Source organism: Streptomyces ochraceiscleroticus (genome assembly GCF_000720485.1).
Taxonomy (GTDB): Bacteria; Actinomycetota; Actinomycetes; order Streptomycetales; family Streptomycetaceae; genus Streptomyces; species Streptomyces ochraceiscleroticus.
Genome location: NZ_JOAX01000022.1, coordinates 56,844 through 142,664, shown reverse-complemented (window position 1 = coordinate 142,664; position 85,821 = coordinate 56,844). Strand labels below are relative to the sequence as shown.

Genomic DNA, 85,821 nt, shown 5'->3' with positions numbered 1-85,821 from the left:
CCCCTCCCCTCCCCTCCCCTTCCCTTCCCTTCCCTCTCGTCCCCTGCCCTTGGAAGGACCTGGAACTGTCATGACGGGCCCCGTCAGACCCAGCCTCAAGACTCAAGTCACCACGGCCACGCGCACCTTCTTCATCTCCGGGTTCGGCACAGCGCTGGAGTTCTATGACTTCATCATTTACGGCCTCGCCGCCGCGCTCGTCTTCCCGACCCTCTTCTTCCCCAGCTTCGACCCCACCGTGGGCACCCTCGTGGCCTTCGCCGCCTTCGGCAGTGGCTTCATCGCCCGCCCCCTCGGTGGCATCGTGATCGGCCACTTCGGCGACCGCATCGGACGCAAGGCCATGCTGGTGCTCACGCTCCTGATCATGGGAACCAGTACCTTCCTCATCGGCTGCCTGCCCGACTACCGCACCGTGGGCGTCGCCGCGCCGGTCATGCTCGTCGTCCTGCGCCTCATCCAGGGCTTCGCGGCCGGCGGCGAGTGGGGTGGTGCCTCCCTCTTCGGCATCGAGAACGCTCCGGAGAACCGCCGCGGTCTGTGGGGCAGCTTCACGAGCGCCGGCATTGGCATCGGCAGCCTCTTCGGTACCGGCGTGTTCACCTTGATCACCCTGCTGCCGCAGGAGCAGCTACAGGACTGGGCATGGCGCGTGCCGTTCTGGCTGGGTGGCCTGCTGGTCCTGGCGGGCGTCGTGGCCCGTAGTCGTATGCCCCGGGAGGAGCGCCGCACCGAGCACGCTCCCCGGGTGCCGATCCTGGAGTCCATCAAGCGGCACCCGCGCCAGATGCTGCTGGCCATCGGCGTGGCCTTCGGCTACAACACCCTGGCCTACATCGGCACGATCTTCACCGTGACCTACGCCGAGGAACTCGGCTACAGCCACACCGAGTCGTTGCTGCTGCAGGTGGCGGGCTCGGTTGCCTTCACCCTCGCCGTTCCGGTCATGGCCCTCCTCTCCGACAGGATCGGTCGCAAGCCCGTGGTGATCGTCGGCACCCTTGTCTACGGGGCGTTCTTCTTCGCCTACTTCCCCATGGTGGACGGGCACATCCTGGCGCTGGCGACCGTCGCCTACGTGCTGGTGAACGTACTCATGGCCGCTCCCCAGGGCTGCATTCCGGCTTTCCTGGGCGAACAGTTCGCGAGCGCCACCCGTTACTCCTCCATCTCCGCCACGTACCAGACCGGTGCGGCACTGGGCGGCGGCACAGCGGCCACCACCGCGACGGCCCTCTTCATCGCCTTCGACGGCAATCCGATCGGCGTCGGTCTCTACTCGGGCGCAGCGGCACTCATCCTGGCACTCTGCGCCTGGGGCCTGCGGGAGACATTCAGGGTCCCGACGGCAGAGCTCGGCACGCGCCCGCCGGCGAACGGCGACGCCGGGGCGGGCGTGGACAAGACGACGGTCGCCTGAAGGTACCCGCCGTGCCGCGAGCACGCGGTCGAGTCTTCGCCCATTGCCCTCCTCGCCCTTTCCTTCTCTCTTCCTCCTTCTCAGGTCCTTGGCCGACGTCAGATGACGGTCGAGGGCTTCGGGGCGGATCGGTGCGGGAGTACGGGAGTTGGCGGGCTGGGTGGGGTGTCGGCGCGGCCCTTTTCGTAGATGGTCAGGCCCGAAGAGCATCCGAGGGGGACCAGGAGTAGTTCTACGAAGAGGGCCTTCCAGGCGTAGAGGAGATTGACGATCTTGGTGGCGTAGACGCAGGGGAGGTTGATGAGGACAGTGGCGAGGCGGAGGCGGCGCCTGCGGGCGGCGTAGAGCAAGGGTGGGGTGGTCAGGAGGAGTTCGGCGCCGGTCCACCATGCGAGGGACGTGCCCAGCGATTGATCGGTCGTCGCGGCCGCCACGAAGGGCGTGGCCCACCACAGCGGAGCGGTGAGGATCTCCAGGAGGGCGAGCAGGACCCAGACGGCGAGCAGTGGCTTGCGGGTGATGAGGGCGCCGAGGTGGAGGCGGACGTTCTGGCAGAAGCCGGCCATCCAGCGCCAGACCTGTTTTCGGAGGTAGGTGAGGGTTTCCGGGTCGGCGGCCCAGGCCGTGGCGTCGGGGACGTAGAGCGCCCGTCTGCCCTGGATCTGCTGGGACCAGGTGAAGTCCATGTCCTCGACGATGGTGCGTTCGGGAAAGCCGCCGAAGGCCATCAGGTCGGCGCGGCGGAAGACCGAGCAGCATCCGGAACAGACCATGGGGCTTCCCGCGAGCGCCTGGATGGGTCGGTGGAAGTGGAAGCCGAAGAGATATTCCGTGGAGCGGCCGCGCTCCCAGAGGGTGCGGGTGTGGCGGGTCTGGACGTTGCCGGCGGCCACGGCGACCGTGGGGTCGGCGAAGGCCGGGATGACGCGCTCGATGTAGTCCGGCGCGAGGACGGTGTCGGCGTCGACCGCGAGGATCAGGTCCGTGTCGCAGTGCGGCAATGCGTGATTCTGGGCTCTGGCCTTGCTGCCGAGTTGGCGGGGTGGGCGCAGGACAGTTACGTCGTGTGATGCGGCGACGTCTGCCGTGCGGTCCGTCGATCCGTCGTCGATGACGATGATGCGGTCGGGTGGGACGGTCTGGCTCCGCAGCGCCGCGAGGGTCGCGGGCAGACCGGCTTCTTCGTTATGAGCTGGGACGATGGCTGTGACGCTGTACATGTCCTACTCCCCCGAGTTTGCGGAATCCGGCGGCGGCGAGGGCGGTGAGGCCGATCGCGCCGTAGACGATGATGCTGATGCCGATGAACGGCAGTCCTCCGTGCATGTCACCGACGGTAGTGGGAGGGTGGGTTGGACGTTTTCCGGAGGCAGCCTCCTGTGGATAACTCTCAGCCGCCGGGCCGCCGTGGCCACTGCCCCGGCCTCGCCCAACCCGGCAGACCGCCCCCGGCACACCGCACCCGGCACCGGCACCGGCACCCCACACGCCCCACCCCGGCTCATCCGTCCCCTTGCCGCCTGATCTCCTGGACGTCAAGATGCGGGTTGCGGCGGGCCGTTGGCCCACGCGCCGACCGTCCCCACCGGAGGCCATATGCGTCTGAGCCGCGCCGTCCTCGCCCTGCTGTCCTTGTCCCTCGCCTTCGGCACGGCCCTCCTACCGGAGGCTTCGGCGACGGCCTTACCGGAGACTTCGACATCGGCTCTGCCGAAGGCCCCGGCGTCGACCGATGCCGATGTTGCCGCAGCCAGCACGATCGCCCCGCCTTCCCGCACGGTGACCACCCCGGACGGCCGCACCCGCCTCGCCGACCGGCAAGGACGGGTCCTCACTCTCCACGGCCTCAACCTCGGCAAGACCGACACCGTCACGCAGGACCGCGTCGCACGCCTGGCCTCCGAGGGCTTCACACTCATGCGGCTCAACATCCAGTGGGAAAAGGTGGAGCCGAAGCGCGGCCGCTACGACACCGACTACCTGCGCTACCTCGACCGAGTACTGGACTGGGCCGACCGGTACGGAGTGCTGGTACTCGTCGACTGGCACCAGGACGTGTTCGGCCCGGCCTTCGGGCACAACGGCATACCCGCCTGGGCCACCCGCACCGACGGCCTGCCCTTCGAGCCGAACCCTGATGACTGGTTCTCCGACTACTTCCAGCCGGCCGCCCAGGCGGCCTTCACGCACCTGTATGACGACCCGGACCTGCGCGCCGCACAGGCCGCCGCCTACGCCCGGGTCGCCTCAACGCTGCGCGGGCACCGCTCGCTGCTGGGCTACGACCTGTTCAACGAGCCCTTCGGCCCGGTCCCCGGCGACCCGACCGACCCGGCCAACCAGTTGGCTGCATCGGTAGCACTCGAACAGGGCCGGCTGCCGGCGATGTACCGGCGCCTCATCGACGCCGTGCGAGCCGCCGACCGCAACGCGTGGCTGTTCGTGGAACCGACCGTCCTGGTCGGCCAGGGAGTCCCGACCAGCCTGCCCGGCTTCCGCGATCCGCGCCCTGGCGCCGACCGCATCGGTTACGCCCCGCACTACTACGACACGGCAGTGGAATCCGGGCAGGACTGGGACCCGACCGGAGGGTTCATCGAGCAGTACGAGGCGGCCATCGGCGCCTACCCGACCGCGCACCGGATGCCCGTCCTGGTCGGCGAGTGGGGACCGCCCCGGGCCACCACGCCCGGGAACGCAGAACTGATTTACCGTCAGCTGAGGTCGATGCCGGGCTTCGCTTCGGGGTGGGCCATGTGGTACGACTGCGACGCGCCCGAAGGGGGCGGCTACTGCGTACGAGACGCCGACGGCCGCCCGGCGCCGGGCAAGGAACCGGTGTTCGGTCCCTACGCGCGAGCCGTCGCAGGCACCCCCGAGCGCGAGTCGTACACCCCGACGACCGGCGAGTACCGCCTCACTCTCAACGCCAACAGGACAACGCGCCGGGCATGGACGGAGATCACCTTGCCTGCCACGGTGTATCCACACGGCGCCCGTGTGACAGTCGACGGGATACCGGATGCTGTGGTCCGGGTCAGGAACGGCATCGCCCGGCTGCGACTGCCCTCAACGCCTTCTGGCACCACGGTCACGGTGACCGTAACCGCCCGTCGTCACCCGGCACATGCAGACGACGCCGGCCGAACCAGCCCGGAGAAGCACGAACAAGGGAGTACTCACTGATGCAGCGTTCCGTCACCTCGTCGTCGCCCTCCCCGTCTCCCGCCCCCGTTCATCTGGTGGCGGGGGCCAGCAGTGGGATCGGGGCCGCTGTGGCTGCGCAGGCGGTGGCTTCCGGTGCGCGGGTTGCCGTTTGCGGGCGGCGGGGTGACGTGCTGCGCAAGGTCGCGGAGGGTTGCGGGGCCACGGCGTACGTTGCGGACGTCACCGACCGGGCGCAGGTCGAGGAGCTGGTGGCCGCCGTCGTACGGGATCACGGCCGGCTCGACGGCGTCGTCGCCAACGCAGGCGTCATGCGACCCGGCGGGGTGCTCGACCTGACCGACGAGGACTGGGACGCAACCCTGCGTACCAACCTCACCTCCGTCTTCTTTCTCGCTCGCGCCGCACTCCCCCATCTCATTAACTCCAAGGGGTCGTTCGTGACCGTTGGCTCGATAGCCGGGCTGCGCGCCTCGGGAGGGATGTCCGCGTACGCCGCCTCGAAGGCCGGTGCCGCCATGCTGACCGCCACCCTCGCGGCCGAGTTCGGGCCGCGAGGGGTACGCGCCAACACCGTGTGCCCCGGCTGGACCCGCACCGAAATGGCGGATGAGGAAATGCGGGAATTCGGCGGGCCGTTGGGGCTCGGCGTGGACGAGTCGTATGCCGAGGTGACCACCCTCGTACCGCAACGCCGTCCCGCCGAGCCCCACGAAATCGCCGACGCCGTCCTGTGGCTCCTCGGCCCGCACTCCTCCTATGTCAATGGCACCACGCTCACGGCGGACGGCGGCACGACGATGGTCGACCCGGGCGCAGTGCCATTCGATTTCCGGTTGTCGGAGCGCTGACGACGGTCGACGTGACGGCAGTCGACAATCAACGCCGCATCAGTCGACAGTCGGCATGTCAGACGCTCCTGAACACCTCGTCATACGTCAGGCGCGGTGCGCGGGGGCGGAAGGCTTCCGGGCCCGGGCGGCCGACGTTCGCGACGACGAGGGCGCGGTGCTGGCCGTCGGGGAAGAATTCCTCGGTGACGGCCTTGGCGTCGAAGCCCGCCATGGGGCCCACGGCGAGCCCGGCAGCCCGTACTCCCACGATGAAATAGGCGATCTGCAGGGAGGCGTTGACCACCGCTGTGTCGTGCCGCATGGTCTCGTCGGCGAACAGATCGCGGGCGTTCGGTACGTGCGGTGCGACCTTGGACAGCGTCTCGTGGAAATCGAGGTCGGCGGCGAGGACGACGACGAGCGGCGCCTGGCGCACCTTGGGCTGGTTGCCGGGTGCCATTCGCTCGACGAGGCGTGCGCGTGCCTCGTCGCTGCGGACCAGAACAGCGCGCAGCGGCTGGCTGTTGAGCGAGGTCGGGGCGTTCTTGATGAGCTCGTGGATGGCGGTGACCTGCTCATCGGTCACCGGCTCGTCGGTGAATGCGTGGGCGGTGTGCGCCTCTTTGAAGAGGAGGTTCTGCGCGTCAGCGGCGAGGGGGGTAAGCAAGGAATTCACAGTGTTTCACCTCGTGGAGTAAGAGAACCAGTAAGAGAATTGGTAAGAGGACTGTTGGGGGCGGGTGCGGGTGTGAGTGTGGGTGTAGCGCGGGGATAGCTGCCGAGGAAAACGGTCCGGGCGTTGCGTCGGCGCAGGGACGCGACGACCGAACCGACGGGCGGCTCGTCTATATGGCCCTCGCATTCGAGGAGGAAGGAGTAGCCGCCGAAACCGGTACCGCTGGGCCGGGACAGCACCGACGTCAGCGGCACGGAAGTGCGAACGAACTCGTGCAGTACGTCGTGGAGATCGCTTACTCTGCCCGCCAGCGGTACGACCATGGTGCTGCGGTCCGCACCCGTCGGCGGCGCGAGCCGCTTATTGGGTCGGGCCACCTTCACGAAGCGGGTCACCGCGTCCGGACGTGCCCCTATGTTCTCTGCGATGACTTCGAGTCCGTATCTCCGGAGTGTGTTCGGCGAGGCGATGGCCGCGGTGTCAACCCGTGAATTCCCCGGATTTGCCACGTCACGGGCGGCCTGGGCGGTCGAGGAGGAGGTAAGGAAATCGGCATGCGGGAGATGGGTGTCGATCCAGGTGCGGCACTGAGCGTGGGCGTGAGGGTGCGTCAGTATCCGGTGTACCGAGGAGAGTGAACCGCCCGGTGGTACGGCGAGCGCGAATTGGACGGGCAGCAGAGTCTCGCCGGTGATGCACAGGTCCCCGCTGTGCGCGAGGGCATCGACGGAGGCGGTGACGGCCCCTTCGACGGAGTTCTCCCAGGGCACGACCGCGGCGTCCGCCGCCCCGCTGCGGACGGCGTCGAGTGCCTGGCGGACGCCCGGGTACGGTACGGCCTCGCCGGGCCGGACCTGCAGGCCGGCGAGCGCGGCTTCGGTGAACGAACCGGACGGGCCCAGATAGGCGGTGGGCATCGGGACGGAGCCTCCTTGGTGCGTGCACCGTGAATCGACGCGGCTCACGCGCCGGCGTCGGGCCGTGGGGTGCGGATCGAGTCCGGGTCGATCAGGCGGAGCATTTCGACGGTGTCGAAGCAGTCCTCGAAGTGCACGGCCAGGCCGTCAGCGCCGAGCGTCCAGGAGTGGACGAAGCGCAGGGTCGCCTTCCGGCCGTCGCGGGAGGTGACCTCCCGGTCCCCGAGCACGATGACCCGGTCGCCGTCGGCCAGGAACTCGTGCGGGTCGAGGACCATCCCGCCCAGCACGCCGGGTACTCGGGCGAGGAACTCCCGCATGCCGTCGTGCCCGTACTTGGGTCCGCCCAGGCCCACCTCCCGCATGCCGTCGGGGTGCACCCAGACGATGTCGGGAGCGAAGTACGACAGGATGGCCTCGATGTCCCGGCGGTGGAATGCGTCGTAGGCGGCCCGGATGCGCTTCTCCACATCACTCGCCGACCGATTTTCCGCATCGCTCGCCGCGTGTGTCTGGTTCTCCGCATCGCTTGCCGCGTGCATCCGCTTCTCCGCGGCGGTGGCGTTCACTCGGCAACCTTCTTCGCGTCGGTGGCAGTCACACGGAAACCCTCTTCGCGTCAGTGGTGTCCTTCAGGGCGATGTCCGGGAAGTGTGCTTCCAGCGTGCGACGGATGCCGTCGTGCCATTCGACGGTGCAGTCGCCGATCAGCGAGCGCCGTTTCGTGCTGTCGAAGGCGTACGTCTCGCGGGTGACGGCGGTCCTTTCGAACTTCGCCTCTACACCCGTGAGTTCGGACATGTACGCGGCGCAGTCGGTCATCCCGACCGGCTCGTCACCGCCCCAGTTGACGATGGTCGCGGGCGTGCTCGCGATGGACCACAGCAGGGGGACCTGGTGCACGAGGTCGTCGGTGTGGATCAGGGATGCCCAGTTCTGGCCTTCGAGCGGGATGGGGATCGGCTCGCCGGCCAGCATCTTCTTGAAGTACATGACGGGCACGCCGCCGTAGGAGGCCGGTCCGTACGAGATGTTGAGGCGCGCGATGGTCGTGGGGACGCCGAGCGTGCGGGCGTACGCGCGCGCTGTGCCCTCCGCCGCGATCTTGCAGATGGGGTACGTCGGCAGCCAGTCGGCCACGCCGTCCAGCGGGTCGGTCTCCTTGTACTGGTGATCCAGCGTCTGGCGCTTGTAGAAGGCGCCGGTCGACACGTGCAGGAATGCTTCCGCCTTGCGGCAGTGGGTCATGAGCCGGCCGACGGCGACCGAGTTGACCTCGATGGCGGTGTCGAAGTCACCGTCGTAGCCGCGGTGCACCGCGGAGTGCATGACGTGGGTGAAGTCGTCGGGCAGTGCGTCGAGTGTGTCCTCGCCGCCCATGTCCCAGTGGTACGTCGTGATGCCGCGGGCGCGCAGCTCGTCCTCGGCGCCGGGGGTGGTGAAGCGGCCGAGGCACCAGACCTCGTTGTCGGCGGCGAGGGCCTCGGCGACGGGACGGGCCGCCTGGCCAGTACCGCCGGTGATCAGAATCTTCTTTCCGTCAGTCACAGCAGTCTCCTCTCTTCCCTGCTCACTTGCCGTCGAGGGACCGGTCGAGCTCGGACCGGAGGATGGTCTGGAAGGCGGCGACGTGCTTGGGGCCCATGAGTGTGTAGTGCTCGCCGGGCACGTCGAGGTAGCGGTTCTCCTCGCGGGTGTGCTCGTCCCAGCGGCGCAGCTCGTTGTTGAGCCAGTCTTCCTTGGTGCCGCGCAGTGGGATCGCGTAGAAGACGCTCATCCGCCGTACGTTCCCGCTGGGCTGATACGTCCGCCCGAGCCCGGTCAGTCCGTCGGCGAGGTCCGCCCAGGCCGTGAACCGTGCCAGGTCCAGGTCCAGTTCGGCCAGCCGCTCCGGCGGGGCGATGTCGATCAGGTGCTTGAGCTGTTCGTCCTTGCCGAGCGGCCGGAGCTGCGCGGGCAGCTCGGCGGCCTGCTGTTTGGAGACCAGCTCCAGGAACATCGCCAGGTTGACCGCGGTCTCGATGTAGTCGAGCTCGTCCATGCGGTACTTGATGTGGGGCGGGAGGTTGAAGCTGCCGAGGAAGTCGACCCGCTCGCCCTCCGCCTCCAGGATCTTGGCGATCTCGAAGGCCACCGCCGAGCCGAAGGAGTAGCCGGCCAGCGCGTACGGGCCGTGCGGCTGCTTTTCGCGAATGGCGGCCGCGTAGGTACGGGCCATCTCGTCGAAGGACTCGAAGGGCTTCTCGCCGGGGTTGAAGCCGCGCGCCCGCAGCGCGTAGAAGGGGCGCTCCTGTACGAAGTACTTGGCCAGGTTGACGAAGACGAGCACCTCGCCGACGCCCGGGTGGACGCAGAACAGCGGCGTCTTCTCGCCACTGGTCTGCAGGGGGACGATCGGGTCGTACGCGGCCGGGTCGGCCTTCTCGCGCACCGTGAGCCGTTTGGCCAGCTCGCGGACGCTCGGCGCGGTGAGGATGGCGAGGACCGGCAGATCCACGGCGCCGAGCCGGCTGCCGACCAGCCGCTTCATGCGCAGGATGTCCAGCGAGGTGCCGCCCAGGTCGAAGAAGCTCGCCGTGGCGCTGACCGTGCCGGGCGCCATGTCGAACAGCTCCGCGTAGATCTCCGCCAGGGCCTGCTCGGTCTCGCCCTCGGGGGCGGTGTATCCGCCGAGGTGGCGGGTGACCACGTCGTCGACGGTCGACCGTTGTGCGGCGTAGTCGCCGGCCTCCAGGCGCTTGCGCATGAGGGAACGCTGGATCTTGCCGAGGCTGGTCTTGGGGAAGGCGTCGGCGGGCAGTGGCAGCAGCAGTGCCGGGCGGAAGCCCCAGGCCATGACGACGCTGTTGCGCACGGCGATCAGCAGGCGGTGCAGACCGGCCTCGTCGGCCGGGTCGAGGGTGGTCGCGAAGGCCACCACGAGCTGCTCGGTGTCACTGCCCTCTGGGCGGGTCGGGAAGGCCGCGACGTACGACTTCCGTATTCCGTCGAGGTCCTCCAGGAGCGCTTCCAGCTCGTGGCTGAAGTAGTTCACGCCGTTGACGATGATGCTGTCCTTGCTGCGCCCGACGAGGGTGAGCCTGCCGTCGACGAGGCGTCCCAGGTCGCCGGTGCGGAACCAGCCGTCGGCGGTGAACGCGTCCTTGGTGGCCTGGGCGTTGTTGAAGTACCCACCGGTGATCATCGGGCCGTTGAGCTGGACCTCGCCGATCTCGCCCTCGTCCAGAACGCGGTCCGGGGCGTCCGCCGCTCCGCCCTCCGCGCCGTCCTCGGCGGCGATCCGGATGGTCAGCCCGGTCACCGGGCGGCCGACCGCGGCGAACTCCGCACCCAGGTCGCCCTCGGGGAACTCGCGGTTGTAGATGCTGCCGGCGCAGGTCTCGGTCATGCCGAAGGCCGGCCACAGCACGTCGCGGGCCAGGCCGTACTCGGCGAGCCTGTCCAGGAACGCCACTCCGGTGGTGACGAGGTTGGCCTCGCCGCCGGAGACGATGTGCCGCAGGCTGGACAGGTCCAGCGACAGGTCGTCGGGCAGCGGCTCCAGCGCCTGGTTGATCAGGCCGAGCAGGAAGTTGGGCGTGAAGGTCATCGTCACGCGGTGCGCGTCGATGAGCCGGAGGAAGCGCACCGGATCACCGAGGATCGTGTCCGGGGTGGTCTGCAGTTGGTTCGCGCCGACCGACAGTGGCAGCAGATGCGCTTCCAGCAGGGCGGCGACGTGGTCGTACGAGATCCAGTTGAGCGTGATGTCCGCCGAGGTGAGGCCCTGTGTGCCGGCCTTGGCCGCCATCGAGGCCAGCAGGTTGGCGTGGGTGAGCATCACGGCTTTGGAGTTGCCGGTGGATCCCGAGGTGAGGACCATCAGGGCGACGTCCGTGGGCTTGGCCTCGGAGATCTCCATGAGGTCGCTGCCCAGGGGGGCGTCGGCGGTGAGGTCCGTGAGGACCGCTACCTCCAGGTCCGGGATTTCCGGGAGTTCGTCGCACAGCCGCGCCGTGGTGACCAGCAGCGGGCCGTCGAGCAGGGCGTTGACGTGGGCGAGCTGGGCGCTCCACCGCTCCTGGTCGTTGCGGAGGGGAACAAGGGGGCAGGCGGTCATACCGCCGAGCAGACAGGCCCAGAAGGCGGGCAGGAAGTCGTCCGGCCGTTCCAGCAGCAGCGCGACCTTACGGCCGGCCTCCGCGCCACGTGCGCGCAGTCCCGCCAGGATCAGGCGGGCCTCGTCCAGCAGCTCGGGGTACGGCTGGAGCCGGCTCTCCGCCGGGTCATCCGTCAGGCAGTACTGCAGCCCGTGTCCCGGGTACTGTTCGGCCGCCCGGAGCAGCAGGTCAGCGAGGTGCGCGGGCTCCGGCTGGGGCCGAGAGGCCGTCGGCAGGGCGGTGGGTGCGGGTCCAGGTGCGGATTCTTGAACGGATTCCTGAATTGTCGTCATCGTCCCTCTCCTGAGAGCAGGCATGGACGGTCGCACAACCGTGAGCTGCGCGTATTCGCCGGTGCGTGTCAAGCAGGGCTGGTGGCGACGGAATTGCGGTCGCCGGTACCGGAATCAGACGCTCCCCCGATTGCTCGCTCATGTCCCATGAGTCACTCGCCGGTTAAATCAGCCTGATTCTGTAGGCATTTTGACGGTGAGTCATCGTTCTTTGTCCGGCAACGGGAGGGAAACCACGCCGGGTTGGTGTCGTGTTGAACTTCTTCTCGTAACCCAAGGGGCGTCGGGCCACCAGGCCGATTGTCGCCGCGCTGCGAAGAAGGGGTAATTCATGAGTGTTTACCGCCGCAAGAACCGCGTGAGCCAGGACTCTGCCGCCATATCGGGTGCGGCCGGCCGTCGGCGGTGGGTGGGCTACGCCGGGACGCTGGTGGCCGCGGTGGCGGTCATGGGCATCGGTGGGGCCGGTACGGCTTCGGCGGCCACGATGACGACCGCGCACGCCGGTCACGCGACGGCGCCCGCGTCGTCCCTCACCAGCCCCGTGGGCGAGTCCGTCGACTCGCTGTGGCACCACGTCGAGATGTACCACCTGAGCGACCCGTCGTGGGAGCTGACCAGCATGCTCACCGACCCGGCCGGAAATCTGAAGGTCCACGGGCAGATGCTGGACGACACGCTCTCCCCGCTCGTCGGGACGGCCACCGGGGCCCTTGGCGGCTAGGAATTCTCCGGACGCGGCCGGGAAATCGGCTGCGATATCGGCCTCGGCTGAGGTATCGGCGGGGCCCGGGAATGCGCGAGCGATCGCCCGGGCCCGCCGAAACCGGGGGAAGTCCTTGCGAGTGCGTTATTGCGAGTACGTTATTGCGAATGCGTTGAGGAAATAGCCGCCTAACAGGACGCCTGTATCCATGCAAGGCGTCGGCGGAGCCTGCTCGCCCGGCGAGCGCGAGGTCGTACGAGCCGGCCGTACCAGCCCGTGGACCGTCCGGCCGACCGACTGGCCCAAGTCGCCTCCGCAGCGCTAAGCTGATCATTGGCCCGGATGCCGCATCCCCCGTCGGTATCCGGGCTCTTTACGTGCGTCGGCCCGTACGAGGCCGGCGGCAGCACAGAGGGCCCCAGGTGGAAGCACCTGGGGCCCTCTGTCGTACGGGCTCGTCCTGCCCCACCCCCGTGGAGGCGGGACGAGCCCGGGTCAGTGGGGCTCGCTCACGCGGTGAACGCGGGCGGGCGGACCGGCTCGGGAAGCAGCCGGGCGAGGTGCTTGGCCACGTCGAGGACCGTGCGGTCGGCCAGGTAGGGGCCGATGATCTGGATGGCCAGCGGCAGGCCGTCGGCGGTCTTCCCGGCGGGTATGACGGCGGCGGGCAGCTTGACGTGACCGGCCATGTTCAGCCAGGCCGTCTGGTCGAAGTACGGCCGCTTCTCACCGTCGACGGTGATGGACCGGCCGGGAACCGGGGTGGCGGTCTGGTCGTCGACAGCCGCGGTCGGGGCGGCGGGCGTGATCAGTACGTCGTGGTCGGCGAAGTAATCGGCCCAGCGGCCGCGCAGCTTCTCGCGCTCCTCGTTGGCGAGCAGCCAGTCCCGGTGCCGCATGGTCCGCGACTGCAGGAAGAGGCCGCCCGGCGCGTCGGCGGTCGTCTTGTCGGCGGCCTCGATGTCGTCGGCGAACCCCTCGTCGGTGGCGGTCGCGCTCGCCGTGGCGTACATGAGGCGCTGGAACAGCTTGTCGCTGTCGGCGAGGTCCACGGGGCGCGCCGAGTCGTCGACCGTGGCGCCGGCGGATCGTACGAGCTCGGCGACCGCTGCCAGGAGTTCGCGGGTGTCCTTGTCGACGTGGCAGTACGGGTCGTCCTGCCAGAGGCCGACCCGGTAGTCGGCGAGGCGCTTGTGCTTCGGCGCCGGGAGGTCGATCTTCCAGGCCGCGGCGTCGGCCGGGGCCGGTGCGGCGAGCACGTCCAGGAGGACGTCGAGGTCCTCGGGCGTGCGGGCGATCGGGCCGACGGTGAGCATGTCGGAGCTGGTGAGCCAGCCGGGCGGGCGCGGGATGTGGCCGCGGGTCGGCACGATGCCGAAGCTGGGGCGCAGGGCGTACACGCCGCAGTACGCGGCCGGGAGCCGGAGGGAGCCGGCGAGGTCCGAGCCGACTTCGAGGCTGGTGAGCCCGGCGGCGACGGCGGCGGCCGGGCCGCCGGAGGAGCCGCCGGCGGTCTTGGTGTCGTCGTGGGGGTTCTTCGTCGCGCCGAAGATCGGGTTGGACGTCTGGATGTCCTGGCACATCGTCGGGACGTTGGTCTTGCCGACGATGAGGGCGCCGGCCGCGCGGAGGCGGGCGACGGCGTCGGCGTCCTGGCCGGGCACGTGGTCGGTGAGGTCCGGGGAGCCGCTGGTGGTGCGCAGTCCCCGCGTCTCCAGGGCGTCCTTCACGGTGAGGGGCAGGCCGTGCAGCGGGCCGAGCGGCTTGCCGGTCTCGGCCAGGTGCCGGTCCGCCTCGTCGGCGGCCGCGCGGGCGGCGTCGGCGTCGAGGGTGACGACCACGTTGAGGTCGTCGGTCTCGGCGATGTGCTGGAGGTACTGCTCCAGCAGGGCACGGCTGGTGATCCTGCGCTCGCGCAGCGCGGCGAGCTGTTCGCGTGCGGGGGCCAGGTGCAGCGCCTTGCCGGAGGCATGGGGGGACTTGGGGGCCTTCACGGTGCCGGCGCGTGAGCGGGCGGCGGCGGGTGCGGCCATGGAGGCCGCCGCGGCGACGGCCGTGGCAGCGACGAGGAGGGTGCGTCGGAGAATCACGAACGGGCTCCAGATGTGGTGCTGTGAGAGGTGGGGGGCGTAGGGCTCTCGGAGGGAGGGGTGAAGTACGAGGCGACGCGCTGAAGGTGCGTCAGCTCGTCTTCGGTGGTGGCAAGAGGCAGCTCCGCGTCGGCGTACTCGGCGGGAGTCCCGACGGGGTCGTTCGCGCGGTGCCGGAGGAGGGCGTCGCGGATCTGGTCGGCGGTGACGGCCGCGGCGAGGTCGGCGCCGGTACGCCCTTCGGCCCGGTGCCGGGTCTCGGACGCGTCCCGCGCGGCCGGGTCGAGGTATCGCCGCAGCAGCTTCTGGCCCTGGCGGATTTCGACGCGACGGCGCAGCAGGGGGAAGTGGGCGCTGCGGCCGCGGAGCAGGTCGTCACGGTGCGGGGCCGGGCGGCGCAGGGTGATGCCGGGGTCGGCCTGGTCCAGCGCGGCCCACAGGTGGCGCAGTTGCCGGTAGCGGAGGTGCGCGGCCGTCCAGTCGCGGGCCGCGGCGGTCCGGCGGGCCAGCGTGGGGAGGAAGTAGCCGATCTGGGTGGCGGTGGCGCCGATGTCGCCGCACGCCCAGGCGAACGGGTCGAGCTGCTCGACGCCGAAGCCGGCCTCGGCCCCGACGACCGCGCCGATCCGGATGGTGCTGTAGCCGAGGGTGATGATCGCGCCGACCGTGATGAGCCGCAGTCCCCAGGTGATCGAGGGGTTGCTCGCGGTGCGCGCGTACTTCCAGCAGGAGCGTGCGAGGTAGAGCTCGGCGACGGTGTACATGCCGAAGTAGAGCAGCACGTACGCCTGGTAGTACGGGTCGTGCGCGTAGTACGTCGCGAAGTCGGCGGGGCGCGTCGTCGCCGGGGTGAGCAGGACGAACAGTACGGCCATACCGGCGATGACCGCGGCGGCCGCGATGAGGAGGAGACGGCTGCGGCGGCGGGCTTCGGCCGCCGGCTTCGACCAGTACGCGAGGACGGTGGCCTGGAGCGCGAAGACGAGGATCACGCAGCTCTGGGCGAGCGGTACGGAGATGTTGGTGACGCCGAAGACGGCGTCGATGCGCACCCACACCCAGGTGAGGGAGACGGCGTAACTGATCGCGGAGAAGCCGTACGTGAAGGCCAGCGCGACCAGGGCACGGTCGCGACGGCTCTTGGCGAGGTCGCGCAGCAGGAAGAGGAATCCGCTGCCGGCGATCGCCAGACACAGGGGGTGGAGTATGTCTTTCACGGGGCCAATTCGGTCAGCGCAGCAGGGTACGGGCGATGGGGTCGGAGTCCCGGGCGGTACGGGAGGTGCGGGAGGACGTAGTGCGGGGGTTGCTCACGTGTTCCTGCAGGAGGGAACCGAGCATTTCGGCTTCGAACTCCTCGGGTTCGTTGTAGCGGGTCCGGCCCAGGACGAGCTGTACCGTGCTGGGGTCGATGCCGTTGATCAGGCCGCCGAGGCTGTCCTGGGGGATCGGTGCCTTGCCGCGGTGCCGCCTGAGCATGTGCGCGAATTCGTGGCCGACGATGATCTCGGCGTGTGCGCGGCTGATGCCGGTGTCGTAGAAGACGTAGTCCGTGGTCTCCGTGGCGAGCCACATGCCGCAGGGCGCCGAGGCGTCCAGGGAGTCCGCGTCGGCCGGGTCCGGGGTGAAGGGCATGAGGCGGATCGACCGGCCGAATCGATTCTCCATGAACGGCACCAGATCGAGGACGCTGTCCACCGGCGGCAGGTGCAGCTCTGCCACGAATTCCCGGCTGCGACGCTCGACTTCGTCGGCCTCGCGATCACGCCGGCTGCGCCACATGCGGCTTCCTCTCCGGATCGACGCCCTGGGGCCCGTCATGGCGAGCCCCTCTCGGGGTCGGCGGGCAGCCCTTCCATCTCCCGCACCGCGTCGATCGCCTCCAGGACCTTGCGCTGGCTCGTGTCGGACAGGCCCATCGCACGGAGGGCGATCTCCCGCACGCCGGCCTCGCTGAGCTTCCGCAGCAGCTCGAACTGGTCCGCGACCTTCCGCGTGATCTCGTCCTCGACGAAGTAGCCGGCCTCCACGCCGAAGAACCGCGCGAGGAGCGGCAGGAGGGTGATGGTCGGCGTCCGTTCGCCCTTGCGCAGCATGCCGATGTAGGCGCCGGTGCAGCTGTCGTCACCGTACGACGAGATCGTCCGTGCCACGTGCGCGTTACTGAACTCCTTGGTCCCCGGCGCGCGCACCCGGTCGAAGAGGAAGTTCAGCCGCTCGGCGAACGAAGCGCCCGGACCCGGGACGGGAACGGAAGCGGGCACGGACGCGGGAACCGCGGGGTGCTCCCCCGGCGTCCCTGCGTCGGTACTGTCGTCCCTCACGGCCACGGCTGTTTCCTCTCGATCCGCCTAAACTATAGTTGACGCCAGTGTGTGACCGGAAGCCCGGGTTCTGTGAGGAGTGCGACTCGCCGCGAGGGGCCACAACGCGTGACAGCGGGCCCCGGCGAATGCCTTCGCCGGGGCCCGCTGTCCAGGTGCCTATGTACAACCGGTGTACCTATGTACAACCGGTGACCGGTGTCAGTCCGTGCCGGACTCCATCGCGGCGCGGTCCAGCGCCTCGTCCTCGGCGGAGACCTCGCCGCGCGAGGCGATCGCCTGAGCGCCGCCCTGGTCCATCGCGCCGATCAGACCGGTCGAGGCCGCCTGCGCGGCGCCGATCGGCGTCGGATGGACGCTACTGCCGACCAGGCCCAGGCCCGCGTACTGCTCGAGGCGCGCACGGGAGTCGGCGATGTCCAGGTTCCGCATGGTGAGCTGGCCGATCCGGTCCACCGGGCCGAACGCCGAGTCCTCGGTGCGCTCCATGGAGAGCTTGTCCGGGTGGTAGCTGAACGCCGGGCCCGTGGTGTCGAGGATCGAGTAGTCCTCGCCGCGCCGCAGCCGCAGCGTCACCTCGCCGGTGACGGCCGCGCCGACCCAGCGCTGCAGCGACTCGCGGATCATCAGCGCCTGCGGGTCCAGCCACCGGCCCTCGTACATCAGCCGGCCGAGCCGCCGGCCCTCGTTGTGGTACGCGGCCAGGGTGTCCTCGTTGTGGATCGCGTTGACCAGGCGCTCGTAGACGATGTGCAGCAGGGCCATGCCCGGCGCCTCGTAGATGCCGCGGCTCTTGGCCTCGATGATCCGGTTCTCGATCTGGTCGGACATGCCCAGACCGTGCCGGCCGCCGATCGCATTGGCCTCCATGACCAGGTCGACCGGGGAGGCGAACTCCTTGCCGTTGATCGTGACCGGGCGCCCCTGGTCGAAGCCGACCGTGACGTCCTCGGTGTCGATCTCCACCGACGGGTCCCAGAACCGCACGCCCATGATCGGGTCGACCGTCTCGATGCCGGTGTCGAGGTGCTCCAGGGTCTTGGCCTCGTGCGTGGCGCCCCAGATGTTGGCGTCCGTGGAGTACGCCTTCTCCGTCGAGTCCCGGTACGGCAGCCCGTGCGCGAGCAGCCACTCCGACATCTCCTTGCGGCCGCCGAGCTCCGTGACGAAGTCCGCGTCCAGCCAGGGCTTGTAGATCCGCAGGTGCGGGTTGGCGAGCAGCCCGTAGCGGTAGAACCGCTCGATGTCGTTGCCCTTGAACGTGGAGCCGTCGCCCCAGATCTGCACGCCGTCCTCGAGCATGGCCCGCACCAGGAGCGTGCCGGTCACGGCGCGGCCCAGCGGCGTGGTGTTGAAGTACGGGCGCCCGCCCGACCGGATGTGGAACGCGCCGCACGAGAGCGCGGCCAGCCCTTCCTCGACCAGCGCGGCACGGCAGTCGACGAGCCGGGTGATCTCGGCGCCGTACGCGGAGGCACGGCCGGGCACGGACGCGATGTCGGGCTCGTCGTACTGACCGATGTCGGCGGTGTACGTGCACGGGACGGCGCCCTTGTCGCGCATCCAGGCGACGGCGACCGAGGTGTCGAGTCCGCCGGAGAAGGCAATGCCGACGCGCTCGCCGGTGGGCAGGGAGGTGAGGACCTTGGACATGGCAAGATTATGCAACATCCCGTATGACCATGCAAGGGGGACCCCGCCCGCCGGGTCGGGGCCCCTCTGCCACTTCCTCAGCGACTCCGTCCGCTCACTTCTTCCGGGCCACTGTGAACCCCCGATCCAGGGAGATACGGCTGGTCACGACCGTCGTCACCCCGCCTTCGCGTCGCAGGACCACCGGTCCACCGCGCCGCCCGCCAGGGAAACCCGGCTCGGGGTCGCGTCCGCTGTGTCGCCGACGCGCCGCCCGCGAATTGGCGGGTCCCGCCCTCGCCCTCGTGCAGCGTCGAAGTCGCATGTCGACGGAGCGGCGATAGTCCTACGACGTATCCGCAGGTCGTCGGGCGATACCCCGAACGGGCCTGTCCTCTGCGTGGCTGACGGCTCATCAGCCGCAAAAGTGGTGCGCTCTGTGCGGGGGGACACACCACGACAGGAGAGTCATGCGTACCGCACTGCAGAGACACGGGGCGAGGGCTGTGACCGCCGCCCTCGCCTTCGTCCTCGCCTTCGCTTTCACCCCGCTCGGCGGCGTGGCCACCGCCGATGCCACGCGCCACGGCGACGATGCCCGCAAGCCCATCGAGGTGTCCATCGGCGCCTCCGGCATCCACGCACCGGACCACGCGCGAGCCGGTCTGGTCGACTTCCACGTCACGACCGACGACTCGGAGGGCCGCTTCCTCCAGGCGTTCCGGCCGCGCCACGGCGCCTCGGTGCACAAGGTGCTCGCCCACCTGGCCATGGCCGTCGGCGACAACCCCGCTGCCGCCGCCAAGGGTGTCTCATCGGTGCGCGACGAGGCGGAGCTGTACGGCGGGGCCCAGGTGACCCCGTCCGTGCCTGCAACCTTCACCACTCCGATCACCGCGGGCACCGTCGTCCTGCTGGACTTCTCCGCCTTCCTCAAGGACCCGACCCATCCGGTCATCCGCACCCTGGAACTGCACGGCGAATCGTCCAAGGGGCGCGCGGACTTCCCCGACAGCATCGTGACCACGAAGGAGACCGAAGACGGTCCTCGCTTCGAGGTGCACGGCCTGCGCAAGGCCGAGGACAACATCCTGGTCCACAACGCCTCGGACGAGATCCACGAGATGGCGCTCCAGCCCGTGGCACCGGGCACCACGGACGAACAGATCCAGAAGGCGTTCAGCAGCACCTCGGCCGGCGCGCCGCCCTTCACCGGTCCGTCCCTCGGCCTGGGCGCCATCTCCCCCGGCCGCACCGCCCTCCTGAGTAACCATCACCTCCCCCCGGGCACCTACGCGCTGCTCTGCTTCGTCCCGGACGACGAGACCGGGCACCCGCACGTTGCCGAGGGAATGCACAAGGTCGTGGTGCTGAAGTGAGGCATGCCGGCCGGCCCCGTGGCTGATACGGCCGACGTAGCCGTCATGGCTGACATGTTTTTCACGGACAGCGCCCTATGAGAACCCGGGCTCCCCTCCGCAGGAGCCCGGGTCCTTCGCGGCCAGGGCGAGCCCCTCGGTCCGGCTGTACGCGGCGTCCTCGTGCTCGATGTTGACGGCCATGTCCAGGTCGACCTCGGCGAGCAGCCCCACCGGCTCCCCGCGCCCGGCCACATCCTGACGCGCGCAACGCATCACACGTCGTACTCGGCCGTTCCGGAGGTTCTGGCCCCGGCCCTGGCCCCGGTACCGGCCGTGTCCCGTGCGCACACCCTGGCGGATGAGGTGTCACCACGGTGGACGAGGACGACTGCCGCAAGGCTGACGGCCAGGCCGAGGGCGGTCTGAAGGCCGAACGCCTCACCGAACATGATGGCTCCCCAGACTGCCGTGACAGGGGCCATCAGGAACATGAGCGTGTTGACCTTGGTGACTCCGGAGCGCTTCAGGATGAGCCAGTACAGTCCGTACCCGCCGAAGGTGGACAGGGCCACGAGCCAGGCGATCGCGACCCAGAACGAGGGCTCGGCGGGAGGCTCCGCGGCTCCGGTGCTCACGGCAAGTGCCGTGAAGATGACGGTACTGGTGACGCAGTGGACGGTCATCGACACCGTCGGCGCGACCGGCGTGCGGGAGCGGCTTTCGAGGAACGTGGCCGCGACCAGCGAAAACATCCCGAGGAACGGGATGAGATAGGCCCACCAGGCCACACCGGCGCCAGTCGAGGCATCGGCCGTGGTGACGATGGCGACGCCGCTCACCCCCAGGCACAGACCGAGCCACTGCTTGCGGGAGACGTACTGGCGCAGCAACGGTCCGGCGAGCGCTCCGGCGACCAGGGGCTGGACGCCGTCGATCAGGGCCGTGGTGCCGCTGGAGACCCCGAGCTGGATCGCGTAGTAGACGGTGAGCAGATAGCCGCTCTGCGACAGCACACCGATCACGGCCTGCCTGGCCACGTCCCGTACCGCGAGACCCCGCCATGACGTTCTGGCGGCGGTCGCGGCGACGGCGATCAGAAGGACGGCCAGCGGCAGGAACCGCCACATCAGGATCGTGACCGCGGAAGCACTGCCCGCACCGAGCTTGGCCCCGATGAACCCGGAGCTCCAGCACAGCACGAAGGCGATCGAGAGCAGGAAGTTCACAGCCCACCACTCCACTAAACAGATCGGTATAGTCGTCTCCCACTCACTATACAGATCGGTATACTTTTGGGCATGGGTGCTACGGAGAAGCCACGACGGATCACGATGACGCCTGCCGCGCTGCGTGTGCTGGAGGCCGCTGCGAGGCTGTTCTACGAGCGGGGCATCCATGCCGTCGGCGTGGATCTGATCGCCGCCGAGGCCGGGGTGACCAAGAAGACCCTCTACGACCGTTTCGGCTCCAAGGAGCAGATCGTCGTGGAGTACCTCGCGGACCGCGACGAGCGCTGGCAGGCGTTCCTCACCCAGCACTTGGCGACCGCGGACCCGGCGCCGTCGGCGCGCGTCCTGGCCGTCTTCGACGCCTCGCACGCATGGGCGCTGGACCACAACTCCAAGGGGTGCAGCATGGTCAACGCCCATGCCGAGATCAGCGATCCGTCCCACCCGGCCTATCCGATCATCACCGGACAGAAGCGGTGGATGCTCGACCTGTTCACTCGCCTCGCCGAGGACATCGCCCCCGATCAGGCCGGCATTCTGGCCCGGACACTCATGCTGCTTCACGAAGGAGCACTCGTCGCCCACGGCCTGAACATCTTCCCCGACCCCATCCCCCACGCCCGCGAACAGGCGCAGGCCCTCCTTGCCGACTGGGTTCACCCGGACATGGGCTGAAGAACTCTGGGCGTGACTGCCGGGCCTCTTTACACTGAGCGCGCGGAATATTCCGCGTATGCGTCCGACCGGGCAGCCGTCATTCCGCAACGGGGCGACTGGAGGGCACCGTGTCCGTCTCGATCGAGGAACTCTGCGAGACCGCAGGCGAAATCCTTCGCACGACTCGTTATATGACACTGGGCACCGCTTCCGCCGCGGGAGTCCCGATGGTGACTCCACTGGCGCACGCCTGGGACGACCAGGACGCTTTCTACTGGTATTCCGGAATGGACGCCGTGCATTCGCTGAACATCGAGCACAATCCGGTGGTTTCGATCGTCGTATTCGACTCCAATCCGACCGACGGGGGCGGCCAGGGCCTCTATGCAAGCGGTCGGGCCGAGGTGCTGCACGGCGACGCCCTGGCCGAGGGCTGCGAGGTGTACTACTCGCGCCGTTACCCGGACCCGGCGGCCCGTGCGAAGCGGTACCAGCCGCCCGCGCAGTTCCGGGACACCGCCCCCAACCGGCTGTACCGGGCGCGGATCGAGTCGTACTCGGTACTGCACCCCGACGGCCACCCCGTGCACGGGGACGAGGTCAGCCACCGCGTCACCATTCCCTTCCGCACCGGACGCCTCAGCGGGACCGCGTGAGCCGCCCCTCGGGCGAAGGCGCCGTGCTCGGGCTCGACATCGGCGGTACGGCGATCAAGTCGGCCCTCGTCGCCCCGGACGGCAGAGCGCTGAGCGCCGTTGCCCACCACCCCGTACAGGCTGCCGGGCGTGCCCCGGAAGCGATCGTCGGCACGGTGCTCGACCGTGCCGCGGACCTCGTCGACGCGGCGGTGGCGCAGGGTGTGGCGGTCCGCGCCCTCGGCGTCGCGGCCTGCGGTGTGATCGACGAGTCGGCGGGCGTCGCCGTCTTCTCGGCTTCCTTCGGCTGGCGGGACGTGCCGCTGCGGAGGCTGCTGGCCGAGCGCACCGGCCTGCCAGTCGTGCTGGGCCACGATGTACGGGCCGGCGGCGTTGCCGAGGCGCGGCTCGGCGCCGGCCGCGGCCGCGAGGTGTTCCTCTTCGTGCCCGTCGGTACCGGTGTCGGGGCGGCGGTCATGCTCGGCGGGCGGCCGTTCACCGGTGGGCACTGGCGGGCCGGTGAACTCGGGCATGTGGTGGTGCGGCCCGGGGGCGACCGGTGCGGCTGCGGCCAGCGCGGCTGTGTGAGCACGCTGGCGGGCGGACCCGCTGTCGTGAAGCGGTACCGGCGGCTGGCCGGACTGGACGGCGGAGCCCCGGCGGACGCCGCCACCGTGGTCCGGCTGGCCACCGAAGGAGACCGGATCGCGGCCAAGGTATGGGCGGAGGCCGTGGAGGCGCTTACCGATGCGCTCGCTCTCGGCGTCACCCTCTTCGATCCTTCGGCCGTCATCGTGGGCGGTGGCCTCGGCCGGTCCGGCGACCTGCTGTTCCACCCTCTGCGCGAACAGCTCGCCGAGCGGCTGACGTTCCAGGTCATGCCGGAAGTACTGCCCGCCGCTCTCGGCGACGAGGCCGGCTGCCTGGGGGCCGGTCTGCTCGCCTGGGATTCGCTCGGCGACCGCACCGGCGCCGGCACGCCGACGATCTGAGCGGACCTCGACGGCGAGGCCATCGCGAAGGACGGGGTCCACATCCCCGTCATCGCATCATGGGAGCCCCGCCATTGACGATTGGAGCCCGCCCATGACGCCCCCCACGTCCTCCACAACACCCACGACCACATACCGGCACAACGGCATGGTCTGCACCGACCACACCCTCGACGTACCGCTCGACCACACCCGCCCCGACGGCGGCCCAACGATCACCCTTTTCGCCCGCGAGGTCGTCGCCGCGGAACACGAACACCGCGATCCGCCCCTTCTGCTGTGGCTGCAGGGCGGCCCCGGATGCCACGCCGAGCGGCCCAACGCGGCCGGCGCCTGGCTGCGCCGCGCCCTCAAGGACTACCGCGTGGTGCTCATGGACCAACGCGGCACGGGCCGCTCCACCCCGGCGGACCGCCGCACCCTCGCCGTCCACGCGGACGCCGCCGCGGCCGCCGAGTATCTCGGACACTTCCGTGCCGACGCGATCGTGCGCGATGCCGAACTGCTGCGCCGCCGACTGCGCGGCGACCGGCCCTGGACGGTCCTCGGACAGAGCTTCGGCGGCTTCAGCGCGCTGACGTACCTGAGCCTCGCGCCGGAAGGTCTGGAGCGGGTGCTCATCACCGGCGGCCTGCCGCCGCTCACCGGCCATGCGGACGACGTGTACCGCGCCGCGTACCGCCGCACGCTCGCCCACAACGACCGCTACTTCGACCGCTACCCGGGCGACCAGCGGCTCGTCGACGCGGTCGCCGCCCACCTGGCCTCGCACGACGTACGGATGCCGTCCGGCGAGCGCCTCAGCGTCCGCCGCTTCCAGACCATGGGCATCACCTTCGGCACGTCATCCGGGTTCGACACCCTGCACTACCTCCTGGAATCCGCCTTCGTCGACGGCGCCAGCGGCCCCGAGCTGTCGGACTCCTTCCTGCGCGGCGTCGACGCGGTCGTCTCCTACGCCCCGCGCCCCCTCTACGCCGTCCTCCACGAACCGATCTACGCCCAGGGCGACCGCCCCACCGACTGGTCGGCCCATCGAATCCGCGAGGAATTCCCGGAGTTCGACGCGGACGGCCAGGATCGGGACGGCCCGCACCGCCCGCTCCGGTTCACCGGCGAGATGATCTACCCCTGGCAGTTCGAGGAAGACCCCGCCCTCGTACCGCTGCGCGAGACCGCGGACATCCTCGCCCAACGCACCGACTGGCCGGCGCTGTACGACCTGGACCGGCTCGCCGACAACAACGTCCCGGTCACCGCCGCCGTCTACTACGACGACATGTTCGTCGACCGCGAGCAGTCCCTGGCCACCGCCGGCCTGGTACGCGGCCTCCGCCCCTGGATCACCAACACCCACGCCCACGACGGCGTACGAGCAGACCCCGCGGTCCTCGACCGCCTCCTGGGCATGGCCTGCGGCCGGATCTGACGCACCTTGTCGAGTTCGTGACCGGGTGTGCCCCGCCTCCGTCCGGGAGGCGGGGCCGCGTGCGTTCGCGGCAGCTTCCGGGGCAGCTCTCGGGTCAGCTGTGGAAGCGGATGTAGCCGTTGCGGTCGGAGTCGGATCCGCTCTTGGTGTAGGAGTGGACGTCCGAGCGGCTGCCGGAGGGCTTGTACAGGTAGATCGTGTCGCGGTCGTTGTTCCACATGAAGTTGCAGTTGTCGCGGTAGACCACGTTGCGCGAGTCGGAGTCGGTGCCGTAGCCGCCGCGCAGCTTCACGTAGTCGCCGGGCTGAAGGTAATGGCTGGCACTGAACTTGAAGCGGTTGCCGGCCGCGTCCTTGACGACATAGCCCTTGAGGTTGATGGTCGCCGAGGCCGAGTAGTTCTTGATCGTCAGATACTCCTCGTCGGTGTTGCCGTAGGAGCAGCTGTTGGAGTCCCGTCCGGGGGCGTCGTACTGGACTCCACGGATCTTCAGTGCCGAGTGGTACTCGGCGGCCTGGGCCGGGGCGGCGGCGAGCACGGCCAGCGCGCCGGCGGCGAGGGCAGTGGCCGTGGCGGTGGCTATGACAGGGCTCTTGCGCAAGGGATTCCCCCATGTTCACGGTCTGACGGAGCGACAGGAGCTTATACGCAATGTGAAGGATGAGTGAAGAGTTGGTAATGGTCTCGGAGAGTGTTCGCCGTCACTCGGAAGTAGTTGCCGGCGACGCCGGGTCCCGGGTGCCCGTCCCCCCCTGCCACCGGCTCCGTGCGCGGAGGAAGCTCGACCAGTCCTGGTAGCCGAGGAGCTGGGCGATCTCGTACCGCGGGACAGAGGGGTCGCGCAGCAGGCTCTCGGCGACGCCACGCCGTACCTCGTCGAGGATCGCCCGGAAGGTCGTCCCCTCGTTGGCCAGGCGTCGTCGCAGGGTCCGCGGGGCGTAGTGCAACCGCTCGGCGACGTCCTCGAGGCTGATGTCGAGCGAGCCCCGGTCGAGCAGGTGGGCGCGGACCTGGGCCGAGACGCCGGTGCAGTGCAGCCGCTCGGTCCGGATCCGCTCACACTGCTCGATCATGACCAACGCGGTGTGGGTGTTCGCCATCGGCGGCACTTGATCGAGGTACCGGGCATCGAAGACAAGCTCGGCACGGGGGTGCCCGAAGCGCACCGGCACCTGGAAATGGTCGCGATAAACCGGTGGCCGCCGGGTCTCGTCGATCTCGAACGGCAGCCTGACCTCGCGCAGGGGGACCCCGTTCGGCCCCGGGAAGACTTCGCGTTGGATCTGGACGGTGGCGGCGACGTCCCGCTCGACGACGAAGCGCCGGATGTCCTCGGGTACGTCGTCGGACTCCATCCCGAGGACGTACTGTCCCGGCTCCCTGATCTGGGCCGTCATCGTCGAAAAGGCGAAGGTGAGCAGCGTGTACCGCAGGCCGTACCGGATCGTCTCCCGCACCGACGAGCACGCCGCGAGCAGATAGCCGAAGTAGCCGTACGCGGTGAGGTGGTAGAGCCGTCCGAGCTCGATGCCCAGTCCCGGTCGGTTGTCGAAGGCGTCGAGGAGGTTGCGGATCACCGCGATCTCCTGCTGTGCCTCCAGTAGTTCGTCGGGGTCGGCCAGGCTCCGCGGGGTGATGCGGGACCCCCGCAGCAGGGCGCCGACGTCGACTCCTTGCCGAGCGGCCCACTCACACAGGATCGCGACGCCGACCATGGTCCGCGGGTGATCCCACGGGTCCCTCATGGTCGCGATGACCCGGGACGTCGCCTGGGATGACGCGTGAGCCGCGGATCTCTCGGTCATTTTGGTCAGTCTCGCCAACGGGGGATCCGGCGTCAATCGGCCCGTACCGGTTCGGTGGCCGGAACGGCCGAGTTGTGGCCTCCCGTGCTCTGCCGCCGAGCGGAACCCGTCCTTACCGTGGACCACCAGGACCGTAACCGGCATCACACAGGACCGTAACCGGCATCACAGGAGAGAAGGCGGCATGCCCCTAGACCCCGCATCCCAGGCTCTGCTCGCCCAGTTGGCCGAGGCCGAGGGCCCGGCGATCCACGAGTCGACACCGGCCATCGCCCGGATGAGCGGGCCGATCCTCGCCGGCCTGAGCGGCCCGGGCCCGGAGGTCGGATCGGTCCGTAACCTCAAACTCGACGGCGAGGGAGGGCAGTTCAGGGCCCGGATACTCAAGCCCGCGGGCAAGGACGCGCCGAAGGCCATCATCGTGTACTTCCACGGCGGGGGCTGGGTGCTCGGTGACATCGACCTGCAGTACGACCACCTGGGCCGGGAGCTGGCGAACACAACGCAGTCGACCGTCGTGCTGGTCAATTACCGCAAGGCCCCCGAGCACCCCTTCCCGACCGCGATCGAAGACAGCTACGCCGGTCTGTGCTGGGTGGCCGAGCATGCCGCAGAGCTGGCGCCCGAAGGTGTCCCGCTGATCGTCGCGGGCGACAGCGCCGGCGGCAACATCAGCGCAGTCATGGCGCTGTGGGCACGCGACAAGGCGGGCCCGAGGATCGACTACCAGGTCCTGATCTACCCCGTCACCGACTGCGATCTCCACACCCCCTCCTGCCTCGCGCCCGAGAACCAACTGCTGCTCAGCCGGGACACCATGATCTGGTTCTGGGGCCACTACCTCGCGGACGAGGAGGCGCGCAAGCACCCTGACGCGTCCCCGCTACGCGCCGACAGTCACGCGGGACTGCCCCCGGCCCTGGTCTACGTGGCCGAGTACGACCCGTTGCACGACGAAGGCGTCGCCTACGCGAAGGCCCTGGAGGCCGCCGGGGTGACGGTCACGCTGGCAGAGGCCAAGGGCCAGATGCACGCGTACTTCCAGATGGCGAAGCTCCTGCCCGGCCAGGAGGCGGGGATGAGACTCGTCGCGGACCACATCAACGACTTCGTCGCCTCGTACGAGTCGTGCGAGGTGTACGAAGCGGACGCCAAGGGAGCTGAGGGGGCCAGGGGAGGCGCACTCCATGTCTGACCACGACGTGATCATCATCGGTGCCGGGTTCGCGGGCATGTACCAGTTGCACCGGCTGCGCCGGCTCGGCTTCGACGCACGCGTCATCGAGGCCGGCGACGATGTCGGCGGCACGTGGTACTGGAACCGCTACCCCGGGGCGCGCTGCGACATCGAGTCGGTCGAGTACTCGTACTCCTTCGATCCGGAGCTGGAGCAGGAGTGGGACTGGAGCGAGCGGTACGCCGCGCAACCGGAACTGCTCTCCTACGCGCAGCACGTCGCGCAGCGGTACGACCTGCGCAAGGACATCGCCTTCAACACCCGTGTTGAAACACTGACTTGGGACGGTGACGGCCGCCAGTGGACGGTGACGTCCGACGACGGCACGTCTCGCACAGCGCAGTACGTGATCGCGGCGACCGGATGCCTCTCTGTGCCGTCCCGGCCGCAGTTCGAGGGGCTGGAGGATTTCGCGGGAGAGGTGTACTGGACGTCCCGCTGGCCGCACGAGGGCGTTGACCTGGCCGGCAAGCGCGTCGCCGTCATCGGCACCGGTTCCTCCGGACTGCAGACGATCACCGCGATCGCGCCGGTCGTCGCCGAGCTCACGGTATTCCAACGCACGCCGAGCTTCGCCGTACCGGCACACAACGGCCCCAACGACGAGCGTCTGGCCGATGCCAGAACGCGCTACCGCGAGATCCGGGAGTACAGCCGGATGTCGCGTACCGGGTTCCAGTGCCACAGCGGTACGCGATCCCTGGTCGAAACCGAAATCGACGAGGTGCAGCGCGAGTTCGGCAAGCGCTGGGCCGACGGCGGCCTGTGCTTCTCCAGCGCCTTCAAGGACATCCTCAAGGACATGAAGGCCAATGAGGTCGCCGCCGAGTACGTACGCGGCCGGATCCGGGAAAAGGTCAAGGACCCGCAGCTCGCGGAGAAGCTGTCGCCGCGTACGTACCCGATCGCCAGCAAGCGGATGTGCGTCGACACCGGCTACTTCGAGGTCTACAACCAGGACAACGTGTCGCTGGTCGACATCAACGAGCAGCCGATCCACCGCATCACCCGGCGCGGGATCGTCGCGGGCGAGACCCGGCACGAGTTCGACGTGATCATCTTCGCCACGGGCTTCGACGCGATGACCGGCGCGTTGAACGCCATGGACATCCGGAGCGGTGACGGCCGGTCCCTGCGGGAGAAGTGGGCCCACGGCCCTCGTACGTACCTCGGTCTGATGTCGGCCGGCTTCCCGAACCTCTTCATGATCACCGGGCCGCAGAGCCCATCAGTGCTGTCCAACATGATGACCTCGATCGAGTACCACGTCGACTGGATCACCCGTGCGCTGGAGTACCTCCGCGAGCACGGTCTGAACCGCATGGAGCCGGCGCCCGACGCCGAGGACAACTGGGTGAACACCACCAACGACGTCGCGGCCCTCACGGTGATGCCGCAGGCCGCGTCGTGGTACATGGGCGCCAACATCCCTGGTAAACAGCGGGTGTTCATGCCGTTCGCCGGCGGTGTCGGCACCTACAAACAGATCGGCGACGGGGTGGCGGTGGCGCACTACCACGGGTTCGAGCTGAGCTGAGCTGAGCTGCCCGGCCCTGTGAGGGGTAAACCACTCCCGGCCACGGTCTCCTGGCTCTGTAAACTCCAGGTATGGCATTCATGAGCACTCCGCACTGCTGCTTCCTGTGACCGGGAGGCCGTGAGGGCGATGCCGGACGGCGTCGCCCTCCTTGGCGTGCCTGTTCCGTGAACCACGTTCGTGCAGGCACGATCCCTCCCCTTCGCCCTTGCCAGGAGTGCCTTGTGCCTGTGTCGCTTCCCCCTGCCCTCATACCGTTCCTCACCCTGCTGCGCTGCCCGACGTGCCGCGCCGGTCTCCGCCTCGACCGTGGCGCACTGCGCTGCCCGGCAGGCCACACCTTCAACGTCGCCCGCCACGGCTACGTCAGTCTCCTGACGGGCACCCGCGCCACCAGCGGCGACGACGCTGCCATGATCCGGGCTCGGGACCGGTTCCTGGCTACCGGCAAGTACGCGCCCATCCGCCAAGCCCTGGTCCGCCTCACGGCCGGCACCGTGCCCGAGCAGGGCACGATCGTGGACGTCGGGTGCGGCACGGGCTACTACCTGGCCGGCGTCCTCGACCGGTTCCCCGGCACCCGCGGTCTGGGACTGGACACCTCGGTGCGCGCACTGCGCTCGGCGGCCCGGGTCCATGCGCGAGCCGCCGCGGCGGCCTGGGACGTCTTCCGTCCCTTCCCGCTGGCCGACGGGGCGGCCGATGTCGTGCTGAATGTCTTCGCCCCGCGCAACCCGTCCGAGTTCCACCGAGTGCTGCGCCCGACCGGCCGGTTGATCGTGGTGCGTCCTACGGGCAGCCACCTGGCCGAACTGCGCGGCCAAGTACCCACTACGGTCGCGATCGACCCGGACAAGGAACAGCGCCTGCACCGGGCGCTGACACCCTTCTTCAAGGCCACCGGTACTGAACAGGTCGCGTACGCCATGCCCTTGACCAGGAGGGAAGCCCTCGACCTGGTGGGAATGACGCCGAGCGCACGCCATGTGAACCTCGCGGGCCTGGACAACGACGGCCTCCTGCCCGGCCAGGTCACCGTCTCCCTGCTTGCCACCGTCTACCGGCCTCGGTGATCCCGAACGGCCGCACACGACAGAGCAAAGGCGTGATGCGCGTCACATTCACCCATGTCACATCTCGCCGGGTCGAGCCGTCCAAGGGGTAACCAGTAACAACGACGCAGGACACAGGAGTGCACCATGAATGCTCGGTTGAACCTCATGGCCAGCCCGGTCGCGGTCAAGGCCATGAAGCACCTCATCGCCGCGGGCAAGGCGCTCGCCGAATCGTCGCTGCCGGCGGCGACGCAGCAACTGGTGATGCTGCGTGCCAGCCAGATCAACGGCTGCGCCGGCTGCATCGACATGCACACCAAGGACGCCGCTGCCGCCGGGGAGACCGCGGTGCGCCTCAACCTGGTCGCGGCCTGGCGCGAGGCCACGGTGTTCACCGATGCGGAGCGCGCCGCGCTGGAACTGACCGAGGAGGGTACCCGCATCGCCGACGCGGCCGGCGGGGTCCCGGACGAGGTGTGGGCGAATGCCGCCAAGTACTACGACGAGGACCAGCTCGCCGCCCTCGTGTGCGTCATCGCCATCATCAACGCCTTCAACCGCGGGAACGTCATCACCCAGCAGCCCGCCGGTGACTACCAGGTCGGCCAGTTCGACTGACGAGGAGTTGAGGAGGCCACGTCCCGGGCGCCGCTCGCCGGTGCCCGGGACGTCGTTCACGCCACGGGCGGCATGTTGTACGGCGTGACCACCTGGATCGCCGAGGGCAGCGCGGGCCCTTCGTCGGGCAGTGCCTTGTGGGCGCGCATGATGGTCTGGCAGGCGCGGCGCATGTCCTGGCGCAGGTCGTGGTGGAGGACGGCGGACAGCCGTCGTGCGCGCAGCAACCGGGTGTTGTCGTGGTCCAGGTCGTGGGCGATGAACACGGCGCACTGGCGCCCGAGGGCGTCAAACGCCGCCACGGTTGCCGCGTTGCCACCACCCATGGAGTAGACCGCGTTGATGGACGGGTCCCGTTGGAGCGCGTCGAGTACGAGGTCGTACTGGGTGGCGTCCAGGCCGTCACTGTCGGTGACCTCGACGAGGGTGCGGTGCGGCTGGGTGTTGCGGATGGCGCTGCGGAAGCCCATCTCGCGTTCCTCCTCGCCGCGGAAGAAGCCGCGGCTGATGGTGGTGAGCACATTGCCCGGGCGCTCGCCGAGCCACTGACCGATGAGGTACGCGGCGGTGGTACCGGCGGCGCGGTTGTCGATGCCGACGTAGGCCAGGCGCGCACTGCTGGGCAGGTCGCTCACCAAGGTGACGACCGGAATGCCGGCTGCGACCAGGCGGCCGACAGCTGCCCCGACCTCGGGCAGATCCGGGGCCTTGAGAATCACTCCCTGTGAACCGCGCTTGGCAATCCTGTCCAGCGTCGCGATCAGTTCGGAGGCCGGGCCGGTCTCTCGGAAGTGGAAGCGCGAACGCATCACGGCGGGTTGCAGCGACGGCAGTTCGGCCTCGAGCGCGTTGCGTACGGCCGTGGAGAACCGCTCCGGTGCCTGCATCACGATGTCCATCATGAAGGTGCGTCCGCCAATGCGTACCTGGGTCCGCTGACGGTCCAGATCCTTGATCGCCTGGTGCACCTCCATCACGGTGCTCTCCCGCACGCCGCCCCGGCTGTTGAGGACCCGGTCGACGGTGGCCTCGCTCAGCCCGGCCTGACGGGCGATCTCCTTGATCGGATAAGGGTGTCGCATGACTCTTCCAGGGTTGGACGACAGGAATCGATGACAGGAGTTGTTGAAGGGATCAATGAGGGGAGCGATGAGGGGTTTTTGATGGCTTGCTGCGGATTGAATGACGGTCCTGAGCTGATCAGACTGACAGGAGAGCGCGAGCGGCGACAAGAACGGCGACACATACGGCGACGAGTACGGCGAAAGGATCCGGGGTGTCCTTCACCGATGCGGAATCACGGACGTGGCTGAGGGCGGACGACTGCTCCCTCGATGAGTTCCGGTCGCTGGTCGGGCAGCGCACCGACCCCCGCGAGCACCCCTCTGCCGAGCGGGTCGAGCAGAACGTCCCCGTCTACGACAGTGAGCGGCTGCGCGAGCTGGCCGGCACCCCGGAGGGGCGCCGGAGTACGCAGAGCGAGCTGGTACGGGCCCTGCTGGACGGTCCCGGCATCGTCGTCCTCAAGCGGGCGTTCACCGACCTGGCCGTCGTGGACCGGGCGTCCGACGCCTTCACCGCACTGATCGAGGAGGAGCGTGTGACGGGCGCGTCCCGCGGTGACCACTTCGCCAAGCCCGGTGCCAACGACCGGGTCTGGAACGCGCTGGAGAAGATGGCAGTGCGGCAGCCGGAGGCGTTCGCCGACTACTACGCCAACGACATGCCGGCCCTGATCGCCGAAGCCTGGCTCGGCCCCGCGTACCAGGTCACCTCCCAGATCAACGTGGTCAACCCGGGCGGCACGGCCCAGCAGGCGCACCGCGACTACCACCTCGGCTTCCTCTCCCAAGAGCAGGCCGCGGCATACCCGGCCCACGTCCACCGCCTCTCCCCCGTCCTGACCCTGCAGGGCGCGGTGGCCCACTGCGACATGCCGGTGGAGTCCGGGCCGACGCTCTACCTGCCGCACTCGCAGAAGTACGAGCCCGGGTACCTGGCCTGGCGCCGCCCCGAGTTCATCGCGTACTTCAACGAACACCACATTCAGCTCCCGCTGGCCAAGGGCGACGCGGTGTTCTTCAACCCCGCTCTCTTCCACGCCGCCGGACACAACCGCTCCACTGACATCACACGCATGGCCAACCTGCTGCAGATCTCCTCCGCCTTCGGCCGCGCGATGGAGACCGTCGACCGGGATGCGATAGTCAACGCCGTCTACCCCGTACTGCTGCGCCGCAAGGCCGAGGGGGTCGGCGAAGACTGGCTGCGCAATGTGGTCGCCGCGAGCGCCGAGGGATACCCCTTCCCCACCAACCTGGACCTCGACCCGCCGGTCGACGGTCTCGCCCCGCCCTCCCAGGCGGACACCTTGTGGCAGGCCGTCACCGAGGGGTGGGCCCCGGACCGGCTGCGCCAGGAACTGCGGGCCGGCGCGAAGCGCCGCCAGAGCTGATCACACGCCCGCGATCCACCACGTCTCCCGCGCGCGGGTGCCTTCGCCAGTACGGGCAAGGCACCCGCGCGCGAGGAGTGCCAGTACGTCAGTCCAGTGCTGCCCCGCTCGTCTCCGGGGCCCACAAGGCGGAGACGGCCGCGCCGATCACCAGGATGACGGTGAGGGCCACCATGGTCGGGGCGAAGCCGAGGGAGCCGAGGCTGACCGGCAGCAGGAAGGTGCCGACGGCGGAGCCGATGCGGCTCACCCCGTTCAGCAGGCCGACCCCGGAGCTGCGCAGTTCAGTGGGGAACAGCTCGGGCGGGTAGACCTGATCGAGGTTGGTCGCTGCCGACATGGTGAAGGTGAAGACGAGGAACAGCGGGAACAGCACCATGGCCGGGGCGTCCGGCCAGAGGCCCATCGGCGCCAGGGACAGTGCGAGTACGACGAACGAGCCGATGGTGAGCCGCCGCCGGGTCAGCTTGGCCACGAACCACAGTCCGGCGATCCCGCCCAGCAGCAGGAACGCATTGAGCAGGGCCTCGCTCAGAAAGTCCCCGCCGCCGAGCTGGATCTTGACCAGTACCAGCGGGAGGAAGGTGTAGATCGCGAAGTACGGGATGACCTGGCAGTTGTAGAAGATCATCCCGAACGCGGTGTTACGCCAGTGCTCGGCGCCGAACAGCTCTCGGTAGGACGCCGCGCGCCGGGTCGCGTGCTGCTGTGCCGCGAAGGTGTCGAAGTCGACGTGGCTGCCGATGAAGCGGGCGACCACCTGCCGGGCCTCGGCGGTCCGCCCCTTGCTGAGCAGCCAGCGCGGCGATTCGGGCGTACCGATCCGCAGCAGCAGGACCGCGATCGCCGGCAGTGCGCTGCTGGCGAGCAGCCAGCGCCAGGAGTCGCCGCCGAGACCGATCAGGTAGGTGCCGAAGAAGAACGCGGCGATGTAGCCGACGGTCCACAGGCAGGTCAGCGAGGCCAGCAAGCCGCCGCGGTAACGGCGGGGCACGAATTCGGCGACGAGGGTGGGGCCGAGCGCGTAGTCGGCACCGATGCCGAACCCGATCAGGAGCCGCAGGACGAGCAGTTCGACCGGGCCGTTGACGAAGAACTGCAGGACGGACGCAACGGCGATCAGCAAGAAGTCGAGCATGTAGAGCCGCTGCCGGCCGATCCGGTCGGCGGCCCAGCCGATCACAATGCTGCCGGCGAAGACCCCGATGAGCGCCGAGGCGCCCATCAGCCCCTGCCACCAGGAGTCGAGATGCATCTGCGGGGCTATCGCGGTGAGCGCGATGCCGATGATGCCCAGTTGGTAACCGTCGGAGAAGTTCGCCCCGAAGGTCAGTGCGGTGATCTTGAGGTGGAAGCGGTTGAGCGGTACGTCGTCGAAGGTGTCCGAGCGGGCGTCGCCGGGCGGGCGTACGGCCGTCGCGGTATCGGCGGGAGGGGAAGCGGGAGGAGGAGGGGTCCGGTCTTCTGGCATAGCTCGACAAGCTCTCCGATCAGAGGGGAATGCCGCGCCTGTCGACGGTGTCAGGCGGGGAGGAGGGCGCAGGCTACTAGGCGCCACCTGCATCAACTGCTCTTGCCAAGTTGAAGAATGGAAGGTTTCATGCAGCCTGTGAGATGAATAGTTCTCTGTCAAGAGGGAGATTCATGACTGACAGCACTCCGATCCGCATCACCGGCACGAACCTGCGCTGTGCCGACGTCGTCCGTGCCGCCCGCCGCGGCGCGACGGTGGACCTGGACGACGAGGCACTCAAGCGCGCCGGGCGGGCGTACGAAATCGCCCGGGACAGCGGTGCGAAACGCGCGGTGTACGGGCGCACCACCGGCGTCGGCGCCAACCGTCACGCCGTCGTCGCTCCGGACGCCGTCGACCAGCACGGACTGCGGCTGCTGCGCAGTCACGCGGGCGGCAGCGGCGATCCACTCCCCGACGACGTCGTCCGCGGTGCCCTGGTGATCCGCCTCAACCAACTGGCCGCGGCGGGCAGCGGTGTGCACCCGCGGCTGCTGCGCGCCCTGGAGTCCGCACTGCGCGAGGATGCCCTGCCCTCGGTGCACGCCCGCGGCGCCATCGGCACCGGCGATCTCACCGCACTCGCCGAGATCGCCCTGACGCTCGCCGGCGAGCGGCCCTGGACCGGCAAGGGCCTGGCCCCGGTGCCGGTCAGCCCGGGCGACGCCCTCGCGTTCATCTCCAGCAACGCCGTCACGCTCGCGGAGTCGGTGCTGGCCTGGCACGAGCTGCGGCGGCTGCTGCGGGCGAGCCATGTGATCACCGCGCTGTCCTACTGCGCGCTGCGCGGCTCGCCGGAGGCGTTCTCCGAAGCGGTACATACCGCGCGGCCGCACCACGGGTCGCTGCACTGCGCCGCCGAGATGCGACGCCTGCTCCGCCTCGATGACGATCCGCCTGCCGGGCGGCGGCTGCAGGATCCCTTCGGGCTGCGGGCCTTTCCGCAGGTGCACGGGCCCGCACTGGACGCGGGCGACGCGCTGGAACGCATCCTCGCCATCGACATCAACGCCGCGGCCGAGAACCCGCTGATCGACATCGACGGCGAGCAGGTGTACCACCACGGCCAGTTCTCCACCGCCTACCTCGCCCTCGCCCTGGACGGCCTGCGCGCGGCGCTGCACCACGCCGCGGAACTGTCGGCGGCACGCCTGAGCGACCTGGTCGAGCCGGACCTCACCGGCCTGCCGCCGTTCCTTGCGGCCGGCCCGGCGGGCAGCTCCGGCATCATGATCCTGGAGTACGTGGCACACGACGCGCTCGGCCAGCTCCGGCACGCCGCGGCGCCGGTCACCCTCGGCACCGCGGTGATCTCGCGCGGCCTGGAGGACCACGCCAGCTTCTCCACTCAGGCCGCCCGCAGCACCGCCTCGGCGGTATCGGCCTATCGGACCGTCCTGGCCTGCGAACTCATCGGCGCGGTAAGGGCGTTGCGGATGTCCGGTGCCGACCTTCCACCGGCCCCGGTGACCGATGCCTTCGCCGTGGCCGCCGAACGGCTGCCGTACGTGGCGGAGGACCACCCGCTGAGCGACGAGATCGAACGGGCCGAGGCGGTGATCGAGGAGTTCGCGGACCGCTCGCATACGAGTTGACCACAGGGCAGAGGGTGTCGGCGGCAATGGAACAGCCAACACGCGGGCGCCCAGCCGTACTCAGAGGTCGCGGGCGTGACGGTCAGGCCGCGATGCGCTCGCCATCGTCACCTGTCGCGCTGCCCGTCGACTGTGGCTGTGACTGTGGCGTGGGCCGCCGGTCGTTACGGGGTCGGCGTGCCCTGGCCAGCAGGCGGAGGCAGGTCAGTGGATTGTCCCGGGCCGGCCGTCGGGTGACGGCGGCTCCCATGGTGACCACCGTCTCCAGGCGCTGGTGGTGCAGGTTCAGTACGAAGCGCATCAACGGGCCGTACTCATCGGGGAGTTCGTCCAGCAGTCGGGTCGCCTCGCGGAGCGTGCCGTGGGCCTTGCCGGCGGCGTCGGAGAGCAGCGCTCGGACGCCGGGGGCGTCTCGCCCCGCAACGAGGTCGGCACGGTCGACGCCGTGGTGCTCGAGTGCGTCGAGAGGCAGGTAGAGGCGCCCGTCCCGCAGGTCCTCGGCCAGGTCCGTCAGGATGTCGGTGCGCTGGCCCGCGTCGGCGACCAGCCGGCAGCTCTGCGCGAATTCCGGGCTGCCGCCGCCCTGCTGCGCCAGCCCCGTCGTGATCATGAGGAAGGGCCAGGTGAGCTGGTCCACGTACGCCTGGTAGTCGGCCTCCGTGGCGAAACCCGGGAAGTCCAGGTCGATCCGCGCTCCCTCCAAGTAGGACTCGATCCAGTGGCGGGGCAGGTCACGCAGTGAGGATGTGTAGAGAAACGCGCGCAGGAGTGGGTGCCGAGCGGTACCGGAATCCAGCGCTGCCCGGATCTGGCCTGCCCAGGCGTCGAAGCGCCGTATGCGCTCCGGCACCGTGCCCTGGTCGCAGAGGTCGTCGGTGAACGAGGCGAACGCGTAACCGGCCAGCACATGGGGCTGGAAGTGCGGAGGCGTCAGCAGCCGCACCGCCGCGTAGCCGGCCGGCTCCCTGCGTTGCATGAACTGCGCGACCTTCACATAGTCGGCGCGCGCTTCACTCCCTCGCACCTCGGCCGCGTCCATACAACGTCGCCACACTCGCACGCATACCCTCCGGATCAAGAACACCATGAGTCACAGACAAGACGCCGAGACTACCGGTGTCGGGGAGAAAGGGCGCAGCGGCGTTGCGGTGCAGGGGCTCCAGCGGTGCGGGGGCTACGCCGGCGCGGGGGTCGTCGGGCGCAGTTGGCTCTGGATACGGGTGAGGAGCCGTTCGAGGGGCGGCATGACGCGCGGCCCTGCGATGCTGGTCGCGATGGCGGCGGCCACGCCCGCCAGAGCCACGGGCCCCAGTGGGGTGCAGCCGAAGAAGTGGCTGAGACCGGGTGTCTGCACAATGGCCAGCAGGGCGGCGGCGGAGCCCAGGGTGGTCGCCCACAGCAGCGGGCTGCGATGGCGGCCGGTCAGGGTTTGGGTGAGCTGGGCGCCGACGACACCGCACAGGGCCATGGTGCTGGTACGGCGCGCGGTACCGGGGGTGAAGCGGCCGATCAGCCAGGCAACAGTGGCACCCAGTGCGGTCACCACGCCCCGCTGACGGATCTGGCGCAACAGCGGAGCTCCCAGCGCGCTGGTACCGACCGGTGCGCTGCCCCCAGTGGCGGACTCCGAAGCCTCGGTGTTCTGGACGTCCGAGGGCGTGACGGCCACCGCCATCGCGGGGAACATGTCCGTCAGCAGGTTGACGAGCAGCAGTTGCCGGGTGGACAGCGGTGACACTCCGGAGAACAGGGTGCCGAGCACGGTGAAACCGACCTCACCGGCGTTGCCTCCGATCAGGATGCTGATGGCGTCCGCGACGCTGCGCCACAGTGCCCGTCCCTCCGTGATGGCGTCGACCAGCACGGAGAGGTCCGGTTCGGTGAGGACGAGGTCGGCGGCGTTACGGGCGGCAGCCGAGCCACGCGCGGCGAGACCGACACCGACATGGGCGGCCCGGATGGCCGCGGCGTCGTTGGCGCCGTCCCCGACCATCGCCACTACCTTGCCCGCGGCCCGCAACGCCTCGACCACCTGGAGCTTCTGCTCGGGAGCAACGCGGGCGACGACCCCTGCGTCGCGCAGGAGACGGGCACTGCCCGCCCGGTCCGAGGCCGCGAGCTCTTCGCCGGTGACCACCTTGGTGTCCTCCGGCCAGCCCAGCGCCACGGCGACCGCGCGAGCCGTATGGGGATGGTCACCGGTCAGCATGACCGGCTTCGCCCCGGCCTCCCCCAGCCCTTGAATCATGGGAGCCGAACCCGGACGCGGAGCGTCGGCGAGTGCCACGAATCCCGCGAACTCCAGCTTTTCCAGGGGTGCGTTGACGAGTGCGTCGGCGTCGTGGGCAGTGGCGAGGGAGCGAGCGGCGACAGCGAGTACGCGCAGTCCTTCACTGGCGAGGGACTGGGCCCATTCCGCCGCCTCCACCGGGAGGCTCTCGCAGGCATCCAGTACGGTTTCGGGCGCTCCCTTGACCACGAGCCAACTCCCGCTGCTGGTCTCGCCGATGGCGGCCGTGTAGCCGCGGCTGGCTTCGAAGGGCAGGCCGGCCGTGGCGGTCCACTCGGGGTCGGCAGGGGCGGCGGCCAGGACCGCTTCGTCGGTGGCGTGCGCCTGCTTCCCCGCGGTGTCCTCGGTTTCCTGCGGGCAGGCGCGCCCCGCCAGCCGCAGGACGTCAACCGCTTCCTCGTCGTGCGGCCGGCAGACGTTTCCGTCGGCGGTGGCGACACGGACCGCGCGCAGCCGGTTCTCGGTCAGTGTGCCGGTCTTGTCGAAACACACCGTGTCCACCCGGCCGAGGGCCTCCAGGGCGCGGGGAGTACGTACCAGAATGCCGCGGCGGGAGAGCCGGCGGGCGGCCGCCAACTGCGCCACCGTGGCCACGAGGGGAAGCCCCTCGGGGACGGCCGCGACCGCGACGGCCACGCCTCCCCCGATGGCCTGGCGGATCGGCCGGCCCCTGAGCAGGGAGAGCCCGGCGACCGCGGCCCCGCCCGCGAAGGTGAGTGGGAGTGCCTTGCGGGTGAGTTCCTGCAGGCGGCCCTGGACGCCGGCGGCCGGCGGGGTGCGGGAGGCGAGCGTGACGGCCCGGCCGGCTTCGGTGTGCTCCCCCGTGTCCACCACTACGGCGGTGGCCTGCCCTGCGACCACGGTGGTGCCCTCGAAGACCATGCACCGGCGGTCGGGAATGGCTGCCTGCGGGGTCGCGCTGAGCTGTTTGGTGGTGGGGAGGGACTCGCCCGTCAGCGAGGACTCGTCGACCTCCAGACCGTTCAGCGCCAGCAGGCGCGCATCAGCGGGGACGACGTCGCCCACGTCCAGTTTGATCACATCGCCCGGGACCAGCCGTGCCGCATCCACCGTGGTCGACACCACGTCAGTCGTGGCCGACGCATCGTCAGCGCGGCTCTCGGCGCGGCGGGCCTTCTGCTTCTGGCCCCTGGCCAGCGCGGTCAGGGCCTGTTCGGCGCGTTGCCGCTGTACGCCGCCGACGAGTGCGTTCATGCCCATCGCCCCGACGACGAGGGTCGCGTCGACGGCCGATCCCACGATGGCGGAGGCCGCCGCGCCGACGGCGAGAACGGGGGTGAGGGGGTCGTCCAGTTCGGCGCGTACCGCGTTGGCGAGCCGTACCGACCAGCGGGCGGGCGCGAGGACGGGATGGCCCGTCACCCGTGCGGCCACGGCCCGGGTCGACGTCACCGCACCGGCCAGGGGCGTGGGCGGGCCGGGGCGGCTGTTCTCCAGCCGGGCCACCGCCTCGTCGGGTTCCAGGGCGTGCCACGATACGCGGGGCCGGGGCTGCGGGGCCGATGCGGCGGCCACGCCGACGGCCGACCGCCACCCCGCCAGGAGTGCTCCCATCGCCGCGGCGTTGACCGGGGCGTGCTGCGAGCCGGTGAGGAAGGCCAGTCCGCGCCGTTGGGCGCCGGTGGCGACCAGCAGACCGGACAGTGCCGCGCCCGCCCGGGCGAGGACCATCGACTGCCGGCCCACGGACCGTGCCGCGGGGACGGCCACCAGCAGCCGCCACACATCCTTCAGACCGCCAAAAGCCAGCACGTCCGCGTCCCACACGACTGCGCTGTCATCGTCGGTGAGGGCCACCGCCACATCGCTGCCCAGCAGCCCGGACAGCAGTTCTTCGTCCTCCGGGTGCTCCGCCGCGTGCGTCTGCGCGTCGGTCGCGTCGTGTGGGGCCGGTACTCGCGCGACGGTCAGGACCGCGTGCCCGTCGGCCTGGCGGCCCCGTACGTGGTCCGCCAGCGGGCGTTCGGCGGAGACGACCTCGTCGGCCAGGGCCGCGAAGTCGGCCAGCGCCGGGTCGTCCACCACGATGGTGTACTGGTCCGCCTGCCGGGCCGCGTCCAGTACGGCTTCGGTCAGCGGGTCGAGTTCCCAGCCGATCGTGACCGTACCGACGTCCCGCCCGCCGGCCGAGGCGATCATCATGCCCGTCTCGGCCGAGGGCTGGCCCGGTACGGGACGCAACTCCACTCCAGGGGCGTCGCCGCTCTCATTCGGGCTCAGGGCCTCGGCCGCGGCCCGCCACAGCCGGTCGCGGTCCCAGTCCTCCGCACTGGGATGCACCTCGCAGAGCGTCCGCCTGTTGCCGCGCAGCGCGCTGGGGTGCAGCACCACCGTGTCCACCAGTTGCAGTTGTTTCAGCCGCTCGGGGTCGCGGACCAGGACTCCCGAGCGCGCGAGGGCGCTGCCCAGGGCCGTGGAGAAGGCCACCGGGCCGTACCGGGCGGCCTTCGGGGAGCCCGACAGCACCGCCTCCGCCGCCTCGTTGAGATTCCGCCTGAGCAGCAGCGTCGCGGCGGCGCCCAGCATGCTGCCGGTGGCGGCATGGGCCGCGTACTCCTGCGCCGGAGTCGGACGCAACGGCGGCCGGGCGACCTCCCGCTTCGTCATGCTGCACCGTTCCGGCGTGCACACCCTGTCGTGGGTGGCGTCGAAGACGGCCGCCCGTGCCACGCTCTCCACGAGCTGCCCCGCGCGCAGCAGTCCGTCCAGTACCAACGAGGTGGGGGACTGTCCCGCGCCATGCACCGCGGCGTTCGCCGCGGCGAGCGCCAGGTCCGCTCCCGCCGCACCGAGCCGGTTCTTCAGCAGCGCCCGGAAGCGCGGGTTCTCCCGCAGCAGCGTCACACCCGCCGTCACCACCCTGGACGAGCGCGGCACGCGCCACGCGCGCGCTGCCGTCGCCGCCGCCACGCCGACGGCGTCCAGCGCCAGCGCCGTCGCGGCGACCCGCACCGCCGTGGTGCCCTCCGGGTGCGCGAACTCGTGCAGGGGCGCATGCGTCAGCCCGTACCGTTCGGCCAGGTCATTGGCCTTCTTCACCACACGGTCGGTGGCCGCCTCCTGTGAGGCGGTGACCACCAGCCGCGCCAGGCCGCCGTCCCAGTAGGCGAGCAGTACGTCCGGGCGCTCCGCGAGAGCGGTGGCCACTTTCTGGGCCACCGCTTCCACCCCGCCCGCACGCCGTACCCGGGCGTCGTCGGTGTCGGAGGACGGTTGCAACGCGAGGTGCACCCGGGTGCCGGCCCGCCATTCCTCCATTCCGCCCGGCATCGCGTTGCGCGCCACATGAGCCACGTGGACCGTGGTGTCGGCCACCGCCGCCGCGCCGTCCGACGCGGCACGCCAGCCGATGTCAATGGCCTCTCCGGCCACCGTGGCGCACGCCTCCAGCCCACGGGCGACGTGGCGCGGCGCGGCCTCCAGCCCACGGGCGACGTAGCCGGGCGCGGACAGGGCTGCGCCCCATCCGGCCGCGGGCAAGCGGGTCAGCAGCCCCAGAACCATGTCCCACCCTCATCAAACGTCCAACGCGCACGGGCACCCGTCTCCCGAGGGGCGGACGCCGTGCCGCCGACCGCCCCCTGGAAAAGATCCACTGTCAGGAAGCCGTTGCCCGCGCCGGCTGCCGCTTCGTCGCCTTCGTACCCGATGCGGTACGCGAGCGTCCTCCGCTCGTCGTCGCCTTCCCCGTGTCCTTGGCCGTGGACTTGGTCGTGGGCTTGGCCTTGGCCTTGCTCGGAGACTGGCTCGGGGACTGGCTCTGCGTCTTCGTCCGGCTCTTTGTCTGGCTCTGGCTCTTGGCCGCCGTTTTGGCCGGGGCCTTTGCGGGGCTCTTCGGCGAGCTCTTTGCCGGGCTCTTCGCCTGTGCCTTGGTAGCCGGCGTGTGCTGCCCAGAGCTGCCGTCGCGGTGTCCGTCCTCTTCGGGGCGGGGCTGTGTCAGCCACACGGCAGCCGCACCGGCCACCGCGATCGGCCATTCGACGAGTCCGGCCACGCCGAGCAACCCCGCACCGGTATACGCCGCGATGCGTCGCCCGTGCGGGGACACAATGCCCACCGCGTTCAGCGCGCTGTCGGCCGCCTTCGACACCTCTTTCACACCGGGCACCTGCCGCAGGTCCGGCGTGATCGCCCGCAGTGGTCCCGGAAGCCTGCTTGCAAACGACGAATGCTCCTCGTTCATACCGCCTCCGTACGTGCATGACGTATCTGCATGACTGCCGATGTCGGCCTTTGCCTGCCTCCTGGTTCCCCAAAGACCACCGGCTAATCACACATCTCCCCCATGAGGGTGGAAATCAGCGGCATACGCACTCGCCGGCTTGCCGATTCCCACCGGCGGACCACTGAGGCGGCGACCCGCGATGCCGGGCATCGCAGGCCGTTGTCGTCAGCAGTGGGAGGCCGTCCCGTGGCGGCGGGCGGCACGGGCGAGGCGTCGCGGCCGGCCGCTTCCGTAGTCGCCCGGAGGTGGCCTCTAGTCGGCCAAATGGGCGATGAGGGCCTTGGTGACCTCTTCGGTGGTAGCGGTGCCACCGACATCGCGGGTGAGGACGCCGGCGGCGGTGGTGGCCTGGATTGCCTTGTGCAGCCGCGCGGCCTGCTCGGGCAGGCCGAAGTGGTCGAGCATGAGGGCGGCGCTGCCCACGGCTCCGATGGGGTTGGCGAGACCCTGGCCTGCGATATCGGGGGCGGAGCCGTGTACGGGCTCGAACATGCTGGGGAAGCGGCGCTCCGGGTTCAGGTTCGCGCTGGCCGCGAGACCGAGGCTGCCGGCGAGTGCGCTGCCGAGGTCGGAGAGGATGTCGGCGTTGAGGTTGGAGGCGACGACGACGGAGAGGTCTTCGGGCTTCAGGACGAACTTCGCCGACATCGCATCGACGAGTACGCTCTCGGTTTCCACGTCCGGGTAGTCCTGCGCGACGCGCTTGAACACATCGTCCCAGAGGACCATGCCGTACTGCTGGGCGTTGCTCTTGGTGACGCTGGAGACCTTGCACCGGGCGCGGGTACGGGCGAGGTCGAAGGCGAAGCGCATGATGCGCTCGCAGCCGACTTCGGTGAACAGGGCGGACTGGAGGGCGACTTCGCCTCCGGGGCCACGCCCTGAGAGGTTCCGGCCGCCGAGTCCCGCGTACTCGCCCTCGCTGTTCTCGCGTACGACGACCCAGTCGAGTTCGGTGTCGTCGGCCTTGCGCAGGGGGCTCTGGACACCGGGCAGGAAGTGCACCGGGCGGATGTTGGCCCACTGGTCGAAGGACTGGCAGATCTTCAGGCGCAGGCCCCACAGGCTGATGTGGTCGGGCACGTTGGGCCAGCCGACCGCGCCGAAGTAGATCGCGTCGAAGTCCTTGAGCCGGTCGAGACCGTCGTCGTCGATCATCTTGCCGGTCTTGGCGTAGTAGTCGCAGCCCCAGGGGAACTCCTCCCAGTCGAAGGAGAAGGCGCCGCGGGAGTCCTCGGCCAGGGCGTCCAGAACGGTACGGCCCGCGGCCACGACCTCGGCGCCCACACCGTCGGCGGGAATGGCGGCGATACGGAAAGTGCGGGGCTGGGTCACGGGGGCCTCCTGCGCAAGCTGGACGGGTCCTTGGAGGTTCCTGGACCGGTCCTTGGACGGTTGCTTTCTGGTTGTTGAGTCAACACAGAGGGGCGGGGACCCGTCCAAGACCTGCTTCCGATATGACCGATAGGAGCTGACGATGAGTTAGGTAGAAGGGGCCTCAGGTCGTGGTGGTGGCGGTTCGCGTTTGCCGACGAGCGAAGGAGTGCGCCAGTTTCAGGAACGACCGTGCTCCGGGGGTGAGGTGGGCCGGCAGGCTGATCATGGCGACGTGGAGGTAGGCGGTGTTCTCGATCGGTGCGACGACCGCTCCGCAGCGTCGCGCCAGCCGCGTCCACGACGAAGGCAGCACGGCGACGCCGACCCCGGTCAGTACGAGGGGAAGGATGGAGGTCCGGTGGTCGACGACCGTGACGATTTCGGTGCCGGTGCCACCGGCGGTGATGTCGTCGACGATGCTGCGCATCAGGCTGCCGGGACGGGAGGCGATGAGTTTGTGCCCGGCCAGGTCGCCCGGGCGGATCGCCACATCGTCCCGTACCGTGCCGCCCGGTGCGGCAACGACGACGAACGGCTGTTCCTCGACGGGCAGGACTTCCACGCCGGCCGCTGTGACGGGTTCGGCCGACCCCAGGAGGCCGAGCTCGCAGGCACCGCTGCGTACCAGGGACACGACCTCCTCGGGGGTGAAAGCGGCCTGCGTACTCACCGTCACGCCCGGGTGCAGTTCGGCGAAACGGTGGATGAGGGTGCTCAGCGGTTCGATGCCCGGAGAGGGCATGGACGCCACTTCCACCGTGCCCCGGTGCAGTCCGGACAGCGAGGCGGCCGTGTCCCGCACGGCCGTCATGTCACGCAGTACTCGACGGCTGGGCGCGAGCAGTTCGGCACCCGCCTCGCTGAGGACGACGCCACGGCCCACCCGGTGGAAGAGCGCGACTCCGAGGTCCGCCTCCAGATTGGCCATCGCCTGGGAGAGGGACGGCTGGGCCACATGCAACGCCGCGGCGGCCTTGCTGAAGCCGCCGTGCTCGACGATGGCGAGGAAGTATTCGAGCTGCCTGGCGTCCATGACCCCTCCGCCACCGTCATCACGTTCGATTCGACAGGCGCAGCCTATCGATCCGTACCGCCGATCCACCGGTCTGCGATCATCTGCCCGCAACTGCTGAGCAACCGGGCGGAGAGGGCACTGTCGTGTGCGGAATCCTCGTCGGTCAGGTCGGCCAGGGCCTGGACGGAGCGGAAGTAGGGGTGCGTCCGGGAGTCCGGCAGGGTGCAGCGGCCGGCCACGGCATGGACGGGGACGCCGCGCCGCTGGGCTCGCCGGGCGAGGGCGACCGGCAGTTTGCCCGACAGCGACTGCTCGTCGAGGCTGCCCTCGCCGGTGATGACGAAGTCGCTGCGGTCCAGCAGCCGGTCCGCGCCGAGCAGGGTCAGGAAGTAGTCGGCTCCGGAGCGGACACGGCCGCCGAGGAGCCGAGCGGCGTAGCCCAGGCCGCCGGCGGCGCCGGAGCCGGGTGCGGCGGCGGCCTCCCGGGAGTGCGGGGTGCCGCACTGCTCCAGTACTCGTACGAACCGGTCGAGGCAGTCGTCCAGCAGGCGTACGTCGGCATCGTTCGCGCCCTTTTGCGGACCGTAGACAGCTGCGGCTCCGCGAGGGCCGAGCAGTCGGTTGTCCACATCGGTGGTGATCACCAGCTCCGTACCGGTGAGGGCCCGCACTGCGGGCGCGAGGTCGGCAGTGGCGAGTTCGCCCAGGCCGGCACCGCCGCGGCCGACGGGCTCCCCGCCGGCTCGGTGCAGGTACGCACCGAGCGCCTGCAGCATTCCGGCGCCTCCGTCGGTGGTGGCCACGCCACCGAGGGCGAGCACGATGGTGTCCGGGGTCGTACCCGTGCCCGTGCCCGCATTCAGTTTCCCGGCTATTGCATACCGTATGGCCTCGCCCAGCCCGTAGCTGGTGGCGGTCAACGGTGCCTTACGTTCCTCCGGCAGTACACCCAGGCCGCAGATCTGCGCGGCTTCGATCACCACGGTGCCGCCGCGGAATCCCAGGGCAGCGGTGACGGGCTGCCCCGTAGGGCCGGTGACCGTTACGTGGCGAGTGATGAACCCGGCAGCGCGGGCAGCCGCCACACTTCCCTCGCCACCATCCGCGAGCGGCAGCCGGCGGACATGCGTGCCAGGGGCCTGGGAGAGCAGGCCCGCTTCCAGCGCAGTGGCGACCTCGTCGGCGGTGAGAGAGCCCTTGAACTTGTCCGGGGCGATCAGCACAGAAGTCATCGCGGCGCCACCTTCGCCCCCGGACGGCCGCCCGCGGCGACAGAATCCACGGAATCGACAGAGTCGGCGGGGTCGACAGGGTCGGTAGATGGGAGTACCTCATGCCCGGCCAGCACCGCGCGCGCCCGCGCCAAGTCGAGACCGTTCTCCCATGTGGCAATGAACAACGTGGCAACCGCGTTGCCATAGAAATTCACCAACGCCCGGCATTCCGACATGAACTTGTCGATGCCGAAGATGAGCATGATGCCGGCGGCCGGGACATGACCCACCGTCGACAGCGTCGCGGTCAGCGCGATGAAACCACCGCCTGCCACGCCCGCGGCCCCCTTCGACGTCAGCAGCATCACCGCGAGCAGGCCCAACTGCTGCCCGATCGACAACGGTGTGTCCGTGGCCTGCGCGATGTAGAGCGTCGCCAGGGACAGGTAAATGGCCGCGCCGTCCAGGTTGAAGCTGTAGCCGGTCGGCACGACGAGCCCGACCGTGGACTTCTCCACGCCCATGAACTGCAGCTTGCGCATCAGGCCCGGCAACGCGGGCTCGGCCGTCGAGGTGCCCAGTACGAGAAAGAACTCTTCCTTGAAGTAACGGAAGAGCTGGAAGATGTTCAGCTTCACGAAGGCGGCCAGGACCGTTCCCAGCACGACGACGACAAACAGGATCGAGGTGACGTAGAACAGCGCGATCAGCGAACCGAGGCTGGTCAGGGTCGATATCCCGAACTTACCGATGGCGTAGGACATCGCGCCGAACGCACCCAGCGGGGCGGCCTTCATGATGAAGGCCAGCACCTTGAAGACCACTTCGGTCAGGCGGTTCACGCTCGCGATGACCGGCTCACCGATCTTGCCCACGCTCTTGAGCGCGATACCGAAGATCACGGCAAGGAAGATGACCTGCAGGATGTCGCCCTCGACGAACGCGCCGAAGAAACTGTGCGGCACCAGATTGGTCAGGAACTCCCACCAGTGCTGATGCTCGCCGCTCTTGATGTACTGGTCGGCCTCGCCCGATGTGCTGATCGTGGACGGGTCGGCGTGCACCCCGTCGCCGAGGCGGAAGACGTTGATGGCGACCAGGCCGGTCAGCAGCGCGACGATCGTGCCCACCTGGAAGTAGGTGAGGGCCTTGATGCCGGTCAGGCCGACCTTCTTCAGATCCGCGACGCCGGCGATGCCGCCGATGATGGTCAGGAACACAATGGGTCCGATCAGCATCTTCATCGCCGCGATGAATGTGGTCCCGATCGGCTCCATCGAGGTGGCGAGATCCGGCCATCGCCAGCCCAGGAAGATCCCGATGACGATCGCCAGGAGCACCTGTACGTAGAGCTGTCGCCACCACGGTTTCGACGGCTTACCGCCGCCCACCGCGACAGGTGCTGGGGTCTGCGTCATTGCAACCTCCTCCAGGCGCGAAGAGGGTCCGGCCTGGCGTGTTGCACAGACTCGCCGCGCGGCGGCTCCGCGTAAGGCGCGCCCGTCACGTGAGGCCGTAACCCACGTGACGCCGAGCCCGATCAGCGCCACGCATATTGGCAGCCACAGTGAACCGGGTCACACGAAGCGGGTCCACGACCAAAAATCGATGCCCTGTATAAGCGCCGCCTATGGGATGCAGCTCGGGCGTCAACCGCATCTTCCCGGCCCAGGCGCATTCGACATATGTACCAATCCCATCGGGAGATTTGTGACAGGCGGAGGAGTCGGCTGCCCGTGGGGGCGTGTTACAAAAGGAACGCTTCAGCTCAGCACCTCGGCCGTGCCGCACCCTCTGGCACGTGATCGCGAGGCAGCGCGCCGGACGAGCTGACCGTGCCACATCCCGCACCCCGCCTCGACCAGGCAATGCCGGGCCCGCCAAGTCAAGGGGCAGCTCGGGCCCCGACGTTGCAGAAAGGCCGACGGGTTGAGCTCACAGATATCCCAAGCATCCCCTACTGACGCGCGCCTGCATGCCCCCACGGCGGGGCAGCGCGTTGTGATCATTGAGGACGACGAGGCCCTGGGCCGTTCGGCCGCCGCATGCGTCGAGCGCTGGGGCGGCACCGCGTACCGGCTGCCCCGCCCCGGCGACGACGCCCTGCGCCGGCGACTGCAGCACCCCGTCGACGCGATCGCCATCGTCTCCCGCGATGACATCGTGGCCCTGCGCTATGCCCTGCTGGCCGAGCACCTCAAGCCCGGCGTCCGGCTGGTGGTGACCCTCTTCGACCGCACCGTCGCCGACGAGGTCAGCCGGACCATTCCCAACTGCACCGTGCTGAGCATGACCGATGCCATCGTGCCCAGCCTGCTGGCCAGTTGCCTCGCGCCCCAATACGCCATCCTCCAGCCCCTCGGCAACGAGGTCGTCGGCGTCCGCCGCGAAGGCGGCACCACCACCATCGAGCACCTGCCCAGGCGGACCCTCACCACCCACGCGAACCACCGGCCACGTTCCACCCTGGCGTCCTGGTTCCGCTCCCTCGGTACGTCCGCCAAGGTGCTCGTCGCGAGTTTCACCGCGCTGCTGCTGGCGCTGGCGGTGGACGTCACACTCGGCGTCCTCGTACTCCACGAGCCCTGGCCCGATGCCACGTGGAATGCCGCCCGCACGCTCACCACGGTCGGCTCCTCACCGCACGCGGAGCACGGCCCGGGCTGGTACAAGATCTTCTCCGCCGTCTCCATGCTCGGCGTCCTGGTCCTGGCAGCCGTCTTCACCGCGAGCGTGGTCGACCGGTTCACCGGACACCGGATGACCAGCATCCTCGGAGCCCGCTCCATACCGCGCCGTGACCACGTCATCGTCGTCGGCCTGGGCCAGGTGGGCCTGCGCCTGTCCGCCCAGTTGCGTGACCTCGGCATCAAGGTCGTCGCCGTGGAACGCAACCCCCACGCCGCCTGCCTGCCGCTGGCCCGCGCGCGCGACATCCCCGTCATCCTCGGCCGCGGCGGCGACCGCTTCCTGCTGGAGCGCCTCTCCGTACGGCGGGCACGAGCACTTGCCGCGGTCGCCTCGGACGGGCTGGAGAACATCGCCGTCGCCGTCACCACCCGCGCCATCGCCGCCGATCAGCGCATCGTCCTGCGCGCCGGGGGCGACGAGGTCACCACCGAATCCCGGTCGCTGTTCCGCATCGGCGCGGTCTGCGACTTCACCCATATCGTCGGTACGTTCGTCGCCGCGTCCGTGCTGGACACCGCGCCGCGCAGTGTGTTCGTGGCCGATGGCCGTACCTGCGCCCTCTTCCCGGACGACCAGGTCGTCGACCTCGCCACGTGGGACGCGCGTCGTGACACGAGTCAGAACACACGTCAGGACACGCGTGACCATGAGCAGCCGGCCGAGGCGACCGAGGACAGCGCCGACCGGGCCCGACCGAGGCCGCCGAAGTCGACAGTGGCGTAGGTCGATGGTGACGACGGTGGCGTAGGTCGACGGTCTCGACGGGCTGACCGGCTACGCGGCGGCGGTCGACCGCGCGTACACCTCGATCTCGATCTTCATACGGGGGTCGGCCAGGCCGCACACGAGCATCGTGGCGGCCGGCCGTACCTCGCCGAAGGCGCGGCGCAGAACCGGCCAGCAGGGCTCGAAGTCCGCCCGGTCGGGCAGCAGGTACCGCACCCGTACCACGTCGGCGAGGGTGCACTTCGCCTCGGCCAGCGCGGCCTCGATGTTGCGCACGCACTGCTCCGCCTGCTCCACCACGTCCTCGGAGATCGTCATGGTGGTGTAGTCGAACCCGGTCGTCCCGGACACATGCACCCAGTCACCGTCGACCACGGCCCGGGCATAGCCGATCTGCTCCTCAAACGTCGAGCCGCTGAGGATCGCACGTCGCTCTGTCATGCGCCGAACGCTAAGTGACCGGCATCGATACGTCTAATACAGCTACCGGGATGGACTGATATCTCTAGGCGTATGGACCGGCCCGAACTTCCCCTTCCGCAGCTGCACGCTTTCGTTGTGCTCGCCGAGGAGCTCCACTTCGGTCGCGCGGCCGCCCGCCTGGGCATCGCCCAGCCCCCGCTGAGCCAACAGATCCGCCGCCTGGAGGACAAGGTCGGCCATGCGCTGTTCCACCGCGCGCCGGGAGCCATCGCCCTCACCCCGGCAGGCGAAGAACTCCTGCCCGCCGCCCAACGAGCCATCGCCGCCCTCTCGGACGGCCTGGCCGCGGCCCGGGCCGTCGGCAGTGGCCGGGCCGGACGCCTGCGGATCGGCTTCGCCGCCTCCCTTGCTCTGACCGTCCTCCCCGGCCTGCTGCGCACCTTCCGGGGGCGGTTCCCCGACGTACATCTGGACATCCACGAGATGACCACGGCGCCACAGCTCGCCGCTCTGCATGACAACACCATCGACATCGGTCTGCTGCGCGAGCCACCCGCCGACACAACGGAACTCGACTTCAGAACCGTGCTGACCGAACCCTTCGTGGCCGTGTTGCCGTCCACGCACCCTCTCGCCGCCCAACGCAGCGTCCACGTCCGTCAGTTGGCGGACTCCCCCTTCGTGCTCCTCCCCCGCGCGGTCGGCCCGCAGTTGTACGACCGGATCACCGGACTGTGCACCGCGGCAGGCTTCACGCCGCGGGTCGCCCAACACGCGGTGGAATGGCAGACCGTCTGCGCCCTGGTGGAGGCCGAACTGGGGGTCTCGCTGGCGCCGGCAAGCATCCGCCGCGTCCGCCTCAAAGGGGTCGCCTTCCGCAGGATCGAGCCCGGCAGCGCCCGCACACGAGTCGCCGTCGCCTGGCGCACGTACGACTCGAATCCCCTGGTCACACAGCTCCTGGCGACGGTGAGCCGTTAGTCGGTGTCTCCCCCGGCGGGAGCCTGCAGGTTGGCAATGGCGGAGCTCATGTGCTCGTGCAGGATGGCCACCGCGGCGTCCGTGTCCCCGCGCTCGATGGCATCGACGATGGGGGCGTGATGGGCCGCGGACATGGTGAGCATGCGTTGCTCGCCGGCGGCGCTCATCACCACAATGCGCGTCGGTCCCTCAAGGTGACGCCACGTCGTCACCAGCATCGAGTTCCCCGACAGCTCGCACAGCAGGAGATGGAAGGCGAGGTCGGCCTCCACCTGGCCTTCGAGGTCACCCGGCACCTCAAGAGCCTTGTCCAGACGATGCAACGCTTCCCGGAGCGCCGCCACCGCGGCCGTACGGTCCGGGGCGGCGATGACCTGCGCCACGGCCAGCCCTTCGAGGGCTTCGCGCACCTGGAACAGCTCGCGCACTTCCTGCGGTGACAGGACGCGCACCCGCAGCATGCCGCGGGCACCGGCCACGACCAGCCCTTCCTGCTGCAGATGCCGCAGGGCCTCGCGCACGGTGCCACGGCTGACCGACATGCTGGAGGCGATCTCGACCTCGCCCAGGTGGTCGCCGGGACGGTACTGACCTGTGGTGATCGCGGTGCGCAGCGCCACCAGAGCGCGCTCGCGCAACGTCGATCGATCAAGGTTCGGCAATGCCGGAACGGTCACGGCCGTTTCCCCCTTCAGTGATGTACAGCAGCGCGTAGCTCTCAAATCCTACTGTCAACTGTTGACCGCCAACGATCCACCGACGATCTCCGTCGGAAGCGTTGACATCCGCCATCCCGGCGCTCAATATCGACGACATCTGTTGACTGTTAACAGTCAACACCGCAGGCGGACGCATTGCGATCAAGGAGGATCCGCATGGTCAGCTCCATGTCACCACCCCCACCGTCGTCGGCGCGGCCACGGGCGGAAGGTTCACCGGAACGCCGCAGAGTTGCCGTCGGCTGCGGCGTCGGCGCGGTCATCGAGACGTACGACTTCATCGGGTTCGGCACGGCGGCCGCCCTGTACTTCGGGGACGTCTTCTTCCCCGGCTCCGATCCGACAGCCGCGCTGCTGCTGTCGTTCGCCACCCTGGGCATCGGCTTCGCCGCCCGCCCCCTGGGCGGCATCATCGCCGGTCACCTGGGCGATCGCATCGGCCGCAAGCCGGTACTCGTCGGCTCCCTGCTGATCATGGGCGTCGCCACCGTGCTCATCGGCTGTCTGCCCACTTACCAGGCAGTCGGTCTGTGGGCGCCGATTCTGCTCGTCATCGTGCGCGTCGTGCAGGGGCTCGCCTTCGGTGCCGAGTGGGGCGGCGCCATCCTGATGACCTTCGAACACGCCCCGTGGCGCAAACGCGGCCTGTACACCGGCATCACGCAGGCCGGTTTCCCCGTCGGGCTGCTCCTGTCCAACCTGGCGTTCCTGGTGAGCACCCGCACGCTGGACGGCTCCTGGGCCTGGCGCGTCCCCTTCCTGCTGAGCGCCGTACTGATCGTCGTGGGCATCCTCATCCGGCTGAAGATCGATGAGTCACCGGAGTTCGAGGAGCTCAAAGAGTCCGGCCAGGTGGCCAGGAACCCCCTGCTCGAGGTGGTCCGTGACGACTGGCGCAACGTGGTGCGCGCCTTCTGCCTCCGATCGGCGGAGACCGCCGGCTACGCGGTGTCCATCACCTTCGTACTGTCCTACCTGGACGACGACGCCGCGCCGGACGTGTCGGGGACCGTCTCCCTCACCGCGCTCGTGACGGCCGCCGCGCTCGGCATCGTCGCGACCGTTGCGTGGGGCGCCCTCTCCGACCGGATCGGGCGGCGGCCGGTCTATCTCCTGGGCTCGGCGGTCACACTGCTGTGGGGCGTCCCGATGTTCCTGCTCATCGGTACCGAAAGCGCGGTGCTGGTGCTGGTGACGTTCGTCGTCAGCTACTGCGTCTGCCAGAACGCTCTGGCCGGTGTGCAGGGCGCCTGGTTCTCGGAGCTGTTCGCCACCAAGACGCGTACGGCCGGCACCTCCCTCGCCTACCAGCTCTCCGCGGTCGTCTCCGGCTTCACGCCCATGATCGCCACCGCGCTGTACTCCGCCATCGGCTGGACCGGGCCCGCGGTGCTGTTCAGTCTCTACGGCCTCCTGGGACTCCTGGCGACGCTGCTGACCCGCGAGACCTGGCACGCACGGGACCAGGCATCGTCCGCGACCATCCCGCACACCGACCGAAGCCGACGCACGCTCGCCCCGAGCCCGTCATCCGCTACCCACAAGGAGCACTGAAGAGTGAGCAGCTCCATCGATTCCACTCTCACCCCCGCTGTCGAAAACAGCACCGACCGCGCCCAACGCATCAACGCACTGCGCGAATCGGCCTACCGCATCCGGCGGCACGCCCTGGACATGGGCGAGGTACAGGGCCAGGGATACATCGGGCAGGCCCTCGGCGTGGCGGACATCCTCGCCGTCGCCTACAAGGATGTACTGAACTACCGCGCTGATGAGCCGGGTTGGGCGGAACGTGACCGGTTCCTGCTCTCGATCGGTCACTACGCCATCGCCCTGTACGCCGCGCTCGCCGAGGCCGGGATCCTGAACGTCGAGGAGCTGGCTACGTACGGCAGCGACGACTCGCGGCTGCCCATGTCGGGCATGGCCTCGTACACACCCGGTATGGAGATCTCCGGCGGTTCGCTCGGGCACGGCCTCGGCGTCGCGGCGGGCATGGCGCTCGGACTGCGCCATCAGGGCAGCTCGGCACGGGTGTACAACCTGCTCTCCGACGGTGAGCTCGATGAGGGGTCCACCTGGGAAGCCGCGCTCGCCTGCGCCCACCACGGCCTGGACAACGTCACCACCATCGTCGATGTCAACGCCCTCCAGGCGGACGGCCCCACCGCCGGCGTCCTGCGCACCGAGCCCGTCACCGACAAGTGGGAGGCGTTCGGCTGGCACGCCATCAGGGTGGACGGCAACGACATCGGTGCGCTCCTCACCGCCTTTGACGCCGCACGCGTGCACCGGGGCTCGCCCTCCGTGCTGGTCTGCGACACCCAGATTGGACGCGGTGTGCCACTGCTGGAGACGCGGGAAAAGGCGCACTTCATGCGGGTCGAGGAGCACGAATGGCAGGTCGCACGCGACCAGTTGGCGCACCACCACCGCAACCGGAAGGGATCCGACGCATGAACGCCCCCGTTACGAGCACGAACGCACCGCGCAAGCTCACCACCTCGGCCATGATCGCCTCGATCGCGGAGGAGGGACAGCGCACCACCAAGGCGCCCTTCGGGCACGCGCTGGCCCGGCTCGCCGAGGAGCGGCCCGAGATCGTCGGGCTCTCCGCCGACCTGGCCAAGTACACCGACATGCACATCTTCCGAGACGCCCATCCGGACCGGTTCTTCCAGATGGGCATGGCGGAACAGTCCATGCTGGGCGCGGCCGCCGGCCTGGCCGAGGTCGGCCTCGTACCGTTCGCCTCGACCTACTCCGTCTTCGCCACCCGCCGCGCATACGACTTCCTGTGCCTGGACATCGCCGAGCCCGGACTCAACGTCAATGTCGTCGGCGCGCTGCCCGGCCTCACCACCGGTTACGGTCCCAGCCACCAGGCCACCGAAGACCTGGCCATCCTGCGTGGCATGCCCGGCCTGACCATCGTCGACCCGGCCGACTCCGTGGACATCGAACAGGCCGTCCCGGCCCTGGCCGCCGCTCCGGGGCCCACCTATCTACGGCTGCTGCGCGGCGCCGTGCCGACCGTACTCGACGAGTACGACTACCGCTTCGAACTGGGACGGGCCGCTGAACTGCGCACCGGCCGCGACGTGTTGTTCATTTCCACGGGCCTGATGACCACGCGGGCGCTGACCGCGGCGAAGGAGCTGGCGGCCGACCACATCGACGCCGCCGTGCTGCACGTCCCGACCATCAAGCCCCTCGACACCGAGGCCATCCTGCGCGAGACGGCGAAGGGGCGGCTCGTGGTGACCCTGGAGAACCACACCGTCATCGGCGGCCTGGCCGAGTCCGTGGCCTCGTGCCTGGCATACGCCGGGGCGGGAGTACGCATCGTGCCGATCGGCCTGCCCGATGCGTTCCTGGCCGCGGGCGCGCTGCCCACGCTGCACGACCGCTATGGGCTCTCCGTGTCCGCCATCAAGACACGCGTCCGGGAAGAGCTGTGACGGTCAGCCCCTGCTCCTCTGTTCGTGCGATTCCACTCGTATGACTCCGCCTCAACTGCCGCTTAAGGAAGAACACATGACGACGACCACCGACTCCACCCCCCGCACCGCCATCGTCACCGGCGCCGGATCCCCTCGGGGTATCGGCCGTGCCACTGCTCTGGCCCTGGCCGCCGACGGTTACCACATCGCCGTACTGGATGTGGACAAGGAAGCCGCCGAAGACACCGCGCGGGAGGTGGCCGAGGCCCATGGCGTGCAGGGGCTGGGCCTCGCCGCGGATGTGACCGACCCCGACGCGGTGAACGCCGCCGTCGAAGCCGTCGAGGCCGCCCTCCCCCCGGTCGGAGCGCTGGTCAACAACGCCGGCATCACTTCACCGACCCGTTTCCTCGATGTCTCGGCCGAGGAGTGGGACCGCATCTTCGATGTCAACGTCCGCGGCAGCTTCCTCGTCACCCGCCGAGTGGCCCCCGGCATGGCACAGCGCGGCTTCGGCCGCATCATCCACCTGTCGTCCGTCTCGGCCGAACGCGGCGGCGGGGTCTTCGGCGGCGTTGCGTACTCGGCCGCCAAGGCGGCCCTGCTCGGCTTCTCCCGCGCCCTGGCCCGTGAACTCGGTCCCTCCGGCGTCACCGTCAACTCGGTTGCTCCCGGACTGATCGACACCGACATCACCGCCGGCAAGCTCGATCCGGCGCGTAAGGCCGCCATGATCGAAGATATCCCGATGCGCCGCGCCGGCAGCGTCACCGATGTCGCCGATGTCATCGCCTTCCTGGCCCGCCCCGCATCCGGTTACCTCACGGGCGTCACGTACGACATCAACGGCGGGTCGCACATCCACTGAACGCTCCCGGGCTGCCCCCGGCCGGTCGCGGGCTGAGGCACTCCCCTGCTCCGGGCGCTCAATGGAGGTCGGAGACGAGCATGGCGGCGAGTTCCGCGGGCCGGGCGGCGAACGGCGAGTGACTGCCGGGCAGTTCGTGGACCGTGAAGGGGTTCTCGGACGCGAACGCATCAGCCTCCGTAATCATCAGGTTCTGCATGGCCGACGTGGCGGCGCGGTCGTCGGCCAGCCGGATGAAGGTGCGCGGGATGCGCCCCCAGCGGTCGGCCGTCAGGTGGACGGGCGTCGTCGGGATGGCCGACGGCAGGTCGGGGCTGAGGGTGAGGTGCCAGCGGGCGAACTCCTCGGCGGGCACGTCGTCGTAGTACGTCCGCCGCAGCTCCTCGACGTATGCGGGGTCCGTGGAGACGGGATTGATACGGAACGCACCGAGGCTCTCGGGGTCGCCGATGCCGAGCCCCTGTCCCCGTACGGTCGCGGTCTGTTCCGGGGAGCTCAGGTAGTCGGTGAAGCAGGGGCGCCCGGCCGGGACGAACGCGGAGAGGTAGACGATCCGGTCGACGAGGTCCGGAGCGGTCTGTGCGGCGAGGGACGCCGGTCCGCCGCCGGCGCTGTGGGACACGAGGACGACCGTACGGTGGTGCCGGCGGACCTCCCTCAGTGTGGACAGGATGCTCTCGGCGCACTCCTCCGTGGTCAGCCCGGCGAGCCGGGACTTCTCCGTGGCGAGCCCCGGCTGCCCGGGGAGCAGGTATCCGGAGGGCAGCGGCGCGTCGAAGCCGTGACCCGGCAGGTCCAGCGCGACGCTCGCAGCGCCGAGGTGAGCCAGCGAACGCTGGGTGAGTGCCCAGTGCCAGGAGGAGTGCCAGGCTCCGTGGACGAGTACGAACACAACGTCCGAGGTCGGGGAGATCACGAGTGGCTTCACTTTCGACAGTGCGGGATTGAGCAGGGCGGAGGAGGACCGAGTGGGTGAGTGAATGGGTGGGTCCGTCGTTCTGCTCAAGTTCAACCGTGCCGGTGAGGTGCGGACAACGCCGATGCCGGACGACGCGGCCCGCGATACCTCACAGGTATGAGCGACCGTGACCATTTACGCTGGGCGTATGGAAGCGCGTCATCTCCGCTACGCCCTCGCCGTCGCCGAGCATCAGCACTTCGGGCGGGCGGCGGCGGCCCTCGGGATCGCCCAGCCGCCGCTCTCCCGCCAGATCGCGGACCTCGAACGGGAGGTGGGCGAGCGCCTCTTCGACCGCACTCCCGGGGGTGTGTTCCCTACTGCGGCGGGTGCGGCGTTCCTGGCACCGGCGCGACGGGCCCTGTGCGAGATGTCGGCTGCGGCGGTCGAGGCGGGGCGCGCGGCGCGGGGCGAGACAGGACGGCTCCGGGTGGGCTTCATCGGCTCGGCCCTGCTGCGGTTTCTGCCGTCGGTACTGGCCCCGTTCCGGCGGGACCACCCGGACGTACGGCTCGAACTGCGCGAGATGTCGACCGCGCGCAGCGCCGCGGCCCTGACCCGCGGTGAACTGGACCTGGCGGTCGGGCGGGGCGCCCCGCGCGGAGCGGGTGCGGAGGAACTCGTCACCGTCACCGTCGGCCGCGATCACCTGGTCACCGTGGTGGGTACGGGCCACCCCTACGCCGGCCTGAAGACGGTGAGCCTCGCACAGCTCGGCCGACAGCACCTGATCGTGACGCCGGCGGACGACGAACCGGCCGTCCGCGCGGGCCTGCGGGCGCTCCTGGAAGACAACACACTGGCTCTCGACACGGCCACCGAGGCGAGGGACGTGCACACGATCATCGGTCTGGCCGCGTGCGGCGTCGGCGCGGGCCTCGGCCCATCCTGCATGCGCGCGGCCGGGCGGCCCGACACCTGGTTCTGCGATGTGACTCCGCGGACACCGCTGCCCGACCTGGTCCTGTCCCACCGCCGGGACGACCGCTCTCCGGTGCTCGCGGCGTTCCTCGAGGAGACCCGGCGCAGTGCCACGACACGTGCTCGCCCGGGCCGTGCGAGAGGGGCTGCTGTCAGTCGTTCAGACGCCGCTCGCTGAGCCAGCGGACCATCTCCGGGTCGCGGTGGTCGAAGAACAGCGAGGCGCCGGTGTCCAGGGTGGCGATGGACGCCATCTGGTCATCGGTGAGTTCGAAGTCGAAGACGTCGAAGTTCTGCGCCATCCGCTCGGCGCGGACCGACTTGGGGATGGTGACGACGCCGCGCTGGATCAGCCAGCGGAGTACGACCTGCGCCACGGACTTGCCGTGCTTCTCACCGATCTCGCTCAGGAGTGGGTCGGTGAACAGGTTGTTCCTGCCTTCGGCGAAGCCGCCCCAGGACTGGATCTGGACGCCGTGCTCGCGCATGAGCGCCTGGTAGTCGGTGCGCTGGAAGAACGGGTGGGTCTCGACCTGGTTGACCGCGGGCGTGACCTCGTTGTTGATGATGAGGTCGACCAGCCGGTCGGGGTAGAAGTTGGAGACGCCGATCGCCTTGGCGCGGCCCTCGCGGTACAGGTGCTCCATGGCGCGCCACTGCCCGTATACATCGCCGTACGGCTGGTGCATCAGGTACAGGTCGAGGTAGTCCAGACCGAGCTTGGCCAGCGACGCCTCACACGCACGCTTGGTGTTCTCCTCCGCGGGCGCGTCCTGGATCCAGAGCTTGGTGGTGACGAACAGCTCCTCGCGCGGAATGCCACTGTTCTTGATGGCGCGGCCGACGGCCTCCTCGTTGGCGTACGCGGCGGCAGTGTCGAGCAGGCGGTAGCCGGCGGCGAGGGCGTCGGTGACGGCCTGCTCGGTCTCCTCGGGCGGAATCTGGTAGACGCCGAAGCCGAGGATCGGCATCTCGACGCCGTTGTTGAGGGTGACGTGCTGCACGGGATTTCCTTCCGAGTGGGACACGGTGGGGGGGTGGTCGGGTCAGCGTTCGAGCATCTGCCGGCCGGCTTCCGTGTGGGTTTCGCCGGCGGCCGGGGGCAGGCTGCTGAGCTTGTCGAGCTGCTCGGCTGTCAGCTCGATGCCGTCTGCGGCAGTGTTTTCCTCGACGCGGTGTACGCGCTTGGTGCCGGGGATGGGGGCGATGTCATCGCCCTGGGCCAGGAGCCAGGCCAGGGCGACCTGGGCCGGGGTGGCGCCGGCTTCGGCCGCGATGGCCTGGACCTCGTCGGCGAGGCGCAGGTTGCGCTGGAAGTTCTCGCCAGTGAAGCGCGGGTTTCCGTACCGGAAGTCGCCTTCCTTGAAGTCGTCGGTCGAGCGGATCTTCCCGGTGAGGAAGCCGTGCCCGAGCGGCGCGAACGGCACCAGGCCGATGTTCAGCTCGCGCAGCACCGGCCGCACGCGCTCTTCCAGACCTCGCGTCCACAGGGAGTACTCCGACTGGACGGCCGTGACCGGGTGGACGGCGTGCGCGCGGCGGATGGTGTCAGGGCCGGCTTCGGACAGGCCGAACGCGCGGACCTTGCCCTCGGCGACCAGCTCGGCCACGGCGCCGGCCGTCTCCTCGATGGGCGTGTTCGGGTCGACCCGGTGTTGGTAATAGAGGTCGATGTGGTCGGTACCGAGGCGCTTGAGTGAGCCTTCGACGGCCGTGCGGATGTTGGCGGGGCTGCTGTCGAGGTTCCAGGGGCCCGCCCCGGCGTGCGAGATCATGCCGAACTTTGACGCCAGTACGACCTGGTCGCGGCGGCCTTTCAGCGCCCGGCCGAGCAGTTCCTCGTTGGTGTACGGGCCGTAGATCTCGGCGGTGTCGATGAAGGTGACACCCAGCTCCAGGGCGCGGTGGAGGGTACGGATGGACTCCGCCTCATCGGTCCCGGAGTCGGTGTAGCCATGGGACATCCCCATCGCGCCGAGTCCGATGCGGGACACCTCCAGCTCACGCAGCTTGATGTACTTCATTACGTTTTCGCCCTTCTCCAGGTATTTTGTCGAGCCAGTCCGCCTTGGGGAGAACCGGCGACGTCATCCACCGTGCCGTCCCGTGCGCCCGAGAGGCAGGCCGGATCGTTCCGGGGAGCGGCGAGCGGGGGTGTGACAGGGCCCCCCTCGCGGATGCCGGCCCGGTGGCGACGGAGCGACACTGGTTATATGGCACCCGAGCAGCACACCAGCGGTGACGCACTGGGACGCTTCCTGCGCGCCCGCCGCACTCAGACCAGCCCCGAGAGCGCCGGCCTCACCCCCGGGGCCGGCGTACGGCGCACCCCCGGCCTGCGTCGCGAGGAGCTGGCCACGCTCGCCGGGGTCAGCATCGACTACTACACCCGCCTCGAACGCGGTAAGGAAACGCGGCCCAGCCCCGGCGTCGTCGACGCCCTCGCCCGTGCCCTGCAGCTCGACGACGACGAACACCACCACCTGCGCGAGCTCGCCGCCCGCGCCGCCCGGTACGCCCCCGAGCCGCCTCCCCCGCCGAGCCGGACGGTGCGCCCGCACCTGAAACTACTGCTGGAGACGATGCGGCCATGCCCCGCCTACGTCGTCAGCCGCAGCATGGACCTGCTCGCCTGGAACCCCGGCGGCCTCGCCCTGTACGCGGGCCTCGCCGACTGGCCCGCAACACAACGCAACCTCGCCCGCTACCTCTTCCTCCACCCCACCGCACGCGAGCTCTTCCCCGACTGGGAAAACCAGGTCCGCACCTGCGTCGCCGGGCTGCGCGCCCGGGCGGGCATCAACCCCGACGCGCCCGACCTCACCCACCTCGTCGGCGAACTCCTCCTGAAGAGCCCCGACTTCGCCAAGCTGTGGGAACGCTATGACGTCGTCGGGCGCAAGAAGATCCAGAAGACCTTCCACCACCCACAGGTCGGCGTCCTCACCCTCAGCGCCCAGAGCATGCACCTCGACGGCACCCCCGGCCAGCGCCTCGGTGCCTACACCGCCGAACCCGGCACCCCCGACCACGACGCCATGCTCCTGCTCGACATGACGGCCCCTCGGTCGTCCTCCAGCAGAGGCAGCGCCCCGTCGAGCGCGGACGGCCGCTGAGCCGTCCTGATACCTACTTGGCGCGCCGTACCGAGCCGAGCTGGGCCCGGTCGAGTCGTTGACCGGTGAACCGCGTTGCCGCGGAGTGCAGGGTGCGGGTCATGGCCTGCACGGCAGGGGTCGCCGCGCGGTCTTGCGGGTGGGCGAGGAGAATCCGGCGGACGGGCGCGGCGACATCGGAGCCGCCCAGCGGCAGCAGGCGTACGTCGTCGCGTCGATTGGTGAGCGCGAGCCGCGGAGCCATCGCAATGCCGAGTCCGGCCCGGCAGTGGACCACCCACCGAGCCCGCCCGGGCGCCCTAGCCGCCAATAGGCAGCCCCGCCAGCAGTGCGCGTCGGCTGGCCCTGACGTGTTCGCGCATGATGTGTTCGGCGCTGTCGCCGTCCTTCTCCAGGATCAGCTCCAGGACGAGGTGGTGCTCGCGGTCCGACTGGAGGGGACGTCCCGGTTGGCTCAAGGACGTGTTGACCAGCCGGGAGTAGGCGAGCTGGTTCATCAGCATCCGGTAGTGGGCTTCCAGCTTGCTGTTGTCGGCGCCGGCGATGAGGACGTCATGGAACTCCTGGACCAGCTCGGCGTAACGCTCCCGGTCGTCCCGCGCCACCGCTTCATCGGCCTCGCGCAGGTTCCGCTCCAGCTTGTCGATCTCCGGGACCCGGCCGCGCTGGGCGAGGAGGCGGGCGGCCGCCCCCTCCAGGAGCTCCTTCATCTCGAAGAGCTCGGTGATCTCGCGGCGGGACGGAGTGGTGACAAAGGTGCCGACGCGGGGCCGGATCTCGACCAGCCCCTCGGTCTGGAGCTGCTTGAGTGCCTCGCGGACCGGTGTACGGCTGACGCCGAACTCGTCCGCGAGCGCGAGCTCCGAGAGCGGAGCGCCGGGCTTGATGTCACCTTTGATGATGCGCCGCCGCATTTCATCGATGACCCTGGCCTGCATCGACCCCTTCGTAGCTCCGCTTGTGCCGCGATTCACCGAGCCCTCCTCCGTCTCTCGAGCCGCCCGCCGATCATCCCAGAGGCGCGAGCGCGCCACCGTCGAAGAACTTACCCGCGCTGTAGACCATCGGGTTGTTCTCGGTCACCGCGGCATGCACCACACGGCAGATGAAGACGGTGTGAGTACTGGCCTGGAGCCGCTCGCGGATCTCGACCTCCATCTGCGCGCTGCTCCGCGCGATCAGTGGGCTCCCGAACGGGCCGCTCTGCCAGTCCAGATCCTTGAACTTATCATCGGACTTCCCCGCGAACGTGCTGACGACGTCGAGTTGGTCCGTGGAGAGGATGTTGATCGCGAGGTGATCGGCCCGGAACAGACAGTCGTGCGTGGACGAGGTGCGCTGGACGCACACCATCACGGTCGCGGGATCGAGCGAGATGCTCGAGAACGCATTGACGGCCAGCCCCCTGGGGGTGTCCCCGTCCATCGCGGTCACGACCGTGACGCCGGTGACGAACTGCCGGTTGACCTGCTTCATCAGGTCGATGTCGGGCTGCGTGGACAGTGGTGTCATGGAAGTGCTCCTTGTCATGTTGATCGTCAGTCCTGGCCCACTCGGATGATGCCCAGGGCCGAGAGCAGCGCCCTCGGGTCCCAGGTCACGTACTCCTCGACGATGCGATCCCCCTCGAATCGGGCGAAGGTGGCGCCGCTCACCTCGACACGCCGCTCGGTGGCGGGGACGCCGAGAAACGAGTTCACGTGGGTGCCGCTGCTGTGCCAGCGGATCGCCGCTCTGTCGCCGTCGACCACGATGTCGTCGATGGCCGTGGCCAAGTCCGGGAACGCCGCTCTGGTGGAGACGATCGATGCCTTGAAGGTGCTCAGGTCCTGCGGCTGCGCGTCCGTGCCATGGCGGCGGTAGTCCGGGCTCAGCAACTGGTCGAGGGCGTCGACATCGCCCTGCTCCCAGGCCGCGGCCCACACCTTCTCGATGAGTCCGCGACGCGTTTCAGTGTGCGACATCAGTCTTCTCCTTTCGGTCCGCGCCCAGTTCCTTCCAGAAGGACACCGCCAGTCCGGCGATGATGACGAGGAAGGGCAACGACGTGACGATTACGGTGTTCTGAAGGGCGGTCAGGCCGCCGGCGAGCATGAGCACCACGGCGGTGACACCGGTGAGGACTCCCCAGAGGATGAGCACCGGACGACGCGGGGTGAGCGATCCGTCCGAGGTCATCATGGACAGCACATAGGTGTTGGCATCCGCACCGGAGACGAAGAACAGCACGACCAGGATGATCGCGATCACCGAGGTGATGCCGGCGAGGGGGAAGTGTTCGAGCGTCGCGAAGAACGCGCTGTTGACGTCGGCCGCGGTCCGCTTGGCGATGTTGCCGCCCTGGAACAGGTCGAGATGGATCGCCGTGCCGCCGAAGACCGTGAACCATGTGAAGAACACAACGCTGGGGACGACCAGGACGCCCATGATGAACCCGCGGATGGTGCGGCCACGGGAGATGCGGGCGAGGAAGACACCGACGAAGGCGCCCCAGGAGACCCACCAGGCCATCATGAAGTAGGTCCACATCTGCATCCACTCCAGCCCGCCGAACGCGGTGCCCTGGAGGCTCATCCGGAAGAAGTCGGTGGCCCACCGGCCCATGGACTCGATGTACAGGTTCGCGACGAAGACGGTGGGGCCGACGACCAGCATGAAGACGAACAACGCGACCGCGAGCAGTGAGCTGCCCTGGCTCAGGAACTTGATCCCCTTGCTGACACCGGTCACGGCCGAGAGTGTGAAGACGGCCGTGACGGCGGCGATGATGAGCACCTGTGTCACCGAGTTGACCGGGATGCCGAACAGGGTACCGAGACCGTTGTTGACCTGGAGCGCGCCCAGGCCGAGGGACGTCGTGGTGCCGAAGAGCGTGGCGAACACGGCGAGCACGTCGATCGCCTTGCCGATCGGCCCGTTCACCCGGTCGCCCAGCAGCGGCACGAACAACTGGCTGACCAGCGTGCGGCGGCCCTTGCGGTGGGTCGAGTACGCGATGGCGAGACCGAAGACGGCGAAGATCGCCCAGGCGTGCAGGCCCCAGTCGAAGTAGGAGTACTGCAGGGCCCGTACGGCCGCCGCCGGCGTGTTGGGCTCCGCGAGGCCGTGCGGCGGTGTCGCGAGGTGGGAGATCGGTTCGGCGACGCCGTAGGAGACCAGCCCGATGCCCATGACCGCGCTGAGGATCATCGCGAACCAGGTCGGCGTCGAGAACTCGGGGCGGTCGGTGTCCTTGCCGAGCCGGATCTCACCGGTGGGGCTGAAGGCCAGGAACACCAGGAAGACCAGGATGGCGAGGGTGACCACCAGATAGGTCCAACCGAACGTGGCTGTCACCCAGTTCAGCGAGGCGGTGGTGACCTCGTTCAGGTTCTCCCTGAAGAGCACCGCCCAGCCGACGAAGAGGGCGGAGATGCCGAGCGAGGACCAGAAGACGGAGCCGAGCTTGCCCACGCGGTGGTGGCCGTCGCCTTCACGGTCTTCGCCAGTGTCATGAGTGGTGCTTTCGTCGACGCTCCCGGACGGCGTCACGGGGGTCATTTCTGCACCCGATCGAGGGGGACTGGACATGAAACTCCTTGAGTCCGGGGTTCGACGGCTGCCTGATCTGGCATACAAGAAGCAGTAAGGCATGTCACAGGTTGAGCGTCAAGAGTCTGTCGCGGCGGAATCGCAACCCGATCGGCCACTCCTCGGAATGCCCAGTTCAAAGGCCATATAGAGGCGGCATTGGCGGGGCCGGACAGAGAAGTGGAGGATCATCGCCGCCCACCCCCTTGACCGATGCAAGGGGCGTACTTATCGTCCTGTGGCATGCAAGAGCGCATCACGGATCGTCCTGACGACAGCATCGGCCTCCGCAAGCTCGTGCTCTACCGCGACGTCGTCTTCACCGAGGCGGGCGAGGCCCCCGCGCAGCCCGCGCGGCGAGCCAGCGTCGCGGCCGTCATCCGGAACCCCTGGGCGGGCGCCGGCCCTACTACCGATCTGCACGCGGAGCAGAGCCGGGTCGCCCCGGTGCTCGCGCGGCTGCTCACCGACCGGCTCATCGACGCCCTGGGCGGCGTGGCGGAGATCGAAGCCTTCGGCAAGGCCGCGATCGTTGGTACGGCGGGCGAGATCGAGCACGCCGGAGCCCTCATCCACACGCCGTACTTCGGCAACCTGGTACGGGAATTCCTCCAGGGTGAGTCGATCATCTGCTTCGCCGACACCCGCGCCGAAGCCGGCGAGACGCTGGTCGTCCCGCTCTGGCACAAGACGCACGCCGCAACGCGCAGTCACTACCAGACCATCAGCGCCCGTGTTGCCGACGCCCCGCGTGCGGACGAGATCGTCGTCATCGCCGCCGCGTCGACGGGGCCCCGCCCGCACCCCCGTATCGGGGACCGCAAGACCGACCCTGTCGTCACCACCGAAACCCTGGAGAAGGTCCCGTCATGAACGTCCGCAAGATCGTGACCACCGTTGAGGAAATCCGTACGGAAGGCGGCCGCGAGGTCACCCCGGCCGCCCGCATCGCCGTCGTCGCGGCGGTGATCGAGAACCCGTGGGCCGGTCAGGGCTTCGTCGAGGACCTCGCTCCCGGCATCGACGCGACCGCCTCCGACCTCGGCGCGCTGCTGGCCCCCGCAGTACTCGATGCCCTCGGGGCCCCCGCCGAGGCGTACGGCAAGGCGGCCATCGTCGGCCTGGACGGCGAGATCGAGCACGGCTCGGCCCTGATCCACACGCTCCAGTTCGGCGACCACTTCCGCAAGGCCGCCAATGCCACTACTCTGCTGCCGGCCGTCGAGAAGCGCGGTGCTGCCGGCGTAGTGTTCGACATCCCCCTGAAGCACATCACCGACGCAACGATCCGCTCGCACCACCAGACCACCGAGGTCCGGATCACCGACGCTCCCCACCCCGACGAGATCGTCGTCGCGCTCGCCGCCGCCGCCCAGGGACGCCCCCAGCAGCGCCTGGCTCCGCTCTCGACCGAGCAGTAGGCACTCATGAGCAAGCCGACCATTGTGTTGTTGCACGGTGTCGGGCTCGACCACACCATGTGGGAGCCCGCCGCCGCACTGCTGGCCGACCGATTCACCGTGCTCACCCCCGACCTGCCGGGCCACGGCTCCCGTCCGCCGGCGAGTAACGGAGTGACACTCGCAGACCTGGCCGACGGGGTGGCCGGTGAGATCCCGGCGGGCTCGCACCTGGTCGGTTTCTCACTGGGTGCGCTCGTCGCCCAGCACCTGGCACTGCACCGGCCGGAGCTGGTGGCCACGCTGACCTCGGTCAGCTCGGTGTGCCGGCGGACGTCCGAGGAGCGGGCGTCCGTCCTCGCCCGGCTGCACACCGCGGAGGCCGACTTCGCGGCCAGTGCCACCGCGTCCCTGGAGCGTTGGTACGCCGGCACCGACGTCGCCCCCGCCCTGATCGGCCGGACCGAATCCACCCTGCGGGCCAACGACGTCAGCTCCTTCCTCAACTGCTACCGCGTGTTCGCCACCGCAGACGCCGAGCTCGGGCCGGACCTGGGCGCGATCACCGTACGCGCACTGGCGGTGACGGGGGAGAACGATCCGGGTTCCACCCCCGCGATGACCCATCGGCTCGCCTCGGCGCTTCCCGACTGCCGCGCGGCGGTCGTCCCCGAGGCACGTCACATGCTGCCCGTCGAGCGCCCCGAGGCGTTCGTCAACACCCTCACCACCTTCATCGGAGAGTGCGCACATGCCTGAGCTCAACACGTCGCAGCACTTCATCGGCGGGAGGTGGGTCGAGCCCGCCTCGGGCGAGTACTTCGAGAGCACCAACCCGGCCACGCGCCAGGTTCTCTACCGGGCGGCGCGCGGGAATGCCGCCGACATCGACCGGGCGGTGGCCGCCGCGAAGGAGGCGTTCGAGGACCCGCGCTGGCGTGACCTCAGCCAGACGCGACGCGGGCACCTGCTGCGCCGGCTCGGCGACCTGATCGCCGAGAACGCCGAAGAGCTCGCCCGCATGGAGACGCAGGACAACGGCAAGCTGCTGCGCGAGATGCGCGGGCAGCTCGCCACCCTGCCGGAGTACTACCACTACTACGCCGGCCTGGCGGACAAGATCCACGGTGCTGTCGTCCCCACCTCCGACCGCCAGGTGCTGAATTACACGGCACGGGAGCCGTTGGGTGTCGTCGGTGCGATCACGCCCTGGAATTCTCCGCTGACGCTGACCAGCAGCAAGCTGGCGCCCGCGCTCTGCGCCGGCAACACCGTTGTGATCAAGCCCTCGGAGTACACCTCGGCAACGGTGCTCAAGCTCGCCGAGCTGGCGCTGGAGGCGGGGTTCCCGCCGGGTGCGGTGAACGTCGTCACCGGGCTCGGCGCCGAGGCCGGGCAGGCCCTGGTCGACCACCGCGACCTCGCGAAGATCTCGTTCACCGGCAGTACCGCCACCGGGTCGCGGATCGCCGCGGCGACCGCCGGCCGTTTCATCGGCTCGACCCTCGAACTCGGTGGCAAGTCTCCCAACATCGTCTTCGAGGACGCGAACATCCCGAACGCCGCGATGGGAGTGGTCGCCGGCATCTTCGCCGCCGCCGGCCAGACCTGCATCGCCGGCAGCCGTGTGTTCGCGCACCGGTCGGTCTACGACGAGCTGCTCGAGCGGGTCTCCGAACGCGCGAAGACCATCCGTATCGGCGACCCCATGGACGAGGAGACCGAGCTCGGTCCGCTGGCTTTCGAAGGCCAGCGGGACAAGGTGGCCGGGTATGTCGACCTCGGCCGCGGCGAAGGCGCCCGGGTGCTGACCGGCGGAAACGCCACCGATGGCGGTCTCGGCGGCTACTTCTACGAGCCCACCATCCTCGTGGACGTCGACAACGGCATGCGCGTCGTACGCGAGGAGATCTTCGGCCCCGTCCTGGCGATCATGCCGTTCGACACCGAGGACGAGGTCGTCCGCCTGGCGAACGACACCGAGTACGGTCTCGCGGCCGGCGTCTGGACGCAGAACCTCTCGCGGGCGCACCGGATGGCGGCGCGGCTGGACGCCGGGACCGTCTGGGTGAACACCTACCGGGCGATGTCGCCGATGTCGCCGCGGCAGGGCTTCAAGACCAGCGGCGCCGGCGTCGAGCACGGCACCGAGACGATCAAGGAGTACACCCGGCTCAAGAGCGTCTGGATCAACACGAGCGAGGAGCCCGTGGCCGACCCGTTCACGATGCGGAGCTGAGGGGAGCTGCCATGCCACAGGTCGCCATCACCCTCGCGGAGGGCCGCACCCCGGCGCAGCTCCGGAACCTGATGCACGAGGTGCACGCCGCGGTCCTCCGCACCACGGACACCCGGCCCGAGTACATCCGTGTGGTCGTCCACGAGGTCCCCCGGACGCACTGGGCGACCGGTGACGTCACGCTGACCGAGCTGGACGCGGCCAATGCGGTACGGACCGGCGTGACCGACGACGAACACAGCGATCAGGGCGGCGCCCGGCACCTGGTCATCACAGCAGACGAGGAGCAGTCATGAGGTTTTCGTTGTTCGTGCACATGGAGCGCTGGGACGAGGAGGTCGGCCACCGGCAGCTCTTCGAGAACCTCTCCGAGCTGGCCCTGATGGCCGAGGACGGCGGGTTCGGCACCGTGTGGATCGGTGAGCACCACGCGATGGAGTACACGATCTCCCCCAGCCCGATACCGCTGCTCGCGCACCTGGCCGCGAAGACCTCGACCATCCGGCTGGGCGCGGGAACCATCGTCGCCCCGTTCTGGAACCCGCTCCGGGTCGCCGGTGAGTGCGCGCTGCTCGACGTCATCAGCAACGGTCGCATGGAGGTCGGACTCGCCCGGGGTGCCCACCAGTTCGAGTTCGACCGCATGGCGGGCGGACTGTCGGCCCGCGAAGGCGGCAAGCACCTGCGGGAGCTGGTGCCCGCTGTCCGGGCGCTCTGGCAGGGCGATTACGCACACGACGGCGAGATCTGGCAGTTCCCGACCTCGACCAGTGTGCCCAAGCCGGTGCAGCAGCCCACCCCGCCGATGTGGATCGCGGCGCGCGACCCCGACTCCCACGACTTCGCGGTGGCCCAGGGCTGCAACGTCATGGTCACCCCGCTGATGAAGGGGGACGAAGAAGTCGTCGACCTCAAGCGGAAGTTCGAGACCGCGGTGGCGAACCACCCCGAGGTGCCGCGCCCCGACCTGATGGTGCTGCGGCACACCCATGTCCACTCCCCCGACGAGCCCGACGCCTGGCGCCCGGCAGCGGAAGCGATCAACCGTTACTACCGGACCTTCGACGCCTGGTTCGGCAACAAGACCACCCCGGTGAACGGATTCCTCGAGCCCAGCCCGGAGTCGAAGTTCGAGGACCGGCCGGAGTTCGATCCGGAGTCGCTGCACAGGACCGCGGTGATCGGCACCCCCGCCGAGGTCATCGAGCGGCTGCGCTCCTACGAGGAGCTCGGCATCGACGAGTACAGCTTCTGGATCGACAACAGCCTGTCGCACGAGGAGAAGCGCGCGTCCCTGGAGCTGTTCATCAAGGAGGTCGTACCGGCTTTCCAGTGAGCCGGCCTGCCAGGAATTCGGCCCTCGCTCGCAAAGCCAAGGCCCATAGGCGGATGTCCGTATCTGTGGGACAGGTGGCGCTACAGACCTGGCAGCCCGGGTGTCAGGTCGGCGAGACTCGGTCCTGTCGAACCGGGCAGGACCGAGACGTAAGGACAGGTGAGTGGCCATGGCGAAGGACGAAGCCGGAGTGCGTGTACCGGGCACCAAGCTGGCGCGCGAGGCGACCGAACTGGTCCGCGACAGCACCAGCGAACTGATCTACCACCACTCGCGGCGGGTGTACTTCTTCGGCGGCCTCCAGGGCCGCAACCGCGACCTCGGCTTCGACCCCGAGCTGCTCTACATCGGCGCGATGTTCCACGACCTCGGGCTGAACGAGCAGTTCCACACCAGCGGCCGCCGCTTCGAGGTCGACGGTGCCGATGAGGCGCGCCGCTTCCTGCAGGCCCGCGGAGTGCCGGAGGACAGTGTGCGGCGGGTGTGGACGGCCATCGCCCTGCACACCACACCCGGCATCCCCGAGTTCATGGAGCCGGAGGTCGCGCTGGTGACCGCGGGCGTGGAGTACGACGTGCTGGGCATCGGCTACGCGGACATCTCCGCCGCGGAGCGCGAGGAGATCGTGGCACTGCATCCGCGCCCCGACTTCAAGAAGCGCATCCTCGGTGCGTTCACCGACGGTATCCGCCACAAGCCGGAGACGACCTTCGGCAACGTCAAGGCCGATGTGCTCCAGCACTACGTGCCCGGTTTCGAGCGCGGCGACTTCGTGCGCACGATCCTGGATTCTCCGTGGGCGGAGTAGGAGCCGCCACGCCAGGTGCGGGCGGCCGGGTCGTTGTGATCGTGGCCTTCGACCAGGTGCAGTTGTTGGACGTGAGCGGGCCGTTGGAGGTCTTCACGACGGCCAATCGTTATGGCGCCTGTTACGACGTGCGCGTCGTGTCCCCCACGGGTACCGACGTGCTCACCTCCTGCGGTCTGCGGATCGGTGCGAGCGCCCGCCCCGAGCGGCTGCCCCGAGGCGTGGACACACTGCTCGTACCCGGCCGCAGGGACTGGCGGTGTGCCACCGCTGACGACGCACTGATGTCACTCGTCAGCGGTCTCGCCGAGCGGGCGCGGCGGGTGACCTCGGTCTGCGCAGGCGCGTTCGTACTGGCCCAGGCCGGCATCCTGGACGGGCGGCGTGCCACCACCCACTGGGAGCTGGCACCGCAACTCGCGACCGCCTTCCCCCAGGTACGAGTGGAGCCGGACCCGGTCTTCGTACGCGACGGCCATGTGGTCACCTCCGCCGGCGTCACCGCGGGCATCGACCTGGCCCTCGCCCTGGTCGAGGAGGATCACGGAGCAGATCTCGCGCGCGAGGTGGCTCGTCAACTGGTCGTCTTCATGGCACGCCCCGGCGGGCAGTCGCAGTTCAGCGTCCGGATGAGCGCGCAGCACTCCCAGCATCCGCTGGTACGCCGGGCAATGGACGAGATCACCGCGGATCCGTCACTGCCACGCGGTATCGATGCACTCGCCGCGGGGCTCGGCATCAGTGGCAGGCACCTGGCCCGTCTCTTCCGCCAGGAGACGGGCATGACGCCCGGGCAGTACATCGACGCCGTCCGGGTGGAGGCAGCCCAGGCCCTGCTGTCCTCCGGCACCACCTCCGTGGAGGAGGTCGCGCAGCAGGCCGGATTCGGGTCGTCGGAGACCATGCGGCGCGCGTTCCAGCACGTCTTCGGCGTGTCCCCCACCGTTTACCGGGCCCGCTTCCGCACCACGGCTGGTCCTGCTACCTCCCCTGTTGCTTCACTCCCCGCCTGAGGTCTGGGCGGCGGTGTACTGCTCGTCGGTGACGGGCTCCAGCCAGGTGGTGCCGTCACCATTGCCGTCGCCGACCACCATGGCGACGTGGGCCATGAACGTGGTGTCGGTGGCGCCGTGCCAGTGCTCCTCGCCGGGCGGGCACTTGACGGCCTGGCCGGCACTCACCCGCGCGACGCTGCCGTCCCGCTTGCCGACCAGGCCGACGCCCTCGGTGATGTAGAGGACCTGGCCCAGGGCGTGGGAGTGCCAGTTGGTGCGGGCTCCGGGCGTGAAGCGCACCAGCCCGGCGGCCAGACGGGCCGGCTCCGTGGGGCTCTCGATCAGGTTGAGGTAGACGTCGCCGGTGAACCGCTCGGCCGGTGTCTTGACGGTGGGGATCTCGGTGATGTGTTCCATGGCTCTTTCCCTCGGCCTTACTTGGCCTTCCTTGGCCTTCCTTGGCCTTCGTTGGCTTTCGTCTCAGGCGTTGCGCTGGTCGGCGATGCTCTTGAGCTGGTTGATCGCGGTCATGGCGTTGGGCCAGCCCGCGTAGAACGCCAGATGCGTGATGGCTTCCGACAGCTCCTCGACGCTCAGCCCGTTGTCGAGGGCAACACCGAGGTGGTAACCGAGCTGCTCACTGCGGTACAGCGCGGCCAGCACACTCACCGTGACCAGGCTGCGGTCGCGCGGGGAAAGCCCGAGGCGCTCCCACACATCACCGAACAGCACGTTGTCGGTGAGCTCGACGAGCTTCGGCGCGATCTCGGCCAGCTCCTTCGGCGCGGACTGCTTCCCCATGGAACGACTCCTTGCTTCACAAAAGCGTAAATGCCGGTCGCTCCTCAGCGACCACAATCGATGAAACCGCAGGTCACGCGCGCGTGGAAGGCACTGCTCTTCCAGGTACTGACAGAACCCCCCAGCCCCGCGCCGACCGCCTTAGCCTGACCAGGTGGCCACCAAGAGCAAACAGCGCAACCGGACAACGGAGGTTTGATCATGCACACGCGCACTCTCGGGCAGGGACTTCCCGGACAGGGGCTCGAGGTTTCTGCGGTCGGGCTGGGGTGCATGGGCATGTCGCAGAGTTACGGACCCAACCCGGGCACCCGTGACGACATGATCGCCGTATTGCGGTCGGCCGCCGATCGCGGTGTGACGTTCTTCGACACCGCGGAGGTGTACGGGCCGTACGTCAACGAAGAACTCGTCGGCGAGGCCCTCCAGCCGGTCCGCGATCAGGTGGTGATCGCCACGAAGTTCGGCTGGCGCATCGAGGACGGCAGGAGCGTGGGGCTCGACAGCCGCCCGGAGCAGATCCGCCGCGTTGCCGAAGCGTCCCTCAAGCGGCTGCGCACCGATGTCATCGACCTGTTCTACCAGCATCGCGTCGACCCCGACGTGCCCATCGAAGAGGTCGCCGGCACCGTCGGCGAGCTGATCCAGGAGGGCAAGGTCCGGCATTTCGGGCTCTCCGAGGCATCCGCCGCGACGATCCGTCGCGCGCACGCAGTGCAGCCGGTCACCGCGGTGCAGAGTGAGTACTCGCTGTGGACCCGTGATCCTGAGACCGAAGTGCTGCCCACGCTCGCGGAGCTCGGCATCGGCTTCGTGCCGTTCAGCCCGCTCGGCAAGGGCTTCCTCACCGGTACCGTCGACACCTCCACCGCGTTCGCCGACGGCGACATCCGCGCCACGATCCCGAGGTTCACCGAGGAGAACCGGGCCGCCAACGCCGCACTGGTCGACCACGTCGCCGACCTCGCGCGGCGCAAGGGTGTCACTCCCGGACAGGTCGCACTGGCGTGGCTGCTCGCACAGCAGCCGTGGATCGTGCCCATCCCCGGGACCCGCCGCACCTCCCGCATCGAGGAGAACGCCGACGCCACCCAGGTACCGCTGTCGGCGGACGAGCTCTCCGACCTCGACACGCTCGCGCAGCGGGTCGGCGTGCACGGCGCCCGCTACAACGACACGCACATGAGCTACGTCAACCGCTGACCGGAACGAGCGACGGGCGCGGACACCCTTGATGTTTTTCGGGGTGCCGCGCTCCTCGTCGTGGACACCGCCCGGGAGGTGTCGCGGACGCCCCGGGAGGTACTGACAGGGCCCCCTACCTGCGGGCCGTCCGGTCTAGCCTGGAATGCGTGAGTACCGAGAGCGACATCCGCGAGTTTCTGGCCTCCCGCCGCGCCAAGATCACCCCGCAACAGGCCGGGCTGCCCGCCTACGGCGGTAACCGGCGCGTGCCGGGCCTGCGCCGCGAAGAGGTTGCCCTGCTCGCCGGTGTCAGCGTCGACTACTACGTGCGTCTGGAGCGCGGTCACCTGGCCGGGGCCTCGGAAGAGGTACTGGACGCCGTCGCGAACGCCCTCCAGCTCGACGAAGCCGAACGCGCCCACCTCTACGACCTGGCCCGCGCCGCCGCCAAGCGTCCCGCCCGCCGCACCAAGCGCGCCCGCGGCCCGCTCCCGGACAGCGTCCTGCGCGTCCTGCACTCCATGACCGACTCCCCGGCCTTCATCCGCAACGGCCGCCTGGACATCCTCGCCACCAACCGCCTCGGGCGCGCGCTGTACTCTCCGCTGTTCCCCGACGGGTTTCCCGACAGCACCACCCGGACGGTCAACATCGCCCGCTTCCAGTTCCTGAACCCACGCGGGTACGACTTCTTTCCCGACTGGGAGGAGTCCGTGAACACCACGGTCTCCCTGCTGCGCACCGAGGCCGGCCGCGCCCCGCACGACAGCGATCTGACCGGGCTGATCGGCGAGCTCGTCACCCGCAGCGAGGAGTTCCGCACCGCCTGGGCCAAACACAACGTGCGGCTGCACTACACCGGCCGCAAGTCCTTCCGCCACCCCGCCGTCGGCACCCTGACCCTCGACTTCGACGCCATGGCACTGTCAGCGCAGCCCGGGCTCACCCTCACCGCGTACAGCGCCCCACCCCACACTCCCGACCACGACGCGCTCCAACTGCTCGCCGCCTGGGCCGCCACGCAAGATCCCCGACCCATCGATCAGGCCGACCGCACCGCCACCTCGGAGAGCTGAAGCCCGAGGGAGTTCCTGCGGCGACAGCGGCATTGCTCTGAGGACTCAGCCTGCGGCAGGCTCCTCCTCCAGGACGTACGCCTGGATGGCGGTGGCCGCGGCGCCGCGGGCCCAGTACGCGAAGTCGCTGTGCTGGACGTCGAGTTCGAGCGGGGCGGTACTGGGGTCGCGGTCGGCCCGTACGGCCTCGTCGACGGTGGTACGGGCCACCTCGGCCAGGCGCACCCCTTCCCCCGTGAGCACGATTTTCTGCACCAGCGTGAAGTTGGCGACCGCGGCAAGGAGCCTGCCGAGGGCGCGGCCGGCCGCGGTGATGACCGGTGCGGCGACCGGGTCACCGCTCGCGGCGAGATCGAGGCACTCGTCGTAGGTCACCGAACGGCGCAGCCCGACGGAGACTGCGGCGCAGATGGAGGGCCGCGACAGCATGGCCGTGGCGCAGCCCCGGTGCCCGCTCGGGCAGAGTGGGCCCATCGGGTCCAGGGGGCAGTGCCCCAGCAGTCCGACGCCCACGTCCGGGGTGTCGACGATGGTGTCGTGCATGACCAGGCCGTATCCCACACCGGCGCCGATGGTGAGGACCGCGAAGCGGTCGTGGCCGCGGGCGGTGCCGAACCAGTGCTCGGCCCGGGTCAGTGCCAGCAGGTCGTTGTCGACGGTGACGGGAAGACCGAGCGCGTCGGCGAGGAGGCTGCCCAGGGGGACGTCCTCGGACCATTCCAGGAACGGCGCGGCCGTGACGGTCGTGTGGTGTGCGACGCGCCCGCCGAGGCTGACCCCCACTCTGCTGATCGGCGGGCCCCCGGCGGTGAGTTCGCCGGTCACGTCGCGGACGGTCGCCACGACGGAGGCCGGGTCCCGGCCGGACAGCGGCTTGCGCACGGAGGCGACCACCTCGGCACGCAGGGTCGTGAGGACCGCGTGGACGTCATCGCCGGTCACCTTCGCGCCGATGAAGTGGTGGGCGGTGGGATTGATGTCCAGCGGCCGGGTCCGGCGTCCCGCCCGGGCCTCTTGACCAGGAGGGCCGTGCTCGGCGTCCACCTCCACGAGCAGACCGCTGTCGACCAGGGGATTGGCGAGCCGGGTGAGACTGCCGGCCGACAGTGACAGCCGCCGAGCTATCTCACTCCGGGAGACCGGCCCGCGCAGCAGTACTTCCAACGCGACGGCGCGGCTGGCGCCGGTGAGCGGGGTGGGCTGGGTGGGCGGCGCTGACGTGGTATCCACCGGGTGGCCCTCCGCGGAGTGGTGAGAGGCGACGAGTGCAGGGGCATCGTCCCACGCACCCGCCATTATTTCCACTATGGAACCTAGGTGCGACGACCCTGAGTGTTTCACGGGAGAGAAAAGGGCGTTTCCCAGGGGTTGACGAAGCCAGACTTCCGCGATGAAAGTAACTGCCGAGTCGACGGCTCCCCTCGCCCTCTCACAGATGTCGGGCGTTCTCACTCCTCATCAAGGGATCTCGTATGGCCGAGCGTCTTCACGACGACCAACTCGACGACTACCTCGACGACCAACTCGACGACTACCTCCACTTCCGCGCCGCAGGCATGAGCCTCGTCCTCGACTGCACCAGTGGCCTGCTCCCCCGGGTCGTCCACTGGGGCGCGGATCTCGGTGAACTCACCGGCGACGCGCTCGCCACACTGGCCCGCACCGAAGCGGCGCAGGTCATGTCCTGCTCGCTCGACGATCCGGTGCCGGTCAGCGTGCTGCCGCAGCAGTCCGCCGGCTGGCTCGGTACGCCCGGCCTCACGGGGCACCGGGACGGGGAGGACTTCTCCAGCGCCTTCACCGTCCGGTCCGTACGGTCCGACGCCGACACCGACGCCGGCGCCGGTGACGGCCCGGTACGGCACCGCCTCATCGTGGACGCCGTCGACAGCCACGCGGAACTCGCGTTGACCCTGGAGATCGAGGTCACCGGCTCGGGACTCGTACGGCAGCGGGCCACGCTCACCAACGAGAGCGACCGTCCGTACACCGTGGACGGCCTGCTCCTGACCCTGCCCGCGCCCGGCCAGGCCACCGAACTGCTCGATCTCACCGGCCGCCATCTGCGCGAACGCGCCCCGCAACGCCACGAGTTCACGCTCGGCACACATCTGCGGGAGAACCGGCGCGGCCGCACGGGAATCGACGCAACGCTCGTGCATGTCGCGGGCGAGAGCGGCTTCGGTTTCCGCACCGGCGAAGTATGGGGGCTGCACGTCGCCTGGAGCGGAAACCACCGCTCGCTGGCCGAGCGCACCCCGGCGGGTGTACGCCTGCTCGGCGGCGGCGAAACCCTGCTGCCCGGTGAAGTCCGGCTCCCGGCAGGCGGGTTCTATGCCTCACCATGGGTCTACGGTTCGTACGGACACGGGCTCGACGAGCTGGCCGGGCGCTTCCACGGCTACCTGCGGGACCGCGCCCACCACCCCAGCACACCACGACCGGTCACCCTCAACACCTGGGAAGCCGTCTACTTCCAGCAGGATCTGACCAAGCTGAAGGCGCTCGCCGACGCGGCCGCCGAGGTCGGCACGGAGCGCTTCGTGCTCGACGACGGCTGGTTCCTCGGCCGGCGCGACGACACCGCCGGGCTCGGTGACTGGTACGTCGACAAGGGCGTCTGGCCCGACGGGCTGCACCCGCTGGTGGACCATGTGCGCGCGCTGGACATGCAGTTCGGCCTCTGGTTCGAGCCGGAGATGGTCAACCCCGACTCCGACCTCGCCCGCACCCACCCCGAGTGGATCATGGCCACCGGCGGACGCACCCCGCCGGCCGCCCGCCATCAGCAGGTGCTCGACCTCGGCCACCCGGAGGCGTACGCCTACCTCCTGGAGCGCCTGGACGCCCTGGTCACCGAGTACCGCATCGACTACATCAAGTGGGACCACAACCGGGACCTGGTCGACGCCGGGCACAGCCCGCGCGGGACGGCGGGCGTCCACGCCCAGACCACCGCCGTGTACCGGCTCATCGACGAGCTCCGCGCACGCCACCCCGGCCTGGAGATCGAGTCCTGCTCCTCCGGTGGCGGACGCGTCGACCTGGGCATTCTGGAACGTACCGACCGGGTGTGGGCCAGCGACTGCATCGACGCCCTGGAACGCCAGCAGATCCAGCGCTGGACCGGCCTTCTACTGCCGCCCGAACTGCTCGGCGCTCATGTCGGGTCCCCCGTCGCCCACACCACCGGCCGTACCCACACCCTCGACTTCCGTGCCGGTACTGCCCTGTTCGGCCACTTCGGCATCGAGTGGGACCTCACTCTCGCCTCCGCCGAGGAACGCGCCCGGCTGGCCGAGTGGGTCTCGGCGTACAAGGAGCTGCGCTCCCTGCTGCACACGGGCACCGTCGTCCACGCCGACCACCCCGATCCGGCCCTGTGGCTGCACGGCGTCGTCGCGCCCGACCGGTCCCGTGCCGTCTATGCCGTGGTGCAGACGGCCACCGGCGTGCAGTCCCCGCCCGGACGCGTCCGCCTGCCCGGCCTCGACCCCGACGCGGTCTACCGCCTCTCCCCGCTGCCGCCCGGCAACCGCCCCGAGGGCCCCACCGACTCACAACTCCCCTGGTGGCGCGGCGACAAGGTGGAGCTGGCCGGACGAGTACTGGCCACCGCGGGCGTCCAGGCCCCCGCGCTGTACCCGGAGCGACTGGTCCTCATCGAAGCCCGCCGGGCCTGACGCCATCCGGTACCCCTCCGCCATCAGGAGAGAACCATGACTCGTGCAAGAGGCAGTGCCGCCATCGCCGCCTGCCTGGCCACCGTGCTACTGAGCGCCTGCGGCAGCTCCCCTTCCCAACGCAACGACGCCCCACCCCGCAACGCACCAGTCACCTTGGACTTCTTCCAGTTCAAGTCCGAAGCCGTCGGTACGTTCGACAAGCTCATCGCCGGCTTCGAGGCCCGGCATCCGGGCATCAAGGTGAACCAGCACCACGTCCCCGAGCCGGACACCGCCATCCGCGCCCGGCTGGTGAAGGACAACGTTCCCGACGTCATCACCCTCAACGGCAACAGCACGTTCGGCGAGCTGGCCTCGGCCGGGGTGTTCTACGACTTCGCCCGGGAGAAGGCCCTGGACAACGTCACCCCCGGCGTGCGGAAGGTGCTGAGTGACCTCGGCACCGCCTCCGAAGGAGAGATCAACGGCCTGCCGCTCGCCTCCAACGCCAGCGTCGTCATCTACAACAAGGAGCTGTTCGCGAAGTACGGCGTCGAGGTCCCCAGAACCTGGAACGAGCTGGTCAGCGCCGCGAAGACCTTCAAGAAGGCCGGCGTCACCCCCTTCTACGGCTCGCTGAAAGACGCCTGGACCTCCCTTCCCGCGCTCAATCAACTCGCCGCCAACATCCCGCCGCGGGACTTCTGGCAGGACCGCCGAGCGGGCCGTACCAGCTTCGGCAAGGAGTACCCCGAGGTCGCGCATAAGCTCGCGGACATCTACCGCTACACCCAGAAAGACACCTTCTCCCGTGACTACAACGCGGGGAACCGGGACTTCGCCAAGGGCGCGGCGGCCATGTACGTACAGGGCAGCGCGGCGCTGCCGCCCATCAAGTCGTTCAAGCCGAAGTTCGGACTCGGGACGTTCCCCCTGCCCGCCGGGAACGACCCCGGGGCGACCCGCCTGGTATCGGGGGTGGACGTGGCGCTCACCATGGGCCGCCACCCCGAACACCCCAAAGAATCACTGGAGTTCATCAACTATCTGATGCGGCCCGAGGTAGTGAGCGCGTACGCCGAGGAGCAGAGCGCCATTCCCCCGCTGAAGGGCACGGCGCCCTCCGACCCGGCCCTCAAGCCGCTGCTGCCGTACGTCACCCGCGGCCGGATCACCGGCTTCCCCGATCATCAGATACCGCTGGCCGTCAAGCTGGAAGCGGTCACCCAGCAATTCCTCATCGACGGCAGACGAACCGCGTACCTGCGGACCCTCGACAGCGAGTACACGAAGGTCCTCGGGCGCCGGTCGTGACGGCCGGAGAAGGAGGAAAGACAATGACGTCGGGCCGGACCTACTACCTGATGGTGCTTCCCGCACTCGCCCTGTTCCTGCTCTTCCACACCTTCCCGGTGTTGCAGGGCGTGTACTACAGCCTCACCAACTACGCGGGCTACGGCCGCTACGACTTCGTGGGGCTGGACAACTACCTCAACCTCTTCCAGGACAGCAGGATCTGGGACAGTTACGTCTTCACGTTCCAGTTCGCGGTCGTCTCCACCGTGCTGACCAATGTCATCGCGCTGGCCGTCGCCCTGGGCCTGCACGGCAGGATCCGCTTCCGCAACACCCTGCGTGGCGTGTTCTTCATCCCCAACGTGCTGGCGATCCTGATCGTCGGCTACATCTTCAACTACCTCTTCTCCAACTCCCTCCCCTACATCGCCGAAAAGCTGGGCATCGGGGCGCTGAGCACCAGCATCCTCGCCGACCCCGACCTGGCCTGGGTGGGAGTGGTGATCCTCGCCGTCTGGCAGGCCGTGGCGTTCAACGTCATCATCTTCCTGGCCGGGCTGCAGACCGTTCCGGAGGACCTCTACGAGGCCGCCACCCTGGACGGGGCCGGCGCCTGGCAGCGGTTCCGGTCCGTCACCCTCCCGCTCATCGGCCCGTTCGTGACCATCAACATGGTCCTGGCGCTGCGCAACTTCCTGCAGGTCTTCGACCACATCGCGGCCCTGACCAGCGGCGGCCCGGGAACGTCCACCACCTCCGTCGCCTACCTCATCTACAACGGCGGTCTCAACGGCGGCGAGTACGCCTACCAGACGGCCAACGCCGTGGTGTTCTTCATCTGCATCGTCGTGATCTCCATCTGCCAACTGCGCGTACTCCAGCGCCGCGAGGGGAACATCTGATGTCCACCAGCGTCCTCCGGAAGGCGGCACCCCCGCGGAACGCCCCACTCCTCCGACCGAGCAGTCCACGCGTGAACTGGTGGCTGACGGCCCTGATGGCCGTACTGTCCCTGACGGTGCTCGTACCTCTCTACTTCACCGTCGTCACTGCTCTGAAGACCCCCGACCAGCTCGGCGGCTCCGGGTTCGGCCTGCCGACACACATCCGCTGGAGCAACTTCTCCGACGCCTGGAACCTGACACACTTCCCCTCGGCGCTGCTGAACAGCGCCCTGGTCACCGTGGGCGCGGTGGTACTGACGCTGCTGACCAACTCCCTGGTCGCCTACGCCATCGCCCGCAACATGCACCGCAGATTCTTCAAGGGGCTGTACTACTACTTCGTCTCGGCCCTGTTCGTCCCGTTCCCGATCATCATGCTGCCGGTCGTCAAGCAGACCGCCCGGCTGGGCATGGACAACCAGGCCGGCCTGATCCTGCTGTACGTCGTCTACGGGCTGGCCTTCAACATCTTCCTGTACGTCGGCTTCCTGCGGTCGGTGCCCAAGGAACTCGAAGAGGCGGCCCGCACCGACGGCGCCGGCACCTGGACGATCTTCTGGCGGATCATCTTCCCGCTGCTCGCCCCGATGAACGCCACCGTCGGCATCCTCACCTGCCTGTGGGCCTGGAACGACTTCCTGCTGCCGCTGGTCGTCCTCTCCGATCCCAACGCCCAGACACTGCCCCTGGTCCAATACATCTTCCAGGGACAGTTCAACACCAACTACACCGTCGCCTTCGCCTCCTACCTCATGGCACTGGCACCGGTTCTCCTCGTGTACGTCTTCGCGCAGCGCTGGGTGATCTCCGGGGTGATGCGGGGTTCCCTCAAGTGAACCGGTGCCGGTCGGCTCCCGAGCCGGCACCCGTAACGAAGGCGACCTGGCCGCTGCACCGCATTAGTCGTCCGTTAGTGGAACGCCAGCGCGGTCCCCGAAGCTGATCTTCGTCCGGGAGCGAGACGAGAGAACAGAGCAACGGGAGACCCTGTGAACACCGCCACCACTGCCACCGCCACCAACCGCTTCCGCGGCCGCGGCCGCGCCGGCCGCCGCATCACCGCCACCATCGTCGTCGCCGCGGCGCTGGGGCTGGGGGTCACGGCCTGCGGGCAGGGCTCCGGGGCGGCGGGCGCCGCCGGCGCCGGCTCCTCGGGGTCTTCGACCGCGTCGGACTCGCCGCACGCCTCGGCCTCGGCCCAGCCCACGAAGGACTCCTCCTCGGACAGCTCCGCCTCGCAGGGCCAGAGCGGTGGCAAGTCCGCCCCGGCGCCGTCCACCGGCAGCGAGTCCGCCCCCGCCGGTGGCGGCGTCGCCAACGCGGGCAACCACCGCACGATCGTCGGCAAGCTGGAGTACCTCGCGCCCGGCAAGCTGATCGTCAAGCCCGAGGCCGGCGGCATGGACCAGGCATTCTTCGTCGCCAACGCCACGAAGATCCTCGGTGCGGCCGCGATCTGCTCCGACGACCCCGACGACGGTGTGTCTCTCGGCGGCGATGGCTACGGCACCGCGAAGTGCACCGTGGAGCAGTTGGAGAAGGCCGCGAAGACCAGCAGCGTGACCGTCCGCGTCACCATGAGCACCAAGTCCGGGGCTGCCGAGACGGTCGAGGAGAAGTACCACCCGTAAGCCCCGCACCCGCGTCACGTGCGCCCGGTGGGCCCTCCGCCCCGCCGGGCGCGGCGATAGACCGAGGTAAGAAGCTGATTCTTGGCGGGGCCGCTGACCGCCCAGCGCAGGTGCCACTCGTCCGGCGAGAGCACGGTGAACGTGCCTTCGTAGCGGTCGGCGGCGCACTGGTGCACGGCCGTCCAGCGGCCGCGGCGCAGGTCCAGCAGATGGAAGGGGCGGCCGTCCGCGAAGGACACCTCCGCGGTGCCGTCCGGGAGCGGCAGCATCCGCAGGGTCCGTACGGCGTCGCGCGTCACCCCGCCCCACTCCACGACGCCTTCCTCCTCATGCAGCCACCCGTCGTCCGCGTCCCCGACGCGGAACTCCGCCCGCCCGGTAAAGCGGCCGGTGTGCCCGCCGTCGCGGAGCTCACGCTCCACGCTCCAGCCGCCTGCGAGGTAGGCGAGCGCATCGGGTACGGAGTGGACGGCAGTGCGGGACAACGACATGACCACAGTTTCTCACTGACACTCGCACGGGGTGTCGCTCTTGAGTACTGGTACTCATGCCGCGGCCGACGAGGTTGCGGATACTCGCGCCATGCACATGGAATCGCCGGGTTGTCCAGACTGCGGAATGCCGCTGGGGTCGCCTCCGCCTGCTTGGTGCAGCCGTTGCCGGCTGCCTCTGAGCGGGCCGGATGCCCAGGCGTTGTGGCAGGTCACGCAGGAGTTGCACGCGCTGGACGCGCGCAGGCGGTGGCTGGTGCAGCGGCACGGCGAGCTGCTGGCCGCGCTGCGGGGACGGCGGGACTCACCTGCGGAGGTGCAGGGGATGCCTGTGGTCGTTCCCGCAGGCGACGGCGCGACGAGTGGTTCGGCGCGTGAGGTCTCCGCGCCGTCCGCGCGGACCGCGCTGCTGATCGTCGGTGGCGTGCTGGTGGTCGTGGCCGCGTTGGTATTCACCGTGGTGAGCTGGGGACGGCTGGGCATCGGCGGGCGGGCCGCCGTACTGCTCGCGGTGACCGCGTGCGCGCTCGCACTGCCCCGTCCGCTGCGGAGGCGGCAGCTCACGGCCACCGCCGAGGCTTCGGCCGCGGTGGGACTCGCGCTGGTACTCCTGGATGCCTACGCCGCCCGGGAGGCCGGACTCGGCGGCCTGGACCGCGTCGGTACGGCGGGCTACTGGGCGGTGCTCACCGCGCTGATGGCAGTGGCGGCGCCGGTCTACGGCTGGTGGCAGCGGCTCCGGCTCCCATTGCCCATCGGGATCCTGATGGCACGGCTGCCGGGCCTCCTGGGCACTACGGCCTTGGGCGGAGGGGCCGAGGACTACGCGACCGCGATGATTGCCACGGCCGCGGTGGACTTCGCAGCCCTGTACGCGCTCACTGCACGCAACGCCACCGGGCCTGCCGGGGTCCGCGACCGGCTGGGTGGTGAGCGGGCCGCCACCGCCCTGGTCACCGGAGTCCGGGCGGTCGGCGGCGCATGGGCGCTGCTGGGTGGGGCCATCGCGGTGGCGCACGCGGTGAGCGTCTCGTCACCGACCGAGGTGGTACCGGCCTGGGCACCGCTGGGTCTGGTGGCACTGCTGGGTATGGCGCTGTGCCGCGGCTTCCGGACCTTGCCATTCGTACTGCGCTCCGGCAGCGAAGGTGTGGCCGTCGTGGCGTTGGTCGTGGCTGTCGGAGCCGGATTGCGGTGCGTCGCGCCCTCGGGGTGGGCCGTGGCCGGATACGCGGCACCGGCTGCGCTCATCGCGGTGTGGGCAGCGGTGTGCTGTGCGCGGCGCGGCCGATGGGAGAAGCCTGCGAAGGGTGGCTCCTTCACACCGCCGCCCGAAGCCGCGGCTGCGGTGGGAGAGCTGATCGCCGCCTCAACCATGCTGCTGCTGACCGGTGTTGTAGTGCTGCCGGAACTTGTGCACGCCCTCGCCCAGCCTGTCGTCCCCGGCATGGCGCTCTGGCTCGACGGTCATCCGCCGCAGTGGAGCTGGCAGCTCGCGGCCGCGCCGCTGGCAGTGCTCTGGCTGGCCGTCTCCGTCCTGGCCACCACGGCCGTACTGCGTGCCCGTACCGTCGGCGTCGGCGTCGGCGTCGGCGACCGGCACTCGGACCAACTGGCGAACGCGCTGCGCAACGCAGCGGCACTGGCTGCTGTCCCCGCGCTGCTTCTGCTGCCGGTGGCACTGGGACTGCCGTACGGGTGGGTGCTGGCGGCCGCGGCAGTGGCATCCGTCGCCCTGACGATCGCCCTGACGACGGTCGTCGTGCGCCGGTCGCCGGGGGCCGCACTCGTACCAAGGCTTGCGGTACTGGCTGCCACCGACGCGCTCGCCCTGTTGTGGTCGTCGGCCGACCGGGTCGCCGTGCTCGTGGCATGGGGAGCCTTCGCCGCGTCCGCCGCTGTACTCGCCCACGTCCTTTCGGCGTCGGCCGCCCGGCCCGCCGAGCGCGCGACGGCGCGTGTCGCGGGTGCCCTGGCCGTCCTCGCCCTGGGCGTCGAGGCGGTCGCGTCCGGCATCACCGCCGGTCTGACCTGGCACGTCATCGCATTCGTGGTCCTCGCGGTCGCTGCCGTCGCCGCCTGCGCCGCAGCGGTGTGGCAACGGATCCCGGGGCGCGAACAGGTCTCCACGGCCGTCGAAGGCGCCGGGTATGTCCTTGCCGTCATTGCCATCGCCCTCACGGCCGCTCGCCCCGGTGCGCTGAGCCTCGCCCTCGCCGTGGCCGGGGTCGCGGGCCTGGCCATCGCACTGCGCCCGGACCGCCGCCGCGCCGCGCTCGTCGGAACCGCCCTGCTCATCGCCTCCTCCTGGGTGCGCCTCGCCCTGGCGGATGTCACCTCCCCCGAGGCGTACACACTCCCGGTCACGGCAGTCGCACTGATCATCGGCCACCGCCGCCGTGCGAGTACCCCGGGTACGGGTTCCTGGGCCGCCTACGGAGCGGGGCTGAGCGCGACCATGCTCCCCAGCCTGGTCGCCATGTGGAGCGACGGGAACTGGGTGCGCCCGCTGCTTTTGGGTACGGCGGCCCTGCTCGCCACCGTTGTCGGGGTCCGCACGCGCCTGCAGGCACCGCTGGTCGTCGGCAGCGGTGTACTCGTACTGGTCGGGGCGCACGAACTCGCCCCGACCGTGGTCCAGGTGCTCGGCCTCCTCCCCCGCTGGGTGCCGCTGGCCGCGGCCGGCCTGCTCCTGCTGCTGCTCGGCGCCACCTACGAGAAGCGGATCGACGAGGCCCGCCGCCTGCGCGACACGGTCCGCACCATGGGGTGAGCCCCTGCCCTTCTCCCGAAGCCAGCAGCTTGAAGAAGCTATTCCGCGTCGACCGCGATGGCTTCGCCGTCGACATCGCGGACCGGGGTGGCACGGTCCGCGATGGCCGTGTACAGCCCGGCGGCGAGGATGGCCCCGATGAACCAGGAGAACCCGGCGGCAGCGTGGAACGCCGGCACCAGGGCGACGACCACGGCGATCGCGGCACTGGGGAGGAAGGCGGCGACGGCACGCGGGTTGTAGCCGCGACGGTAGTGGTACTCGCCCTGCGCGTCCTCGGTGTACAGGTCGGGCACGTTCACCCGGGACT

At 69.5% G+C, this 85,821-nt stretch carries 79 protein-coding genes (1 of these 79 cut by a window edge); 39 read left to right on the top strand and 40 right to left on the bottom strand.

Annotated elements, in window-relative coordinates; translation table 11 throughout:
• The first annotated feature begins 70 nt into the window (after positions 1 to 70).
• Complete coding sequence (locus tag IG84_RS0126015) at positions 71 to 1,420, top strand: MFS transporter (RefSeq protein WP_051862431.1); 1,350 nt, start codon at positions 71 to 73, stop codon at positions 1,418 to 1,420.
• A gap of 98 nt (positions 1,421 to 1,518) precedes the next feature.
• Here the strand turns inward: IG84_RS0126015 and IG84_RS0126010 are convergent, their stop codons facing one another.
• Entirely contained in the window at positions 1,519 to 2,640 is a 1,122-nt protein-coding gene (locus IG84_RS0126010; RefSeq protein ID WP_051862429.1) for a glycosyltransferase family 2 protein, read from the bottom strand.
• A complete protein-coding gene (locus IG84_RS41260) occupies positions 2,606 to 2,746 on the bottom strand; it encodes a hypothetical protein (protein WP_157848946.1) in 141 nt (46 codons plus the stop codon). Before IG84_RS41260 ends, IG84_RS0126010 begins: the two co-directional genes overlap by 35 nt.
• A gap of 270 nt (positions 2,747 to 3,016) precedes the next feature.
• Between IG84_RS41260 and IG84_RS0126005 the strand changes: the two genes are divergently transcribed.
• The gene (locus IG84_RS0126005) at positions 3,017 to 4,606 is read left to right on the top strand and encodes a cellulase family glycosylhydrolase (RefSeq protein ID WP_107053960.1); all 1,590 of its coding nucleotides are present in this window, start codon (positions 3,017 to 3,019) and stop codon (positions 4,604 to 4,606) included.
• On the top strand, positions 4,606 to 5,436 hold the full coding sequence (locus IG84_RS0126000; protein WP_051862427.1) for an SDR family NAD(P)-dependent oxidoreductase: 831 nt from the start codon (positions 4,606 to 4,608) through the stop codon (positions 5,434 to 5,436). The genes IG84_RS0126005 and IG84_RS0126000 overlap by 1 nt, the downstream gene beginning before the upstream one ends.
• Positions 5,437 to 5,494: 58 nt before the next feature.
• Here the strand turns inward: IG84_RS0126000 and IG84_RS0125995 are convergent, their stop codons facing one another.
• The 5 genes from IG84_RS0125995 to IG84_RS0125975 are packed head-to-tail and all read right to left on the bottom strand — an operon-like array spanning position 5,495 to position 11,443.
• The gene (locus IG84_RS0125995) at positions 5,495 to 6,085 is read right to left on the bottom strand and encodes a malonic semialdehyde reductase (protein ID WP_107053963.1); all 591 of its coding nucleotides are present in this window, start codon (positions 6,083 to 6,085) and stop codon (positions 5,495 to 5,497) included.
• A gap of 5 nt (positions 6,086 to 6,090) precedes the next feature.
• Complete coding sequence (gene pheA, locus IG84_RS0125990; protein ID WP_051862425.1) at positions 6,091 to 7,011, bottom strand: prephenate dehydratase; 921 nt, start codon at positions 7,009 to 7,011, stop codon at positions 6,091 to 6,093.
• A 44-nt stretch (positions 7,012 to 7,055) separates the two neighbouring features.
• The gene (locus IG84_RS0125985) at positions 7,056 to 7,580 is read right to left on the bottom strand and encodes a nuclear transport factor 2 family protein (RefSeq protein WP_245659614.1); all 525 of its coding nucleotides are present in this window, start codon (positions 7,578 to 7,580) and stop codon (positions 7,056 to 7,058) included.
• 28 nt (positions 7,581 to 7,608) lie between these two features.
• Positions 7,609 to 8,559, bottom strand: coding sequence for an NAD-dependent epimerase/dehydratase family protein (locus IG84_RS0125980; RefSeq protein ID WP_037800876.1), 951 nt, complete (start codon positions 8,557 to 8,559; stop codon positions 7,609 to 7,611).
• 22 nt (positions 8,560 to 8,581) lie between these two features.
• On the bottom strand, positions 8,582 to 11,443 hold the full coding sequence (locus IG84_RS0125975) for a non-ribosomal peptide synthetase (protein ID WP_078649405.1): 2,862 nt from the start codon (positions 11,441 to 11,443) through the stop codon (positions 8,582 to 8,584).
• A gap of 331 nt (positions 11,444 to 11,774) precedes the next feature.
• Here IG84_RS0125975 and IG84_RS0125970 point away from each other — a divergent pair, with 331 nt between their 5' ends.
• A complete protein-coding gene (locus IG84_RS0125970) occupies positions 11,775 to 12,167 on the top strand; it encodes a hypothetical protein (RefSeq protein ID WP_157848945.1) in 393 nt (130 codons plus the stop codon).
• Between the two features lie 491 nt (positions 12,168 to 12,658).
• Here the strand turns inward: IG84_RS0125970 and IG84_RS0125965 are convergent, their stop codons facing one another.
• The 5 genes from IG84_RS0125965 to argG all read right to left on the bottom strand — a co-directional run bounded on the left by IG84_RS0125965 (position 12,659) and on the right by argG (position 18,216).
• A complete protein-coding gene (locus tag IG84_RS0125965) occupies positions 12,659 to 14,239 on the bottom strand; it encodes an amidase (RefSeq protein WP_031062050.1) in 1,581 nt (526 codons plus the stop codon).
• Positions 14,236 to 15,456, bottom strand: coding sequence for an MAB_1171c family putative transporter (locus tag IG84_RS0125960; RefSeq protein WP_031062048.1), 1,221 nt, complete (start codon positions 15,454 to 15,456; stop codon positions 14,236 to 14,238). The genes IG84_RS0125965 and IG84_RS0125960 overlap by 4 nt, the downstream gene beginning before the upstream one ends.
• 13 nt (positions 15,457 to 15,469) lie before the next feature.
• Complete coding sequence (locus IG84_RS38220; protein WP_245659613.1) at positions 15,470 to 16,021, bottom strand: hypothetical protein; 552 nt, start codon at positions 16,019 to 16,021, stop codon at positions 15,470 to 15,472.
• Positions 16,022 to 16,056: 35 nt separating this feature from the next.
• On the bottom strand, positions 16,057 to 16,563 hold the full coding sequence (locus IG84_RS38215) for a Rossmann-fold NAD(P)-binding domain-containing protein (RefSeq protein ID WP_245659612.1): 507 nt from the start codon (positions 16,561 to 16,563) through the stop codon (positions 16,057 to 16,059).
• Between the two features lie 201 nt (positions 16,564 to 16,764).
• On the bottom strand, positions 16,765 to 18,216 hold the full coding sequence (gene argG, locus IG84_RS0125945) for an argininosuccinate synthase (RefSeq protein WP_031062040.1): 1,452 nt from the start codon (positions 18,214 to 18,216) through the stop codon (positions 16,765 to 16,767).
• A 485-nt stretch (positions 18,217 to 18,701) separates the two neighbouring features.
• On the opposite strand from argG, the gene IG84_RS0125940 reads away from it, so the two are divergent.
• Positions 18,702 to 19,574: a hypothetical protein gene (locus tag IG84_RS0125940; protein WP_031062038.1), complete on the top strand. Its 873-nt coding sequence runs from the start codon at positions 18,702 to 18,704 to the stop codon at positions 19,572 to 19,574.
• 75 nt (positions 19,575 to 19,649) lie between these two features.
• Here the strand turns inward: IG84_RS0125940 and IG84_RS40815 are convergent, their stop codons facing one another.
• Together IG84_RS40815 and IG84_RS0125930 are read right to left on the bottom strand one after the other, a co-directional pair.
• Positions 19,650 to 19,829 (bottom strand): hypothetical protein, encoded by a 180-nt coding sequence (locus tag IG84_RS40815; protein WP_245659611.1) that lies wholly within the window; start codon positions 19,827 to 19,829, stop codon positions 19,650 to 19,652.
• Positions 19,829 to 20,782, bottom strand: coding sequence for a DMT family transporter (locus IG84_RS0125930; RefSeq protein WP_037800875.1), 954 nt, complete (start codon positions 20,780 to 20,782; stop codon positions 19,829 to 19,831). Before IG84_RS0125930 ends, IG84_RS40815 begins: the two co-directional genes overlap by 1 nt.
• A gap of 72 nt (positions 20,783 to 20,854) precedes the next feature.
• Here IG84_RS0125930 and IG84_RS0125925 point away from each other — a divergent pair, with 72 nt between their 5' ends.
• The 4 genes from IG84_RS0125925 to IG84_RS0125910 all read left to right on the top strand — a co-directional run bounded on the left by IG84_RS0125925 (position 20,855) and on the right by IG84_RS0125910 (position 24,498).
• Positions 20,855 to 21,460 (top strand): TetR/AcrR family transcriptional regulator, encoded by a 606-nt coding sequence (locus tag IG84_RS0125925; protein WP_031062032.1) that lies wholly within the window; start codon positions 20,855 to 20,857, stop codon positions 21,458 to 21,460.
• Between the two features lie 110 nt (positions 21,461 to 21,570).
• Positions 21,571 to 22,098, top strand: a complete 528-nt coding sequence (locus IG84_RS39035) for a pyridoxamine 5'-phosphate oxidase family protein (protein WP_281179383.1) — start codon at positions 21,571 to 21,573, stop codon at positions 22,096 to 22,098.
• Positions 22,095 to 23,069, top strand: a complete 975-nt coding sequence (locus IG84_RS0125915) for an ROK family protein (RefSeq protein ID WP_051862421.1) — start codon at positions 22,095 to 22,097, stop codon at positions 23,067 to 23,069. The genes IG84_RS39035 and IG84_RS0125915 overlap by 4 nt, the downstream gene beginning before the upstream one ends.
• 94 nt (positions 23,070 to 23,163) lie before the next feature.
• Positions 23,164 to 24,498 (top strand): alpha/beta fold hydrolase, encoded by a 1,335-nt coding sequence (locus tag IG84_RS0125910; RefSeq protein WP_037800874.1) that lies wholly within the window; start codon positions 23,164 to 23,166, stop codon positions 24,496 to 24,498.
• A gap of 94 nt (positions 24,499 to 24,592) precedes the next feature.
• Here IG84_RS0125910 and IG84_RS0125905 read toward each other — a convergent pair whose 3' ends face one another.
• Positions 24,593 to 25,099, bottom strand: coding sequence for a lamin tail domain-containing protein (locus tag IG84_RS0125905; RefSeq protein ID WP_031062020.1), 507 nt, complete (start codon positions 25,097 to 25,099; stop codon positions 24,593 to 24,595).
• A 100-nt stretch (positions 25,100 to 25,199) separates the two neighbouring features.
• Positions 25,200 to 26,243 carry an AraC family transcriptional regulator gene (locus IG84_RS0125900; RefSeq protein WP_211266520.1) on the bottom strand — a complete coding sequence of 348 codons (1,044 nt, stop codon included), beginning with the start codon at positions 26,241 to 26,243 and terminating at the stop codon, positions 25,200 to 25,202.
• A gap of 244 nt (positions 26,244 to 26,487) precedes the next feature.
• On the opposite strand from IG84_RS0125900, the gene IG84_RS0125895 reads away from it, so the two are divergent.
• The 4 genes from IG84_RS0125895 (at position 26,488) to IG84_RS0125880 (ending at position 30,750) form a co-directional block, all read left to right on the top strand.
• Positions 26,488 to 27,498 carry an alpha/beta hydrolase gene (locus IG84_RS0125895; RefSeq protein ID WP_078649401.1) on the top strand — a complete coding sequence of 337 codons (1,011 nt, stop codon included), beginning with the start codon at positions 26,488 to 26,490 and terminating at the stop codon, positions 27,496 to 27,498.
• On the top strand, positions 27,491 to 29,077 hold the full coding sequence (locus tag IG84_RS0125890) for a flavin-containing monooxygenase (protein WP_031062013.1): 1,587 nt from the start codon (positions 27,491 to 27,493) through the stop codon (positions 29,075 to 29,077). The genes IG84_RS0125895 and IG84_RS0125890 overlap by 8 nt, the downstream gene beginning before the upstream one ends.
• A gap of 224 nt (positions 29,078 to 29,301) precedes the next feature.
• Positions 29,302 to 30,150, top strand: a complete 849-nt coding sequence (locus IG84_RS0125885; RefSeq protein WP_031062011.1) for a putative RNA methyltransferase — start codon at positions 29,302 to 29,304, stop codon at positions 30,148 to 30,150.
• 126 nt (positions 30,151 to 30,276) lie between these two features.
• On the top strand, positions 30,277 to 30,750 hold the full coding sequence (locus IG84_RS0125880) for a carboxymuconolactone decarboxylase family protein (protein ID WP_031062008.1): 474 nt from the start codon (positions 30,277 to 30,279) through the stop codon (positions 30,748 to 30,750).
• A gap of 56 nt (positions 30,751 to 30,806) precedes the next feature.
• Here the strand turns inward: IG84_RS0125880 and IG84_RS0125875 are convergent, their stop codons facing one another.
• Positions 30,807 to 31,832, bottom strand: coding sequence for a LacI family DNA-binding transcriptional regulator (locus IG84_RS0125875; protein ID WP_031062006.1), 1,026 nt, complete (start codon positions 31,830 to 31,832; stop codon positions 30,807 to 30,809).
• Positions 31,833 to 32,026: 194 nt separating this feature from the next.
• On the opposite strand from IG84_RS0125875, the gene IG84_RS0125870 reads away from it, so the two are divergent.
• Positions 32,027 to 33,205, top strand: a complete 1,179-nt coding sequence (locus IG84_RS0125870) for a phytanoyl-CoA dioxygenase family protein (protein ID WP_031062002.1) — start codon at positions 32,027 to 32,029, stop codon at positions 33,203 to 33,205.
• An 88-nt stretch (positions 33,206 to 33,293) separates the two neighbouring features.
• Here the strand turns inward: IG84_RS0125870 and IG84_RS0125865 are convergent, their stop codons facing one another.
• Entirely contained in the window at positions 33,294 to 34,676 is a 1,383-nt protein-coding gene (locus IG84_RS0125865) for an MFS transporter (protein ID WP_031061998.1), read from the bottom strand.
• 173 nt (positions 34,677 to 34,849) lie between these two features.
• Between IG84_RS0125865 and IG84_RS0125860 the strand changes: the two genes are divergently transcribed.
• Positions 34,850 to 36,313, top strand: a complete 1,464-nt coding sequence (locus tag IG84_RS0125860) for an aromatic amino acid ammonia-lyase (protein ID WP_031061995.1) — start codon at positions 34,850 to 34,852, stop codon at positions 36,311 to 36,313.
• Between the two features lie 82 nt (positions 36,314 to 36,395).
• On the opposite strand, the gene IG84_RS0125855 is transcribed toward IG84_RS0125860, so the two are convergent.
• The 7 genes from IG84_RS0125855 to dctA all read right to left on the bottom strand — a co-directional run bounded on the left by IG84_RS0125855 (position 36,396) and on the right by dctA (position 47,873).
• On the bottom strand, positions 36,396 to 37,337 hold the full coding sequence (locus IG84_RS0125855; protein WP_157848944.1) for a squalene/phytoene synthase family protein: 942 nt from the start codon (positions 37,335 to 37,337) through the stop codon (positions 36,396 to 36,398).
• Between the two features lie 150 nt (positions 37,338 to 37,487).
• Positions 37,488 to 42,128, bottom strand: coding sequence for a cation-translocating P-type ATPase (locus tag IG84_RS0125850; RefSeq protein WP_031061989.1), 4,641 nt, complete (start codon positions 42,126 to 42,128; stop codon positions 37,488 to 37,490).
• Positions 42,129 to 42,222: 94 nt separating this feature from the next.
• Entirely contained in the window at positions 42,223 to 42,807 is a 585-nt protein-coding gene (locus IG84_RS41655; protein ID WP_169749900.1) for a hypothetical protein, read from the bottom strand.
• 294 nt (positions 42,808 to 43,101) lie between these two features.
• Positions 43,102 to 44,184, bottom strand: coding sequence for a tartrate dehydrogenase (locus tag IG84_RS0125840; protein WP_031061983.1), 1,083 nt, complete (start codon positions 44,182 to 44,184; stop codon positions 43,102 to 43,104).
• 163 nt (positions 44,185 to 44,347) lie between these two features.
• Entirely contained in the window at positions 44,348 to 45,259 is a 912-nt protein-coding gene (locus tag IG84_RS0125835; RefSeq protein WP_031061980.1) for a LysR family transcriptional regulator, read from the bottom strand.
• Positions 45,260 to 45,303: 44 nt separating this feature from the next.
• Positions 45,304 to 46,473: a glycerate kinase gene (locus tag IG84_RS0125830; protein ID WP_031061976.1), complete on the bottom strand. Its 1,170-nt coding sequence runs from the start codon at positions 46,471 to 46,473 to the stop codon at positions 45,304 to 45,306.
• Positions 46,470 to 47,873: a C4-dicarboxylate transporter DctA gene (gene dctA, locus IG84_RS0125825; protein WP_051862415.1), complete on the bottom strand. Its 1,404-nt coding sequence runs from the start codon at positions 47,871 to 47,873 to the stop codon at positions 46,470 to 46,472. Before dctA ends, IG84_RS0125830 begins: the two co-directional genes overlap by 4 nt.
• Positions 47,874 to 48,456: 583 nt before the next feature.
• On the opposite strand from dctA, the gene IG84_RS0125820 reads away from it, so the two are divergent.
• Complete coding sequence (locus tag IG84_RS0125820; RefSeq protein WP_245659610.1) at positions 48,457 to 49,869, top strand: NAD-binding protein; 1,413 nt, start codon at positions 48,457 to 48,459, stop codon at positions 49,867 to 49,869.
• A 51-nt stretch (positions 49,870 to 49,920) separates the two neighbouring features.
• On the opposite strand, the gene IG84_RS0125815 is transcribed toward IG84_RS0125820, so the two are convergent.
• The gene (locus IG84_RS0125815; RefSeq protein ID WP_031061972.1) at positions 49,921 to 50,313 is read right to left on the bottom strand and encodes a RidA family protein; all 393 of its coding nucleotides are present in this window, start codon (positions 50,311 to 50,313) and stop codon (positions 49,921 to 49,923) included.
• 72 nt (positions 50,314 to 50,385) lie between these two features.
• Between IG84_RS0125815 and IG84_RS0125810 the strand changes: the two genes are divergently transcribed.
• Positions 50,386 to 51,276: a LysR family transcriptional regulator gene (locus IG84_RS0125810; RefSeq protein WP_031061971.1), complete on the top strand. Its 891-nt coding sequence runs from the start codon at positions 50,386 to 50,388 to the stop codon at positions 51,274 to 51,276.
• On the opposite strand, the gene IG84_RS0125805 is transcribed toward IG84_RS0125810, so the two are convergent.
• A complete protein-coding gene (locus IG84_RS0125805) occupies positions 51,273 to 51,953 on the bottom strand; it encodes a GntR family transcriptional regulator (RefSeq protein WP_031061968.1) in 681 nt (226 codons plus the stop codon). The genes IG84_RS0125810 and IG84_RS0125805 overlap by 4 nt on opposite strands.
• Positions 51,954 to 52,151: 198 nt before the next feature.
• Between IG84_RS0125805 and IG84_RS0125800 the strand changes: the two genes are divergently transcribed.
• The 4 genes from IG84_RS0125800 (at position 52,152) to IG84_RS0125785 (ending at position 56,306) form a co-directional block, all read left to right on the top strand.
• A complete protein-coding gene (locus IG84_RS0125800) occupies positions 52,152 to 53,549 on the top strand; it encodes an MFS transporter (protein WP_245659609.1) in 1,398 nt (465 codons plus the stop codon).
• Positions 53,550 to 53,552: 3 nt separating this feature from the next.
• Positions 53,553 to 54,455 carry a transketolase gene (locus tag IG84_RS0125795; RefSeq protein WP_051862413.1) on the top strand — a complete coding sequence of 301 codons (903 nt, stop codon included), beginning with the start codon at positions 53,553 to 53,555 and terminating at the stop codon, positions 54,453 to 54,455.
• Entirely contained in the window at positions 54,452 to 55,456 is a 1,005-nt protein-coding gene (locus tag IG84_RS0125790) for a transketolase family protein (protein WP_031061960.1), read from the top strand. The genes IG84_RS0125795 and IG84_RS0125790 overlap by 4 nt, the downstream gene beginning before the upstream one ends.
• Before the next feature lie 76 nt (positions 55,457 to 55,532).
• Entirely contained in the window at positions 55,533 to 56,306 is a 774-nt protein-coding gene (locus IG84_RS0125785) for an SDR family NAD(P)-dependent oxidoreductase (protein ID WP_031061956.1), read from the top strand.
• A gap of 58 nt (positions 56,307 to 56,364) precedes the next feature.
• Here IG84_RS0125785 and IG84_RS0125780 read toward each other — a convergent pair whose 3' ends face one another.
• Positions 56,365 to 57,222, bottom strand: coding sequence for an alpha/beta fold hydrolase (locus IG84_RS0125780; RefSeq protein ID WP_031061954.1), 858 nt, complete (start codon positions 57,220 to 57,222; stop codon positions 56,365 to 56,367).
• Positions 57,223 to 57,412: 190 nt separating this feature from the next.
• Here IG84_RS0125780 and IG84_RS0125775 point away from each other — a divergent pair, with 190 nt between their 5' ends.
• Positions 57,413 to 58,363, top strand: coding sequence for a LysR family transcriptional regulator (locus tag IG84_RS0125775; RefSeq protein ID WP_078649389.1), 951 nt, complete (start codon positions 57,413 to 57,415; stop codon positions 58,361 to 58,363).
• Here IG84_RS0125775 and IG84_RS0125770 read toward each other — a convergent pair.
• Both IG84_RS0125770 and IG84_RS0125765 read right to left on the bottom strand, forming a co-directional pair.
• Positions 58,338 to 59,189, bottom strand: coding sequence for an aldo/keto reductase (locus IG84_RS0125770; protein WP_031061949.1), 852 nt, complete (start codon positions 59,187 to 59,189; stop codon positions 58,338 to 58,340). The genes IG84_RS0125775 and IG84_RS0125770 overlap by 26 nt on opposite strands.
• Before the next feature lie 42 nt (positions 59,190 to 59,231).
• Positions 59,232 to 60,209 carry an aldo/keto reductase gene (locus tag IG84_RS0125765; protein ID WP_031061946.1) on the bottom strand — a complete coding sequence of 326 codons (978 nt, stop codon included), beginning with the start codon at positions 60,207 to 60,209 and terminating at the stop codon, positions 59,232 to 59,234.
• A 189-nt stretch (positions 60,210 to 60,398) separates the two neighbouring features.
• Here IG84_RS0125765 and IG84_RS0125760 point away from each other — a divergent pair, with 189 nt between their 5' ends.
• Entirely contained in the window at positions 60,399 to 61,301 is a 903-nt protein-coding gene (locus IG84_RS0125760; RefSeq protein ID WP_031061943.1) for a helix-turn-helix transcriptional regulator, read from the top strand.
• A gap of 13 nt (positions 61,302 to 61,314) precedes the next feature.
• Here the strand turns inward: IG84_RS0125760 and IG84_RS0125755 are convergent, their stop codons facing one another.
• The 5 genes from IG84_RS0125755 to IG84_RS0125735 all read right to left on the bottom strand — a co-directional run bounded on the left by IG84_RS0125755 (position 61,315) and on the right by IG84_RS0125735 (position 64,841).
• On the bottom strand, positions 61,315 to 61,578 hold the full coding sequence (locus tag IG84_RS0125755; protein WP_281179381.1) for a LysR substrate-binding domain-containing protein: 264 nt from the start codon (positions 61,576 to 61,578) through the stop codon (positions 61,315 to 61,317).
• A gap of 22 nt (positions 61,579 to 61,600) precedes the next feature.
• Positions 61,601 to 62,239: a GntR family transcriptional regulator gene (locus IG84_RS0125750; RefSeq protein WP_031061938.1), complete on the bottom strand. Its 639-nt coding sequence runs from the start codon at positions 62,237 to 62,239 to the stop codon at positions 61,601 to 61,603.
• 70 nt (positions 62,240 to 62,309) lie between these two features.
• The gene (locus tag IG84_RS0125745) at positions 62,310 to 62,813 is read right to left on the bottom strand and encodes a flavin reductase family protein (RefSeq protein WP_107053958.1); all 504 of its coding nucleotides are present in this window, start codon (positions 62,811 to 62,813) and stop codon (positions 62,310 to 62,312) included.
• A gap of 26 nt (positions 62,814 to 62,839) precedes the next feature.
• On the bottom strand, positions 62,840 to 63,265 hold the full coding sequence (locus IG84_RS0125740) for an ester cyclase (protein WP_031061930.1): 426 nt from the start codon (positions 63,263 to 63,265) through the stop codon (positions 62,840 to 62,842).
• Positions 63,252 to 64,841, bottom strand: coding sequence for a BCCT family transporter (locus tag IG84_RS0125735; RefSeq protein WP_245659608.1), 1,590 nt, complete (start codon positions 64,839 to 64,841; stop codon positions 63,252 to 63,254). Before IG84_RS0125735 ends, IG84_RS0125740 begins: the two co-directional genes overlap by 14 nt.
• 273 nt (positions 64,842 to 65,114) lie before the next feature.
• On the opposite strand from IG84_RS0125735, the gene IG84_RS0125730 reads away from it, so the two are divergent.
• From IG84_RS0125730 to IG84_RS0125695, 8 genes are all read left to right on the top strand, one after another.
• Positions 65,115 to 65,744: an amino acid synthesis family protein gene (locus tag IG84_RS0125730; protein WP_031061924.1), complete on the top strand. Its 630-nt coding sequence runs from the start codon at positions 65,115 to 65,117 to the stop codon at positions 65,742 to 65,744.
• Positions 65,741 to 66,292: an amino acid synthesis family protein gene (locus IG84_RS0125725; RefSeq protein ID WP_031061920.1), complete on the top strand. Its 552-nt coding sequence runs from the start codon at positions 65,741 to 65,743 to the stop codon at positions 66,290 to 66,292. Before IG84_RS0125730 ends, IG84_RS0125725 begins: the two co-directional genes overlap by 4 nt.
• A 6-nt stretch (positions 66,293 to 66,298) precedes the next feature.
• The gene (locus IG84_RS0125720) at positions 66,299 to 67,030 is read left to right on the top strand and encodes an alpha/beta fold hydrolase (RefSeq protein WP_031061918.1); all 732 of its coding nucleotides are present in this window, start codon (positions 66,299 to 66,301) and stop codon (positions 67,028 to 67,030) included.
• On the top strand, positions 67,023 to 68,510 hold the full coding sequence (locus IG84_RS0125715; protein ID WP_031061916.1) for an aldehyde dehydrogenase: 1,488 nt from the start codon (positions 67,023 to 67,025) through the stop codon (positions 68,508 to 68,510). Before IG84_RS0125720 ends, IG84_RS0125715 begins: the two co-directional genes overlap by 8 nt.
• An 11-nt stretch (positions 68,511 to 68,521) precedes the next feature.
• A complete protein-coding gene (locus IG84_RS0125710; RefSeq protein WP_245659607.1) occupies positions 68,522 to 68,806 on the top strand; it encodes a tautomerase family protein in 285 nt (94 codons plus the stop codon).
• Positions 68,803 to 69,846 carry an LLM class flavin-dependent oxidoreductase gene (locus IG84_RS0125705; RefSeq protein WP_031061910.1) on the top strand — a complete coding sequence of 348 codons (1,044 nt, stop codon included), beginning with the start codon at positions 68,803 to 68,805 and terminating at the stop codon, positions 69,844 to 69,846. The genes IG84_RS0125710 and IG84_RS0125705 overlap by 4 nt, the downstream gene beginning before the upstream one ends.
• A 169-nt stretch (positions 69,847 to 70,015) precedes the next feature.
• Positions 70,016 to 70,654, top strand: a complete 639-nt coding sequence (locus IG84_RS0125700; protein WP_031061907.1) for an HD domain-containing protein — start codon at positions 70,016 to 70,018, stop codon at positions 70,652 to 70,654.
• Positions 70,642 to 71,667, top strand: a complete 1,026-nt coding sequence (locus tag IG84_RS0125695; protein WP_051862411.1) for a GlxA family transcriptional regulator — start codon at positions 70,642 to 70,644, stop codon at positions 71,665 to 71,667. Before IG84_RS0125700 ends, IG84_RS0125695 begins: the two co-directional genes overlap by 13 nt.
• Here the strand turns inward: IG84_RS0125695 and IG84_RS0125690 are convergent.
• The gene (locus IG84_RS0125690; protein WP_031061899.1) at positions 71,653 to 72,066 is read right to left on the bottom strand and encodes a (R)-mandelonitrile lyase; all 414 of its coding nucleotides are present in this window, start codon (positions 72,064 to 72,066) and stop codon (positions 71,653 to 71,655) included. The two genes, IG84_RS0125695 and IG84_RS0125690, sit on opposite strands and share 15 nt — an antisense overlap.
• Before the next feature lie 63 nt (positions 72,067 to 72,129).
• Positions 72,130 to 72,450, bottom strand: a complete 321-nt coding sequence (locus IG84_RS0125685) for a carboxymuconolactone decarboxylase family protein (RefSeq protein WP_031061897.1) — start codon at positions 72,448 to 72,450, stop codon at positions 72,130 to 72,132.
• Positions 72,451 to 72,651: 201 nt separating this feature from the next.
• On the opposite strand from IG84_RS0125685, the gene IG84_RS0125680 reads away from it, so the two are divergent.
• Both IG84_RS0125680 and IG84_RS0125675 read left to right on the top strand, forming a co-directional pair.
• Positions 72,652 to 73,653 (top strand): aldo/keto reductase, encoded by a 1,002-nt coding sequence (locus IG84_RS0125680; RefSeq protein ID WP_031061895.1) that lies wholly within the window; start codon positions 72,652 to 72,654, stop codon positions 73,651 to 73,653.
• 149 nt (positions 73,654 to 73,802) lie between these two features.
• Positions 73,803 to 74,711, top strand: coding sequence for a helix-turn-helix transcriptional regulator (locus IG84_RS0125675; protein WP_031061892.1), 909 nt, complete (start codon positions 73,803 to 73,805; stop codon positions 74,709 to 74,711).
• A 45-nt stretch (positions 74,712 to 74,756) separates the two neighbouring features.
• On the opposite strand, the gene IG84_RS0125670 is transcribed toward IG84_RS0125675, so the two are convergent.
• Positions 74,757 to 75,941, bottom strand: a complete 1,185-nt coding sequence (locus IG84_RS0125670; RefSeq protein ID WP_031061888.1) for an ROK family transcriptional regulator — start codon at positions 75,939 to 75,941, stop codon at positions 74,757 to 74,759.
• A gap of 242 nt (positions 75,942 to 76,183) precedes the next feature.
• On the opposite strand from IG84_RS0125670, the gene IG84_RS0125665 reads away from it, so the two are divergent.
• The 5 genes from IG84_RS0125665 to IG84_RS0125645 all read left to right on the top strand — a co-directional run bounded on the left by IG84_RS0125665 (position 76,184) and on the right by IG84_RS0125645 (position 82,247).
• Positions 76,184 to 78,394: an alpha-galactosidase gene (locus IG84_RS0125665; RefSeq protein ID WP_078649385.1), complete on the top strand. Its 2,211-nt coding sequence runs from the start codon at positions 76,184 to 76,186 to the stop codon at positions 78,392 to 78,394.
• 36 nt (positions 78,395 to 78,430) lie between these two features.
• Positions 78,431 to 79,690, top strand: a complete 1,260-nt coding sequence (locus IG84_RS0125660) for an ABC transporter substrate-binding protein (protein WP_031061882.1) — start codon at positions 78,431 to 78,433, stop codon at positions 79,688 to 79,690.
• A gap of 23 nt (positions 79,691 to 79,713) precedes the next feature.
• Complete coding sequence (locus IG84_RS0125655; RefSeq protein ID WP_031061879.1) at positions 79,714 to 80,574, top strand: carbohydrate ABC transporter permease; 861 nt, start codon at positions 79,714 to 79,716, stop codon at positions 80,572 to 80,574.
• A 71-nt stretch (positions 80,575 to 80,645) separates the two neighbouring features.
• Positions 80,646 to 81,452, top strand: a complete 807-nt coding sequence (locus IG84_RS0125650; RefSeq protein WP_031061876.1) for a carbohydrate ABC transporter permease — start codon at positions 80,646 to 80,648, stop codon at positions 81,450 to 81,452.
• A gap of 153 nt (positions 81,453 to 81,605) precedes the next feature.
• A complete protein-coding gene (locus IG84_RS0125645; RefSeq protein WP_031061873.1) occupies positions 81,606 to 82,247 on the top strand; it encodes a hypothetical protein in 642 nt (213 codons plus the stop codon).
• A gap of 14 nt (positions 82,248 to 82,261) precedes the next feature.
• Here the strand turns inward: IG84_RS0125645 and IG84_RS0125640 are convergent, their stop codons facing one another.
• Entirely contained in the window at positions 82,262 to 82,738 is a 477-nt protein-coding gene (locus IG84_RS0125640; protein ID WP_031061872.1) for a DUF6314 family protein, read from the bottom strand.
• A 202-nt stretch (positions 82,739 to 82,940) separates the two neighbouring features.
• Here IG84_RS0125640 and IG84_RS0125635 point away from each other — a divergent pair, with 202 nt between their 5' ends.
• Positions 82,941 to 85,511, top strand: coding sequence for an SCO7613 C-terminal domain-containing membrane protein (locus IG84_RS0125635; protein ID WP_051862408.1), 2,571 nt, complete (start codon positions 82,941 to 82,943; stop codon positions 85,509 to 85,511).
• A gap of 38 nt (positions 85,512 to 85,549) precedes the next feature.
• On the opposite strand, the gene IG84_RS0125630 is transcribed toward IG84_RS0125635, so the two are convergent.
• On the bottom strand, positions 85,550 to 85,821 hold the 3' end of the coding sequence (locus IG84_RS0125630) for an NCS1 family nucleobase:cation symporter-1 (RefSeq protein ID WP_031061870.1). It continues 1,210 nt past the right edge of the window; the window shows 272 of its 1,482 coding nt (coding positions 1,211-1,482); its start codon lies beyond the right edge, outside the window — the gene reads right to left on this strand; it ends in the stop codon at positions 85,550 to 85,552.

What these genes read in the sequence shown, in the direction of transcription:
- IG84_RS0126015 (WP_051862431.1), top strand. Translation starts at nt 71, where the DNA reads ATGACGGGCCCCGTCAGACCCAGCCTCAAGACTCAAGTCACCACGGCC.
- IG84_RS0126010 (WP_051862429.1), bottom strand. Translation starts at nt 2,640, where the DNA reads ATGTACAGCGTCACAGCCATCGTCCCAGCTCATAACGAAGAAGCCGGT.
- IG84_RS41260 (WP_157848946.1), bottom strand. Translation starts at nt 2,746, where the DNA reads ATGCACGGAGGACTGCCGTTCATCGGCATCAGCATCATCGTCTACGGC.
- IG84_RS0126005 (WP_107053960.1), top strand. Translation starts at nt 3,017, where the DNA reads ATGCGTCTGAGCCGCGCCGTCCTCGCCCTGCTGTCCTTGTCCCTCGCC.
- IG84_RS0126000 (WP_051862427.1), top strand. Translation starts at nt 4,606, where the DNA reads ATGCAGCGTTCCGTCACCTCGTCGTCGCCCTCCCCGTCTCCCGCCCCC.
- pheA (WP_051862425.1), bottom strand. Translation starts at nt 7,011, where the DNA reads ATGCCCACCGCCTATCTGGGCCCGTCCGGTTCGTTCACCGAAGCCGCG.
- IG84_RS0125975 (WP_078649405.1), bottom strand. Translation starts at nt 11,443, where the DNA reads ATGACGACAATTCAGGAATCCGTTCAAGAATCCGCACCTGGACCCGCA.
- IG84_RS0125970 (WP_157848945.1), top strand. Translation starts at nt 11,775, where the DNA reads ATGAGTGTTTACCGCCGCAAGAACCGCGTGAGCCAGGACTCTGCCGCC.
- IG84_RS38220 (WP_245659613.1), bottom strand. Translation starts at nt 16,021, where the DNA reads ATGTGGCGCAGCCGGCGTGATCGCGAGGCCGACGAAGTCGAGCGTCGC.
- argG (WP_031062040.1), bottom strand. Translation starts at nt 18,216, where the DNA reads ATGTCCAAGGTCCTCACCTCCCTGCCCACCGGCGAGCGCGTCGGCATT.
- IG84_RS40815 (WP_245659611.1), bottom strand. Translation starts at nt 19,829, where the DNA reads ATGCGTTGCGCGCGTCAGGATGTGGCCGGGCGCGGGGAGCCGGTGGGG.
- IG84_RS0125925 (WP_031062032.1), top strand. Translation starts at nt 20,855, where the DNA reads ATGGGTGCTACGGAGAAGCCACGACGGATCACGATGACGCCTGCCGCG.
- IG84_RS0125910 (WP_037800874.1), top strand. Translation starts at nt 23,164, where the DNA reads ATGACGCCCCCCACGTCCTCCACAACACCCACGACCACATACCGGCAC.
- IG84_RS0125900 (WP_211266520.1), bottom strand. Translation starts at nt 26,243, where the DNA reads ATGAGGGACCCGTGGGATCACCCGCGGACCATGGTCGGCGTCGCGATC.
- IG84_RS0125895 (WP_078649401.1), top strand. Translation starts at nt 26,488, where the DNA reads ATGCCCCTAGACCCCGCATCCCAGGCTCTGCTCGCCCAGTTGGCCGAG.
- IG84_RS0125890 (WP_031062013.1), top strand. Translation starts at nt 27,491, where the DNA reads ATGTCTGACCACGACGTGATCATCATCGGTGCCGGGTTCGCGGGCATG.
- IG84_RS0125880 (WP_031062008.1), top strand. Translation starts at nt 30,277, where the DNA reads ATGAATGCTCGGTTGAACCTCATGGCCAGCCCGGTCGCGGTCAAGGCC.
- IG84_RS0125875 (WP_031062006.1), bottom strand. Translation starts at nt 31,832, where the DNA reads ATGCGACACCCTTATCCGATCAAGGAGATCGCCCGTCAGGCCGGGCTG.
- IG84_RS0125865 (WP_031061998.1), bottom strand. Translation starts at nt 34,676, where the DNA reads ATGCCAGAAGACCGGACCCCTCCTCCTCCCGCTTCCCCTCCCGCCGAT.
- IG84_RS0125860 (WP_031061995.1), top strand. Translation starts at nt 34,850, where the DNA reads ATGACTGACAGCACTCCGATCCGCATCACCGGCACGAACCTGCGCTGT.
- IG84_RS0125850 (WP_031061989.1), bottom strand. Translation starts at nt 42,128, where the DNA reads ATGGTTCTGGGGCTGCTGACCCGCTTGCCCGCGGCCGGATGGGGCGCA.
- IG84_RS41655 (WP_169749900.1), bottom strand. Translation starts at nt 42,807, where the DNA reads ATGAACGAGGAGCATTCGTCGTTTGCAAGCAGGCTTCCGGGACCACTG.
- IG84_RS0125835 (WP_031061980.1), bottom strand. Translation starts at nt 45,259, where the DNA reads ATGGACGCCAGGCAGCTCGAATACTTCCTCGCCATCGTCGAGCACGGC.
- IG84_RS0125830 (WP_031061976.1), bottom strand. Translation starts at nt 46,473, where the DNA reads ATGACTTCTGTGCTGATCGCCCCGGACAAGTTCAAGGGCTCTCTCACC.
- dctA (WP_051862415.1), bottom strand. Translation starts at nt 47,873, where the DNA reads ATGACGCAGACCCCAGCACCTGTCGCGGTGGGCGGCGGTAAGCCGTCG.
- IG84_RS0125815 (WP_031061972.1), bottom strand. Translation starts at nt 50,313, where the DNA reads ATGACAGAGCGACGTGCGATCCTCAGCGGCTCGACGTTTGAGGAGCAG.
- IG84_RS0125810 (WP_031061971.1), top strand. Translation starts at nt 50,386, where the DNA reads ATGGACCGGCCCGAACTTCCCCTTCCGCAGCTGCACGCTTTCGTTGTG.
- IG84_RS0125800 (WP_245659609.1), top strand. Translation starts at nt 52,152, where the DNA reads ATGGTCAGCTCCATGTCACCACCCCCACCGTCGTCGGCGCGGCCACGG.
- IG84_RS0125790 (WP_031061960.1), top strand. Translation starts at nt 54,452, where the DNA reads ATGAACGCCCCCGTTACGAGCACGAACGCACCGCGCAAGCTCACCACC.
- IG84_RS0125785 (WP_031061956.1), top strand. Translation starts at nt 55,533, where the DNA reads ATGACGACGACCACCGACTCCACCCCCCGCACCGCCATCGTCACCGGC.
- IG84_RS0125775 (WP_078649389.1), top strand. Translation starts at nt 57,413, where the DNA reads ATGGAAGCGCGTCATCTCCGCTACGCCCTCGCCGTCGCCGAGCATCAG.
- IG84_RS0125765 (WP_031061946.1), bottom strand. Translation starts at nt 60,209, where the DNA reads ATGAAGTACATCAAGCTGCGTGAGCTGGAGGTGTCCCGCATCGGACTC.
- IG84_RS0125760 (WP_031061943.1), top strand. Translation starts at nt 60,399, where the DNA reads ATGGCACCCGAGCAGCACACCAGCGGTGACGCACTGGGACGCTTCCTG.
- IG84_RS0125750 (WP_031061938.1), bottom strand. Translation starts at nt 62,239, where the DNA reads ATGCAGGCCAGGGTCATCGATGAAATGCGGCGGCGCATCATCAAAGGT.
- IG84_RS0125745 (WP_107053958.1), bottom strand. Translation starts at nt 62,813, where the DNA reads ATGACACCACTGTCCACGCAGCCCGACATCGACCTGATGAAGCAGGTC.
- IG84_RS0125740 (WP_031061930.1), bottom strand. Translation starts at nt 63,265, where the DNA reads ATGTCGCACACTGAAACGCGTCGCGGACTCATCGAGAAGGTGTGGGCC.
- IG84_RS0125735 (WP_245659608.1), bottom strand. Translation starts at nt 64,841, where the DNA reads ATGACCCCCGTGACGCCGTCCGGGAGCGTCGACGAAAGCACCACTCAT.
- IG84_RS0125730 (WP_031061924.1), top strand. Translation starts at nt 65,115, where the DNA reads ATGCAAGAGCGCATCACGGATCGTCCTGACGACAGCATCGGCCTCCGC.
- IG84_RS0125725 (WP_031061920.1), top strand. Translation starts at nt 65,741, where the DNA reads ATGAACGTCCGCAAGATCGTGACCACCGTTGAGGAAATCCGTACGGAA.
- IG84_RS0125720 (WP_031061918.1), top strand. Translation starts at nt 66,299, where the DNA reads ATGAGCAAGCCGACCATTGTGTTGTTGCACGGTGTCGGGCTCGACCAC.
- IG84_RS0125715 (WP_031061916.1), top strand. Translation starts at nt 67,023, where the DNA reads ATGCCTGAGCTCAACACGTCGCAGCACTTCATCGGCGGGAGGTGGGTC.
- IG84_RS0125710 (WP_245659607.1), top strand. Translation starts at nt 68,522, where the DNA reads ATGCCACAGGTCGCCATCACCCTCGCGGAGGGCCGCACCCCGGCGCAG.
- IG84_RS0125705 (WP_031061910.1), top strand. Translation starts at nt 68,803, where the DNA reads ATGAGGTTTTCGTTGTTCGTGCACATGGAGCGCTGGGACGAGGAGGTC.
- IG84_RS0125700 (WP_031061907.1), top strand. Translation starts at nt 70,016, where the DNA reads ATGGCGAAGGACGAAGCCGGAGTGCGTGTACCGGGCACCAAGCTGGCG.
- IG84_RS0125690 (WP_031061899.1), bottom strand. Translation starts at nt 72,066, where the DNA reads ATGGAACACATCACCGAGATCCCCACCGTCAAGACACCGGCCGAGCGG.
- IG84_RS0125685 (WP_031061897.1), bottom strand. Translation starts at nt 72,450, where the DNA reads ATGGGGAAGCAGTCCGCGCCGAAGGAGCTGGCCGAGATCGCGCCGAAG.
- IG84_RS0125680 (WP_031061895.1), top strand. Translation starts at nt 72,652, where the DNA reads ATGCACACGCGCACTCTCGGGCAGGGACTTCCCGGACAGGGGCTCGAG.
- IG84_RS0125665 (WP_078649385.1), top strand. Translation starts at nt 76,184, where the DNA reads ATGGCCGAGCGTCTTCACGACGACCAACTCGACGACTACCTCGACGAC.
- IG84_RS0125660 (WP_031061882.1), top strand. Translation starts at nt 78,431, where the DNA reads ATGACTCGTGCAAGAGGCAGTGCCGCCATCGCCGCCTGCCTGGCCACC.
- IG84_RS0125655 (WP_031061879.1), top strand. Translation starts at nt 79,714, where the DNA reads ATGACGTCGGGCCGGACCTACTACCTGATGGTGCTTCCCGCACTCGCC.
- IG84_RS0125640 (WP_031061872.1), bottom strand. Translation starts at nt 82,738, where the DNA reads ATGTCGTTGTCCCGCACTGCCGTCCACTCCGTACCCGATGCGCTCGCC.